The sequence below is a fragment of the Desulfitobacterium hafniense DCB-2 genome, from assembly GCF_000021925.1.
In the GTDB taxonomy this organism is placed as follows: Bacteria; Bacillota; Desulfitobacteriia; order Desulfitobacteriales; family Desulfitobacteriaceae; genus Desulfitobacterium; species Desulfitobacterium hafniense.
This window is the reverse complement of record NC_011830.1, coordinates 618,530-733,872: the sequence shown is the minus strand read 5'-3', so window position 1 is coordinate 733,872 and position 115,343 is coordinate 618,530. Positions and strand designations below refer to the sequence as shown.

At 47.5% G+C, this 115,343-nt stretch carries 89 protein-coding genes and 1 pseudogene (2 of these 90 running past the window's edge); 22 read left to right on the top strand and 68 right to left on the bottom strand.

Annotation, left to right across the window (positions count from 1 at the left end):
• The 23 genes and pseudogenes from DHAF_RS03300 to DHAF_RS03190 all read right to left on the bottom strand — a co-directional run.
• Positions 1 to 224, bottom strand: the 5' portion of a protein-coding gene (locus DHAF_RS03300; RefSeq protein ID WP_015942916.1) for a hypothetical protein. The gene continues 295 nt to the left of window position 1, outside the view; only the first 224 of its 519 coding nucleotides appear in the window; it begins with the start codon at positions 222 to 224; the stop codon falls past the left edge of the window.
• A complete protein-coding gene (locus DHAF_RS03295; protein ID WP_015942915.1) occupies positions 224 to 1,246 on the bottom strand; it encodes an AAA family ATPase in 1,023 nt (340 codons plus the stop codon). The genes DHAF_RS03300 and DHAF_RS03295 overlap by 1 nt, the downstream gene beginning before the upstream one ends.
• 96 nt (positions 1,247 to 1,342) lie before the next feature.
• Positions 1,343 to 3,916: a pPIWI_RE module domain-containing protein gene (locus DHAF_RS03290; RefSeq protein ID WP_242659930.1), complete on the bottom strand. Its 2,574-nt coding sequence runs from the start codon at positions 3,914 to 3,916 to the stop codon at positions 1,343 to 1,345.
• Between the two features lie 9 nt (positions 3,917 to 3,925).
• Positions 3,926 to 7,003: a pPIWI_RE_Z domain-containing protein gene (locus DHAF_RS03285; protein WP_015942913.1), complete on the bottom strand. Its 3,078-nt coding sequence runs from the start codon at positions 7,001 to 7,003 to the stop codon at positions 3,926 to 3,928.
• Entirely contained in the window at positions 7,000 to 8,064 is a 1,065-nt protein-coding gene (locus DHAF_RS03280; RefSeq protein ID WP_015942912.1) for a restriction endonuclease-related protein, read from the bottom strand. Before DHAF_RS03280 ends, DHAF_RS03285 begins: the two co-directional genes overlap by 4 nt.
• A gap of 48 nt (positions 8,065 to 8,112) precedes the next feature.
• On the bottom strand, positions 8,113 to 8,772 hold the full coding sequence (locus tag DHAF_RS03275) for an MAE_28990/MAE_18760 family HEPN-like nuclease (protein WP_242659929.1): 660 nt from the start codon (positions 8,770 to 8,772) through the stop codon (positions 8,113 to 8,115).
• A gap of 23 nt (positions 8,773 to 8,795) precedes the next feature.
• Complete coding sequence (locus tag DHAF_RS03270) at positions 8,796 to 9,920, bottom strand: DUF262 domain-containing protein (protein ID WP_015942910.1); 1,125 nt, start codon at positions 9,918 to 9,920, stop codon at positions 8,796 to 8,798.
• Positions 9,920 to 11,227 (bottom strand): DNA methyltransferase, encoded by a 1,308-nt coding sequence (locus DHAF_RS03265; RefSeq protein WP_015942909.1) that lies wholly within the window; start codon positions 11,225 to 11,227, stop codon positions 9,920 to 9,922. Before DHAF_RS03265 ends, DHAF_RS03270 begins: the two co-directional genes overlap by 1 nt.
• A gap of 81 nt (positions 11,228 to 11,308) precedes the next feature.
• Positions 11,309 to 13,117 (bottom strand): UvrD-helicase domain-containing protein, encoded by a 1,809-nt coding sequence (locus DHAF_RS03260; protein WP_015942908.1) that lies wholly within the window; start codon positions 13,115 to 13,117, stop codon positions 11,309 to 11,311.
• Positions 13,110 to 14,915, bottom strand: a complete 1,806-nt coding sequence (locus tag DHAF_RS03255) for an ATP-dependent nuclease (protein ID WP_015942907.1) — start codon at positions 14,913 to 14,915, stop codon at positions 13,110 to 13,112. The genes DHAF_RS03260 and DHAF_RS03255 overlap by 8 nt, the downstream gene beginning before the upstream one ends.
• Before the next feature lie 26 nt (positions 14,916 to 14,941).
• Complete coding sequence (locus DHAF_RS03250) at positions 14,942 to 18,355, bottom strand: DUF499 domain-containing protein (protein ID WP_015942906.1); 3,414 nt, start codon at positions 18,353 to 18,355, stop codon at positions 14,942 to 14,944.
• Positions 18,356 to 18,382: 27 nt separating this feature from the next.
• Complete coding sequence (locus DHAF_RS03245; protein ID WP_015942905.1) at positions 18,383 to 21,103, bottom strand: DUF1156 domain-containing protein; 2,721 nt, start codon at positions 21,101 to 21,103, stop codon at positions 18,383 to 18,385.
• A gap of 2 nt (positions 21,104 to 21,105) precedes the next feature.
• Complete coding sequence (locus DHAF_RS03240; protein WP_242659928.1) at positions 21,106 to 24,618, bottom strand: helicase-related protein; 3,513 nt, start codon at positions 24,616 to 24,618, stop codon at positions 21,106 to 21,108.
• A 64-nt stretch (positions 24,619 to 24,682) separates the two neighbouring features.
• Positions 24,683 to 24,910 (bottom strand): helix-turn-helix domain-containing protein, encoded by a 228-nt coding sequence (locus DHAF_RS03235; RefSeq protein WP_015942903.1) that lies wholly within the window; start codon positions 24,908 to 24,910, stop codon positions 24,683 to 24,685.
• Between the two features lie 340 nt (positions 24,911 to 25,250).
• Entirely contained in the window at positions 25,251 to 25,931 is a 681-nt protein-coding gene (locus DHAF_RS03230) for an EcsC family protein (protein ID WP_242659927.1), read from the bottom strand.
• Positions 25,932 to 26,068: 137 nt separating this feature from the next.
• A complete protein-coding gene (locus tag DHAF_RS03225) occupies positions 26,069 to 30,823 on the bottom strand; it encodes a DEAD/DEAH box helicase (RefSeq protein WP_015942901.1) in 4,755 nt (1,584 codons plus the stop codon).
• Between the two features lie 142 nt (positions 30,824 to 30,965).
• Positions 30,966 to 31,442, bottom strand: coding sequence for a DEAD/DEAH box helicase (locus DHAF_RS03220; protein ID WP_242659926.1), 477 nt, complete (start codon positions 31,440 to 31,442; stop codon positions 30,966 to 30,968).
• A 211-nt stretch (positions 31,443 to 31,653) separates the two neighbouring features.
• Entirely contained in the window at positions 31,654 to 32,499 is an 846-nt protein-coding gene (locus DHAF_RS03215; RefSeq protein WP_015942900.1) for a DNA adenine methylase, read from the bottom strand.
• Between the two features lies 1 nt (position 32,500).
• Positions 32,501 to 37,723: a DEAD/DEAH box helicase gene (locus DHAF_RS03210; RefSeq protein ID WP_015942899.1), complete on the bottom strand. Its 5,223-nt coding sequence runs from the start codon at positions 37,721 to 37,723 to the stop codon at positions 32,501 to 32,503.
• Positions 37,716 to 38,735, bottom strand: a complete 1,020-nt coding sequence (locus DHAF_RS03205; protein WP_015942898.1) for a hypothetical protein — start codon at positions 38,733 to 38,735, stop codon at positions 37,716 to 37,718. The genes DHAF_RS03210 and DHAF_RS03205 overlap by 8 nt, the downstream gene beginning before the upstream one ends.
• On the bottom strand, positions 38,732 to 40,318 hold the full coding sequence (locus tag DHAF_RS03200) for a coiled-coil domain-containing protein (RefSeq protein ID WP_015942897.1): 1,587 nt from the start codon (positions 40,316 to 40,318) through the stop codon (positions 38,732 to 38,734). Before DHAF_RS03200 ends, DHAF_RS03205 begins: the two co-directional genes overlap by 4 nt.
• Positions 40,315 to 41,754: a hypothetical protein gene (locus tag DHAF_RS03195; protein WP_015942896.1), complete on the bottom strand. Its 1,440-nt coding sequence runs from the start codon at positions 41,752 to 41,754 to the stop codon at positions 40,315 to 40,317. Before DHAF_RS03195 ends, DHAF_RS03200 begins: the two co-directional genes overlap by 4 nt.
• Before the next feature lie 305 nt (positions 41,755 to 42,059).
• Positions 42,060 to 42,770 (bottom strand): annotated as a pseudogene (locus tag DHAF_RS03190) (DUF3375 family protein).
• 325 nt (positions 42,771 to 43,095) lie between these two features.
• Between DHAF_RS03190 and DHAF_RS03185 the strand changes: the two are divergent.
• Positions 43,096 to 43,233: a hypothetical protein gene (locus DHAF_RS03185; RefSeq protein WP_018214279.1), complete on the top strand. Its 138-nt coding sequence runs from the start codon at positions 43,096 to 43,098 to the stop codon at positions 43,231 to 43,233.
• 147 nt (positions 43,234 to 43,380) lie between these two features.
• Here the strand turns inward: DHAF_RS03185 and DHAF_RS03180 are convergent, their stop codons facing one another.
• From DHAF_RS03180 to DHAF_RS03155, 6 genes are all read right to left on the bottom strand, one after another.
• Positions 43,381 to 43,710 (bottom strand): thioredoxin family protein, encoded by a 330-nt coding sequence (locus tag DHAF_RS03180; RefSeq protein ID WP_015942894.1) that lies wholly within the window; start codon positions 43,708 to 43,710, stop codon positions 43,381 to 43,383.
• A 120-nt stretch (positions 43,711 to 43,830) separates the two neighbouring features.
• Positions 43,831 to 45,876, bottom strand: a complete 2,046-nt coding sequence (locus DHAF_RS03175; RefSeq protein WP_015942893.1) for an alkaline phosphatase family protein — start codon at positions 45,874 to 45,876, stop codon at positions 43,831 to 43,833.
• A gap of 292 nt (positions 45,877 to 46,168) precedes the next feature.
• Entirely contained in the window at positions 46,169 to 47,902 is a 1,734-nt protein-coding gene (locus tag DHAF_RS03170; protein WP_015942892.1) for a methyl-accepting chemotaxis protein, read from the bottom strand.
• Between the two features lie 227 nt (positions 47,903 to 48,129).
• A complete protein-coding gene (locus DHAF_RS03165) occupies positions 48,130 to 49,149 on the bottom strand; it encodes a tripartite tricarboxylate transporter substrate binding protein (protein ID WP_015942891.1) in 1,020 nt (339 codons plus the stop codon).
• A gap of 21 nt (positions 49,150 to 49,170) precedes the next feature.
• On the bottom strand, positions 49,171 to 50,679 hold the full coding sequence (locus tag DHAF_RS03160) for a tripartite tricarboxylate transporter permease (RefSeq protein WP_015942890.1): 1,509 nt from the start codon (positions 50,677 to 50,679) through the stop codon (positions 49,171 to 49,173).
• A 13-nt stretch (positions 50,680 to 50,692) separates the two neighbouring features.
• Complete coding sequence (locus DHAF_RS03155; protein ID WP_015942889.1) at positions 50,693 to 51,157, bottom strand: tripartite tricarboxylate transporter TctB family protein; 465 nt, start codon at positions 51,155 to 51,157, stop codon at positions 50,693 to 50,695.
• A gap of 312 nt (positions 51,158 to 51,469) precedes the next feature.
• On the opposite strand from DHAF_RS03155, the gene DHAF_RS03150 reads away from it, so the two are divergent.
• The gene (locus DHAF_RS03150) at positions 51,470 to 52,375 is read left to right on the top strand and encodes a LysR family transcriptional regulator (RefSeq protein ID WP_015942888.1); all 906 of its coding nucleotides are present in this window, start codon (positions 51,470 to 51,472) and stop codon (positions 52,373 to 52,375) included.
• Positions 52,376 to 52,477: 102 nt separating this feature from the next.
• On the opposite strand, the gene DHAF_RS03145 is transcribed toward DHAF_RS03150, so the two are convergent.
• Genes DHAF_RS03145 through DHAF_RS03135 form a run of 3 tightly spaced genes read right to left on the bottom strand, consistent with a single transcriptional unit; the run spans position 52,478 to position 57,607 of the window.
• Complete coding sequence (locus DHAF_RS03145) at positions 52,478 to 53,491, bottom strand: TAXI family TRAP transporter solute-binding subunit (RefSeq protein ID WP_015942887.1); 1,014 nt, start codon at positions 53,489 to 53,491, stop codon at positions 52,478 to 52,480.
• Between the two features lie 33 nt (positions 53,492 to 53,524).
• Positions 53,525 to 55,492, bottom strand: coding sequence for a TRAP transporter permease (locus DHAF_RS03140; RefSeq protein WP_041271912.1), 1,968 nt, complete (start codon positions 55,490 to 55,492; stop codon positions 53,525 to 53,527).
• Positions 55,493 to 55,552: 60 nt separating this feature from the next.
• Positions 55,553 to 57,607, bottom strand: a complete 2,055-nt coding sequence (locus DHAF_RS03135; RefSeq protein WP_015942885.1) for an alkaline phosphatase family protein — start codon at positions 57,605 to 57,607, stop codon at positions 55,553 to 55,555.
• A gap of 204 nt (positions 57,608 to 57,811) precedes the next feature.
• On the opposite strand from DHAF_RS03135, the gene DHAF_RS03130 reads away from it, so the two are divergent.
• On the top strand, positions 57,812 to 58,720 hold the full coding sequence (locus tag DHAF_RS03130) for a LysR family transcriptional regulator (protein WP_015942884.1): 909 nt from the start codon (positions 57,812 to 57,814) through the stop codon (positions 58,718 to 58,720).
• A gap of 128 nt (positions 58,721 to 58,848) precedes the next feature.
• Here the strand turns inward: DHAF_RS03130 and DHAF_RS03125 are convergent, their stop codons facing one another.
• The 10 genes from DHAF_RS03125 to DHAF_RS03080 form a co-directional block, all read right to left on the bottom strand.
• Complete coding sequence (locus DHAF_RS03125) at positions 58,849 to 59,832, bottom strand: ABC transporter ATP-binding protein (RefSeq protein WP_015942883.1); 984 nt, start codon at positions 59,830 to 59,832, stop codon at positions 58,849 to 58,851.
• Positions 59,792 to 60,829, bottom strand: a complete 1,038-nt coding sequence (locus DHAF_RS03120; RefSeq protein ID WP_015942882.1) for an ABC transporter ATP-binding protein — start codon at positions 60,827 to 60,829, stop codon at positions 59,792 to 59,794. The genes DHAF_RS03125 and DHAF_RS03120 overlap by 41 nt, the downstream gene beginning before the upstream one ends.
• A gap of 15 nt (positions 60,830 to 60,844) precedes the next feature.
• Positions 60,845 to 61,687: an ABC transporter permease gene (locus tag DHAF_RS03115; protein WP_015942881.1), complete on the bottom strand. Its 843-nt coding sequence runs from the start codon at positions 61,685 to 61,687 to the stop codon at positions 60,845 to 60,847.
• A gap of 13 nt (positions 61,688 to 61,700) precedes the next feature.
• The gene (locus DHAF_RS03110) at positions 61,701 to 62,645 is read right to left on the bottom strand and encodes an ABC transporter permease (protein ID WP_005813354.1); all 945 of its coding nucleotides are present in this window, start codon (positions 62,643 to 62,645) and stop codon (positions 61,701 to 61,703) included.
• Between the two features lie 65 nt (positions 62,646 to 62,710).
• Positions 62,711 to 64,294 (bottom strand): ABC transporter substrate-binding protein, encoded by a 1,584-nt coding sequence (locus tag DHAF_RS03105; protein WP_015942880.1) that lies wholly within the window; start codon positions 64,292 to 64,294, stop codon positions 62,711 to 62,713.
• Positions 64,295 to 64,378: 84 nt separating this feature from the next.
• A complete protein-coding gene (locus DHAF_RS03100) occupies positions 64,379 to 65,899 on the bottom strand; it encodes a carboxylesterase/lipase family protein (RefSeq protein WP_015942879.1) in 1,521 nt (506 codons plus the stop codon).
• A gap of 60 nt (positions 65,900 to 65,959) precedes the next feature.
• Positions 65,960 to 67,138 carry an acetyl-CoA C-acetyltransferase gene (locus DHAF_RS03095; RefSeq protein WP_015942878.1) on the bottom strand — a complete coding sequence of 393 codons (1,179 nt, stop codon included), beginning with the start codon at positions 67,136 to 67,138 and terminating at the stop codon, positions 65,960 to 65,962.
• A gap of 54 nt (positions 67,139 to 67,192) precedes the next feature.
• Entirely contained in the window at positions 67,193 to 67,936 is a 744-nt protein-coding gene (locus tag DHAF_RS03090) for an SDR family oxidoreductase (RefSeq protein ID WP_015942877.1), read from the bottom strand.
• 411 nt (positions 67,937 to 68,347) lie between these two features.
• Positions 68,348 to 69,001: a hypothetical protein gene (locus DHAF_RS03085; RefSeq protein WP_015942876.1), complete on the bottom strand. Its 654-nt coding sequence runs from the start codon at positions 68,999 to 69,001 to the stop codon at positions 68,348 to 68,350.
• The gene (locus tag DHAF_RS03080) at positions 68,994 to 69,881 is read right to left on the bottom strand and encodes a DegV family protein (RefSeq protein ID WP_015942875.1); all 888 of its coding nucleotides are present in this window, start codon (positions 69,879 to 69,881) and stop codon (positions 68,994 to 68,996) included. Before DHAF_RS03080 ends, DHAF_RS03085 begins: the two co-directional genes overlap by 8 nt.
• Before the next feature lie 140 nt (positions 69,882 to 70,021).
• Here DHAF_RS03080 and DHAF_RS03075 point away from each other — a divergent pair, with 140 nt between their 5' ends.
• On the top strand, positions 70,022 to 70,636 hold the full coding sequence (locus tag DHAF_RS03075; protein WP_015942874.1) for a TetR/AcrR family transcriptional regulator: 615 nt from the start codon (positions 70,022 to 70,024) through the stop codon (positions 70,634 to 70,636).
• A gap of 145 nt (positions 70,637 to 70,781) precedes the next feature.
• On the opposite strand, the gene DHAF_RS03070 is transcribed toward DHAF_RS03075, so the two are convergent.
• A complete protein-coding gene (locus DHAF_RS03070; protein WP_005808293.1) occupies positions 70,782 to 72,212 on the bottom strand; it encodes a sigma-54 interaction domain-containing protein in 1,431 nt (476 codons plus the stop codon).
• A 350-nt stretch (positions 72,213 to 72,562) separates the two neighbouring features.
• Here DHAF_RS03070 and DHAF_RS03065 point away from each other — a divergent pair, with 350 nt between their 5' ends.
• The gene (locus DHAF_RS03065) at positions 72,563 to 73,867 is read left to right on the top strand and encodes an acetyl-CoA hydrolase/transferase family protein (RefSeq protein ID WP_011459193.1); all 1,305 of its coding nucleotides are present in this window, start codon (positions 72,563 to 72,565) and stop codon (positions 73,865 to 73,867) included.
• An 18-nt stretch (positions 73,868 to 73,885) separates the two neighbouring features.
• Positions 73,886 to 75,193, top strand: coding sequence for a thiolase family protein (locus DHAF_RS03060; protein ID WP_015942873.1), 1,308 nt, complete (start codon positions 73,886 to 73,888; stop codon positions 75,191 to 75,193).
• Between the two features lie 221 nt (positions 75,194 to 75,414).
• On the opposite strand, the gene DHAF_RS26000 is transcribed toward DHAF_RS03060, so the two are convergent.
• Together DHAF_RS26000 and DHAF_RS03055 are read right to left on the bottom strand one after the other, a co-directional pair.
• Positions 75,415 to 75,588 carry a hypothetical protein gene (locus DHAF_RS26000; RefSeq protein ID WP_015942872.1) on the bottom strand — a complete coding sequence of 58 codons (174 nt, stop codon included), beginning with the start codon at positions 75,586 to 75,588 and terminating at the stop codon, positions 75,415 to 75,417.
• Between the two features lie 238 nt (positions 75,589 to 75,826).
• Positions 75,827 to 76,024: a hypothetical protein gene (locus DHAF_RS03055; protein ID WP_015942871.1), complete on the bottom strand. Its 198-nt coding sequence runs from the start codon at positions 76,022 to 76,024 to the stop codon at positions 75,827 to 75,829.
• Positions 76,025 to 76,133: 109 nt separating this feature from the next.
• Between DHAF_RS03055 and DHAF_RS03050 the strand changes: the two genes are divergently transcribed.
• The 7 genes from DHAF_RS03050 (at position 76,134) to DHAF_RS03020 (ending at position 79,708) form a co-directional block, all read left to right on the top strand.
• On the top strand, positions 76,134 to 76,355 hold the full coding sequence (locus tag DHAF_RS03050) for a helix-turn-helix domain-containing protein (protein ID WP_011459191.1): 222 nt from the start codon (positions 76,134 to 76,136) through the stop codon (positions 76,353 to 76,355).
• A 278-nt stretch (positions 76,356 to 76,633) separates the two neighbouring features.
• The gene (locus DHAF_RS03045; protein WP_015942870.1) at positions 76,634 to 76,942 is read left to right on the top strand and encodes an AbrB/MazE/SpoVT family DNA-binding domain-containing protein; all 309 of its coding nucleotides are present in this window, start codon (positions 76,634 to 76,636) and stop codon (positions 76,940 to 76,942) included.
• A complete protein-coding gene (locus DHAF_RS26300; protein WP_015942869.1) occupies positions 76,911 to 77,168 on the top strand; it encodes a type II toxin-antitoxin system RelE/ParE family toxin in 258 nt (85 codons plus the stop codon). Before DHAF_RS03045 ends, DHAF_RS26300 begins: the two co-directional genes overlap by 32 nt.
• A 410-nt stretch (positions 77,169 to 77,578) precedes the next feature.
• Entirely contained in the window at positions 77,579 to 78,412 is an 834-nt protein-coding gene (locus tag DHAF_RS03035) for a class I SAM-dependent methyltransferase (RefSeq protein ID WP_015942868.1), read from the top strand.
• Between the two features lie 27 nt (positions 78,413 to 78,439).
• The gene (locus tag DHAF_RS03030; protein WP_015942867.1) at positions 78,440 to 79,084 is read left to right on the top strand and encodes a VOC family protein; all 645 of its coding nucleotides are present in this window, start codon (positions 78,440 to 78,442) and stop codon (positions 79,082 to 79,084) included.
• 178 nt (positions 79,085 to 79,262) lie between these two features.
• A complete protein-coding gene (locus DHAF_RS03025) occupies positions 79,263 to 79,457 on the top strand; it encodes a hypothetical protein (protein ID WP_015942866.1) in 195 nt (64 codons plus the stop codon).
• Positions 79,442 to 79,708, top strand: a complete 267-nt coding sequence (locus DHAF_RS03020; protein WP_015942865.1) for a type II toxin-antitoxin system PemK/MazF family toxin — start codon at positions 79,442 to 79,444, stop codon at positions 79,706 to 79,708. Before DHAF_RS03025 ends, DHAF_RS03020 begins: the two co-directional genes overlap by 16 nt.
• A 138-nt stretch (positions 79,709 to 79,846) precedes the next feature.
• On the opposite strand, the gene DHAF_RS03015 is transcribed toward DHAF_RS03020, so the two are convergent.
• Genes DHAF_RS03015 through DHAF_RS03005 form a run of 3 tightly spaced genes read right to left on the bottom strand, consistent with a single transcriptional unit; the run spans position 79,847 to position 81,164 of the window.
• On the bottom strand, positions 79,847 to 80,176 hold the full coding sequence (locus tag DHAF_RS03015; protein WP_015942864.1) for a CGGC domain-containing protein: 330 nt from the start codon (positions 80,174 to 80,176) through the stop codon (positions 79,847 to 79,849).
• A 42-nt stretch (positions 80,177 to 80,218) separates the two neighbouring features.
• Positions 80,219 to 80,908 (bottom strand): CDGSH iron-sulfur domain-containing protein, encoded by a 690-nt coding sequence (locus tag DHAF_RS03010; protein WP_005808268.1) that lies wholly within the window; start codon positions 80,906 to 80,908, stop codon positions 80,219 to 80,221.
• A gap of 49 nt (positions 80,909 to 80,957) precedes the next feature.
• Positions 80,958 to 81,164 carry a hypothetical protein gene (locus tag DHAF_RS03005; RefSeq protein ID WP_015942863.1) on the bottom strand — a complete coding sequence of 69 codons (207 nt, stop codon included), beginning with the start codon at positions 81,162 to 81,164 and terminating at the stop codon, positions 80,958 to 80,960.
• Positions 81,165 to 81,466: 302 nt separating this feature from the next.
• On the opposite strand from DHAF_RS03005, the gene DHAF_RS03000 reads away from it, so the two are divergent.
• Positions 81,467 to 82,510: a hypothetical protein gene (locus tag DHAF_RS03000; protein WP_015942862.1), complete on the top strand. Its 1,044-nt coding sequence runs from the start codon at positions 81,467 to 81,469 to the stop codon at positions 82,508 to 82,510.
• A 39-nt stretch (positions 82,511 to 82,549) separates the two neighbouring features.
• Here DHAF_RS03000 and DHAF_RS02995 read toward each other — a convergent pair whose 3' ends face one another.
• From DHAF_RS02995 to DHAF_RS02945, 11 genes are all read right to left on the bottom strand, one after another.
• Positions 82,550 to 83,656, bottom strand: coding sequence for an iron-containing alcohol dehydrogenase family protein (locus DHAF_RS02995; RefSeq protein WP_011459186.1), 1,107 nt, complete (start codon positions 83,654 to 83,656; stop codon positions 82,550 to 82,552).
• 367 nt (positions 83,657 to 84,023) lie between these two features.
• Complete coding sequence (locus DHAF_RS02990) at positions 84,024 to 84,329, bottom strand: PIN domain-containing protein (RefSeq protein WP_005808260.1); 306 nt, start codon at positions 84,327 to 84,329, stop codon at positions 84,024 to 84,026.
• A gap of 98 nt (positions 84,330 to 84,427) precedes the next feature.
• Positions 84,428 to 86,248 carry a collagen-like domain-containing protein gene (locus DHAF_RS02985; RefSeq protein ID WP_015942861.1) on the bottom strand — a complete coding sequence of 607 codons (1,821 nt, stop codon included), beginning with the start codon at positions 86,246 to 86,248 and terminating at the stop codon, positions 84,428 to 84,430.
• Between the two features lie 255 nt (positions 86,249 to 86,503).
• Positions 86,504 to 88,567, bottom strand: coding sequence for a sigma-54-dependent Fis family transcriptional regulator (locus DHAF_RS02980; protein ID WP_015942860.1), 2,064 nt, complete (start codon positions 88,565 to 88,567; stop codon positions 86,504 to 86,506).
• 237 nt (positions 88,568 to 88,804) lie between these two features.
• The gene (locus DHAF_RS02975; RefSeq protein ID WP_015942859.1) at positions 88,805 to 89,176 is read right to left on the bottom strand and encodes a SpoVA/SpoVAEb family sporulation membrane protein; all 372 of its coding nucleotides are present in this window, start codon (positions 89,174 to 89,176) and stop codon (positions 88,805 to 88,807) included.
• A gap of 13 nt (positions 89,177 to 89,189) precedes the next feature.
• Positions 89,190 to 89,573: a SpoVA/SpoVAEb family sporulation membrane protein gene (locus tag DHAF_RS02970; protein ID WP_018214300.1), complete on the bottom strand. Its 384-nt coding sequence runs from the start codon at positions 89,571 to 89,573 to the stop codon at positions 89,190 to 89,192.
• Between the two features lie 89 nt (positions 89,574 to 89,662).
• Positions 89,663 to 90,478: a 4Fe-4S dicluster domain-containing protein gene (locus DHAF_RS02965; RefSeq protein ID WP_015942857.1), complete on the bottom strand. Its 816-nt coding sequence runs from the start codon at positions 90,476 to 90,478 to the stop codon at positions 89,663 to 89,665.
• A 4-nt stretch (positions 90,479 to 90,482) separates the two neighbouring features.
• Entirely contained in the window at positions 90,483 to 93,053 is a 2,571-nt protein-coding gene (locus tag DHAF_RS02960; RefSeq protein WP_015942856.1) for a molybdopterin-dependent oxidoreductase, read from the bottom strand.
• A gap of 540 nt (positions 93,054 to 93,593) precedes the next feature.
• On the bottom strand, positions 93,594 to 94,697 hold the full coding sequence (locus tag DHAF_RS02955) for an acyl-CoA dehydratase activase (protein ID WP_015942855.1): 1,104 nt from the start codon (positions 94,695 to 94,697) through the stop codon (positions 93,594 to 93,596).
• Positions 94,679 to 95,773, bottom strand: a complete 1,095-nt coding sequence (locus DHAF_RS02950; protein WP_015942854.1) for a 2-hydroxyacyl-CoA dehydratase — start codon at positions 95,771 to 95,773, stop codon at positions 94,679 to 94,681. Before DHAF_RS02950 ends, DHAF_RS02955 begins: the two co-directional genes overlap by 19 nt.
• On the bottom strand, positions 95,766 to 96,707 hold the full coding sequence (locus tag DHAF_RS02945; protein ID WP_015942853.1) for an acyl-CoA dehydratase activase-related protein: 942 nt from the start codon (positions 96,705 to 96,707) through the stop codon (positions 95,766 to 95,768). Before DHAF_RS02945 ends, DHAF_RS02950 begins: the two co-directional genes overlap by 8 nt.
• 273 nt (positions 96,708 to 96,980) lie before the next feature.
• On the opposite strand from DHAF_RS02945, the gene DHAF_RS02940 reads away from it, so the two are divergent.
• Positions 96,981 to 97,271 (top strand): type II toxin-antitoxin system RelB/DinJ family antitoxin, encoded by a 291-nt coding sequence (locus tag DHAF_RS02940; RefSeq protein ID WP_005809845.1) that lies wholly within the window; start codon positions 96,981 to 96,983, stop codon positions 97,269 to 97,271.
• Between the two features lie 395 nt (positions 97,272 to 97,666).
• Here DHAF_RS02940 and DHAF_RS02930 read toward each other — a convergent pair whose 3' ends face one another.
• The gene (locus tag DHAF_RS02930; protein WP_005809849.1) at positions 97,667 to 99,640 is read right to left on the bottom strand and encodes an FAD-dependent oxidoreductase; all 1,974 of its coding nucleotides are present in this window, start codon (positions 99,638 to 99,640) and stop codon (positions 97,667 to 97,669) included.
• A gap of 126 nt (positions 99,641 to 99,766) precedes the next feature.
• Between DHAF_RS02930 and DHAF_RS02925 the strand changes: the two genes are divergently transcribed.
• On the top strand, positions 99,767 to 100,678 hold the full coding sequence (locus DHAF_RS02925) for a LysR family transcriptional regulator (protein WP_015942850.1): 912 nt from the start codon (positions 99,767 to 99,769) through the stop codon (positions 100,676 to 100,678).
• Between the two features lie 55 nt (positions 100,679 to 100,733).
• A complete protein-coding gene (locus tag DHAF_RS02920; protein WP_015942849.1) occupies positions 100,734 to 101,627 on the top strand; it encodes a LysR family transcriptional regulator in 894 nt (297 codons plus the stop codon).
• A 209-nt stretch (positions 101,628 to 101,836) separates the two neighbouring features.
• Here the strand turns inward: DHAF_RS02920 and DHAF_RS02915 are convergent, their stop codons facing one another.
• From DHAF_RS02915 to ligD, 4 genes are all read right to left on the bottom strand, one after another.
• Positions 101,837 to 103,624, bottom strand: a complete 1,788-nt coding sequence (locus DHAF_RS02915) for an FAD-binding protein (RefSeq protein ID WP_015942848.1) — start codon at positions 103,622 to 103,624, stop codon at positions 101,837 to 101,839.
• Positions 103,625 to 103,927: 303 nt separating this feature from the next.
• Positions 103,928 to 104,254 carry a type II toxin-antitoxin system RelE/ParE family toxin gene (locus DHAF_RS02910; protein WP_015942847.1) on the bottom strand — a complete coding sequence of 109 codons (327 nt, stop codon included), beginning with the start codon at positions 104,252 to 104,254 and terminating at the stop codon, positions 103,928 to 103,930.
• Positions 104,255 to 104,287: 33 nt separating this feature from the next.
• Entirely contained in the window at positions 104,288 to 104,551 is a 264-nt protein-coding gene (locus DHAF_RS02905) for a type II toxin-antitoxin system Phd/YefM family antitoxin (RefSeq protein WP_015942846.1), read from the bottom strand.
• Between the two features lie 157 nt (positions 104,552 to 104,708).
• Positions 104,709 to 107,165, bottom strand: coding sequence for a DNA ligase D (ligD, locus tag DHAF_RS02900; RefSeq protein ID WP_015942845.1), 2,457 nt, complete (start codon positions 107,163 to 107,165; stop codon positions 104,709 to 104,711).
• A 241-nt stretch (positions 107,166 to 107,406) separates the two neighbouring features.
• Between ligD and DHAF_RS02895 the strand changes: the two genes are divergently transcribed.
• On the top strand, positions 107,407 to 108,249 hold the full coding sequence (locus DHAF_RS02895; RefSeq protein WP_005809856.1) for a GGDEF domain-containing protein: 843 nt from the start codon (positions 107,407 to 107,409) through the stop codon (positions 108,247 to 108,249).
• Positions 108,250 to 108,901: 652 nt separating this feature from the next.
• Here DHAF_RS02895 and DHAF_RS02890 read toward each other — a convergent pair.
• Together DHAF_RS02890 and DHAF_RS02885 are read right to left on the bottom strand one after the other, a co-directional pair.
• Positions 108,902 to 109,252, bottom strand: coding sequence for a hypothetical protein (locus DHAF_RS02890; RefSeq protein ID WP_005809858.1), 351 nt, complete (start codon positions 109,250 to 109,252; stop codon positions 108,902 to 108,904).
• A gap of 237 nt (positions 109,253 to 109,489) precedes the next feature.
• Positions 109,490 to 109,732 (bottom strand): hypothetical protein, encoded by a 243-nt coding sequence (locus DHAF_RS02885; RefSeq protein WP_005809862.1) that lies wholly within the window; start codon positions 109,730 to 109,732, stop codon positions 109,490 to 109,492.
• 198 nt (positions 109,733 to 109,930) lie between these two features.
• On the opposite strand from DHAF_RS02885, the gene DHAF_RS02880 reads away from it, so the two are divergent.
• The 4 genes from DHAF_RS02880 (at position 109,931) to DHAF_RS02865 (ending at position 113,658) form a co-directional block, all read left to right on the top strand.
• On the top strand, positions 109,931 to 110,422 hold the full coding sequence (locus tag DHAF_RS02880; protein ID WP_005809864.1) for an RNA polymerase sigma factor: 492 nt from the start codon (positions 109,931 to 109,933) through the stop codon (positions 110,420 to 110,422).
• Positions 110,409 to 111,701: a hypothetical protein gene (locus DHAF_RS02875; protein ID WP_015942844.1), complete on the top strand. Its 1,293-nt coding sequence runs from the start codon at positions 110,409 to 110,411 to the stop codon at positions 111,699 to 111,701. The genes DHAF_RS02880 and DHAF_RS02875 overlap by 14 nt, the downstream gene beginning before the upstream one ends.
• Positions 111,702 to 112,051: 350 nt before the next feature.
• Positions 112,052 to 113,392, top strand: coding sequence for a hemolysin family protein (locus DHAF_RS02870; protein ID WP_005809868.1), 1,341 nt, complete (start codon positions 112,052 to 112,054; stop codon positions 113,390 to 113,392).
• 71 nt (positions 113,393 to 113,463) lie between these two features.
• On the top strand, positions 113,464 to 113,658 hold the full coding sequence (locus tag DHAF_RS02865; protein ID WP_005809871.1) for a hypothetical protein: 195 nt from the start codon (positions 113,464 to 113,466) through the stop codon (positions 113,656 to 113,658).
• A gap of 40 nt (positions 113,659 to 113,698) precedes the next feature.
• Here DHAF_RS02865 and DHAF_RS02860 read toward each other — a convergent pair whose 3' ends face one another.
• Together DHAF_RS02860 and DHAF_RS02855 are read right to left on the bottom strand one after the other, a co-directional pair.
• Positions 113,699 to 115,060 carry a VWA domain-containing protein gene (locus DHAF_RS02860; RefSeq protein WP_005809872.1) on the bottom strand — a complete coding sequence of 454 codons (1,362 nt, stop codon included), beginning with the start codon at positions 115,058 to 115,060 and terminating at the stop codon, positions 113,699 to 113,701.
• Positions 115,041 to 115,343 carry the 3' end of an AAA family ATPase gene (locus DHAF_RS02855; protein ID WP_011459180.1) on the bottom strand. The gene runs 645 nt beyond the window's last position, so the window shows 303 of its 948 coding nt (coding positions 646–948); its start codon lies off the right edge, out of view — the gene reads right to left on this strand; its stop codon occupies positions 115,041 to 115,043. Before DHAF_RS02855 ends, DHAF_RS02860 begins: the two co-directional genes overlap by 20 nt.

The following is a 115,343-nucleotide window of genomic DNA, read 5'->3' as shown; positions in this document are numbered from 1 at the left end:
GATGGTTTAAATCTGTCTGGATTAGCAGCATTAGGAATGCTGGCATTTTTATACTCAATTAATACCAGAAATTTTTCCGTTTCGGCAACGAAGTCAGCATCGCATAAAAATGTGCCAGCAGCATGATAAAGGGTATGTATCTGATCTGTAGACCATAAGGCAGCAGAACAATCAAGTTGGAAAACGCCATTTTCTTCGATATAAATTTCCCCTGGCAACTTCATCACCCCTTCGTCGTCTGTTCAAAGACCTCATCTAATAGCTTGTTATAAGCTTCGGCAATTGAGTTGTTGACCAGGTCTTTAAAATTATGGTTGCTTTCAACTTCTACCCGGCCTTCTTTTTTATAGAGAGAATGAAAGCGAATTTTATTTGCATCAGCCATTCTAATTTCTAAATATTTGGCCAATACATAGTCGTGGGTGGCAATAAAAATTTGCACCCCATCCCCTTGTAGATTCAAAAGCACCTCAACTAGCGCCGGGATATGTTTTGGGTTGATGTTGGCTTCCGGCTCATCCCAAAACAAAACGGTCCCCTGCTCAAGAGTTCCATTTTTTATGAGCTGCCATAATAAAGCTATTTTGCGCATTCCTTCGGCCACCAGTTGAAACTCTAATTTAGCTTGATTGCCCGGCAACAGATAAAATTCTTCATTTTCATAACTTACTTTTCCATCAGTAATATCTTGGAGAATCTGCAGATATTTTTCCTTTTGAACGTTATTCGGTCCACGGTTTATATCGACACTGGCGACGGAAATAATATCTTTATACGTATCATCAAAATCCACGTTGCCAACATTGATAGCGTTGACGAGGTTTTTAGAGTTTGACAAGATCTCTTTGGCCGGAATGAACGTGCTGGTCAAATTCGACAACTGCTTCTCCCACGCCTGTGCTCCGACCACTTCTGCATCCCAATTCTTAGTTTTAAGGTTAAAAGAAGTCTTCAGCGTGTTGTTTCCCGAAATAACGTGTACCTTAGCCGAGCCATTTCCAGCCTTGCGGCTTAGCAATCGGGAAATATTGGCATGGTCAGGCTTAAACACTTGGACAATCTTTTGCGGAAAACTGATCACCTTTTTACTGGCATGAGCTGATTGGCAAGCAGCATAAAGCAATTTCATGATATGGGTTTTACCGGTACCATTTTCTCCGATCAAGACATTGACCCCATCACAAAATTCTATCTCCATCTTATCGAAGACTGTAAAGTTTTCTAGGCATATCTTTTTAAGCGCCATCTTAACCCTTCCCTTCAAAATTATGGTTATTTTTATTATACCTTAAATCTTCGCCAACAAGTCTATTTTAACCTCCCTGTCGTCGGAGGCAGGTGCTCATCTCTTAAACCTCAAAATTTGCCCACACCTTCGTCGAATAGATGATTTTATTCCTTCTTCAAAATCATTTCCATAGCTATCATATTCTAAATTACCTTGCTCATCTTCATCCTCTATGGCTCTTGCGTTTTCAGCCTCCCAATATTTTGATAAACTCTTCAATAAATGCAACGGAAAGGGCTGCGCAGTACTGCGAGCATAGGTCAAATTTCCCTCGCGTAAAAGATGCGCTCGTTGAGCGAGCTGAGCTGCTTCCTCTTGATCTTTCACTCCGGTAGGCAGTATCTCCACCGCTTGCTGTTTAAGAATAATCTCTCGAGGTGTATTATATTTAGTGATTTCAAGCTTAGCCCGGATAGTGTCCGGCTTAGAACCCACACTGTAATAAATCTCCCCGTCTCGGAATAATCCTTTGTACCTATTCAAGCTACTGTTTTTATTCGTGTCAAAAATCTCATATTGCGGTACATCATCCGTGCGGTTTAACCTAACAAATTTTAATCTTTCCTCATCAATTATACGTTTAGTAAAGGGAAGATCTCGTGACGTTATTATTGGATTTTGCAAGTTCTTCCACCAATATTGACGTAATCCCGCATCCGCGAACAAGTAAATTGGTACCTCGGAAGTACTAAGAAGAATGCTTTCGATTTCTTGTTCCAACCAATTAATAAACCTCTGTGAGCTTTCTTTCCACATATTATCAAAAGGTCTGGTTTTGCTGAAGTCCAAAAGCGCTTTATGCATAGGCAACCAAAGTGTTTCACCCAACCGTTTCACTTTGATTTCTCGCCCGTCAAACCACAATAGCACAGGCAGGTACTCAGTGTTTGTGCGCCTAGAGTTAAGGCGAACCTTTCGTTTTATAATGCCGGTCACTACAATATGTTCTCCCTCGGCAATAAGGGGAATATTAGCCCGAACAAAACCGGCATCTGCCAATAAGTCAAGGAAAGCATTTGTTACAATACCAAGATTGGTTTTCATTATGCTTTTTTCTTCGTCTTCCTTACTCCTTCTTCGCCCATTCAATTCATGATTTAACTTATACATGAATTGAGTCATTCGTCCTGTTTTAGCCAACCCTGAACGCACTGCTGCTTTAGGGTCTAATTTTTTGTAGCTCTTTTTCTCTCCAATCTCAATCAAAGCCAGAGTCAGTTTATCGCGTTCTGCAACAGTGACTCTTTTTTTGATTTCAGAGACTCGTTGCTCTCTCAACCCTTCAGGATCAAGCTCTTGCGTAAGAAACGCATCATCGCGATGTTGCAGCGCAACTACTACCTCCGGATTGGCATTTAAGATAAATTCATCCGGTTTATCTGTGGGCCAAAGTAACCTTCCGCCATTGCTGTTATCAAATTGGATCTGAGCAAGCAGCTCTACGCATTCCTTATACATGTCCGGACTCATCCAGAGTTCTAAGTTGATAAAGGTCCTTTCAGGCGCTTTTATCGGTAAATGCTTTAATCTCCCTCCACAGCTGACTTTCTCAAGAAAGTCGAGACGGGCTTTTAAGTTAAAGGTTCGAGATACTAAATCAAGCAAAGCCGTTCGTTCAGGCAAGCCCAGCCCCGTTTTAACATCTGGCTCATTTTGATAAACTTGACTGGAATGAACCAGATAACCCTTCACCTTGCCTGACTCTGACCAGTAGCTTAAAGGACTGGCCAAAAACTGATCAATAGACAGATTTTCTTTAAGAACATCAAAGAACAAGTCTTCTTCTGCAGAAACCCATTGAGCTAAAGCAGATGAATCTTTTGCTCGCCGGAATTTTAATGTAGATAGAACCGTTAACGAAGTATCAGTAAGAACAAAAGGATTGGACATCCCTAACAGCAACGTCCCCTTTTTATTCAGTAACTCATAAGGATTTTCGTTGGCAAGGACAGGGGCAGTATGAAAACGGCGCATTCCGATTCTAACATTTAGCAGCAGACGGTCTGCTTCCCCACCCCGATTTGTTACATCAAAGTGAATAATATAAGAAAACTGAGGTTGGTTGTTCAGAAAAGGTAAGCTCATGCATTCGTGCTTCTTTCCATAAAACACCTGAACAAACTTTAAAGGAATATCAACACCGCCAGGAAGGTTCAAATACCGAATTTCCTGGCAAAACGCATGGGTAAATAATCCTGGAATGACTTGATAGCGAACGCAATTATCCCACTGTATCGGTAAATTGTACCTTTCCCAATTGAGATTAACGGGAGAAATCTCTGCCGCTTTAGCCCCATATTTTTGTTTTTTTAGCAATTCATTTTTTAACCAATTGCGAGTCAAACGTTCCAGCCATACTTCTTGAATAGGCTCAGTGGCAATTAGCCATGGATAAGCTTGCCCTTCTGTAAGCAGATTATCATATCCCCCCAGTATCTGAGGAAATAACATCTGCAACTTGGCTCTTAAGTCGGTTAATTTCACCGGGGAGTGATATCCATCCATGATTCCTTTTAGCAGCACAGTCCATTCATGGGGGAATTCCATCTGATAAAGTGGAATTTGAGGAATAGTATTTTCTCCCAGTTCAAACGCATTGAGTTGCAAATAGTGTGCCAAAATTTTCACATCCTCACGTCACTTTGTAATTCTTGGTAAACTGTCAAGAAATGAACCGTACAGTGATTGAATTACTTTGTCGCCCTGATGGGCTTCCAGCATGGTCCGCCAATAGCTAAGCAAAGAAGGAATTGTTCCCGTTCCAGTGGTTCCCTCCATACCAAACTTAGCATCAATATAAAAGACACGAGCGTCCCTGCCTCCGCGCAGCAGACGACCAATCATCTGCCATACCGGAACAAGGATAAACCAGGCCAGGGCCTTCCTTTCTTTCGGCGATAATATCGACCAAAAATCCGGTTTCCTGACCATCGTTTCTAAGAGTAGAATACTATTTTTACGCAGTTCCTTAATTGCCTTGCCGCCCACAAGGCTCTTTTGTTCAATAGTCTCTAATATATTAGGGAGCTGAGCATGAAGAGCTTGAATCATGTAACCCAAATTATCAGGAACCGGATAAGGGCGAATCAAGAAAAATACCGTGCCAAAAAGAGCTCCCTGACGGTCATCCAGGATATTATGCCCCCGATTCATTGCCAATAACGGAGCCACAAGAATCTCAGCCGACTCATGAACAAATTGTTCAATATTAGCTAAGGGAAAATAAAACGATAGACCCTCCGCTTCCTCCTCTGCTTGATCTCCTCTTGAAAGAATTTTAAAGTTATCTTTCCATTCCGGATCTAAAGACAGCACACCTGCGACCCGCTCTAGATCATCATAGGAATTGACAACTAAGAGGATTTTTCGTTCTTTATACCAATGCTCTATTTCACGCTTTATCAGCGGTTTCAGCAACCTTACCTCTTTCTCCAAGTGTTCCCCGCGCTTTTCCGGATTAGTTCCAGACACAAAAATCAGTTCCCCGGTTTCCGGGTCTGCCAGGGGATGATAAAATTGTTCTATTTTGCCCATAGTTGTACGGGTCTTCATCAGCCAATCTACCGGTGAATTAAGCTCATAATGACGGGACCCCGGTGCTACACTGGTACCAGACAGAAAGACTACGCCTGGTCCTTGGATTCCGTCAGTCTGATCATATAAGTCACTCCATTCTTTTAAAAGCAATCTTCCTACACCCGAATATTCAAAGAACTTAAAAGTCCCCAGAGAGCTCTCTTTTGCAAAATAGCGATATCCTACCATCATCCCTGTCATGCCTTCTTTCATGAAAGGGGAAAACTCCTTCCGCATATTGAACACCTTACCCAACGAAGAAGAAATATTGAGTTCTTCAAACACGATATCCGCATATTGGAGAATACTCTTTAGATGGTCTTCAAACCTACCCAGGTATAGAAAGAGCTCCAATTGCAAAGAAAGAAGACTCCTATCCAGCTTGGATTTAACTCCCTCAAAGAAGGAAGCAACGAAAGGTTCGAGAAGCTCCTCTTTAAACTTAGTACGATTAAGGGCCAACAACTGATTGGCGACTGCAGTGAATTTACCCTCTGCAAAAGGATCACTGATATACCCCCGCAATTCAGCCCAGATTTTGTCACTTGATTCCGAGCCTTTAGCCAATTTATCCGTTAAATCATGAGCCAAAGCATAGATATGAAAAACCTTCCTATATGCCAAATGCTTGCGTAACCGAGGTGAATTATTAAGCAACTCAAAGATTTGCCAGACGATATCAATCATTTCTTTTAATTGGCGACGAAAATTTAGGATTATGGGATTCCCCGCAACATCGGAATATCTCCCATTAATTTTTGCGGTAAGCTCACTTTCCAACTGCTCAAGCAAGTGGTTGGGAGCACCAAAAAGTTCATATTCTTCTAAAAAAGTCCGATCAAATTGCTCTTGGACGTAGTCTGCTTCGTCTACGAATACTACATCCAAAAGGTCATACATAACCTCAAACACCGTTCGCTCATAGGGGTCAAGCATACCTGGCAATCTGGTCTTCAAAACCGCAGCTGATGTTGTGACCCATACATCTGCCTCAATGGCTTTTCTGAAGTCCGCATAAATCCCACAGGAGGCAGCGAATGAACATTGAGCAGGCTTATTATCCTGCACTATTTTCTGGCAAGGAAAGCTTTTATCGTCCTCAAAATTTTCGCTAAGAGCCTGAATAAAGCAGATTCCGCTCAGATGGCTTAACGCTCTGTGTTCTTCATTAATCCATCCAGATAAATCATCCACTTCTTTGGCATGAGAAAATAAATAAGTATCCAAGTGCTTTTTCCGCCTTGAGGGACCGATGAGCGGAACAGCATTGATGCCTAAACTGTTCAATTCTTTAACTCTTTTAACTACTTCAGCTACCGTTCCCTCTAACATGCCCACTTTGGCCTGGTGCTTTTTTACCAGACGATAGGTTTCCATAACCCGGAAAGTGGATTTGCCGGTGCCCAATCCACCGGCCAAGTGATTGACTCCGCGATAATTTAAACACATGCTTTGCTTCAGCGAAGCAAGTTCAAAAGAATTCGCTCGTTTTAACCAACCTTTTTGAATGTGCTCCATTTCTTCAGGCAATCCAAGCCAATCCCTATTAAAATCACAAGTTAAAGATTTTTTGGACCGCTGCTTAGGAAAAACGACCTGCTCTGTTTGAATGACTGGAATATTTCCTTGAACATTCCTTTTTTCATCAATAAATACTTGATAATTAAACACCCCCGCGGTGATAAAAGGTAACGAATGGCGTTTATGTGGGATAGGATTCATCAAAATGTTATAATACTCCGACTTTCTGTCCGAGACATAACGAGGAGGTACTTCCTTATACAAGCCATTATCCATTAAACAATATAAGCGATAAGCAGCGTCGAGTTTCCCATATTCTTCAAGGTCTTTAATCCATAAGGATTCTGCTCTGTAAAACCCAAATAGAATACGCATGCGGCCAATGATTCCAAAATTAGCTGGCTCGGCAATTTTCCAGAAGTCATAGCCGGGGATAAGTGACCAAGCCTCTTCCGCTTTATTATGAGCAGTGGCTAAATTAAATCCGGTCAGCATCAATTCTACCCTGATGATAAGATCAGTAATATAGCGAAAATTAGACCGATTTCCTCCATTCTGCAGAACATCATTCAATGCTTTTTTTATTCCTTTAGTCAAGTCCCGATATCCCTGCCTCATTGACCGTCAACACCTCTTTCTAGGACACTTAACACCTTACTTTCGGGAATAATATTAATGTGTCGGTAAGCTTCCGGAGAAAGATAATTCGCTACTCGTTCTATGAAATATGGTTTTTCTCTCAAAACATGGCCGGGAATTACAATATAGCTGTTTTCATGATACTTCTGCCAATTTGCATTGATATGGTCAGCCAAACTTCTTATCGAATAATACTCTTTGACATCAATATCGACAATGCTGTTTTCCAACTTGACTCGTATATCATAACGGTCAATTTCCGGATAAAGCTGGACATCATATTTTTTAGTCTCAAGTCTTTTATATAGCTTTAGCTCAGCAATTCCCGGCACAAGAACATATCTTTGAATTCCGGGTGTCAAACGCCAGAGTACATCTCGGGATGCGTTGGGCATCTTTACCGGGTTCCTAAATTCACCATTAAGATGGCAGGACCTATTGGTACACCGATTTTTTCCACGCTGGGTAGTTAAGGTCCAGCCGCAATAGGGGCAATAATAATATTCTTCATAGGGTAAGGGAGATGGTTCATAAAGTGAAAAAAAGAGATCAGACAGTTTTTTATCTTGCAAGGAATGCGCAAAATCGTAAACTTCGCCAGATGGCAAAACGGCATGTTCCGGCGAGCTTATAAACTCTCTGATTTTACTGTATAGCTCTTGGTAGTTATTTGCTTCCTTGACTTTTTCGCGGCAGTGTGAAAGGATTTCCAACATGACTCTTGCTTCCGACTCTTCAACCGAGACATGTTCTTCTAAAAATTCCTCTGCCTCATAGCTCAGGCCTCCATATTTTTTGAGGATTGAAGCATCCAAGTCGAAAGATGCTTCAAAAGCCGGGATTCCCCACTCTTGGCAAGGTTTTTGCAACATGGCTAAAAGGTCATAAAGATTCCCAGGTGGAATAATGCCCTCATTTAAGGCGACTTGGCTGAATTGTAAGTGACCTAAATACATCTCTTTGGGAATCCTTTTCCAATCTCTACTCCAACCGCGTAGGCCTTGGATTATATTAAGCAAAGATTTTTGGGCAAGATCCACTGCTCTCCCTCCCCATATAAAAAAATCGCTTAAAATAAGCATATTACTCTAAACAACACTAAGATATGTTTTGTTTTCTAACGCCTCAATGACTAATTTTAGAATTTTTTCCATTACCGCAAAACTAGCCGTTTCAACTTCAGAGTATTCTTTTTCCTCTAATCCTTCTTTTCCCGAGCCATGGGCAATACTATTCCTTTTTTCCAGCAAAAAATTGATCTTTCCTTCATAACCTGCAAAACAATCGTAGGGGAACCCTAAGCGAAAGAGTATTTTTCTGAGCACAACTGGTTTCAGGTTTGATTCAGTATCTATAACACTCTCCGGTATCTCAGCTGTTTCTTGCCACAAAGCATCGATCATGTTGACGAAATCTACCTGTCGGGAAAATAAATGCAGCTTTTCATCCTGGGGCAAAGCATGTTTAAACAAAGCGCATTTCTTATCCAAATTAGCATAAGCTTTGAACACATCCGCCAAGGAAGCTGTTTTGATATAAGGATTGGCTTCATTTCTTTTGATCCTCAAATGATTGATGGCATCCACATAAATTAAAAGCACCGTTTTACAAAAACCCTCGAAATGAGCATACAACATCACAACTAAGGATTTCCGATACCGCTTTTTATCCTGATCAGCAGAAATATAGCTAAGCTGATTGCGTAAAAACCGGATTTCATTCTGCCGCCAAGTCAGCTCTTCTTCCATTTGCGCCCGGATATCCACTATATTCATAGCTGCTCCGCCACTTTCCTTGATACAAAATCAATTCGGTTATTCAACGGGCTGGAATAGTTTTTACCCCCACCGGTGGTAATCCGCTTAAATTCCTTATCATTCTTAATCTCAGTAAAGGCTTTCCGGAGCCGGCCAATCATATCTGAGTCTTCCACGTCGATTTTCTCCAGATAGGGTTGGATACCAATACTGAACGCTTCATAGTGATAAGTTAAAAAGCGATTAATCAAGTTGCCCTTGTCATTGGTTCCGGAAAAAACATATTCCCCCAAAACACGATTCAGCAGCTTGAAGGTTTTCTCAAAATTCAGTTTTTCGTCCTCATAGTTAAACATTACCTCGGTTTTTTGAGGATCTGAAACATCCTCCATATATTCAGTGATAAAATCGCCCACATCATGTACATATTTGGCCCGGTAATTTTTATAGGCAAAATACCGCAGGACCAATTCCTGATCATACTTTTGCTCTTTTTTATCATCGGAAATATTAGAGATGCACTGCTGGAAATCAGGATTGTTGCTCATTTGCATAATAAATTTATTAAAATCATCATTTAAAAGTCTGATCGTACAATTCCGTATTTCCTGAGCACTGAGTTTTTCTCCGCCCGTATTTAGGCGTTTGAACATATAATAGCGAAGCCTTTGATCACTTTCTTTCCGGAGTATTTCCACCCGGATAAAGTTTCTTTTTAGCTTTATCTCCAAGGGTTTGGGCAGGTTTTCGTAAGAAATACCGTTTAATTCTTCCACAATATCACAATCGGAAAGCACGAGATGGTGAAAAGAGCCGTCGTCATTGGTTCTTAAAGGATGTTTGCCCCGAAAATGCAAATAAGAAGATATACGCTGGAGCCCGTCGATCAGCTCATATACCCCTTCGGAGCGCTCGATGACAAAGATCGGGGGTACAGGCATCTCTAAGAGCAATGATTCAATAAACCGGGACTGGCTTCCTTCCGACCAACGAAATAAGCGCTGATATTCGGGATCAATCACAAGTTCTTGGTTTTCATACATGTCCAGAAGCTCATTAAAGGATAAATCCAAGCTTCTGGTCCGCACCTTCTCTATTTTTTGATCGACTGCCTTGATTAAATCGATGCCTCCATCCACTAAACGCCGCCTCCTTTTTTATTAAAAATAAGAACGGATTCCGTCGCCATGGTTGTCTTGCGATAATGGGCAGACCTGGAATTGAGGCCAGCCATGTTTTGCTTGGTTGGAAAATCTTCTTGCAAAGCCAGCTGCCAGGTTAATGTTTGGCCCATTTGCTCAATTATCGCAGCCAGATTTACATGGATGTCTTTGTAATATGAATCCTGAACGACCAATACACAAGAGCCATCGTTCCTCAAAACTCTGCTGATTTCCTGCAAAGATTGGTAAACGGAAGTGAAGTATTGGGTATACGTCTTATAATAATAACTTTGGGAAGCTTTCGCTGCGTGAAGCCGTATTTTTTCTAATGTATCCAAGCAGACAGCGCCCCAATTTTCCTGAATAATCAAATCCTCTTTCCTGATAACCGGTGAGCCGATTGTTTTCTCTCTCAATCTTTTCACATCCGTTTGCTTAGCACAGCCCAAAAGCGCAAGTTCCAAGCTTGTGGCAACAGTATAATCGATCCTAGTACAATAGGGCGGTGAACTGATGACTGCCTGAATGGATTCATTGGGCAATGGGATCTCTTGAGAATCAGCCAACGCCAAGATGGATTTCGAGGCACACCGGGAATTTATCCTCTGACTCTGTCCAAGCAGGTTTGCCATTTCTTGCACGTAATGCTGAAACAAATGGTAAATCAAATCAGCCGGAGCCAGAACCCTTTCTTCTTTTTGTTTCGGCTTCTTAATCCAAGTAGGATTGGTGCAAAAAAATGGGTTGGCTAAATCTCTTAAAGAGCGAAACAAGGCAACATAGAAAAAAGCGGCCAGACTCGAAATTGGCTTTAAGGCTGCGCCTGCCAAAAGCAAAGAATAAGTTTCGGAAATAAGCAGATGCTGGATCGCTCGTTCCAGCTTGCGAATGACACCGGCCGTCTCAGGGTAAAACCATGTCTCCAGAGGCTCATGGTCAGTTTGAGAAACTTTACGATAACGTTTGGCCTTATTTATAATCTCCAGGCACAGCGTATGTAGGCTGACCGCCAAATCCGGATCCGTCTTTTTCGATTTGGCGACAATCACCATGACGGGGTTAATGTCGTAACCTATGGTGGAATACCCCATCTCCTGAGCAACTTGGGTCGTTGTCCCGCTCCCGTTCCAGGGATCTAAGATTCGTGAATCCTTTTTTAAATCCAAAAAAGAAAGGGTGTCCCTGACAAATGATGGTGAAAAGCTCGCATAATAATCATAAAACCCGGCTTTCCCATTTTTGGAAGAAGTATCTCTTTTGGGGTTGCTTAAGATTGAGTTCATTTTTCCACCACCTTCAGTTTTATTATAGCGAACATGTGTTCAGGAGTAAACTAATAATTACAACATATACCATTTAGTTTATTATGTATGTTGTAATAGTTTCACACCTTGAACCAGAGCCAAGCAACACACTTTTCCATTGGTAAACCGTTGTCCCCGTGCATTGAACCTTTCACCACTTGCCGAAATGAATGCCTGTTTTCTGGCTCTTGTCAATCCGACATAGAACACACATAAATCATCTAGGAGAGGGTTCAACATCTGGTCTGGTATGGATTGCGGCAATCGGCAAGCAGTAGAATTGCCACTCGCTCTTAGGCTTGGGCAATCACGGCACAGGAACGTAAATACCCACTGCTCTACATCGCACAGGACAACATAGTCCCACTCAAGTCCCTTTGCACCGTGGACGGTGGAGAGAATGACTTGAGAATCCACATACTCCATAGCCTGTTTCAACTGCCGATTCTCGAAAATGTCCAGCAGCAGATTATACTTATCATCTGCTAAAAGATCGGAGTAATCAATGGATACCTTCTCGACAAGCGCATCAAGTAGCCGAAGTAACGAATCAACGGTTTTCCCTGTTGCTGATGCATAAGCCGTTTTCACGCGATCAGAAAAAGCTGTTAGAGCTTTCTTATTGATGTTCTTTGACTTCCCGAACCTCTTTATGAACATTTCTTGGCACTTGTTGTGAAAATCAACGTAGTCGGCATCTTCATCAGTAAACATACCATAGAAGTACGGCACTTTTTTATCAGCAAGTTCAGTCTCTACGATTTCGGCGTTTCTACCACGACCTCTGAAAAGGATAGTGATTTTATCCGTCCCATCGCCCATCAGACCCTGTACTTTTGCCACCACCTGTCGTGCCTCTTCTTGCTGGGTACTCCCCCAGAATGCGGGCACCCTCGCCACATCATCATCTTGAATGTTCGGTTCAAAACAAGTCGCTGCATTTGCTCTGATATTTCTGTCCAATTTAAGCATTTCAGAGTTATTACGGAATCGGTAGTTTTTCGAGAGAGCTACTTTGGTCATCCCGTACTTGTCCGCTACTGTGGTCATTATGTCCGGCAAAGCGCCTATGAAGCCGTAAATCCTCTGAAGTGGGTCGCCAAGGAAAATCAACTGGGTACGCTCTGATATTATCGCTTCAAGCAAATTCCACGCAATGCAGTTGGTATCCTGAAACTCGTCTACAACGATAAGCGGATAGTAGCTCTGGTAGAACTTCTTCACTTCAGCAAAGCGGTCAAACATCTCCAAGACGAATAAAATAACCGCGTTATGGGTAATGTACCCCAACGGCAGCAACTTCTTGATGACTATCTCGTTGTAACCCTGGATTGTCTGGGAATCGGGAACGTGAGCCTCTTTGACTGCTATTTCCACGGATTTGAGTTCTTCGTATTCATCTGCTGACAGAGCCGTTTTCAGAGTCGCCTGCCTTTCTATTTCACTATCGCTAACGGTTCTGAATAGATTGACATCCTTCCGCAGTGCATCTGCGATAAGAAAGCCGTATTTTTTAATAACGCCTTTACAGAATCCGTGGTAGTTTGTGACGGTTACCTTCTCGCTAATTGCGATAGGGCTGTTTTGTGTGCCAAGAAGCGCGGGGAGTTTCTCGGCGACTTCCCGTTTGACCTTAAGTGCGGCGTTTACGCTGAACGTTAAGCCGAGAATACGCTTCGGGTTAGGGATGCCGCCCGAAGCAAACAGATAGGCAATGCGACTAATCATTGTGGTCGTTTTTCCGTACCCAGCGGGTGCCTCGACAATCAGACGATGGCTGCCAGAAAAGATGACCTCAAGCTGTTTTTCGTCGCCTTCGTGCTGGGACGAGATTTTTCCTTTTATTTCTGCAAGATTGGCATCAGACATGCGAAGCCACCTCCTGCGCTTTTTTTATCGCATCGCTGTAACAAGCTGGTATAAGTTCGACAGGAAGAGACTCACCGACAATGCGTCCAAGGAGAACCCCTTTCTTAGCCATAAACCAAGCCGAATACATACGACAAAAATCCTCTTCATCATTGTCGTCCACATCAGCAAGGCTTCTGGGCGTATAACCACTTGCATCTTTGACCTTTTTTGTATGGCCACAATTCTCACATGTTTTTTGCGAATATAGCTCTATGCCCATTTTCTTAAAATGCTTGCTTACAAAGTCGAAATCGAGAGGAACTGTAGCGTATTGCGAGTCTAATTCCTTTGCAATTTGCTTAACAATATCTTGTTTGTTTTGCGAATATAGACTTTTTACGATTTCGATTTCGTAGCAGGATTCGTTGGTGAAGAATTCATCAGCGGCAGCGGTATGCCCCTCCCTAACATCTCCGTCGTAGATGGCTATACTCGGAATGGCAAACAGTGTAAGCAATTGACGAAGCGGCTTAATGGACTTTTCACCCTTTGCGTTTATCACGCAAATTCCACAATCATCCAACGCCACGCCTATCTTGTCAGCAAAGGCGTGAATGCAACCGTATTCCGTTTCGCCTTCAATGAGCACGGCGCATTTAGAATAGAACGCTTCCTTTATCTCAGGAAAGTGCATAATAAGATGTTTCTCGTTTTCGCTTTTAATTCGCCCCTCGTTATTCGCTCCTTCGATTGGACGCAAGGCATAGCCACTAATGACCGCAGTTCTGTCTCCGTTTTTATGAAAACGGATAAGGTTGCGGTAATCTCCAACCAATGCGTCCGTTGAGTGCGTAACAATAACAAGCTGTCCATCAAGGCCATCTACACCGAAACAACTTTTTAACAATTCTACAAACTTGACGTCCTCATTGCAGAGAATCTTCTTATAGTAGCCAATGAGTGACCTCTGCAGATATGGGTGCAGATGAACTTCCGGCTCATCAATGGACAGAACAAGCGGCAATAGTTTTCTTCCATCGTCGTCTGTATAAAGCTGTTCCCCGAATGGGGATGACTTGCTTTTATACAACTCCATAATCTGGCATAGGATATTTATCGAAGCCATCGCCATATACTGGACACCGCTTCCAGTTGTATCGATTTTTCTGTAGCCGTCAGACAAATAGAACAGGCTCGTCAGCATTTCTGTTGGATTTGGGGCTATCGTAGCCTTAATGGAATAATCATGAAAACTACGGATTTTACCCAAATGTTCGTTGATAAACTTCATTAAACCGCCAATTTGTTCATCGTTAAGAAATGCAGGCTCGCCATCGGCAATGAATCTCTCAATAATACCATTGATAAGAAGCCCCGCGCCCTTTTGTGAATCAAGCCTCAACTCCCGACTCGGCACAGCTGTGGTCTCGTATTTTAAGAAGTTGATTTTCCTGAGAAGCCTCGCCTGAATGCTTTCATTTGAGTCAACGCTGACAATTGTCGGATAGGCTTCTTTAATAGTCTGACGGTAACGAATCTTCAACAAAGAGGCATCTTCCGGCGAAAAGTTATCGCCGAAAAAGCCCTGCTCGTTTTGGAGTAGCTTAATATCCAGTTCAACCTCGATGGCTTTATCGGGGTCCGCGAAATCCTTCTCGTCAAAACCTTTGCCGGCGCAAACAGTGCCAATGAGCGACAAGAAGTTGCTCTTCCCCAGATTGTTCTCCCCGATGATGTAATTGCAATCCGGGTGGAAAATGACAGTTATTCCGTCAATATTTCGGTAGTTAGAAACCTTAACACAGAAAATCCTCATAAAACCTCCTGCGGAGTGTTTTCGTTCTACTCTTCAAACCCCGAATCCCGCACTCGCAATGTCCGGCAGTTTTCGGAGATTGTTCTCACTGTCTGCTGAGTGAAGCTGTCTGCGGTTTCAGCTTCTACTTCAAGGGATACCCTGACCCTTGCGCCGTCAACAGAAGTCAGGTGCTGGATTATCTCCTCGACGTACTTCTGCACATCGCGGTTAATCCGCGTGGTGTCAAGGTCGGCAGACATAAAGAACCGTTTATTTTTCGGTGCGGCAGGGGTCTGGTCTTCGTAAACTTCGTGAGAGCCAGCGGGAACTCCACCGCCCACTGGGTAAGTCGTGGTCGTTGAAGTGCCGCCGTCCACGCTTATGGGAATGCTCGCACCGCCACCCAACTGTGCTGCACGAGCCGCCGCCTCCGCTTGCCGTTTTGCTTCTTCATCGGCTAACTGTTTCTGGGCGACGCTGACTTTCACCAAATAACCGGAACGCTCTATCATACCGACATATTGGTTGAACTTCAAATCTATGTAACGTGTGCCATCGAAGCCGGAAGCAAAGGCAAAATACTCAGGCGAGTTCAAGCCGGTCTGGATTGCCCTATCGAGAACGGTGTCATTCGCCAAACGCGGCAGATAGCAATAGGTACAGAGGTACTCCCACAACTTTTTGATGGGGATGTTATCGGCGTCCTTCCATAGCACATTATCAAGTTCCATAAGGAGCAGAGCCGGTGCCCACTGTGTGATGATTGCCTCGTTTTGGAGCATCTTCTTGGCGGCTTTGGTGATGATGCCTTCATTGCCGCCGCTGATGCGGATGGTGTCCCAGACAATGGTCTTCATGTCGGCGTTCTTGTCGATGTACGGCACAAGCAGCCAGCAGTAGGCTTCCTTGATACGCGCATCCACGGTTTCATTGCTGCGGCGCAGGTTGTTGTCCGTTTCACGGTTCTGCGCTGCGTCGAGGTTCAAGTCTTCGCTGTCATCCTTGATGGACTTCCAGGCAATATAAAGCCGAACCGCCTGTTTCAGTGACGACATCAGGTCTTGGTCAGGAGCGATGAAGGCGAGCATATTCCGATAGATGCGCGGCGTATTGCCACGGTTGTTCAGAATATCCGTGACCGCCGTCATTGCTGTGTTGTTCGGGTTCGCCGCCTTGTATTCGTCCACGGGACGCAAGATAACAAGCCGCGTGGTCTGGTCGTCCGGCACGTCAAGCGATGACGACTGGTAAATATGAATGCCCCCGAACGGCTGCTCTTTGCGAAGAGAACGAAGCCTTGTCTCAATTTCATATTCCACATCGGAAGCAGCCACCTGTGTGGCACGATCTTCCACGGTCTTGCGGAGCGTCGGTCGCGTATCATACCAGAAACGGTCGCCGGAGGGGTTCGTATAAAGGTAGGCCAGGGCTGATGTCAGTGTGTTCAGTGCATCGTTGAAGTCAGCGATGTTTTCGCCGGGCTGAATGACGCCGAGCCGAATGCGAGAAGCCTCGATGCCACGCACATTCTGATTACGGGATGTGGGTGCACTGCCCAGCATAACCGTCCTGGCCACACGGCGGGAAGCTAGCTTTCTGCCGTACCGCTGATTGGACTGGTCTTTTAAATAAGGGATGGAATTCTTGCCGTCCACTTCGCGGTCGACCAGGGCGTTCCAGCCTTCGGACAGATGACGTGTCAGCTCGTCGCGGACGTTCGGCACGTCAAGGGGGATAGAGCCGGGCATAATCATTAGGCTTGCGTCATTGCCCATCCAAAGTTCATGGATGACCGCCGCCATCAGGCGCAGAACACCGCGCGTCCTCTGGAAACGCTCTAAAGTCGCCCAGTCCTCATAGAGCCTGTCGAATACTTCCGGGTGGATGGGATAGCAGGAAATCATGCGTTCCCTGTATTCTACTTCTCGGGATTCAAGGGGAAAATCGCTGGTGTTTTCGCTGTACATTTGGCTGAACTTAGCACAGACGGCATCACGTCCGTCCGGGTTCTTGCAGTCAAGGAACAGCCTGCGGCGCACGACTTCAAAGCCCTCGTTCGCTGCGACGGGTTTCCAGATGGACTCCATGCGCCCAAAGGTATGCTCGATGGTTTCGAGAGCAATCTTGCCCGCCTCACCGCCAATTTCAATATCCGATTCAGGAATAGACGCCACCACAAGGCTGTTCTTGCTCGCCCGTGCTGCTTCGGTCACTTCCTGAATGAAGGAGATAAAGTTATCAAATGTACCTGCAGGCAGACCGTTTGCGCCGTATATCTTCTTGGCGTAGGCAACCAACTCGTCCATGAGGATAAGGCAAGGAGCAGCAGCGTCGAATAGGTTCTTCAGCGCTTCCGAACCGGGGGAAACGCCTTTTTTGTCCGCTTCTTTCACGTAGTCGTACAGCTTTGCGTTACCGGATGATTCGGCAAGCTGCGCCCCCATCTCGCCCCAAAGGGTGTTGATGGTGATGCCGGGCATATTATTCGGGCGTTTGCTCTTGGTCGGGTCGAGAGCCGTACCGACCAGAACCGCCACATTCGCTTTCGGAAGGGACGATACGCCTGCCCGCTGCAGAACAGACTTCACGTTCGGGATCTTGTCCACGGAGACCCTGCCGCGCATCATATGGTAGAGCGCAAGCATACTGTGGGTTTTGCCGCCACCAAACGCGGTCTTAAGCTGAATGACCGGTTCGCCGTCCTTGCCGCAGACCCGGCGGAGTGCCTGCTCCAACAGCCCTGTCATGCCTTCGGTAACATAAGTACGAGCAAAGAATTCCACGGGGTCGCGGTATTCAAACGCGCCCTCGCCGCGGGCGACCTGTGCGAGATCGGCGGCAAATTCGGCATTCTTGTAACGCCCCTGTGCAACGTCGGGGTGCGGCTCGATAATGTCGCGCCAGCTGGGAAGCCCGCTGATCGGCGTGGTGTTCAGTATGCCCGCATTCTTTTGTTTGCCGGGGGCGGGAGCGGCTAATACTTCCGTTACGGTTGTCGAACCATCCGCCGAACCGTAGCGGGAAGTGCGGAGCAAACCGCGAATTTCCTCGGCACTTTCGGGATCAATCTGGTCAGCAAGGCGGGACATCGTGTCAAGGGCGCGCCAAGTATCATCGGAGGAGAAGTCCTCGCCACCGAGATGCGCCAGCTTGTTCCTTACACCGACCAGTTCTTTTGCCCAAGTGCGGTGGTCAATGGACAGTTTCTTGCGGAGCACTCTCTGCCAATGCAAATCGAACAGCAGGAGGCAACGGGCGATGTCGAGGGAGTCGACCAGCTTCGCCCAGTCGCCTGAATACGGGAGATCGCGCTTCTGATCGTCGTAGAGCGTGTCCAGCACGGCGACATTCCACCAATCTTTGCCGAACTCATTACTCAATTCGCGGGCGATATAGGGCGCGAATGCCCCAAGTAGAATGCGAAAGCCCTGCGAAACCTGCACATGATTGTTTTCCATTACCTCATCCTCCCGCTGTTAATCGTTCTAATTATCGAACAAAATCATTTGATTTACAGTGTATCTTGCCGCCTGCATGTCCGCAGCCTTGGATTGGACTTCCGGCCACGCGATGACGAGCGAGTTGTAGGCATACGCTTCAGCCGCCCAGCCTTTGCGCTCCGCTATCTGGAATAAGCGGTACGCCAGAGCCTTGGCGTGTTCCGGATCGGATGTGAAGATATCTGCTACTATCTTCGACGCGCCGACCACGCCGTCCTTCTCCATCGCGTGGGTAAGCTGCTGGGTGAGAAGCCAGATGATGGAGTCGCGACTTTCAATCTTCTCCGGTATTTCTTCGCGTGTATGCAGCCTCACTACGCCTTTTTGCGCGTACAGCACCCCGCGTCCGGCGAGTTTCTCCACCGATGTGTTCTTGGCCCGCGCCAGCACGTCCGCTTCGCCGAACTTAACATCGTTGAAGGCATACTGTGTATATAGGTCAACACAGAAACGGCTGTCCCGGTCAAGTTCGCCGTCCTGCTCCGTAAAATAAAGGTCGAGTTCCTGATTGATGATTTGCAGAGCCGATCTGACGCTCATCGGCGTGCCGTCTGCTTCCAGCACTTTGGAGAAACGAGAGTACACGCCCATGCCGGGACCGATGGCGCTCTGTGCCAAGTCCACCGGTGCGATATTGCTCGCCTGCAGCTTCTGCAAGGCTGGTTTCAACTCACGCTTCAATGTGTTGATAAAGTCGCGGCGGGTGCAAATTGGTGCGCCTGCGGGGCGTTTGCGGCAGACAAGGACGATAGAGGAAGCAAGTGCGTTGGTACCAGATGCGATTGTTCTGACTTCACGTTCTGTCCTCATTGGCCAAGTTCCGGTTATTGAAAAGCCTGCTTTGATAATCGCTGATAGCATTGTTTCCCAACCAGTAGAAGCTGTCGCATCATTACCATCATTATCGTTTTGCTTGAAAGCATAATAAACTGTTACCGGTACAGACTCGCTGACATACGAATTTATACGTCTAAATGCGTCCAACATCCCGTTTTCAAAAAAATTACGAGCCTTATCCGTGCTTCCATCAAAACGATATTGAGTGGCAATGAGTTCTTCAGTTTTAGGAACGAGCATAGTCCTAAATAAGTCAGGAGTTATATCTCGTAGTGCTTTGCGCAGCCAAACATAAAAGAAATCAGATAAATTCGCATAACTAATATTGTCATAGTATGGAGGGTCTGTGGATACCATTACGTTTTTTAACCCGTTGTCGCTTTGTGCATCAAACTGTCGTACAGTACCTGTTTTACCACAGGGCAGAATCCTAACACAATTCACAATCCAATTTAGCATATTAGAGAAGCAACCTGTTGAATCCGAGAATAAGTTAGCTTCCACAAAATCCCACGCCATCGGAATCGCTTGGCGAGCAAAGGTATTTCTAATTGCGCCTATCGTGTTTATCCAAGTTGAAACAGAAGATGAAACATCAGCTTCTCTATCAACAGCAAATGCTAAATAAACACACAGAGCTTCTGCGTACTCTTGAGAACTGCCTTGTTGAATAACTTCTTCCCGTACACTGGAAATAAGGTCGCTGAATGTGGTCAGCGCTGTTAATTGACGATTTGTAAAGAGTTTGTCAAATGTATCCAGACCATACGCCGGACACCATATGTTACGTGGGTCATATGGCAATTCTTGTGAGGGATATTCATCTGGCTTTTCTACATTGGCTATAGTGATATGTTCTTCATTTGGCGAAAGATAAAGTCGTCCGTTGTTGCTTTCAGCAACAATTGCCATAAGAGTAGCACCCATTCGTCCAGCTTTTGCTTCATCCTTGATATATTCTGGCGTTGTGGATTCTCCGCATCTGATACACTTAAACTTTGCCCCGCGTGCCGTTTTTGGCGGTTCTGGCGCACCTTTCCCATACTTCACTTCATAGCGTATCGTCTTGCCCTCAATAATGGGCTGTACATACGCCTCTTTGCCTTTCTTCTTCGACAGCTCAAAACTGCTCGCCAACGGCATTTCGCACCCACAAGCGGGGTTTAGGCATTTGACCGTCCGCGCCCAAATCCACGCAATGACAGTATGCTCATCTCCGTGTTCGTCCTTAATTTTCGGGTACAGATGACCGATGCGCTCGAAAGCTTTCTTCTTCATCCACTCACCATAATAGCGCACATCTTCGGCCAGCCCGCTGGTGCCCAGCCAGGCTGTTGTATCTTTCATCTTGCTGACATGAGCGTCAGGGTTCACCGGCGGCTGCCCAGCAAACTTCGGCGGAATCTCAATCATCGCCTTGTTGATCATCACAGCGACGGGATTTAGGTCACTGGCGTGGGCTTCCAGTCCAAGCCGCTGTGCTTCCAGCGGTATCGCGCCGCCACCCGCAAACGGGTCAAGGAGCGCGGGCGGATTACCATCTGTGGACTTCATAATCTCAGCTTTTGCCTCATCCAGCACGTCCTGATTGTTGGTGTTCTCCCACTTCACCAGTTTTTCGAGTATAACAAAAAGGCGCTGACGTTCCTTAGTTTGCTCATCCTCGGTGGGGAATTCCTCGGGGTGCGAAGATGGGTCGTCCACCAGGGAAGCCCAAATGACCGCCCGAGCCGCCGCCAGCGGACGCCGCGCCCACCACAAGTGCAGAGTGGATGGGTGCCCGTGGCGGATGGATTTTTCGCGGGCGCTTTCCTTATTGATGGCTTCCAGTGGAAGCGCGACTTCTATGAGTTTCTTCTTATATTCCATCTTTACCCTCGCTGTAATGTAATTTCTGCGCCGTTTACCAGTTTCGCAATGCTATAATTGACGCTGGTCGCGGCAAAGTCCGGACGTTCGTGAAACGGCTTTTTCAGGTATACAGTCTTGGTATTTGCACCGTCTACTTCGACAATCGCCAAGATGTATTCATCCGGCTTGTTGAACGCCGTGAGGATTTCGTTCTTGCTGACGGTCACGGTGTCCGCACCGCTCGCCCTACCTTTGACTTCGATGAAGCGGAGCGTGTGGCCGTCCGCGCCGCGTTTATCCTGCGGTATCTGGGACTCCACGTCATAGCCGCATTTCGACGCACTCACGTCGCGCGGAATGAAACCGAGGGACGTTTCGATGTACATCACGGCTTTCATGGCAGCCAGTTCAATCGTTCGCCTTGCCAACGCGTCGGCAGTGAATGTATCAGGTTTGCCCGTCAGTTTGTTCAGCAGACCACGCGGGATAACGAGTGCGCCACCGACCACCACAGGCGGCATAGCGGAGATGAGTTTCTCCGCCTCCAGTTCGGCAAGACGCTTCTGCATCCGGGCTTCCAGTTCCTCGGCTCGCCGGGCTGCCACCTGGGAGTTCTGCTTCGCGTTGACCTTACCCGCCTGCTCCTTCATCTTCAGGTCGGCGGAGCGGAAGTCCCAGTATTGAATCTCGGCGGTCAGGCGTTCCTTGACCGCTTTCGCTGTTTTGTCTATAAGTTTTATCTTGCGCTCCCGCACTTCGGAAACGTGGGCAGGAATAATTTCCGAGATGGCGTAGCCCACCGCTATGTCTTCCACGTTGGATTGAAGCCACTGCTGAGTTGATAGGAAAGAGCGAATGGCAGCTTGCTCGTCATCCTTGGCGGCGCGATAGTCCAGATACGGCGCGTACCCAGCATTCGAAGCCATGCCGTCTTCCCGTATCTCCACAAAGTGAATATGCTTGGAGATGATGCGCTTGCCCCCGCTGGGCAGGATAACGCCGTCCTGTACGGAGTCTTCCACATAGAAGAGGAGCCTTGCTTCCGTACCGAAGTCGGTATCGTCAATAAAGACTGCACCGCGTTTCAGCACGTCCATGTTGCGCTCGCGCACAAGGTCAATGGTCGCTTCCAACAGGGGGTGACCCGGCGCAATCAGCGCGGCGGGGACTTGGCCTTGGATATTCGTGTATGGCTTATCGAAGCAGACGCGCTCATAGCGTTGCAATACCGGCTCGCCACATCCTATCTGCATATCGCGGTTGCGGACGGCGAATGGCACGGAGGTTATTTCGTAGCGTCCCTTTTCACGTGGGCGGATCTTGCCTCCGACGCTGGTAAACGCTTCTATAAAGAACGACTCGATAAAGTGCGGCTGCAGCTTGTGGGCTTCCATCCGCTCCATGTCCTCACGGATTGCCATCACCTGACGCACGTCCATAGTGTCCTCGGTCAGGGCGTGTTCGTCAAGCAGCCGTTCCAGTTCCGCGTGGTCAAGAGAATGGTCTACAACTTCATAGAGCCTCGCTCTTACAGCGGGGTCGTTGCCATAGCGAACAGCTTCGAGTATCAGGTCTTTTAGCGATTTGTTGTCAAAAGACACTTTGCCGAGAACATCAAATACCTTGCCCTTGAGAGCCTCCCGTTCTTGTTCCAGCTTCTCAAAGAGCCTCTGGAACACCATGCCCTCGCGGGTTTCCTTGGATACGAGATTCCACAAGTGACAAACTTCCGTCTGACCGATGCGGTGAATGCGCCCGAAACGCTGTTCAAGCCGGTTTGGATTCCAGGGCAGGTCATAGTTCACCATCAAGTGCGCCCGCTGGAGGTTGATCCCTTCGCCGGCAGCGTCGGTGGCGATGAGGATTCGGACTTCCTTATCCTGCTTGAACAGTTCCTCGACCTTGCGCCGTTCATCGCGGAGCAGACCGCCGTGGATGGTGACTACCGCTTCCTCGTTTCCGAGCAAGGAGCGGATTTTATCCGTCAAATAGCGGAGGGTGTCGCGGTGTTCGGTGAAGATAATCAGCTTCTCGCGGAGGCCGTCTGTTCCGAACATAGTGTCGTTGTCCTGCAACAGGCGGGAGAGTTCGTCCCACTTGCGGTCTTCGCCGCTTTGCCGTACGTCGTTAGCCATGCGCTCCAGTTTCTTCAGCGTGGCGATTTCCGCCTCCAATTCCTGAATCGTCTGTGCGGCAGTCGCCTGGTCAACGACCTTCTCTTCAGTATCTTCCAGTTCCGCCGACGGCAAATCGTCATCGTCGTAGTCATCATAAGTGGGAACGGAGTATTCTGACGCCCGCTTGCCGAGCCTTTCCTCGGCGAGACGGCTTTCCAGCCGTTCGCGGCGGCGTTTTAGCGACTGGTAGATAGCTTCCGGCGAGGATGCCAGCCTGCGCTGCAATATGGTCAAGGCAAACCCGACTGTGGTCTTGCGCTCGTTGTTCAGTTGGTCTGCGCGGTTGAACTCTTCCTGCACATATTCAGTCACCGCTCCGTACAGCTTTGCCTCAAGGAGCGAAAGGTCGTAGTTGACCGTGTAGGCGATGCGTTCCGGGAACAGGGGCAGCCCGTCGAATTTTAAGAGTTCCTCTTTGACAAGCCGTCGCATTACGTCCGACACGTCCACGGCTTGGTTGCCGCTTCGGGCCACGCCCTCAAACCGGTCTTGGTCGATCAGCGACATGAAGAGCTGGAAGTCTTCCTCTTTACCATTATGGGGCGTAGCCGTCAAAAGTAGGAAGTGCCTCGTAATGGACGACAATAGTCTCCCAAGCTGAAACCGCTTTGTGTACTTGATTTCGCCGCCCCACACAGTAGCGGACATCTTATGCGCTTCGTCCACGACGATCAAATCCCAGTCGGTTACTCTCAGCTTCTCCTGAATTTCCTCATTGCGGGACAGCTTATCTAAGCGGACGATGCACAGATTCGCTTCCGTAAACACATTACCGGTTACGGCGGATTCTATTCGGTCATTCGACAGAATCTCGAACCGCAGGCTAAACTTACGGTAGAGTTCGTCCTGCCATTGCTCTGCCAAGTTGCCGGGCGAGACGATCATGCAGCGTTTCAAGTCGCCGCGCATGAGCAGTTCCTTGAGGAACAGCCCCGTCATAATCGTTTTGCCCGCGCCAGGGTCATCTGCAAGGATATAGCGGAGTGGCAGGCGCGAGAGCATCTCCTGATAGACCGCTGAAATCTGGTGTGGCAGTGGTTCAATCGCCGAGGTATGCACGGCGAGGTAGGGGTCAAATATGTGGGCGAGGTTGATGCGGTAGGCTTCCGACGTAAGGCGCAGCAGATTGGCATCTGCATCAAAGCTCCACAGCAGGCCATTATGTGCGATATTCAGACGTTCCTCATCTTCTCGATATAAAAGCTGACTAGCAAGCTGTCCTTTAACATCTTTAAATGTAATCTCTAAGACAGCATTGCCGTACCATTTCACGGCAACAACACTCACAGATTGGTTCCCAGCAATGCCAATCACACTGCTGCCAACAGTGATATCCTCAAGGCGTGCCAATGACATTCCTCCATTTCCACAATTTATCTGGGTTGTCAATTTTGGTGGTCGTATGTTTTTTGCTTGCGCTTTACTCAGAAACTTTTCCGGCCAACGGATCCGGCACAACTTCCATAATATCAGCGATATCGCAGTTAAGGGCTTTACATATTTTCAGTAATACATCGGTTGTGATATTTTCGCCTTTACCTAATTTCGCGATAGATGTCGTGCTGATGCCCGATAACTGTTTCAATTCTTGCTTGTTCATACCCTTATCGATTAATAGTTTCCATAGCTTGTTATAGCTGATAGCCATTATATCATCTCACCTCGATAGTCAGAGAATTATACATATCATTAGTCATATATTAGCAATTATTTGCGAGAAATTCAAAGAAATATGCGTATTCTCAGAAATATTCTCTTCAAATTATATAGTGATCATGTTTTCCCTAATCATAATTGGTAGGATAAGAAGTAAGGCGAGTGGAAACCTGTACTGTTAATCTATAAATGCCAAAGATTGAATTCAATCACTGGTACGACAACTATGGTAAAAGGTAGCAACAGTCTAATAGTCAACGCCTTTGGGTATTTCCTAAGTTTTTACGCTCACAAATGTATAAACCCTATCTAGTTCGCAGGTAAAAGCTCCCCTAAGCCACTTCATATTCCTTAAAAAAATCTAAAGCTTTTGAGCCAACATAACAGGTTAAACCTTTATTTGCTGAAAAGCCAATTATCACACCCACCCCGAACGGGATAGCTTTTTCAGCTGCTTTTCGTGTAAAAGTTATCCCAACCTTTTTAAATATTTCTTTTACAGCCTGAAGAGTAGCACCTTTCAAATATTCTTGAGTCATTTTTATAAAAGCTTTTGAACCGATAGCCTTACCACCCTCTTTAGCCGCCTCATTTATCACTCCCATTCCTGCTATGATAAAGCAAAGACGTTTTTCCTCCTCGATTGTTATGTCATGTCCATATACTACAGCTATCGCCATTGTCATTTCTATTTGCCATTTCATGGTTAAAGCAACGTCAGCAGAAGCGCCACCTAATGTCGCAATAACTGTACCGAGCCCCGGAATTACTCCTGTTAATGCAGTGGCTCCACCAGCAAAGGCGGTGAAATAAGAGTAATTTGAAATTATATGATCAGCAATAATTTTTTGGATTTCACCTTTTGTTTTTTTACCTTCGTATTTACCATAATACTTATCTTCCATTACCCTTACTTCTTTTACAATATCCTCTGGCTTCGCCAGAATTATTTCGATAGCCTTGAGTAATGTAGGTTTATCATCTTGATATTGATTATTTTCCAAATCCGCCACTCCCTATTTTAGCAATACATACTCATTTAGCCCATAAAACAAATTGTCCTTCCTAATTTATCCTCTAGTAGTCTGGTTCTTTAATCAACCAGATAATTCCCGCATTTGGATATGCAAATTTTGCACATTGCTAATGGCTATTCGTGAATTTGCACATCGACGGCGTTATCTTCGCTTCTAACTTCATAACGTTTTTCTGGTCTTCTATAGACATTAACCAACTGATGACTTGTTGAAAAAGAATTATCTTCAAGATAACTTTCACTGCCAAGAATTGATTCTTCTATTGAATGAGCATGCTGCTCAGTCCAACCGAGCTGTTCCTTGCATAGGGCTTCAATTCTCTTAATTAAGGTGAGATCTCTCACATTTTCGGTATCGTCATCGGGCATAATTATAAACAAATAATCCCGTGCGCGGCTAATAGAAACATTTATAATATTAAGTTTGTTAAGAAACATTTCCCTTGAAGCTAAGATGGACGGCGGCGGGTTGAACAGAGCAATAATGACGTCGCATTCATCACCTTGGAATCCGTGAATAGTCCCTACTTGGACATCAATATTCTTCGGCAATGTAACAGAAGCCATCAACTTATCAACCAAATCAGACTGTGCTCTATAAGGTGCAATTAGTCCTATACGGCATAATTCATCCCCGCTTGCCAATGCGCCAAGAGATGATAAGTATTTTATAAATTCAAAAGCAAATAATGCCGAATAAACCTGATAGTTACTTCTACCTTGCAAGCGCTTCGGTCGGTAGATACTCTCATACTTGCTGACAGGAAACTTGATGATATTCAATGGTTTTATATCAAGTATGTCGTCAGCAAGTAACACGCGTTCGCTTCCCGATGCACGGTTGTGCTGTAATACGCCCCCATAAGCAAAATGGCTGAACACTTCGCCAATTTCAGGAATGCTTCTGAATTGAGTTGTCAAGAGTTTGACAAGGTATTGATGAGGAACCGTGGATGGTTTAGTAAATGAATTGAGTTGTACCATAGTGTAGATATTTTCATTCTTCCAGATATCCACGGTAGTAATCGGCTCTATCTGGAATGGGTCGCCGGCAATGATGAACTTTTCCGGGGTCTTCTTGTAAAGGGGATAAATAATGTTGACCAACGGAATCATAGATGCTTCGTCAATGATGATATAATCCCATTTGAGCGCGTTCAAATGAAGCCGCGTATTCTCATCAGGCAGGAAGTAATCATATGGAAAACGTGCAATAGTCGTAACCGTAACATTCCTTGAGAACGTACGTATATCAAAAGTCTTATCGCGAAAAATGCCGCTTTGCTCAATAATGGTGTCGTTAGTTGCACCAAAACGGACAAGCCAATCATTGTAACTGTGGTCCACTCCCATAACTTCCATTAGGCGGCGTACAAGTACATCCGCCGACTTATTTGTGGGCGTCAGAACGAGAACTTTTAAAGCGTTAGCTTTCTGCATTATAGGAAGTATGATTTCTCTCGCTAGGTACGTTGTTTTACCGGTTCCTGGAGGACCAAAAACGAACTCAATATTCTCACAAAGATTTGTTTGCATATTGAAGTCTTCATCAAAATCAAGGCGATTAAACTGTTTCCGAAGTTCTTCCCAGAGAAAAACAGGATTTTTAGCCACGATTTTTGCTTCCGTGACCAACGATAAATCCACTCCGTCAATTTGGGCTTTTGTTTTGAGTTTTGCCCGCAGGGTGTATGATTTGACGTTTACGACTTCGACCGCGACTTTTATCATGTGCAGATTGGCAAAATGCAATTCAAGCGGTATATCTGCCAGGTCTTCCATAGATTGCGGGATGTAACGGCTGGGATGCCTCAGGATCAGAGTCCTCTCTGTCCCTGGCTCGCGTTCCACTCTGGAAAATGCTATTGAAATTTCTCTGCTATTAGCGCTATTCTCTCCACTGTTCAAAGATTCTAATTCAAGTATGGCCTTGAACCATCCGAAAGAATATTTTTCAGAAACGAGTGCTCGTTGGGTCAACTCCTCTAAGCGCGCAATGCTATTGATCTCATCAACACTTCGTTGTTTAGCTTGCTCAATCTTTTTGCTAAAGTCGACCGACGGCTTTGTATAATCATCTTCATCAAAGGTTGATGTTCTTTCGCTATCGTCAGTATTGGTAGATTCTCTCGTTTTGGGGGCAGAAACGGCCCGATCAGTGATTTCTTTTGCAACTCGGGAAACGGTTGATATTGGGTGCACTGCATTCTTTCCCTGTTCGTCTTCCTCGCCGGCTGCTGCTTCGGAATGATAAGAGGAGGCTTGATGCTGTGCACGATATTGCTCTGCAAGCCGCTTTAGGTCTTCGGGCGGAATGTCAGATAAGGCATCGGCAAGCTCGATTTTAGCTCGCTGCTCATCAGTTAAGCCATCATTACCTTCTTCTTTTTCTTCAATATTAAGAAAAAGAAGAAGTTTCCTGGCTTCGTCATTTGTGAGAGAGTACTTTGCTGATAATGCTTTTAAAGTCAACTCTTTAGCAGAGACAAATCCACCTGCGTTGTTAAGCAGCCATGGTTTCGTACGCAGGCTAAAAGAGTCACTGGACTGAAAGGACTCTTTCTGAAAAGAACGAAAGAAATAGTAATGAATTCCATTAATGACATCGCCGAAGCCTCGCCATGACGAACACTCTGACTTAATGATGCCAAGCAATTGTGACCATAATAAAAGTGATAAATCTGCATCATTTGTGTCAGAAATCTCCTGTATTATCTCATTGCAACCATCAATGTAATGTTCCTCCCACTGTTCATTACCCGTTGAGCGATGCCAATTATAAGGCATTTGACGCGCTTCAATAGGGTCAAGTTCACGTCTTAGTACTCTGGGCACTGTTTCTACTCCAAGCTTTTTTAAAAAGGACTCCAGATGCCCTTCGTTGCTTGTGCCGACAAGTGTCTTATACTTGTCTAACTCTACAAACCGGGTATTCGGCTTTGCCGCGAAATATTTCATAAGACTCTCTTCCGGTAGGTAAAGGTCATTTGCCTTGCCGCGATAAATCTTTGCATCGTTAGCAGAGCGATACCGGATAAACTCGCAATCCTTAATTAACTTCATATATTCATCTACTTCTGCTTGCGGGCACTCCATATAATATTTAAAGAATTTGTGAAAATGCGGACTGGTATCGATAGCTGCTCTGTCTTGGTATAGCGGCAATATGACATTATAAATCTCGTCCCTCAGCGATGGTTCTTTAATACCAAGCTGTTCGATAAATTCCAGCGTAGCATCATTTTCTAATAACGCGGAATTAACAGTATCATACCCTTCAATCTCATCTGATGGCAGAAACAGTACGGCTTGGCCGTTTGAATCAAAGGCGGCCACTGCTTTATTGTTTTGATTAAGAAAAATCGGCTTTGATTTAATCAATTTTATTCGTCCGCTTGTTATATATTGATAAAACGAATGTAACCACTCTATAGGCTGTGCTTCGATAAAGCTGGCTGTAATGAGGCGAATAATGTCTTCATGTTCATACCAAATTTCAGTTATAGAGTCCATATATTCTGCAAGCTTTTTATTGGAACGCACTGTTTCTTGTCTGCCCAAAGAGGTGAAGACCCATTTGGCAAGCTTATTGCCAGTCAATAATGCTAACTGATCGTTGGAAAATAACTCGGCGATTTGTGGAACAGAAGCCCAATACGCATTTGGGGCTGAGGCAAATCCATCCCAACTTGGCAGCAGTTCTTCTTTGCTAAGTTTTTCTTTTATAGCAGAGTAAATTGGTTTAAATGAAATTTTGTTTTTGTCCTTAATATCATTGAACTTACTCTCATCATAGGGAACAATATCGAAAATTTCGTCATCAATAAGAATTATGCCATTCCTTCGCCCAATTTCCTTCAGTCCGACAATACTGTCAGCCGCCAGTGCCGCAAGCAGATTAATCATATCCTTGTTATGCTCTTCACCGGCTTTGATACCCTCGCGGCTATCCGTCAGGAGGAATGGAGCGTGTACTATAAAGTTCAGTCCGGTCTCTTCTTTGGTGGGGAAAAAGCAAAATGCCGAATAATTCGAACCTCGAAGCTTGCCTTCATTATTCAATAAAAAACCCACTGAATATGTAAAATCGTGTTCATCCATTCGGGTAAATAGCCATAACTTATTCTCTATGGGATTATTTTCATCGCCGTCATTTTGCGTCAATGTGATAAGACGCGCAACTGTATTGTCAAATGCTATTTCTTCATCAACCGACTTCGTATACAATCCGAATTTCTTTGAGCATTCAAACGAGATCTCCCTTAGATTAGTCAAAAAGAGAACCGGGTAAACCAATGACCGTAATTTGTCTGAAATGTTCTCATAGGCCTCCTCATGTCTCCTATCGGCATGGTCAAAGGGAAACACAAACAATGTTTCCTCTGGTCTCCTGCCGGTAAAATCATTGTAAATTTTTACTGGAACAATAAATCGTTCAATTTTAAATCGAAACTCAGGATCATATATGCTGGGTGTTTGGGTGTACTGAAAAACCGCTTTGAATCCTACTCCGAACTTTCCAATTGACGCTGCTGTTTTGTTTGAATTAGCGATTGAAGTAATAGCATTAATATCTCCTAACTTACCGTTACAAGTATCGGGACCTTCAGTCTCCGGATTGGAAATAGAAAATCTCCTTGTCCCGTTGTGAGCAAAAATAAGCTCGTTATCGCATAATTTAAACCGTGCAGAGGTTGCACCTGCATCATCCGCATTTTGAAGCAATTCATAAATGAAGTGCGCTTGGTCGGAGTATTTTTCCACAACACTGGTTTTTACGCCGCTCATATAGGGTTGTTCAAGTAAATCCGCGCCTTTAGCTCTATATTTTGACAGTGCGACAAAGTATGTTTCATCCTGTGCGTTCATTGACATTTCCTCCATAATCCCCCCAATAGGGTTAATTTCGCAAATCGCTATCCCACACCCTAACCATCCTTTTAATGAATTCAGCAGATGGTTCTTCTACCTCTCCTGGTGTTTGGCTAAATACCCCAAGAAGTAACTACCTTTACCTCACTGCATTTGCTTCAACAAATCTTCTCAACATTCCGCTAGCACTTCTTGGTGGACCCTGCAAGCAGTTAATATCGCCAAAGACAAAAAAGTGATCCTTAGCCCGGGAAACTGCTACATTCATCAAACTCTTATTAGCGTCTATAAAATAACATCCATCCATGTTGCCATATACTGTGGATAAGATAATAACTCTTCTTTCCGCCCCTTGAAACGTATGCACCGTGCCGATACTGATTGTCGAATGATAATCCGGTAGTACTTTCTTCAATTCCGCACGAATCGTTTGAACCTGAGCCTTAAAAGGCGTGATAATACCCACCAGATTCTCTCGAATCTCATTGGGATAAGCATTAGCAATAGCAGTATAATTAACTCCTAGCCATGCTGCAATCTGTTTAGCCTCTGTAAGATTTAATCGGCTGCTGTTCCTTCTGAGCGAATACTCGGAGTCAATCTGCATATGCCCCATTTGTGGCCATTGCTTAAGCGGCAGCTTTGGATCGCTTGTTCCTTCTCCTCACATGGGTTGAAGATTTCCTTCGTATACCAGCTCATTCGAATAGTCGATAATTTCGTTATAGCAACGGCGGCGCTCGCTTAAGAACAAGCCCCTCTCTTCGAACTTTTTATATTTGCAGCATTTTGCTGCAACTTTCATGACACTAGAGCAAGAACAATTGTTAATCCCAAACAAATTTATCGGTTGGTAGATTCGTAATAACTATCTCTTTGCCCGGCACCGTCCCTCCCGCATTGTGCGAGATGCCATACTCTTGCAGATGGAACCGCTTATAAAGGTCTCTGACAAGCGGACAGTCATCATAGGTGATTATCCACGGATAATCAGCATCTAAGTATTTGACAATCACCCTTTGAAGATTAAGATGGTCCCCCTCGGTAAAGAAATTCGTGTAAAGCTGGCTACCCTTTATAACATAGGGAGGGTCGATATTCAGGAACATCGGAGCCTTCATTTTCATAAGGCTCATTCTGATTAAGTATCCAGCGTCCTTGTTGTACAGCTTAATTTTGCCCTTAAGTTTGGCGATGGTTTCAATCTTACTGCTAATATCTGCCTTGTTAAAACGACAGTCAACTTTATAAGTACCTGTTTGCGCCAAACCTCCAATGGGTCCTCCCTTAATGACACCTGAGAAATTGACCCGATTCAAAAATAGCGTGGCAAAACCATCTCTCAATGAGTCTGCATCTGCATCTCGGTAGTTTAGCTTTTGCCTTTCGCGCTCTTCGATTGTTATTGGCGTGTCTGAAATCAGCCTAAGCAGGTTTTCGGTATCGTTAAGCAAAGAATACCAAAAGTTATAAATATGAGAATCGTAATCGTTCAGAATAGCCGCTTTCACTACGCCTTCGCATAGCAAACCAATACCTATACCGAAACCGCCGGCAAAAGGCTCAACGTATGTTCTCCCTTCATAGCCGTTAGCAACGATAAGATTTTTAACTTTCTCATAGATTTTTGATTTGCCACCCGGATACCGGAGCGGCGAAAGCGACTTAGCCATATTACCCCTCACTCATCAGATTTCGATATGTCATAAACGCATTAGGAAGCCAATCCGTTAGATCGTATGGATTGAGATACATTTTGCTTTGTTTGTTATCAGGTTTTTTCCTCAGTGCAGGAATAACCTCAAACGCGGATGGCACGCCGCCGTCCTCCGTTATTAGCTTGAGTAAGGGGCGAAGATATTTATCCTGCTCGCTTACTTCATAATCATCGGGCAATTGCCCAAATTGTGCGTAGGCAAGCAGTTGCAATCCCAGATAACGGTCGAACATTTGATGATTTCGTTGATTCCAATAATTATCCAAGCAGTTCTTGCAGGAACGTGAACATTCGCACTCAGTCAGTATAATACGCGCCCGTTCAAGTACCTTGTCTAAAATCGAGCCGATAAGGGATGAATACCCAGCACCACTGGTCAGATTATCATAGAAAAACATTTCTATGTGCGAGTTCCCGTCTCCCTTGATTCTCGGACGCCACCCGCCGCTGATTTCGTTATAGTCGATATCCAAAACGAGTGCGACAGCTTTTTTGAGGGCTTCGTGCAAAGTAGTTACAGCCGCACGAAGGATGCTTTTATCTTCAGCACTATGATTTCCTACCAATCTTGTCGAGTCGTAGGAAATATCAAGCATAAACATATCCGTAAGAAACTCATATCCGAGATAAATGCCGTGGGCAACGGTTCCTTCATGTCGGCAGAGTGGGTGGTTATCATGATAAGGCTGAGAAAACAAATACCTCGCACTTCCCTTTGCGTCAGTAACCTCCGCTCCTCCGCATTTTTTGCAAACATTGAATCCGTTTTTACTCTTCCCCATATTAACGGTGAGTACTTTGCGGTCAGGCAAATTGGCGAAACGGATTTTGCTCTGTCCAAAGCTGTCCATCCTCGTATCCTCAGGGACATAAGAATAGAACGGGGCTTCGGCATAGGTGTATTGCTCGTCTTCATCCTCGAACTTTACTTCATCACCCTTTACAGGGGAAAATCCCCAAGGACGCAGCATTTTGTTTTTCACAATGTCCGAGCCACAGTATGGGCATTGTGATAGGCTTGCATCCTCCTGAAGCCCGAACCAGTTGCATTCGGAACAGATAAAGATGTCCTTGTAGTAGTCCGTGTTCTTGAAATAAAACTCTGCTTGATTTGTTTCAAACCCACGGGGACGAGGATTAGCATAAATTCCTCCGCTCTTAAATATTTTCTTGTCTATGGTCACGAAGCGACCGGGAGCGTATTCGCTAAGAGCCACGGCTATGTCACGTTCGGGTGCATACTGAATATCCCTTGGCGCACTTTTGCCTCGCTCTGATTCCTTTTCAACAAAGAACCTTACAACATTTTTGGGAAAAGAGTAAGACGGGATAAAGCCTTCGCGATAAAAAACATCGAACGCAGGCGTCTCTTTGTCATTGTTTATATATTCATCACGCTTGCCCTCTGCTAAAACAAGCCCGCATATTTCTCGGAAATGTTCTATTGTTTTAGCGGTTGAAAGTCCAGAGTTTTTAGAAAATTTCTCTACATACTCAATAAAGTTTTCGCCATATAATTCACAGAATTCAATAATCCCTATATCAACAATCCCATCAAATTGGGTTCTCATAGCTTCCGTGGACATAAACCCGTTTAGTGTCAGCATATTTACGTGCCGTTGTTTAATTTTTAGATTGTCGCGATCTATCCACGGCTTACGTGGTGCACCGGAAATCATTTCATCAGGGTGTTGGAAGTAGTGGCTGTCGTGCGTACCTCCAGAGGCATAAGTCACAATTGTAGATATCCCTGCATTCTTACGTCCGGCACGTCCTGCTCGTTGTTGATAGTTCTCCCTCATGGGTGGGATGTTGCGAAGCCCGACTGCAGTCAATGAGCCGATATCGATACCGACCTCCATTGTTGTTGTGCAACTGAGAACATCAATTGCATCTTCTCCATGTTCTCCAGCGTTAATGTCTTGGAAGCGCATTTCGTATTTTTCCGTGCGGCTCCATGTGTCGCTACGGATTTCCTTATGTGAAAGTTGCGCCGTATGCTCTTCGGTATCAATCGTGTGAATGTTTTCTATCTTTTTGAGTGCATTTAGAACGGGTATGCGCCAGAAGTCAAAGCGTGACAATTCCTTCTCGTCAATGGGAACTAAATCGGTCGAATCAAAACAAGCACCACAATAGTCACCAATTTTAAACGGAGACAATTTTCCGCACTTCACGCACCGATACCACACAAAATTATCGTCCGCCAGTTCGATTTTAACTGCACTCAATTTAATGTAGTAGCGATTGGTAGACGAAGAGGCAAAGAATAAGTCGCGTACCTTATCCACGATTTTTACCATTGTGGGGGAATCAAGGTCCAACAATTCCTGAATTCGCTGGAGAAGTCCTTTATCCAATGATGTTGAAAAGTCGAAGCTAAGTCCGAATGTTTGGTTCTTGCTTCGTCCGGGCAATCCTTTTCGCACGTCATCTTGGATGGTTTCTCCTAAGGCGGCGCTATCATCCATAACATCCCAAAACATCAGCACAAGCAACTGGTAAAGCTTAGTTTTATCGATACTGATATCATCGTCTTCTAAGTATTCCATACAAAGATCCAGAACTGTAGATAATGGTGCTAAAAAACCTATTCCAATATCCTTGAATGAACGAGGACTTTCAGTAAAGAAAGTTAAAAGTTGTTCATAGTAATTGTCTGGTAAAGCACCGTAATCACCAAGCAAGGAGGAATAGTTAATTGTTCGTCCACGTTTTTCTGCGTTTGCTTTAGATTTGGCAAATTTTCGCTTATCGCCATCGAATTTGTCTTTGCTTGTCCCGCTAAAGAAAGCAAGGCTATTTTGATTGCACACGTCCAGAAACGCAGGGTACAAATCAGCCAAAGAATGTTCTTTACCGTCTATCTCTAACAAAAGCGATGCAAGCATTATGGCTTGACGGAAAGCATCCGCATCTGATGATTTTGAAAGATCTAATGCGAGTTTTGCCGCATTTTGGCGCGAATCGGAGAACAGTAACACCTTTTTGCCTTGGTTGATAAGTCCAGACTTCGGTGGCTGAAGTTCGAATTGGGCCTTAGTCAGGTTGTAAAACGGTATATTGCCCTTGGTTGACAAGTCGACAGGCTTTTTTAACGGCATCGGCTTTTTACATTTTGGGCATACACCAAAGTTAAAAGGCATTCCTTTAGCATCTGTCTTTTTGCCTTTTTCACTTTTATTGTAGTAGACAACATCAAGTAGAGTTTCATCATCCTGTGGGGTCAGATACAGTTTACCTGTAAATGGGTCAAGGGAGCCAATCTTATCATTCTTCCCGCACTGATATTGTTTAGGGACGACGTAAAGCAATAGTTCTTGCAAAGAATTAACATCCCCGTCCAAACCCTTTTGCGGGAAGACGTACCAGTATGGTTGACCCTCATTTTTTTGAACAAATGCTCGAATATATAACGCTCCACATTTTATGTGATTGAAGAGTTCATATATCCTGCCCCCGCACTCGCACTTATCCTTCGGAATAGAGATGACTTTCCCAAGTGGCAATCCTTCACTTTCTGAGTATTTTGCACAAGTGCATTTGGGGTTCGAGCAGGCATAAAGTCCCTGCAAGCCGCGAAGAAACATATGGAGCCTAACGGGGAACAGAATGTTACCGCCTTTCGCGGCCAGTGAAACCAATACCAACAGGGTATCAAGCGCCTTGTCCGAAGCAGCAACATTTCCAAAGACAGCTTCTTTTATTTCGCTATACGATTTCGCACCATCACGGCAGAGTCTATTCAGCTTGACGAAAGCCTCATATTTTGGAAGATTGTCGTATAGCCATTCTTGTGCACTATCTTGACTAATGTCAGACGGCAAGGTCGTATTAAACACAAAAGAAGCAAAGTCAAGAATACGCTTTGTTATTTCATCGCCTTGGACTTGGTCGGAACCTATCGAGGCTAACGCCTCAATATCCGTTCTTATTTCCTGCTCGTCAGGAATCTCCTCTTTTGACCCAAAGAGAAATTCACAAGAAGAAGCCGCTTTGCCAGTCAGTCCACTATAAAAATCGTTAATTGCCGACTGCTCATTTTGTGGCATACTCGCGGTTGTTAGAATAAATTGAACCCTTTCTACGGGAATGCCAAGACGGTAGAACAGCCTTTCCAGTAAGAGAGCAATTTCCCCTCCCGCGGAGCCACGGTACATATGTGCCTCATCAAGAACAATGAGCAATTTATTTTTGTTTGAAACCTCAAGCCATTCTTTTGTTTTATCCCAAATATTAGCCTCGCGTTGCCGCATAAGCATATATTCTAACATTGAGTAGTTGGTAATAAGAATGTCAGGCGGATAATTCTGCATCTCAAAACGCGTAATGAACTCGGCATCATATGGTGACGGTCTGTGGATATTCTTTTCAAGGTTCTCGATAAAGACACGAAGTCCGTTCTCACCAAACCGCGCAGGATATTTGTTGATGCTTTTTAGCCCTTGGATACTGTTCGTTTGCCTTCTTTGCGTGTCAGCATCGGCAGTTTCATCAATTAGGAAGTTGTCTCGGAAAGTCATCGCCAGCTCTTTGCTGCTTGTTTTTTTCGCATCACCTGAGTACGGAGTTCTGCCTGTGTACATACCGAAATGAGGTATCCGTGTTGCGTGTGTGTCACGCGTAAATATATCTTTGAAATCTGAGCTACCGATAATTTTTCTGAAACGCGCTAACTGATCTGAAACGAGTGCGTTCATTGGATAAATGATAAGTGTGCGAACAGCCTCGTTCTTAAAGGTCGCAGGGTGATTCTTTGCTTCTTCAAAACTCTTTGCAATAATCGGCCAAAGAAAGCATTCGGTCTTACCGGAACCGGTGCCCGTGGACACAAACAAATCCCGTCCGGCAAGGAAATATTCGAGAGCTTTAACTTGATGCTCAAATGGGTCAGAGAAAATACCAAGTCCTTTGGCAACCAATTTTAGCAAAGATTCTTTTACCCCTTGCTCAATTTGAGAAGAGTTCCGTATCCCATCTTGTATTTTCTTGTAAGAAGCTGCGGTTTCAATATACGGTTCGCGAGCGATGTTCGTGTACTCAGAACACAAATCGCCGAGTATGTCATCGACATAGCGCAATAGCGTTTCGCTATTTGCCAAGTAGTCGGACTTAATATAGTTCTTCAGTCTATCACGAATAGCCTGATAATACGCCTGAACTCCGTTAGGATTATGCATTTGGTTGCCCTCCCTTGATTTCTATCCCGATGTCTACAAGCGTGTCAGTTACCCCAGCAATCAGTTCGTTTCTTATAATAAAGTTCACTTTGTCAAAGGCACTGTGTTCCGGCCACGACAAAAGCAATAATAGATAGTATTCGCGATTCGGCAAGTGTCCTCCTATACGAATTTTTGAATACAACTCATCGAGTTTCGTAATGGTTGCCCTAAGAGGATTACCGTAATGGGTTTTCAAGGCAAAGTACAATCTTCTGTATTCATACGACGTAAAACTATCTGTTTGCAGTTCAATCGGCTCGTCGGCAAACTGTATCTCGCCAGTTACTTTCATTATCCGATAGAACGGACCCGTTTCGGTTTTCCTCGCCACAGTGCAATCTGTTTCAGGCTTTTTAGTCCACGACATAGACGGTACATTATTTGACTTGGGATTGAAAAACTCTAGTTCGGATAAATCAATGTCCCTTTGATAAAAATCAATTGGGTCAAACCGCGAATCAAAGTACGCCTCGCTCGTCAAAGAATCTCTTATGAGAAAGTCCTTCAAAGCAACCAAATAGTCCGTAGAGTTCGCAAACAGCCCAAGTCCGTTAACTTCGCAAGGTTTACCGGGTAGCCCAAAGAATAAAAATTTATCGCCCACCCGAATAGTTCTGCCATAGCTTGCGATTCGGTTGTGGTTATCGCTATCGGTCAATAGATATCCCGTTTCCTCGTAAGTTCTTCGAACACTAACTGAAAAATTTGTTTGCTGACTGCTGGTGTCAATGAACTTTTCGGATATTTGCGGAAACAATTCGGTGTATCGTGACAACAGGTCATTAAGGACGATAGTTTGGTTGTGTTTTGTCGTGCCAACGGCACCTCCTGTCGAATTCATTGCCGTGCTTAGACACCATTGCCCCAACGCAGAATAGCAGAGGCGATAAATGAACGATTTGTCGGACTCATTGAGATAACGAGGAATATTCATATCGTTCGACATAGTTGTCAGTAGGCCATTCATCATGCGAACCACCTCCTGAACAAATCCTTATAAAAACATCTGCCGCTATCACCCGCATATTTAACCAACCGCTCGGAGACATTAAATGGAGCAATCTTGAGAACATCCGTACAATATGGCAAGACATCAAACGCCAACAGACGGCAAAGGCTCAACTCGTCAGAAACGAGAGAGCTCTTATATACGGACAAGGCACCTCGCACTCCAAACTCCTCAAACATTTCTTTTAAGGCGACAGACCATCGAGCATCCGGCGCAATTGAGATAACTACTGTTTCTACTTCATCCACAACAGACGGGGCTTCTGTCAATTCTATGTCACCTGCAAAAGCCTCAATGCGATTAAGGTTTAGATAATGGCAGTACCTCATTAACTCGTCTGGTACGAAGCAAAGCGTGTGGTCATAAGCAACGGTCAAGAAAATAATCTTGTCTTTGTGTCTATCACAGATTGTTATTAGCACCGTTTCATTGTAATTCCCAATAAAGTTGTCTAAGCAGATTATACGCTTGTCCTGTGACAAAAAGTTGTCTATTGATTTTTCTGTGATATCATCGGAGAACGCTAAAGTAGAAACCGCAGGCGTCTTTACAAGCGTGTTTGAAACGCATTTTATCAAGGATAATCCCGTGCTTCTGCTGATAATAATCGGCTTTCCTTGAAACAATACCTCGCTCAGGTAGTCTTTGAGTAGCGGATAATAATCCGAATTTGTTGGCACACCGATGTTTTCAAAATTGTATCCCAAGTAATCCCTAAACTCATCGAGGTCTTTAGGACATTTAGGTTTTTGAGCGGCATCTTGCCGATATTTCTCCGTTTTCTGTTGTTTGGCGAGTTCTTCTCTGATTTTTTTTTCAAGTTGATGTTGTTCCTCTCTCGCACCAGACAACTCAATCTTTAGTTGTTGTATGTAGTCATCCCGCTCTTGCGCTTTTTGCTTCAGATCTCCAATTGTTTGTTCGTGCGAAGAGATAAGCCCTTTGCTTTTTTCAAGGTCTGTGTTGGTTCGTTTAAGTGTCTTGATTTCGTCTAAGCGCTCGCTCAGCTTTCGGCTCATTTTGCCTTGCTCGGTTTGAACACGCTCAAGTTCCGCTTCTAAACGACTGACTTCGGATGTTTTTATGTCCAGTCTGGATTTAGCGTGTTCACGTTCCGTTATAGCCTCTTTAATAATTTTGACGCTTGCACTAAGCATCGAAAGAAATTCCTCTGCATACTCTGCGCCTATCAGCTTAAAGTATAAGTTAATGTTGTCCATAAAGAAGTAGTGTGGCAAGGTTTGAAGCAATGCAGATTCCTTGCTTGCACCTTCTTCGGTTTTTTCATTGATAGCCGCACTAATCTCATCGAGGCACTGGCTGATGTGCTTCTCAATAAATGATGAGATAAAGTACTGGTTGCGGCTTCGAAACAAAATGCCGCTAACCTGCTCTTGTTTTTTTAGGCTTGTGGCTCGAAATCCCGGCATAATTTTCGCAAAATCTTTCGGATAATGCTTGAAATATCTCACAGAATCTTGGAGTGGGATAGCAGAACAAACATAACGAATTTCGTCCTCGGTCATCGTGAGAAGGTAGTTCATATCCGTCCCTCCTCAATGAAGTGTTTTGCCGCGGAGTTAATCAAACCCGACTTCTCGCAGTCTTCGATGTATTGAAAAGCAATCTGGCTAAGGTCAAGCGACTTGAAATCGGCCCAGTTGAATGTTTCCATTCTTTTATAATGTATAAGAGCATCTTGGAGTAGAGACTCGCCGACCAACATTGCTTGTTCTGATGGAGCAACTATTCCATCCAGATACCCGTTTGTATAGTGTCTAACTTCGCTATCGGGAGTCATCTGGACGGTTACACCCTTGCTCAACAGCAAAACCCCGGAACGATTGAACAAAAAGGATACATCGTCTGGAACTCGGTAGTTTTTTTCAACTGTTCGAGCCACAAGGATATTAATGTGTGTATCTGTTTCTCGCTCGCAGGTTTCAAGCATCAGTTCCGCGTTTTTCTTATATACTTTGATTCTTGGCTTAACGGCAATCTTTGTAAGCCCATCGACAATCTTCGTAATGTCTTCAGAATGGACATTGATATTGCCGTGTGCCTGCAGCTCAAATGTTGAATACAGATACGCTGTATCTGCATTTATTATTGATATATCTTCTGAAAGGATTGCTGGCGGCCAAAGTAAGGTCAGTTTTTCTGAGGATTCCAACTGATAACCCCAAGAGAATAATAATGAGTCAATTTGTGCTGTTTTTGCAGTTATGGTCAAAATCTTCCCCAAGAACTTCCTCCCCATTGTTTCAAACTTGAAAGTACTTTCGACCCTTATTTCCCTTGGCAGACGAATATCTATTGGTGACCAATGATGGCTCTGACTTTGGAAAGCTATGAAGTACGGGATATTCGTATAAAGAACGGCACTGCGAACTAACTTTGCTCTGTAGTCACTATCACCTACTTGCATCTTAAAGAAAGTCGCGGCGTTGTTTGCGACGTTATTAAACACCTCGTATTTTCTCTTGACACCATTTAGCGTGTTTGACAAGAAATAGCTGTAAGAGAATTTTTCAAGGGGAATCAGCCTCTGCATATCAGAGGTAAAGTTTCTACCGTTAATTTGCAATGAGTAGAACGGTTGTGCCTGAGACGCAACTCTTAATTCGAAAATAGTAGAAAGTTGTTCATAGGCAGATATCTCATCTTCGCTAAACCTCAAGCCAAGATAAAACATTTTGGTATTGCTATCAAAATAGAATTCTGCTCTTTCATTTTTGCTTTTTCTGGAGCGAGCATCCGTGATAGCACTGAATTGCCCTAAATAATATTCACATTCAATATCACTATTCCCACTACGATGCCGGAAATGCGGAACCATACTGGTACTACCCACTGCAGCCAGACGAACTTCTTCTCCGCAATGCGCGCACTCATAACGATACGGCTCAAAGCTGCCGGCCTTTGCAGCCAAATCCGCAGACACTTCAGATAGCAAAAATGTATCGTATGCCTTTCGCATTTTGCACGCTCCTTTCAAAAGAATGCTTTTTTAAAAAATTTCAACTATGTTTATTCATTCTTTTCATCTTCCGCATCAGCCGCCGTTCCAGACCTTAGCCACTCATCCACCTCGGAAATCTTAAACTGTCATTGCCGTCCGAGCTTGTGCGCTGGAATACCCTTCTTATTGATATACTGCAGGACGGTTTCACGGCTCATGCTAAGATACTTCTCAATCGCAGCCATTGGCTTCCCATTCTTCGAGATTGTCAATATTATCTTTTTTCATTTTCTTGTCTCCGTCTTATTATGATTGCACGCCTTTCAGCAACCTTTTCGATAAGATGAAGACATTAAAAACTTCCAGAATGCAGCAAAACTCTTTCCTTGCTCTGATTGGGCAATGCCGTCTTGTTTTGCAAAGATTGATTCCAATAATTCCCCTTTTCCTCGCTCCCAGGTGGCAATCCGTTCCCGCATCCCCCGGTCCAATTCCCGAAAATTCTATTCTACTGCCCGGAAGTCGACCAGAATCTCTCGCGCAGTCGTCATCGCCTGCCAAAAACGCTCCTTGATTTGCGTTTCATCCAACCGCTCTACCTGTCCCTTCTGCACTCGGATAATTTCCTGCTCAATCTCAACTTTGCGTCGTTCAAGCTCTGCCAAGCGTAAATTTGGATCGGTTTCAGAGCGCTCCACAGTCTGGTGCAGGAGTTCAAATACCGTGATCAGGCGTGATTCTGTACCGATAAAAACTTGTTGTCTTAAACTCAGTAACCACTCAATGGCTTTCTGGGCTAGGGAAGTTACATCAAAATAAGGCTCATCCTGTCCCGGAGGATAGAATTTCCGCAGCCAACAATGTTCATCATTGGCCCAGTCATCCAGGTATTTCCGTCCTGAGCGTGGAAAGAGGAAGTCATCACGCCCCTGATTGAGCAGCTCAATAAAGCCCTCCAGGTGGCTGATCAACTCTTGTTCAGCGATCTGCCGCCTGTTTTCCGCAATAAATTCTCTATAGAGAAAAGATGCCACAAAAGGAGCCTGAGATGATGTTAACAAACGCCAAGCCGGATTTTTCTTACGCAGTAATCTCCAAAAACTTGAAAGACATATGTTCCGAAAACTCAGTTTTTTGCAGTGCCATCGAACGACTTTCCTCCGTTTGATTTCCTTCTCTGTTAAAATATAGATTTCGACAACTTACATCTATTTCCTTTAAGAAAATCAACAATTTTAGACTATGAAGAGCATGGTTAATAGTCAAACGAGACATAAAGTCTTGTAGCAAACCACGATAAAGTAGTATAATATGGACGAAAATAAGTTTCTACCTGCAGTCAAAAGGGAGGAAATTTTTATGTCTTCTTCAATTGCATCAACACCAATCTTAAAAGGACAAGATTTAGTTAGATTGGTAAACGATATTAATAAACCTGACAAAAACAAAGACCGCAGACAAAAAGCATTAAAAGCATTGATGAGTATTTCAAAATAATATTTTATAGAGAAAAAAGAGCGTTTAACTCAATAAGCCAATCCGATCTCTCAGCTAATGAGATCGGATTGGCTTATTAGCTTAATATGAGTAATGAGGCGGCTTATAATGCGTAGATTAATCTCTGCACAGCAGGAACAAGAGAACCTATTCCCCCTCACCGACCTCCATAATCTTATCACTCACCTTCTCATCATCCACAGCACCCACCAGCTTCCCCTGAAACTCCCCGTCTTTGAAGAAAAGAATCTGAGGAACCCCTTTAAGGGAAAATCTTTGGTATAAAGCCTGCTCTTCTTCCACATCCACATAATAAAACCCGAATTTGCCCTCGTAGTCAGGCTGCATTTCTTCCAGAATCGGCACTACCCCTTTGCAGACATGACAGGTTTTTCTCGAAAAGATCACCAGGCAGGGGCTCCCTTGATCATAAATAATCTCTTCAAAGCTCTTGGCATTTAATCGTTGTAAGGACATATCTCTCCAACCTCCTCTTGGTCTTTATGGCGGTTTGCATCGCCATTGAATTGGGATACCAAAAATTGCTGCCGGATTCACCTCCCGCTTGTCGAAGCGGGAGATGAATCCGGCAATGGGTTAAATTTCTTCCGTAAGAATTTGATGAACAGGTGAGCCCTCGGACTGAGCCGGTAAACGAACGCCGCTCAGGAAAGCCATGGTCGGCGCGATATCCACCTGACGAATGACCCGTTCCGTTTTAAAGCCTTCTTTGATTCCCGGTCCGGCTGCCACAAAAATCGGGGAAAGGGATGTGTCGGCATAGCCGTTTTGGGTGGATAAAGAGTCGGCGTGGATCACATTGAAGGTCTCTTCTTTGAAGTAGACGATATCCCCGCACTCCGGCCCGCTCAGGCCGAGAATCACAGCATCCTTATTGCGCATGGCCAGGGCCACCACCCGTTTGCCGGTTTTGTGATCCCGGTATTGATACAAGTCGGAGATGATCTGGGTTTCCAAATCGTATTGGTCTTTAGGGTCAACGATTCCGTGCTCATCCCGGCCGATTAAGTTGAGATAAATATGATTGCCGCGGCTGGCTACTGCTTTGGTATGGGCCCAATCAAATTCATGAGTCCGGTTGCCGTTTTCATCCAGAAGCATTTTGCTATAACCCAGTTCTTCCATGACCGGTGTGGTGATGCCGCCGGCTTCACCCAATTCCACGCCGTGATTTTCCTGACAGCTTAAGCCGTGATCCGCGGTGACGATGATAGTCCAGCCTTCATCCAGATAGGGCAGGAATCTTCCTATATAATTATCGGTCTGAATATACATTCTCTCGATAAATACCTTGTAAGCTTCTTCGTTGTTTTTCCACATCTCCTGATGCTTGGCAAAATGCCAGAACAGATGACCGCCATTATCCACGTTATGGAGATGGGAAAAGATGATATCATACTGATTGTTTTTCATAAAATAGGTCAGACAATCGGCCTGCCACTGGGAATAGTGGTCCCAGGTAGGGATAAATACTTTGTCGACCAGGATTTCGTTAGCGCCGTTCACTACCGGTCTGTTAGGAACATACCCGATATTATCGATCACTTCCTTGTACAAACTCTTGGGGTGGAATAAATCATCCCGGCTCACATCCATGGCCATACCGATCAGCATGGTGACCTGAGAACCGTCGGGGCTGATGGTTAAGGCGTGGTAGTTTCTGTTGCCTAAAACAGGTTCTCCGTCGTCATTGGTGATGGTATCCACCACGTCATAAGCTGATTGTTCGGCTTTAAGAGTGACCAGAGGCTGGGCATCCTTCTTGGATTTATAAACCTGGATTGTATCGTAAACGCCTTGTTCGTTTTGTAAAAGCAGGACCGGACGGCGTTCCAGGCCTTTGCCCAGGATAATGGTAAACTCCTTGGCGCCGGCAGGGGCCTTAGCCCAGCCTGCAGCTTCCTTGATCGGTGATTTGACTGAATCGGCAATCATTTTGGCCAGGACATTGACCTCGTTTTCCTCTTCACAAGTAATGATATTTTTAATAACTTTGGCACCGCTTGATATGGCTGCTCTTAAATAACTGACTTCCCCGTCATCTTCCATTAGTTCTTCCACATTCTCAATGATGCAACCGGCGCCGGGGGTAATCGTGGAGGTATTGGGCAGGAATTGCAGCTCTGTAAATTTATCTGAAGCAACAACTATCTTCGAAATATCAATACCGGCAATGCCTGTATTGATGGTCTGGGGCTGAGTACCGTCAACAACGTGAAGATTAGGGCTGTCCGAAGTGGCAGGCCATGAGCTGCCCGGCCAATGCCAGACCAAGGTTTTCTTGTTGGCCTCTTCAGCATAAACATTCCACAGGGGTTCCGCTTTACAGCGTCTGGAGTCCAGATTATAGACCAGGCTATCCAACTGTCCATGATTGTGCCCAAAGAAACAGGTAATGCCGTGGGTTCCCGGATAGGCTCCGGTAGACAAGGTTGTCCAGAGAGTCGGTGTAACTGTCGGCACGGCCCCTAATAAGACCAGATCGTCCCGGCAGGAGCCTCTGTCGATGAACTTTTGCAGATTGGGCATTTTGCCTTGGTCCAGGAACTTTTTGGCCAGCCTTGGCTCAAAACCGTCCACTCCGATCACGGCGATTTTTTCTGTTAGAGCTTTCCTCTTCATTTTTCATAACATCCTTTCGTCATCTATACTATGCAAATCTTTCAGCTTATCCTGAGTTCATTGGCCAATGCCCCCGGAAATCATCTCTAAAAAAATTATACTATAGTTAATCTGGGGTGATAATTAACGATTAAGGAGGATTGATAAGCTATGGCTATCAATTAAACGAGGGGCTTTTATTGGGCCATAATAGGCATAATAGGCATAATAGGCATAATGGGCATAACAGACCAATGCACATCAATGAATATGACGGGCATTGGTGGATAGGATGACATTATGGATATCGTTATCAGATTTTGAACTTCTCCACCATAGCATTCAAGTCCATCGCATGTTCAGCCTGGCTCTGAGCGGCCTTGGCCACCTGCTCCATAACCCCGGCCATCTGGCTCATATTGTGGGCGATTTCCTGGGAACTGCCGGTGCTTTCCTGGACTGAAGCGGAAACGGTTTGGATGGCGTTGCTCATTTGCTCGATGGCGGCCAGCATTTGCTCTGATGTGGCGGCGAAGTCTTCCACCAGGGTTCCTATCCGCCGGGCATCCTGGGCATGCTGTTCTTCTGCTTCTACAAGGCTCTCGTAATCGGGTATGACTTTTTCCTCCATAAAGGTTAATACGTCGGAGGAGTTGCGGGAGAGCTGGCCAAAGGCTTCGGTGACTTTGCTGATCACGGCATGGATTCCCGCTACGGTCTGGGCCGATTGTTCGGCCAGCTTCCGCACTTCTTCGGCGACTACGGCAAAGCCCCTTCCCTGCTCTCCGGCCCGGGCTGCTTCGATAGCGGCGTTCAAGGCCAGGAGATTGGTCTGCCCGGCGATGCCGTCGATGGTTTCGGCCATGATCCTGATTTCTTGAACCACTTCACCGTTTTGGATGGCGGCGATGATTTCTGCTTGTTTGTGCTGGTACATGCTCAGGGTTGCACCCCGTGATGCTTCAGCATTGGTACGCATCAGCTGGGCTTTCTGCTCGATGTCCTGGACGATTCTGCTGCCCTCAGCGGCTTTCCCGGCCAGCCTGCCGGCCCCGTTGCTGATCTCCGTTCCGGAAGCCAGCATTTCTTGGGCAGAGGCTGCCGTCTCTTCCATCCCTGCCGCAATCTGTTCCGCTCCGGCATTGATGTTTTGTCCCTGGGCATTCAGTTCCTCAGCCGACACCGATAGTTCCCCTCCCACTGTCTTAAGATCTTCGGCAGCCGCCATCACCTGTTCCAGAAGGCGGCTCATATTGCTGTCGATCTCATCATAGGCCTGGGCTAATTGACCGATTTCGTCCTTCCTGCCCAGGAAAGCTCTTTGCTGATCCGTGGAAAAATCCCCTTGGGCAAATAATTCAGCCTGTTCAACGGCGGCCAGAATCGGGCGGCTGATCATTCTCCCCAGGAGCAGACTGAATAACAAAGCCAAACCAAAACCGCAGGCGGTCAGGATCATAATGACCATGCCGGCTTTGGCAAAGTCCTGTTCCGAGGCGCGCTGAAGCTCCTCGTTATAGGCCAGGGAACACTCAATCATCTGATCGATGATTCCTTCCACCTTAGCCTGCTGCAGACCGGCCTGCTGGTTGAAGTCACCGGCTAAGGCATAGCTTTTTAATGCAACGGCGGTCAGCGCCTTTTCCCGCAAGTCGCGGTAAACGGCCTCCTCACGTTTGAATTCCCCTAACAGTTCTTTTTCTTCGTCGGTCAAGTTGAGCATTTGGTACTGCTGGAGCAGCAGGTCGCCGTCTTCGATAGCCTGGGCAATCACCCGGCGGGAATCGCCGACCACTGCAGAGTCTTCTGCAACCTGGCTTTTCCAGACCACGCCGGTCAACTCCGCGGCTCCTTTAGCAAAGCTCTTATTCAAGTCTTCTAAAATGAGAATGGGCTGGATGCCGTCCTGGGTGATTATTTTAATATTAGCGTTGACTTTGCCCAGGTTAAGCAGCCCGGTGATGCCAACAGTCAGGATTAATAGGGCCATTAGTAAAAAGCAGATCAAGAGTTTTCTACTTGTTTTTAAATTAATAAACCATCCCATCTCTTACTAATCCCACTTTCTTTTCCAAAATTACAGTCGCAGCAAGCCATCTTTGCGGTTTAATTCCCCATAATGCCGAGCTTTGGGGGCAACGATCAAAAGGAATGAGAATGGATTTTTGCCTAAAATCCATTCTCATTAACACTTTCAGTCTATATTTTCCAGTCCATATTCCAGCCCAATATCTTCCATTCCATACTCAGCTCCCTAATCAGCAAAGCAAAAAGCTACTGACGAACACCTATGGAATCAAACAATTGGGTATAGCGTTCAACCTGCTCCTTGATGGAAGCATTATAATCGGCAGTATTCAAATAGCTGATATTGGCATGAAGTTCATTCATCTTGTTAATGAAATCCTGATCTTTGACCATTTCGGCGATGGTTTCATCCCATTTTTTGACGATATAATCCGGGGTGCCTTTCGGGGCGCTGATGCCGCCGTACCAGGTCACGTCAATATCGATGCCAAGTTCCTGGCAAGTAGGCACATCCGGGAATAAGGGGCTCCGCTCTTTGGCTGCGATGGCCAGCACTTTTAATTTGCCGCCGGCAGCAAGAGGATAGGTTTCCTGGACGGACTGATCACCCAAGATAGCGTGGCCGCCGGCGATCATGGTAATTCCCTCACTGCCGCTGGTGACCAGAATGGGTTGGGTTTGTTTGTAATCCACGCCGATGGCTTTACAGAGTTCAGCGGCGGTAAGGGCATTCATACTGGTGGCGCTTAAACTGGTATGGGTTAATTTTTCCGGGCTCTTTTTAGTCCATTCCACAAGCTCCTTCATATCCTTAAATTGCGAATCGGCGGCCACGGAAAAGCACATGGGGTTTTCCACAAACTTGGATACGAAAATTCTGTCCTCCAGCTTGATGGGCGGGTTTTTCATGCCGGCCACCATCAATACAGAAGCGGCAATATTGTCGGCCACCACCGTATATCCGTCCGGTTTGCCCTGCATTAAACCATACTGCAGTCCGGTAACGTTGCCCGCACCGGGTTTGTTAACCACTAAAATGGGCTGATTCCACTTTTTGCTGACATAATCGGCTACAGCCCGGGCTGTCAGATCCGTGAGACCCCCGGGACCGGCCGGAACCACCAGTTCGATCTGCCGGGTCGGATACGGCGGATCTTCCTTAGCCGTTTCGGATGGCCCCTGGGCAGATGATGAACATCCGGCCAGAGCAAGTGTCAAAATCAAGATACCGATGAGCCAAGTCATCTTTTTGTTCATTTTTTTCATTGATAAATCCCCCATTACTATTTATTTCACTTCAAAACCAGAGTTGTCTATTCGGCTTTGAGTCCGCCGCCTGAGTTTAAGGGAAACAACCAAAAAGATACCGGTGGCAACAAGGAGGGTCAGGGAGATGGGGCGTTGAAAGAAAATGAAGGGATTTTCAAACGCCATGCCAAAGGACTGTAAAAGGGACCTTTCCAACATGGGACCAAGGATAAAACAGATGATGAAAGGAACCACGGGCCAATTGAATTTGTTCATAAAGTAGCCTACAACCCCGAAGATCAGAGCGACCAGAACATCGAACATATCATTGCGGACAGTATAGGCTCCCACGATGGATATCAGTAAAATAATCGGAGCCAGGATGCCATAGGGTATTTGGGTCAGCCTGGCCCAAAGCCCCACCAGAGGAAGATTGAGAACCAGACACATCACATTACCGATAAACATACTGGCGATGACCGCCCAGACAAAGTCTCCGTTCTGCTCGAAGAGCAGGGGTCCGGGGGTAAGACCGTAAATCATCAGTCCCCCCAAAAGAACCGCCAGGGGCGGGGAGGCTGGAATGCCAAGGGCGAACAGAGGAATGAAACCGGCTGAGCTTGTGGCGTTATTGGCAGACTCAGGGGCGGCGACACCTTCGATGGCCCCCTTGCCGAACCGTTCCGGTGTTTTTGAACATTTTTTCTCTAAGTCATAGGCCAGAAAGGTGGTTACCGCCGGGGAACACCCGGGCAATAATCCCATAAAGAAGCCCAGGGCACCGCCGCGGAAGATGGATTTGATACTTTGCTTCAAATCCTTAAGACCTGGAAAAACCGAGCCGATATTGCCCATGGAGATGGCGATTTTCTTCTCCTCGATCCCGTTTAAGACTTCACTGATGGCAAACAGGCCGATGACGACGCTGATCACATCCAGGCCGCCCCATAAGGGGGTATAGCCAAAGGTCAGCCGCGGCATATTGGTCATGGTTCCCAAGCCGATCAAGGAGAGCAGGTAGCCGAAAAAGCCCATGGCCAAGGCTTTGCCTATGGATGCTCCCCCTAAGCTTACGACGATGGTCAGCGCCAGCAGCATCAGGGCAAAATACTCCGGCGGACCGAACTTAAGGGCCTGCTCGGCAAAAAGGGGCGCAAAAAAGGTCAGGGCTATAATTCCCATGATCCCGGCGATAAAGGAACCAATGGCCGCGATCCCCAGGGCCGGTCCTCCCCTTCCCTGCTGAGCCATGGGATAACCGTCGAGACAGGTGGGCACGGACGCCACTTCCCCGGGAATGTTTAAGAGGATCGCCGTGGAGGAGCCGCCATACATGGCTCCATAGTAGATTCCTGCCAGCATAATGATCGCCTGGGTGGGCGGCAGGACGGCGGTAAGGGGCAGCAGAATGGCAATGGCCGAGGTTGGCCCTAAACCGGGCAGGACGCCGACCATGGTGCCGACAAAAGCGCCCAGGGCAGCCATCAGTATATTAGAGGGTTCCAAAGCCAAGGCAAATCCGGAGAACAACATCTGTAATGCTTCCATCTAAATACCCCCGTTAAAAAATAGTGATGAGCGGCTGTGGAAATGGGGTCTTCAGCCACATTACAAAGATTCCGTAAAAGACAATACTAAGCAGCGCCGAAAATACTGTACATCGCAGCCACCCATAATCACCGATGGTCCGGAATAAGCCCAGGCCGATAATAAAGGTACTGGCCGGGTAGCCGATGACCTGCAATAACCCCCAATAAGCAAACACTAAACCCATCACGAACAGCATCTTTTTGCGCAGCTGTCCGGTGGGGAACTCCGCCTGTTCATCTCCCTGGGGCTTAAGCACAAAGAGGAACAGCCCGCCGAGAATAAGCAGCGCCACGCCCAGAAAGCCGATAAATGTTTCGTCACCGACGATGGAGCGGCCAATATGCATAGGATACAGCCGGATCGCCTCATAAATGGCCATCCCGCCGATCACAAGAAAAAACCCACCGGCGATCCGGTCTGCCAGCAAATTCTTCATGGCTTTACACCCCCCCGGCAAGGTGTGGGGGGACATTGTGCTGCAGTTTTGCTGTTATGTTGTATGTTCATAAACTACCTCCCCTACATTTTGAAATGAGTCTGTCCATTGGAACTGAAGCTGCAGTTATATCACCTTCCCGCGGTTGGATTGCTGAAACGGTTCATTCGCTTAAGGGATTACATTCACAAGATTCCATTTGATTATTCCCAATTATCTATACATGAATTATACTATAGTTAGTCCCCAGTGATAATTAGCGATTCAGAATGATTGATAAGCTTTAGCTATCAATCAAATGGAGGTGATCAGATGGAAATGCGGCAGCTTCGCTATTTCGATTCAGTCGTTAAATATGGAACCATGCGCGAGGCGGCAGCCAGGCTTTTTATAAGTGAACCCTCCATAAGCCAGCAAATCAATGAGCTGCAAAAAGAAATCGGGGTACCCTTGTTTGAGAAGCAGGGGCGGAAAATCGCTTTAACTGCGGAAGGCAAGCAGCTTTTGCCTTTAGTGCAGGCCATCCTGGAAGCGGTGACAGAGCTGGAAACCGGTATTTCGGAAATACTGAATCCCAACTCGGGACTGATCAGACTGGGTGTCATTCCCATTACAAGACTTGATCTCGTTCCTAAAAAGCTCACGGAATTTGTAAAAATCTATCCCGATATTTGTGTTGAACTGATTGAAAGCGGAACTTCGGAAATTATTGAGCGGCTGCTTAACGATACCATGGATGTTGCTTTAATCGCCGCCAACAGCCGGATCAAATCCCTGATGGAAATGTCGGGGATTAAGCATAAAGTCGTCTCCAATGCCAATTCAGTGGCGGTGGTCTCCTGTTCACACCCTTTGGCAAAGTATGATAAGATTTCCTTCAGCCGGCTCTTGAATGAGCGCATCATTTTGCGCCGGCAGGGGATTTACCGGGAAGAGATCGATAACTTTTTAGGGGATTCCGTCAAAAATGACGGCATTTATTCCACAGATACCTATGAAACCGCGATTAAACTGGTGGATTCCAACCTGGGCATTGCCATTGTGCCGGAAACCTTTATCCGTACCTATGGCCTAAATGAAGGCTCCAATATAAAAATACTCTTCCTGGACGACTTCCAGGTTTCCCTGGATATCTGCTTTATTTATAAGAAGCGAAATTATTATCCCTTGTTTCTTACCAATTTCATGCGGATCTTTACGGATAGCAATGATGGATAAGGTTTTGGATACAAACATAGTTTGCCGGAAGCACTTCTTTTGCGAAGCACTTCCGGCAAATCCTTTGTCAGCATGCTTTCCCTGCCATTGTTTTAAAGATAATTATTTAAGATACCCCTTTTCCTTGAGATACTTTTCCGCACCTGGATGCAAAGGGAAGGGCAATCCTTGGGTCAGGTTATTTATGTCGATTTCCTTGGCCAGAGGATGGATTTTCACTAATTCGTCCAGGTTCTCCAGCACAAGTTGGGTAAAATTATAAATGGTCTCTTCATCGGTATTGGCCCGGGCTATGAAATAGGTGGGGGTGGCGGGTACAGTCACATCTTCCGCCTGGCCTTTATAGGTTCCTGCTTTCACCACGGCGGGATAAGCGGAGGGATCGATGGCCTTTTTAATATTTTCAATCGCTTGGTCATTGACCGGCAACAAGCGGATCGGCACATCGGCCTCGATGTTTTCCGCCTGGGGACAGGGAGCTCCTGACCAGAATTGAATGACGTCCACCGTTTTATCCTTGATCTGGTCGGCCATATCCGCATAATTGGAAGAAATAAAGATATAATCCACGTTTTCCTGTTTGCCGTAGGCATCCAGGATCAATTTGGTATACACCTGGGATGCGCCCATAAAGGTGGCCATGCGGGTTTTATTTTTAATATCCTCGAAGGATTTGACAGGGGAGTCTGCCCGGACGGCAAATTGAGCTACAGCGGAGGGTCCGGCGAATAAGGCTCTCATCTCCTTGAAAGCGCCGTCTTTTTCGAAAGTGTACGTGCCATTGTAAAACATGGAGGCCACAAAGACGTTGGCCATGCCGATATCTGCGGTTTCCGCTTTTAATCTGCGGACTGCTTCCGCGTCACCGGCCACCGTTTGATGGACTACTTTAATCGGCAGGCTGGAATCATCACTGATTTTACAGATGCCTGTGGTCAAAAAGTATTTGTCGCCGCCGGATGTGGACATGATCCGCAGTTGGGTGTTGGCCGCCGGTTTTTGCTTGTCCTGGTCATTGCCGCCGCTGCTGCCTGCACTACTGCCGCAGCCTGAAATGAGCATTAACACCATAGCCGTCAGCACCAAAACAGACACTACCTTATTCATTTTTTTCATGGTAGACCCTCCTACACTATTTTTTACCTTGAGCTATTCACTTAAGACAACCCGGTCTTTTTGCTTAAACCGATAGTTTGCACCGACTATAAGGGCAAAACAGGCTATTCCCAGCAGATCGGTATACATTCCCGGGTAGATGAGGCTTATCCCCGCCAAAAACAGGATCACCCTCACCGGCCAATGTCTGATTGGGGTAAATGCATAACCTTGGATTGCCATACAAATGGCCGTGGTGCCAATCACCGATGTAATGATGATGGGCAGTACGCTCCAACTCAGACCATGAATCAGGATGAGCTCTGGGTTGTAAACGAACATAAAGGGCAGCACAAACATGCATGTGGCAATTTTAGCGGCGGTCCAGCCCGTCTTCATGGCATTGGCATTGGCAATGGCTGCACCGGCATAGGCGGCCAGGGCCACCGGGGGCGTGACAAAGCTGATCACTCCGAAATACAGGACGAAAAGATGGGCGGCCATGGGCTCTACTCCCATGCTGACCAGGGCCGGGGCGATGAGAACGGCTAAAATCATGTAGCAGATCAAGGTGGGCAGTGCCATACCCAGGATGATCGATGCCACCATGGTCAGGAGAAGCAAAGCCAGTTGATTGCCTGAAGCTAAAGATACCAGGATGCCTGAGAAATTGGGCCCAAGCCCCGTCAGATTGACGCAGCCCATAATGATCCCGGCTGTAGCACAGGCCATAGCGATCAATATGCAACCCAGGCTTCCTTCTTTTAGCATATGGAGATACTGCTTCAGGGATAAGCGGTTTTTCCAGTTCAAAAGGTTGATGATGATGCTGGCAGCGATGGTGATGACCCCCGCTCTTTGGGGAGAACTGCCGGTCATGATTAGATAAATCAGAATAACCAAGGGAATGATATAGAACCAGCCTTCCTTGAGGGTCTTTTTTACAGGAACCAGGTTTTCCTTGGGAATCCCGCGCAATTGGGTTCTGGCTGCTTCCAAATCCACCATGATCAGTAAGGCCACATAATATAGAATAGCGGGCAGAGCGGCGGAAACACATACTTTGGCATAGGGTACTCCCAATACTTCGGCCATGACAAAGGCGGCGGCGCCCATGACCGGGGGCATGATCTGTCCTCCCGTCGAGGCCGCTGCTTCAACCGCCCCGGCAAAATGGGGCTTATAGCCCAGTTTCTTCATCATGGGTATGGTGACCGCCCCGGTACTGAGCACATTGGCCACGGCACTGCCGGATATGCTGCCGAATAAGCCGCTGCTGATGATGGCGATCTTGGCCGGCCCTCCCCTTGCCCAGCCAATCAGGGAGCTGGAGAGATCCATAATAAACTGGCCGGTTCCGGTGCCCACCAGAAACTGGGCAACGACGATAAAGATCAGGAGCAGATTGGCGGACACGCCCAAAGCCACGCCGAAAATGCCCTCTAAGGAAATGAGCAGGGTGCTGGTGAGCATCTTGACATCGACGCCGGGATGGGCGAGAAAGGATGGCAAGTGCCTGCCGAATAATGCATAGACCAGGAACACTCCGGCCACGATGGTCATGGATTTTCCGACGACCCGTCTGGTTAATTCCAGGATCAGCACCACGGCAATGGCTCCAAAGATAAAATCCGCCCGGTTGGGAATGCCGATCCGGTCCGCAAAACTGCCGGCGCTGTTCAGTACATAGATACCTAAGGCTACACTGGTAAGGGCCAGCAGGAGGTCGATTGCATAAGCAATCTTATGGCCGGCCAGCTTTTTGGATGGGGGGAACAAGACGAAACCCAGTGCCAGGGCAAAGGTCAAGTGAATCCCACGGTAAACCAGCACATTCAGAACACCGAAAATGGTTGAGTAAATGGTGTAGAGGGTCCAGATCACGGCCAGGGCGCCCACAACCAAAGCCACGCCGCCGGTCAGTGGTCTGCGTTTACCGTCTTCCGCTAAAGCTTCCAGATCTTTCTCGTCCATAGAGTCCAAGTCTTTTTCATCCTTTGTCATGCTTTGACTCCTTCCCATGGGAATACTGCTGAACTTTCCGGTCAGGCTATTTTCCCGATTCCTTCATACTCATGGATCTTATTCGGAAATGATTTGATAGATGGGGGCGCCTTCACACTGGGCAGGCATTCTGACCCCGGTAAGTGCCGCGATGGTAGGGGCAACATCCGCCTGCCTGATCACCCGTTCCGTGACGCAGTTTTCCTTGATGCCGGGTCCGGCCGCCACAAAGAGGGGAGAAACGGAAGTACCGGCATACCCCCATTGGGTGGAAAGGGAATCGGCGTGGATCTTATTGAATCCTTCTTCGGTGAAATAAACGATATCCCCGCATTCAGGGCCGCCCATGCCGAAGTGGACGGCGTCTTTGTTGCGCACCGCTACGGAAATAACCCGGCGGCCGGTATGGGGATCACGGTAGTTATAGAGATCGGAAATAATCTGAGTCTCCAGTTCATACTTGTCCGCGGGCTCCACAATGCCATGGGGATTTCTGCCCTTCAGATTGATATAGATATGATCGCCGCGGATGGCAATGGCTCTGGTTTTGCTCCAGTCAATTTCTTTGGTATCCCTGCCCTTTTCATCTTTAACCATGACGGTGTACCCTAGTTCGGCCATGACAGGCACATTCACACCGTGGATTTCACCGAGAATCACCCCGTGGTACTCCTGGGTAAGCAGCCCATGATCAGAAGTGATGATCACTGTCCAGCCCTGATCAAGGAAGGGCAGGAATTTGCTCAGATAACGGTCGGTCTGGCAATAGGCTTCTTCCTGGTATTGCTGATAAGTAAGCTCATTGTTATCCTTCCATTCTTCCTGGTTGCAGGCGTAATGCCAGAAGTAATGCCCTACTCCGTCCAGGTTATGGAGATGGGAGAAGATCATATCGTATTTGTTATTCTTCATAAAATAGGTCAGACACTCTGCCTGCCAATTGCAGTAATTTTCCCAGGAGGGGAGCATGGTTTCCCGCACCAGGATCTCATTGGAACCGTTGACCCGGAAATTTACCGGCACATTGCCGATCTTCTCCACAACTTCCTGGTACAGGCTTTTGGGGTGGAAGTAGTCATCACGGCCCACCTGAGAGGCATTGTTGATAATGAGATTGAATTTAGAGCCGTCTTCCGCCAGTTCCAGCAGCTGATAATTGCGGTTGCAGGGGACGTTTTCACCCTGATCGTTTTTGACCGTGTCCCTGACATCGAACCGGATCTCCCCTTTTTTCAGGGTAAGGTAGGGGGCCGTCTCTTTTTTGGATTTATAGAACTGAACCGAGTCATAAACACCTTGTTGGTTGGGCACGATTAAAGCCGGGCGCCGTTCCAGGCCGCCGGAGACAAAGAAGGTAAACTCTTTGGCCTCCGCCGGTGCCTGGGCCCAGCCTGCGGCAGGTTTGATGGCCGCTTTGACGGTATCGCAGACCATATTGCCCAGGGCTTCAATTTCGCACTCCTCTTGTTCAGTAATACTGAATTGAAAGCCTTTGGCATGATTCCCGGCGGCAATGACTTTGCGGAAAACAGAGGTTTCCGCCTCTTCCCCGTCTTCCATCAACTCGGCTGCGTTGTCAATAATGCAGCCTTGGCCCTGAGCTACGTGAGAGGTGTTGGGCAGGTATTGGCTGGAAGCAATTTTCTCCGAGCCGGTGACCACTTTGAGGAGATCCAGGAAGGGAATCCCGTTATTGATCCCGGAAGGCTGAGTGCCGTCAACCACATGGAGATTGGGGCTGTCGGAGGTCGGCGGCCAGGAGGAGCCGGGCCAGTGCCAGACTAAGGTTTTTTTGCCGGCTTCTTCGGCAAAGACGTTCCATAAAGGCTCGGCTTTGGATTGGCGGGAATCCAGATTGTAATACATTGTGTCAATATTCACAGGATCGGAGGCAAAAAAACAGGTGATGCCATGGGTGCCGGGATTGGCCCCTGTGGCCAGGGTTGTCCAGAGGGGCGGCGTCACCGTAGGCATTGCTCCCAAAAGTACTAAATCCTCTCTGGCCGACCCTCTTCCGGTAAATTCTTTCAAGGCAGGCATTTTTCCCTGGTCCATGAACTTCTTCGCCAGTCTGGGGTCAAAGCCGTCGACGCCGAGAACGATGACTTTGTCTGTTAATGCTTTTCGTTTCATGCTGAACCTCCTAATACTTAAGATTGGCAGGGTATCTGTCCATCCAGGTTAACTATATAATAGGGCGGGGTTGGCGTGTAGCCATGAATAAGTTATGAAAACCGGTTTGGTTATATTAAAATCGATATAACCTGGTCCCCCTTTTTCTGGTACAATGGGGATATATAAGGGGCGCTGAGCTTTTCAGAGTAGGAGGTTTTTCATATGCGAATCGAATACCTGCACTATTTTATCGAGGTGGCCCGCTGCCGGTCGATCAACAAAGCCAGCAAAAATCTCCGCCTGACCCAAGCCAATCTGAGCAAGATGATGGCAGCTCTGGAACGTCATTTCGCAACCCCGCTGTTTGAACGCTCCAACCGGGGCATTACTTTGACCGAACACGGGAAACGGGTGCTGGAATGGTCTCAAAAAGTGATGGCTGAGCAAACCCAGCTGATCCAGGCTTTTGCTGAAGATAAGACCCATCAAAACAGGCAGGGAAAGTTAACCATTCTCTGTCCGGCCAATATTGCCGGAGACAGCAATGCCAATGTGATCAATAAATTCACCGGCGAATATCCCAACCTCAAGATCAGTTATCAGGAAATGGGCGTGCCGGAAATTATCAAGCAAGTCCATAAAAACAGGGACTATGTGGGAATTATCATGCTGATTGATCATTTGTATAATGAGTTGATTACAGAGGAACTGTGCTACTATCCCATGCGAGACATCAAATTTGTGGTCTACTCCCATAAGGACAGCCGGTTTGCCAGGCAAGGATTTAAGAGTATTTCCCTCAAAGCCTTAAGCAAGGAACAATTGATTCTTTATAAACCCACCAGCCTCTCTCCCTCCCCTTTTGAAGACCTGTTTGACCAGTATGGTTTGGACAACATCAAGTTTTCTGTCAGCAACTTATTTACCTTCTATGATATTTTGCAGAAAGGCCAGTACATCACCTTAGGCGCTGCCCGGCAAGCGAAGTTTTTCCCTAAGGTTTTGGACGGCTTGGTGACAACCCCGATTCGGGATAAAATCAACTGCCGGATCGGCATCCTGATTCACCGGGAAAATAAAGACAATGCCATGATTCAGCAATTTATCAGATTTTACAGCGAGTCTAAGTAAGGCGCTATTCCGGTACAATGTATTGAAGCGAAAAGCAGGAGCGCTTTGGTGCGCCACGAAAATGAACCCCGCGGTTGCGCGGGGTTCTTTATGGCTGCGGTATTCTTAATTCAAGTCACTTCATCCCCTCAGACAATGGACATATCGTATAGTAAGCAGGCTGTCCTGCTGTCCTGGGAGGTTGGGATGAGAGCCGGATCGGTCACTTTACATTTTTCCATGGCCACAGGGCAGCGTGTATGGAAACGGCAGCCGGCGGGGGGATTGGCCGGGCTGGGGAGATCTCCTTTTAAAAGAATCCGCTCTCTGTCCCGCAGCCTGGGATCGGGTAAGGGTACGGCGGCTAATAAGGCCTTGGTATAGGGATGATGAGGGTTGGCGAACAGTTCCTCTTTCCCGGCGAATTCAGCGATTTTGCCTAAATACATGACGGCGATTTGATCACTGATGTGTTTGACCACTTGAATTCCGTGGGCGATAAACAGATAGGACAGTCCCAAATCCTTTTGAATTTCTTTCAGCAGATTGAGGATTTGGGCTTGAATGGATACGTCCAGGGCGGAAACAGGCTCATCACAGACGATCAGTTTGGGCTGGAGGGCAAGGGCACGGGCAATGCCGATTCTTTGTCTTTGTCCCCCGGAGAATTCAATGGGATACCTGCTGCCGTGATAGGCGGCCAGCCCCACTCTTTCCAGCAGTTCATCCACTCTTTTCCCCCGTTCTTTATGGGTCCCCACTTTATGAAGAACAAGGGGCTCGGCAATAATATCGGCGACCGTCATGCGGGGATTCAGTGAGGAATAGGAATCCTGGAAGATCATCTGCAGGTTCTTGCCCATGGCTTTTTTGCTTTTGTACTCGGAAAGCTTTCTCCCTTCAAAATAGATCTCCCCGGCGGTGGGCTCGCTAAGCCCCACCACCATGCGGCCGATGGTTGATTTCCCGCAGCCGGACTCCCCCACCAGACCCACGGTTTGACCGGGGTAAATATCCAGACTGACACCGTCCACAGCTTTCACGGAATTGCTTTTTTGGCCGAAAAGCCCGCTTCCCACCGGGAAGTGTTTTTTAATGCCCTGCAGTGACAAGAGCGGTTGCTTCTCTGTCATCTTCATCATCCCCCTTCCCTGATGTGTGGAGCCAGCAGGAAACCCGGTTCCCTGAAGGGTGCTGCTCCAATTCAGGAGCAGCCTCGTGACATTTCACCATGGCCGACCCACAGCGGGTCACGAAATTACAGCCTGGGGGCAGTTCCAGGGGATTGGGCACCACCCCCGGAATGGCGTCCAGGGTTTCCTTGGAGGGTCCGGACAATGAGGGAATACTGACCATCAGCCCCTTGGTATAGGGATGCTGAGGATGGGCGAAAATGTCTTCCACATTACCTTCTTCCACAATCTTTCCGCAATACATGACCAGCACCCGGTCGGCGGTTTCCGCTACAACACCGAGGTCATGAGTAATCAGGAGGATAGAAATCCCAAATTCCTTCTGCAAATCTCTTAACAGATTTAAGATCTGGGACTGAATGGTCACGTCCAGGGCTGTGGTCGGTTCGTCAGCGATCAGCAGTTTCGGATTGCAGGCCAGGGCGATGGCGATCATGGCTCTTTGCCTCATCCCGCCGGATAATTGGTGGGGGTAATCCTTGAGACGCCTTTGGGCATCGGGAATACCGACTTTATTGAGCAGCTCCAGGGCGGTTTTTTGCGCTTCTTTAGGGCTGACTTTTTTGTGAAGCAGAATCGCTTCGGCAATTTGCCTGCCAATGGGATGGACCGGGTTGAGGGCGGACATGGGGTCCTGGAAGATCATGGCGATGTCGTTGCCGCGGATCTTTCTTAATTCTTTTTCCTTTAGTTTCAATAAGTCCCGGCCGGCAAAGAGGATGGAACTGTCCGGACGGTATTTGATGGCGCCGGCATTCAATCTCATGATGGAAAGGGAAGAAACACTTTTCCCGCTTCCTGATTCACCGACTAAGGCGACAATCTCACCTTTGGCAATGGTGAAGGAAACGTCATCCACAGGCTTGATCTCACCTTTGGACGTGGGGATGTAGGTTTTTAAGTGATTGACTTCCAGCAAGGGTGTTTCTGTCTTCAAGTATCTCCCCCCTTTTTAGAATATCCTTTGTTGTTTGGGATCAAGGGCTACCCTCAGACCATCGCCGAGGAAGTTGCCGGCCAGGATGGTCAGCATGATGGCAATCCCGGGATAAACGATCATCCAGGGATTAATGTAAATCAGACTGTAGCCTTGCTGGATCAGGTTCCCCCAGCTGACATCGGGAGGCTGAGCGCCCATGCCCAGAAAGCTGAGGGTGGTTTCCGTAAGGATGGCCATACTGAGATTGAAGGAGGCCTGGACAACGATGGGCGGGGAAATATTGGGCAGAATGTGCCTGAACATAATCCAGACAAAGCCTGCCCCGGAGATCTTCGCCGCCTCCACATAGGGCTCCAGCCGGACCTGCAGGGTCTGCCCTCTGGCCAGTCTGGCGAATTTCGGGGTAAAGACAATCCCGATGGCCATCATGGCGTTCCAGAGGTTGACGCCCAGGGCGCTGGTAATGCCTAAAGCGAGGATGAGGGCGGGAATGGCGATGATGGCATCGACGATGCGCATGAAAACATCATCGATCACACCGCCGAAGTAACCGCTTAAGACCCCCAAAGGCACCCCGACCAGGAGGGGAATCATAATGGCAAACAGGGCCGACTTAATGGCCGTCTGGGAGCCCATGAGCATTTTGCTCAAAACATCACAGCCCAGCCCGTCCGTACCCAGCCAGTGCTCGGCACTGGGGAGCTGCATGACTTTGGTTAAATCTTGCTTGAAGGGGTCATAAGGTTGAATATGAGGAGCAAGCAGGGCGACGATGACGAGCATAACCAGGAAAATAAAGCTGGCAAAAGCGAGTCTTTCCGCCATCAAGCGTTTAAAAATCGTTTTAAAACTCATAGTAAGCTCCCCTCTAATACTCGATTCGCGGATCCAATAAGGCATACACAATATCGGTCAGGAAGTTAATGACCACGACCATCACAATCATGACCAGGACGACACCCTGGACCACGGTGAAATCCCGCTGGCCAATGGCATTGATTACCAGCTGGCCCATGCCCGGAATGGCAAAAATGTTTTCCACAACCACCGTGGCACCCAGCATGGTGCCCATTAAAAGACCGATGGTGGTGACCACGGGCAGCATGGCGTTTTGCAGGCCGTGCTTGAAAATCGCCCGGTAGCGGCCGGCCCCTTTGGCATAGGCCGTGCGTATATACTCCGCATCCATGGTTTCCATCAAGGAGGAGCGCAATTGCCGGGTGATGACGGCTATCCCGGCTAAGCTCAGGGAAAAGCCGGGCAGCAGGATATGCTTTAAAAAGGAGCCCGCGCCGTCGGTAATGCTGATAAAGCCGGTGGCCGGCAGCCAATTCAGGTTTAAGCTGAAAATAATAATCAGGATCATAGCACATAAAAAATTGGGTACCGCCGTGCCCAAGGTGCCTAAAAAGCGGGCGGCATAGTCCATCCAGCTCTTGGGAAAGTAAATGGAGGTAATGGCAAAAAACATCCCGCCGGCAATGGCAAAGGTCATGCCCACGGCAACCAGCTGAATCGTAATGGCAAGGTGCTGCTGGATGGCGTGTCCGACCAGTTGTCCGGTAAAGAGGGATCTCCCCAAATCCCCATGAACCGCGTTATTCAACCAATGAATATATTGCATAATCACCGGTTGATCCAGTCCTAATTGCTGGCGCAGTTCCGCCACTTTCTCATAGGTGGCATTTTCACCGAGAATGGCCAGGACCGGATCACCCGGGATGAGCAGGATTAGAGAAAAGACGACGAGGGTGGTAATGAACAGCATGGGGATGACGTAAAGGAAGCGCCGCAGCATGAATTTCAGAAACATGATTCCCCTCCTTTAAAATGGAGTGAAGCAGGATCGAAATCCCACTTCACTATTTCAACTACAGATTATTTTTGCTCCACCCAAAGGGATGAGAAGATCGCCTTTCCTAGCAGATTCGGCTCAAAGCCTTGGATCTTCTTGCTCATCGCGGCTGTCATGGGTTGGGAGAAGGTGGGGATGGAGAAGGCATTTTCCACGACGGAAGTGTTGACTATTTTCTTATACAGCCCGGCCCGTTGATTCTGATCGGTGGTGGCCGCAGCCTCTTTGATCAGTGACTCAAGCTCCGAAGTCGTGGCTTTGCCCGGATTATAATAGCTGTCTTTCCCGTAAAGGCTGGCAATGGTCATCTGCGGATCAGGCCGCCCGGACCAGTTGCCGGTGAGGGCATTGGTTTCTTTGTCGCCGAGAAAACTCTGCACGGCTGCGTTGGGTTCCAGGGTTTTAATCGTAACGTTGATTCCCACCTCTTCCAGCTGCCCTTTAATCCCATTGGCCAGCCTGGTCCACCATTCAATGGGATAGGTGGTTAAGGTGAAGGAAACATTGCTGAGACCGGCATCTTTCAGCAGCTGTTTGGATTTTTCCGGGTCATAGGGTATGTTGATGCTGTCGTCATGGGCCCAGTAATCTTTAGGGAAGGGCTGAACAGCCACTGTCCCCTGGCCGAAGTTAATCGCATCGATCAATTGCTGACGATTAATGCCATATAATACAGCCAATCTGGCCGCTTTATCGTTAAAGGGCGGGGCATCCGTGCGGAGATAAATCATATTCAAAGCCAGGGTGTTGGTAGGACTTAAGACAATATTCGCATCAGCTTTTAAGGTGGCAACCATCTGGGGCTGAACATTGGGCAGGAAATCAACCTGACCGGTTTTCAGGGCATTGATCTGGGAATTGGCATCAGGAATCACTTTGACCGTCAGTTTATCCAGATAGGGCAGGCCCTTTTGCCAGTAATCCCGGTTGGCTTCATAGCCAATCTCGCCATTGGGAATATGATTGGTGACGATGAAGGGACCGGCGCCCACGGGATGGAGGGAATAATCTGCCCCATGGGTCTTCACTGCCGTCGGGGAAACCATCATGCCGCCCCGATCCGATAAAGCCAGGATGATGGATGAATCAGGCTGGGACAACTGCAGCTTCACCGTTTTATCGTCAACGACTTCCACACTTTGGATATTCTTTAAATCACTGATTTGTGAATCCGTGGAATTGACGCGATCGATATTAAATTTGACAGCCTCGGCATTGAAGGGCGACCCGTCGGAAAACTTTACACCCTCCCGCAGATGGAGAAGGATTGTCGTGTTATCCGGGAATTCCCAGGATTCGGCCAGGCCCGGTTCCGGCTTCATATCCGGGCTGAATTTAACCAAGGTATCATAGAGGGGCCATAATAAGGCATGGTCATTGCCTGTGGTCCCTTTGATGGGGTCAAAGTTGGTCACATCCGCCACATAGGCCACCGTTAATGAGCCGCCATGCTGGGGGGTGCCCGGTGATTCACCGGCTGGATTGGCAGTTGGGGGGGTATCCGGTGTCTTGGTTGAACCTGATTGCGAACCGCATCCTGAGATGACCATCATCAAAACAACGAAAAGCGTTACCATCGTGAGACTTCTTCTTTTTAGTTTTGACATTGCCTTTCCTCCTTTATATTTGCAAAGATATATTGGCAAAGACTTGTTCCCAATTCATGGTTGCAGCAGGCATTCCTCCTTCGTTTAATTTTTAAAGACGTGTTCCCAGCTCAAGCGTTGGCGGCCGTCAGGGTCATTGACGACCTCATTATGAGTATTGAAAAGCATGGTGGCCCGGATTTCCTCATCGTAGGGGGGCCAATCAGGCAATCCCGGTATGTTCGGATCGCCATGGCGGGCGAAAGCAATCCAGGCTCGATGCATCAGTCCGGCCAGTTGGAAGCGGCAGGGATCTTTTCCTGTCAGCTCTTCCGTTTCCTGAGCAAGCAAGGTATTCCAGACAAAAGGAATCTCCAGGCCATGAAAAGCCTTGGCCTCTCCTCCTAAGGCCTTGCTTGCATAGTCAAACCGATACATCCAGACAGGCGCACCATGCTTTGCCTGGCCTTCACTGAAATAAATAGCCGGATAGGTAAAGACATAATGAGTCATCGCATCTTCATAGCCTGCCTGATTCGAGGCCTGGTTCAATGCTTTGCTCAAGGCTTGATTCAAGGCGTCCGCCTGGGCAGCACTGTGGGAACCAGCCGCCCAGCTTGAGCCAAATGTCCGTTCCAAAAAAACCTTGATTTCACTTTCATCCATGTCTTTCCACGCCGGATCGAAATATGTAAACAGCTTGTTTTCATGGGCGTTGGTACCCACCAATACCGGAATATCCTTGGCCAACCCTGCATACAGCACTTTTTCCGGATGTTCGGCGATAACAATGCCGTCGCCGACCGGACCAAAGGCCCGGCGCGGCAAAATCCCGCTGGCCTCGATAATCTTTTCTGCAGGAAGGTCTGCCAATTCGGATAAATTTTGCCGATCAATCTGGAGCTGAGCAAGGAGCTGTTCCGTCATTTTCACCGCTGCTTCCAGGGTTACTTTACAGCGGGCCGTCCCGCTCTGCAGGATGGCTTTGTGAAAAAGCCCCCGGGCCAGGGGCATGGCCAACAGATTGCCCACACTGACAGCTCCCGCCGATTCACCGAAAATCGTCACATTATGGGGATCACCGCCAAAGGCTTCAATATTTTCCCTGACCCATGTTAAGGCGGCCACTTGATCCAGAAGTCCGCAATTTCCTGACCCCCGGTAGGCTTCACCCCCTATATCGCTTAAATGGAGAAATCCAAACACACCCAGGCGATAATTGAGGGTGACCACCACCACATCCCCTTGTTCGGCGAAGGATTTCCCGTTATACAAATGGCTTGAACCGGAGCCATACATAAAGGAACCCCCATGTATCCAAACCAGCACAGGCCGTCTTTTCCGATCGGCGCCTGGGGACCAGATGTTGAGATATAAGCAATCCTCCCTTTTATGCAGCGGCGAGTCACCCAAAAACTTCATGGAGGGGCTCTCCCCCTGGAGTGCCGCCGGACCAAACTCTTTGGCTTCCCTCACCCCTGCCCAGGCCCCCGGTTCCCGGGGCGGACGGAAGCGGAGAGAGTGAAGGGGCGGGGCCGCATAAGGTATCCCTTTCCAAATGCTGACCCCGCCTTCCCTAATCCCTTCCACCAGACCAAAGCGGGTTTCTACTAGGGTCGCTGACATATTAAGCATCCTCCCTTTCTCCGTGCCGGAGACATGGCATGATGGGGATCTTTCCCGGCATCAGCCCTCGACAACAAGGGCGATGCCCTGCCCGCCGCCGATGCAAAGGGTGGCCAGGCCCAGCTTATCCCGGCGTTTTTTCATTTCGTGCACTAAGGTGACGAGAATACGGGTGCCGCTGGCGCCGATGGGATGCCCCAGAGCAATAGCCCCGCCATTGACGTTCACCTTCTCCCCGGGGAAGCCCAATTCTTTGGTGACAGCTAAAGCCTGTGCGGCAAAGGCTTCATTGGCTTCGATCAGATCAAGCTCATCCAGGGCAATGCCTGCTTTCTGCAAAGCCTTTTTCACGGCATTGACCGGCCCGACACCCATAATCGCCGGGTCCACCCCTGCCATGCCGTAGCCTTTAATGGCCGCCAGATAAGGAATCCCCAGGGCAGCGGCTTTTTCTTTACTCATCAGCACACAGGCCGCGGCGGCATCATTGATACCGGAAGCATTGCCGGCGGTTACCGTGCCGTCTTTTTTAAAGGCCGGTTTTAACTTGGCTAAGGTTTCCACCGTTGTGCCGGCCCGGGGATATTCATCCCTGTCGAAAATAACCGGTTCCCCTTTTCTTTGGGGGATCGCCACCGGGACAATCTCCTCTTTAAAGCGGCCTTTTTCCATCGCCGCCACGGCCTTAGCCTGGCTCCAGGCCGCAAACTCATCCTGCTCCCTGCGGCTGATGCCATATTTTTCGGCGACATTTTCCGCCGTAATCCCCATATGATACTCATTGAAAGCACACCACAGGCCATCCTTGATCATGCTGTCCACAAGGGTGCCATGGCCCATGCGCTGGCCCCATCTGGCCTGGTCCAGGAGAAAGGCCGCATCCGACATGCTTTCCATCCCGCCTGCCGCTACGATCTCGGCATCCCCGGCCCTAATGGCCTGGGCCGCGGCAATGACCGCTTTAAGTCCTGAACCGCAAACCACATTGATGGTCTGGGCTGTCGTTTCCACAGGCAGCCCTGCTTTCAAGGCCGCCTGGCGGGCAGGATTCTGCCCCAGTCCGGCTTGCAGCACATTGCCCATAATGACTTCATCCACTTGCTTCCCCTGAATACCTGCTCTCTGCACCGCTTCCCGAATAACCAATGCTCCCAAATTAACGGCCCCATACCCCTGCAAAGCGCCTCCGAAGGAGGCGATGGGGGTACGAACCGCACTGACGATGACGACATCCTGCAAATTTAGCCCTCCCCGCTGTTCATGTCTTCACCCCGGCCCTGCCGGGCTGACCTCTTATCTGTAGATATAGCCGCCGGCCACCAGAATTTCCTCGCCGGTAACGAAGGAAGACTCTTCACTGCACAAATAAGCGATGACGTCCGCCACTTCCGAGGGCTGCCCCATCCGTTTAAAGGCGGTCTTGTTGATGTAATCTTCCAAAGCCTGCTCCGGCACGGCCCGCATCATCTCCGTGTCGATCACCCCCGGGCGCACGCAGTTGACGTTGATGTTGTATCTTCCCCCTTCTCTGGCCAGACTCTTGGTAAAGGCAATGGTGCCCGCTTTGGTGAAGGAATAATTGGCCTGCCCGGCTTCGCCGCTGGAATTGGTGGAGGACAAATTGCAAATCTTGCCGTACTTTTTCTCTCTCATAATCAGCCAGGCTTCCTGGGTGCAGTTAAACAAACCTTTGCCGTTGACGGCCATCACATCATCCCATTGCTGCTCCGTCATTTTATGAAAGATGGCATCCCGGGTAATTCCGGCATTATTGACAAGGATATCCACCGTCCCAAACTTGGCCATAATCTCTGCAAAAGCAGCCTTCACACCCTCACGGCTGACCACATTGCAGCCCAGACCGATCACCTTTTCGCCGCTGGGATCCAGCTCCAGAGCCAATTGCCGGGCGCCGGCAGCATCCACATCAAGCACCGCAACCTTTGCTTCCTCCCCATAAAACTTTCTGACAATCGCTTCCCCGATCCCTTTGGCTCCGCCGGTAATCACAGCAACTCTGCCCGCAAATTTTGCCATAAATAAACACCTTCCTCTTCCTGCTTTTTGTCTTGGAGATTCCTCCCCAACAACTTTCGAGTCACTATGTTTATACAAGCAAAAAGCATGCCAGATCATGCGGAGGTTTTCAGCTTTGATTTGGCAGGCCTTTTTAGGAATTTTCAGAATACGACTCCAGAGTGCAGGCCCTGGTGTGTGGTAAATCTGCAATATTCTGCGTAGCGTAATTGCAATATGTCTTATTATTACGACCACTTAAGAGCGCTTGCTGCGCATTCGGGGGGCCGTCGGTTCGGTTCGGCATGATTCTGGGTACGACAAAACAAGGGCTGTGTCAAAACTCACCTCCGAAAAACCGAAGTGGGTGCAAATAACCAAAGACGTCCTCCCTTCACTATAATAGTGGAGGCAGGACGCCTTTTTTAATGATTATACAAGCAAAAGCGGGGATGCCAAGAGGCTATCAACAAGTTTTGACACAGCCCCCATACTATGCCGGAAACAAATCACGATCAGACACAGGAAAAATGCAAGCATCGCTGAGAACGCTCCCAGAAGCAGTTCCCTTAACGTATGGCGTTTCAACGTGAGCGAAGACCACAGGATGGCTCCAAGCAGCAGCACACAGGGAATAATGGTCTTGCCGCCGATAAAGTATACCGTCAGCAACAGCGGCCCCGTAATGCTGGAGGCGTGACCACTTGCCCTTACCCCGATCACCCGGTTAAAAAAGGTTAGAATCAATACCGAAGCGAGATAAACCAGAAAAATAAAGAGCAGTTCTCCGCTCACTCCCGCAATCATACCCCACAGCACTGCGCCGGCATAGCCGATCAGGCTGAGTATGAATGCCAAGTTTCGCTGCCCGTCTCTCCCCTTGGCTTTGCAGCGGGGAAAAAGACGGGAAAACGGATAGGCCAGCAGCGGTATGACCGAGAGGAAAAAAACGGACAGCAACAGCTCCCCTGCACTGGTAAAAACGCCCTTGTGCTGAAAGAACAGAAAAAGCAGCAAGGCCAGAACCATAACCGGCGGCACAGTGATGACGCGGACAGCCTGAGCGGCTTTCTCTCGTCTAGTCATTGCGGCTATCCCCCCAGAAGAACAGCGCTACCGTACCTGGACCAGTGTGGCTGCCGATCGTCGTGCCTACATGATTGATTTCCACAGAACCGTTAAGGTTTTTGAAGCGTCCTTCCACAAGGTCGGCGACGGCACGGGCGTCTTCATAACATCCGGCATTTGAAATATAACACTTGCCACCGTATGACAGCCCGCCCTGGGCGTGTTCCGCCATTCGATCCACAATCTCTGTGATGACGCGTTTTTTGCCGCGCACTTTTTTCCGGGGTATCAGCTTGCCGTTATTATCCATATTAAGCAAAGGGCAGACGCCAAGCAAGGTACCGAAGAAGCCCGCTGTTTTTGAAATACGGCCGCCCTTAATGTAGTATTCCAGCGTGGTGGAAAAGAACCAATGGTGCATTTCCAGTTTATGAGCTTCTAACCAGGTATATAGGCTATCCAGATCCATCCCCGCAGCCTTTTTTTCAGCCAGTGTATCCATGATCAGACCGTAGCCGGAAGATGCTCCCAGTGAATCCACGATATATATCCTGCGCTGTGGAAAGCGCTCCTGTAAAATATCCTTGGCAGTATGTGCCGAATTGATAACTCCCGTCAGTCCTGATGAGAGGCAGACATGGAGAATATCCCGCCCTTTTTCGAGAAAAGGCGTGAAGTAGGCAACAAATTCGTCCGTATTTACCTGAGAGGTCATCGTTGCAGCCCCGCTTGCCATGGCGCTGTAAAAATTATCAAAAGGGATCGAGTGTCCCAGATCATCCAAATATTGCTCCCCATCCAGTGAAAAATGAAAGCAAACGTAATGAATATTCTTTTCTGAAAAATGCTCAGCGCTCAAATCTGCGGTTGAGCAGCAGCTTAATATATAGTCTTGCATAGGCTACCTCCAGATATATCTTACAGTTTGACAGATAACTTAACAGATGTTAAGATCATAGCATTTATAAAGGAATGATACAATTTACACAATCTGGTATTCGTTAGTTATCTATACAAAAACGGCGGAGTGTATAACCAATGGCTGAAGATAAGCGTATCCGAAAAACAAAACGATATATTAAGCAGACTTTAATCGAAATTCTTACCGAAAAACCCTTTGAACAGATCACGGTTACAGAGCTGTGCAAAAGATCCGACATCAGCCGTATTACCTTTTATGCCCACTATAATGACAAATTCGCTCTGGTTGACGAAATGTTCGCTGAAATGCTGGAAAGCGCTACCAGAGACTACCGAAACAGTCAAAAGGAAAACAACCCCGCTAATGATACCATACAGACCTTCTGCAATCTGCTGGATTGTATTTTCAATCTCTATAACGAGAATATGTCGCTGCTGACTTACACCACCATTGACAAAAACCCCTATTTATACTACATGTTTTACAGCTACATCGTACGGAATGTTGAGCTGGTAATCATTCACAGAGACAAAGTCATTAAGCCGAAATACTCCATCAAGCAGGTAAGCGGCTTTATCTGCAACAGCCTATGGGCGTTCATCATCGAAGCGCAGACCGAAGGAAGCACAATCAATATGGTGCGAAAAGACGCAAAGAAAGTATTGACCGGAATACTGGAAGCCAATATCGTAACGGAAATGCGGGATAATGACCCGGAAAAAGAAGGGTAGAATCTGCGCAAAGGAAAATGAGGCAGCAGGGCTGAAAAAACCAGTGTTTTCAACTACCTGGCATAGCCCCCCTTAATGATAAAGGGCCGTGAGAAAATTAAGATTTTCACACGGTCCTCTCTTCTTGTTCTTCGATGTTCAATGCTCAATCCTGATCCCTCAGCTGGACGACCTGAACCTTGCGGTAGATGGCTGAGCGGTCGATACCCAAGATCCGTGCGGCTTCACTGACGCACCCCTGGCAGTCCTGCAAAGTATTCTTAATATACTCCTGCTCCACTTGACTCATGACCTTTTTGAGAGGGGCTTTGGCCTTGACCTGAATGCGCAAGGTCCCGTTCTCCTCCTGATGGGAGCCCGCGGCACGATTGTCCGGCGGATAGGGCATTTCTTCAACCTGGTAATCGATGACCCGGCCCCTGGTCGTAATCGCCAGGCGCTCAATTAAATTGCGCAATTCGCGGACGTTTCCGGGCCAGCTGTAGTTCAGAAACCCCTTGAGGGTTTCCGTTGAAAACACCTTGTCGTATCCATATTTTTTATTGAGTTCCTTCAATAAGACATCGCTGATGGCCATAATATCCTCCGGGCGGTCCCGCAGGGGCGCCAGCTGCAGAGGCACCACATTGATGCGGTAAAAAAGATCTTCCCGGAAGGTTTTATGCTCAACCATCTTCTTTAAATCACGGTTGGTGGCACAGATCAGGCGAAAGTCCACTTTGCGGGAATGGATGCCCCCCAGTCTTCTCACCTCGCCGTTCTCCAGAACCCGCAATAATTTGGCCTGCAGGACAAGGGGCATCTCCCCGATCTCATCCAGGAAGATGGTTCCCCGATCGGCCAGTTCAAATAAGCCGGGTTTTCCTTTGGCATCGGCGCCGGTAAAGGAGCCTTTTTCATAACCAAACAACTCTGCTTCAATCAGGTTTTCGGGAATGGCTGAACAATTCACGGTGATAAAGGCTTCCTTGGCCCGGCGGCTGATACTGTAGATATATTTGGCCAGTATTTCCTTGCCCGTACCGGATTCGCCGTACAACAGGACCGAAGACTCGGTGGGTCCTACCCAGTTGGCTTCCAGCAGCAGATTCTTCATGGCGGTACTCTCGGCGACCAGATGCCGGTCCTTAACCCCTTGCTCCCTGAGGTACTGGACCTCCTCTTTATAGCGCTGCACAAGTTCCCGCTCTTTATCCAAAGTCTGGGCCAGTTTCACCAGGGTATCCCGGTCCCGGCTGTTGCTGATGACCATGGTGATATTGCCTTGGCTATCGAATAAGGGCCGGCTGGTGCACATCAGATTGATCCCGTCCCTGGTTTTGATCATTCCGGTCACGGTGGTTCTTTTTTCAATGGCTTCCAGGGCTATGGATTTATCCCAATGCCCTTGTTCAACAAGCTCCCGGATATTTCTACCGACCATTTGGGTAATCGTCAGGTTCAGCAGCCGTTCGGCCGTAGGGTTGGCCATTAGGATATTCCCCACAGCATCGGTAACAAAAATGGAATCATAAGAATTATCCATGACTTCTTCAAGGGAATAGGAATTGCTGGGCATGGTACTCGGCTCAATCATTGATCATTCACCCTTTTTATATTAATTCTCATGATTCTTTGGTGAGAACAGTCGCTGTCGATCTGGCCCGCCAGCTGGATCACTATAAATCAATTATAAGTGATTATAATTTTTTGAACAATACTCTCCGGCTCAATCCGTCGTATTTATTACACATGTCGCAAAATAACCACATTTCGCGTTGCAGTATTACGATAGCTCTCCTGTCACCGGAAATACAGTACCCCTCATTTCACCCCCGGAAGCTCTCTCCACCAGGTTTTTCCTTGACTGCCCCGGCGGTTGGCATGGTTATTGCTACAGATTGAGTTCAGACAAACATTTTATAGCTGGAGAGGAGCGTCTAACCCATGGATTGGAAAGAAACCTATAAGAAGCGTTTAACAACTGCTGATGAAGCCGTAAAAGTCGTTCAATCGGGCGATTTTGTGATACCCGGCCATGCGGCAAGCGAATCGGAGCTGCTGGTCAGTGCTCTCGTCAAACGTTACCGGGAGTTGGAGAATGTCACCATTATCCAGGGGGTCTCCCTGGGCAGCTCGCCTTACTGCCAACCGGAAATGGCAGGCCATTTTTTCTTAAAATCCATCTTCCTCGGCGCCAATACCCGGAAATCGGTCTGGGACAACCGGGGCGCCTTCTTCACCCTGATGTTTCATGAATTCCCCCGGGCTTTCCGGGAAGGCCATTTGCGGTCCGATGTCTTTATGACCATGGTCAGCCCTCCCGATGAGCATGGCTACTGCAGTCTGGGCATGTCGGTGGATCACTCCAAAGAGCTGGTCAAATGCGCCAAAACCGTGATCGCCGAGGTCAATCCTAATGTTCCGCGGACCTATGGCGATACCCTTGTCCATGTCAGTGATCTGGATTATATCGTGGAAAACGACGGTCCGATTCTGGAGCTGACCCGTTTTGCGGCCATGAACGACGTCACCCAGGCCATCGGCCGCCATGTGGCGGCGCTGATTCAAGACGGCGATACCCTGCAGATGGGTGCCGGGACCATTCCCGATGCCATCCTCTATTACCTCAAGGATAAGCGGGATCTGGGCATTCACACGGAGATGTTTTCCGACGGTCTGATCGAATTGATTGAGGCCGGGATCGTCAACGGCTCCAGGAAGACCCTGAATCCGGGAAAAATCGTCGTCACCTTTGCCCAGGGGACGAAGAGGGTTTACGACTATATCCATAACAATCCCCTGTTTGAGTTTCGCCCGGTGGATTATGTCAACAACCCCTGCGTCATTGCCCAGCATGACAATATGGTGGCCATCAATTCCGCTCTGGAGGTGGACTTAAGCGGCCAGGTCTGTGCTGAGGCCATTGGTCATCAGCAATACAGCGGTATCGGCGGCCAATTGGATTTTATCCGCGGCGCCGGGGCTGCCAAAAATGGCCGGCCCATCATCGTTCTTCAATCCTCAGCCAAAAACGGCACCGTATCCAGAATTTCCTGCAAGTTCAAGCCGGGAACCCCTGTCACCACCACCCGCAATGACGTGCGCTGGGTTGTGACGGAATACGGGGCTGTCAATCTGTATTGCAAATCGGACAGTGAAAGAGCGGCGGCGCTGATCAGCATTGCCCATCCCAACTTCAGAGAACAGCTGCAAGAGGAGTATCAGGCCATGTACGGCCGGGCTCTCTAGAATCAGGAGGTAAAGATCATGAGCTTTGTCAAAAGTAAAGAGGATATCGTTTGTGTCAGTGCCGTGCGGACTCCTTTCGGCAAATTCGGCGGCTCCATGAAGGATATCGATGTCTACGAACTGGGGGCCATTGCCATGAGCAAGGCTATGGCCAAGATCAGCCTGGACCCGGCCCTCATCGATGAGGTATGGTGGGGCAACGGCGATACCAGCAGCACCAAAGATCCCTTCACACCGGTGGTGGCGCGCCAGACCATGCTTAAAGCCGGCATCTCACCGGAGACCCCGTCCATCACCTACGACCAGGCCTGCACCTCAGCCCTGAGCACCGTTAAATACGGCGCCCGCAGCATCAAACTGGGGGAAGCCCAAATGGTCATGACCGGAGGTTCCACCAGCTTCAGCACGGTGCCCTTTTTGCTCCGGGATATACGCTGGGAAGGAAAAAAGCATTCTTCCTTTCTGGTGGAAGACCCGATTATTCCCTTGGGCTATAAGGATTATGCACCTGTAGCGGTAGATTCCGGCAATGTCGCTGTGGAGTATGGGGTATCCCGACAGGAACAGGATGAGCTGGCCCTGGCCAGCCATGTCAAATACGGGCAGGCCTGGGAACGGGGATTTTTCAAGGGTGAAATGGAGCCCCTGGAGATTACGAAAAAGGACAAAAAAGGGAAAGTTCTCTCCGCTCAACTCCTGGCTAAGGATGAACAATACCGCCCTGAGATCAGTATGGAGAATCTGGCCCGCTTAAAACCCATTTTCGACAACCCGACCTGTACCGCAGGCAATGCTCCGGGAATGAATGACGGAGCTGCCGCTCAGATCATTACCACCAGAGAACATGCCGAGCAATTGGGGCTGCCGATTCTGTATACTCTGGTGGGAATTTCCGCCATCGCCCTGCAGCCGAGAATTATGCCGGTATCCCCTGCTTTCGCTATTAAGAAATGCCTGGATGAGGCCAAGCTGACTATCGACGACCTGAAGGTCATCGAAATCAATGAAGCCTTTGCCTGTGTTCCCTTGGTCTCCCTGAAGCTCCTGGCCAATGAACGCTTCTTAACCAGCGACTATAAGGCGATGGTCAAAGAAGCTTCAGCCCAACCCATCCTGGATCATGATCCTGAGCGCTATCTGAAGCTGAAGGAAAAGCTCAACCCCAATGGAAGCGCCATCGCCGTAGGTCATCCTAACACGGCCAGCGGGGCCCGCCTGATGATGACAGCGGCCTATCAGCTCCAGGAAACGGGCGGAGGCTATGCCGCCTGCGCCATCTGCGGCGGTTTAACCCAGGGCGCCGGAGCGATCATCTGGGTGGAGTAAGCAATACTTTGCTTTTCATTCCCTAAGTCCAATGTGGACATTTACAATGACTGAGAATCCCGGAAAATGTCTGGACACTCACCGAGCAGCAGTTTCGTTATAATTAGAGAATAAGACTTGGCATAACCAAGTCTTATTCTCTAATGTGTTCCTTTATCCAGTTGATTATATCCTTTTCGTCGATTGTCCCTTCGTTGTCTTTTCAATACTTAGAACCCTGATCATTTTGCTAACTCCTCAAGGGCTTCACGATTTTCATTAATAACTGGCTCCATCAGGGTTTCAATTTCTCTCTGATCTTTAGTCTTTATGAATTCAACAAAGTCAATGACTTCTTGCTTTTTTTCTTCAGTCAATTGCTCAAACTCTTTTAGAAGCTTTTCTGCTAAAGTCATAGCACGCACCTCTTTTACATATTAACAATTATAATTATACTACATATGACCTTAGATAATCCTACTTAAATTTGTGCCTGAAATGATGCGCATATTTTTGCTGGTCTCCCCAATGACACAAAGGAATATCCCTCTTAACTCGCCATGTTCCCTTTTATAATTAACTAATTTAAAAGCTTCTCCAAGAAGTTCAGCTCTTAGAGAAGCTTTTTTTGTGATTGATAAAATAGGAATGCATTCAACCGTTTTCTAATTTCCCTAATTGTAAATATAAATTTTCCAATTCCAACTGTACGAGAGTAAGCTTCTCTTCCGAATCTACAGACAAGGTCTTTGCTTTCTGCGCCATCTCGATAGCATCTGCAATCATAGCACTAATACTGACTAAAGATCGCTCTACCCTTTTATCCAGTAGGTTAATAACTTCTCGCTCCATAGACCCCTCCCGAACGCAAAGCAAATTATCCCCTCAATTTTAAGGGAATATCCCTTAAAAGTCAATAAGGGATATCCCCTTACTGCATAATTATTGGGAGGTGATTACTGTGTATGAGAGAATCCGTAATATGCGGGAAGACATGGATATGACACAGTCCCAGATTGCAGAGCATCTGAATATTCATCAGACAACCTATTCTGATTATGAGATTGGCAAACTAAACATACCAGTGCAGGTTCTAGGAAAAATCGCGGACCTGTTTGGAACCAGCATTGACTATCTGGTAAACCGCACAGATGTCAAAAAACCCTATCCCCGCAGGAAGTAATTGTAGGATAAGCGGCAAAAGGAAAAACCGTTAAAGCACAGAGGTATTCGCCTCTGCCTTGACGGTTCTTTTCTTTTCATTTTCTTTCTTCCTATTTTTATGACAGCATTCAGCCTGCCCTGACTTTGAGTAGGTGTCAGATCAGGCTAAGGCAACTCAAGAAAGGTTTTGTCAGCCCATCTGAGTGGCCAGGATCTTGTTGTTTTGATTTCATGTGTTGACTTTTTCTGTATATCATGTCAAACTGTTATTACAGCTCAACTGAAAGGATGATATCATTGGAGATCATACAACAAGTTCAAAAAAGAATGCTCGTAAGTCTGGCTCAAATTGCAAAAGATATCGATCTTCATGAGGGTGATTATCTAGCAATTGAAGAGCGTGATGGCGGGATTTTCCTTCGTCCTGTTACATGGATTGATAAAAGTCAAGCCTATATCTGGACAAAAGAATGGCAAGAAAAAATTCGCCGTTCGGAGGAAGATATGGCGGATGGAAATTATCAAACCTTTGAAAATATGGAGGATTGCATCAATGATTTGGAGGAAATGATCGATGCCCGTTCTAATAAAAACCAGGGGATTTGATTTGGACTTCGCAAGTCTTTCCTTACTGGAAATGAAGCAAACGGTGAAGGCCCTTCGATTACTTGCTACAAATCCACGGCATCCTTCCCTCCAAACTCACAAAGTGAAAGGTACCTGCTTCATGGAAGCCTATGTCAATATGGATATTCGAATTCTCTCTGAACGAACAAGCGATACGATTATTTTAAAGGCTGTTGGCCATCATGATATTTTGAAAAATATGTAATCCGAGGTCCTGAAAATGGGCTATTAATCTTAAGATGATACACGATTGTTAGTTAAGGAAAAACCGTTAAGGCACAGAGGTATTCGTCTCTGCCTTGGCGGTTTTTAGTTTTTATTTCATCTGAGACAGCAACCATCATTTCCTTCCCTTGTAAGTTCAGTTTGCTTCACTCTGATATCGACCCCATTCATCGGAAGCAAATCGGCTGTGAACAGCAAGAGGCCCCCATAAACGGGCAGCGTTGTATCATAAGAATTTTCTTTTCATTTTCCTTCTTCCTTGTTAAAATAGGATCAGTTAGCAATTGCTAACCGATCCTATTTCTATGACAGCATTCAGCCTGCCCTAAGCTTTGAGCAGGTGTCGGATCAGCATAACCCTCAAAAAGCTAAAGAAAGAAGGCCACCAGCATGAAAAATCAACCCGCCCTGGATACCCACAGTATCCAGAGTACCATGCTCCTGCCTCTTTGGGGGCGGGCTGCCGCCAGTGAGAAAAACCCCGACATTCTCTACGACCGGCAGGCTATCGAGATTATTAAGAACTGCGATTATGATTTTGACAGCATTGCTAAAGTTTTCGGCGAGTTCAGCGGCATCTGCTATGTGGTGCGGGCCCGCCAAATTGACGATGCCATCCGCGCTTATATGCAGACTCATCCCCGGGCTGTCATAGTCAACATCGGGGCCGGGCTGGACACCACCTTCTCCAGGGTGGATAACGGCCTGATCCGCTGGTACAATCTTGACCTGCCCGATGCCATTGCTTACCGGCAGAGCTTTATCCCGGACTCGGAGCGCAGCCAAAGCATTGCCAAGTCTTTCTTTGATACCACCTGGTTTGAGGATGTCCATTTTACCCCGGAAGAGGGCATTATGTTCGTGGCCGGAGGGGTCTTCTATTATTTCCGGGAAGAAGAGCTGCGGGAAGTGGTGGCGGCCATGGCCCGGCGTTTTCCCGGGGGAGAGCTCTACTTCGATGCGGAATCGAAGCAAGCGGTGGATAAATCCAACCGTATGGTGCAGAAGACCGGCAATCAGAGGGCTCCCATGTATTTTTACGTCAACGATGCCGCCGCTTTGAACCGCTGGGCACCGGAGATCAGCGTGGTTTCCTGCCTTGATTATTTTGCCGGGATTCCGCGGAGCAGGCAATGGAGCTGGCGGAGCCGCCTGATGGCCCGGGCCTCGGCCTGGATGGGCCTTATGAAATTCATTCATCTGCGTTTTTCCCATGGGAGGTAAAAACGACCGGCAAGGGGGTAAGTTTTTATGTTGAGAGTCAGTCATATCATCTACAAAGTGGATCATCTGCAGCAGGCTGTGGAGGATTTTCGCCGGCGGGGCTTTGAGGTGGAGTACGGCACGAAGCGCAGGCCTTATAACGCCCTTATCTATTTTTCCGAAGGCCCTTATCTGGAACTGTTGGCTTCCACCGGCATGCCCAAACCGCTGAAAAGGCTGCTGCGCTTTTTCGGCAAAGATGCCATGGTCGACCGGCTGGATTATTGGGATTCCCATGGGGGAGGTCCTTGTGGTTTAGCGTTGGAAACACTCAAAAAAGACCTGAATGAAGAAAGAAAGGTACTGGAACGGCAGGGGCTGGGTTATTTTCTGATGAAATCCGGCCGCAGCGATACCAAGGGCCGCAAGCTGCGTTTTACCGGCCTTTTTCCTGACGACATGCAAATTCCCTTTTTTATGACCTATTTCAATATTGACCCTAAGCCCCGGAACTTTACCCATCCCAATGGAGTAAAAAGGATCGGGAGCATTGCCTTTGGTACAGAAGAGCGCTATATTCCTCTGATTCGAGAGCTATGCTCTGACGAAATGCTCCACCTCTTTGTAGGGAAGGGTATTAAAGATATGGAATTCGAGTATGCCCCGGGCAGCACTCCCGTAAGCTTGGACTAGGCCAAGTGCAGATGGGCCGGTTTGGCTGAGCTTAATCCAAGACTTAACTAAAAAAGCCAATCCGATATCACCGGCACATAATTTAAGCGAAGTAGCTGATGCTCCTTTTATTTACTTTGTGGTATACTCATAATATATTGAAATGACAGATTCAATAATTTAGGCAGGGGTGAGAATAATGGAAAACCGCGAGGTTTTACTAAAAGAACTGGAACAGATCCCTGATCTCATTCTTGTTGAAATACTAAGGTATGCACGCTTTTTAAAGGCTAAAGCAGCACAAGAAAAGTTTTTGTCAGCCCATATGAGCGAAAACGTATTAGCAAAAGATTGGCTGCTCCCGGAGGAAGATGACGCATGGAACGATTTGTAAAAGGGGATGTTGTTGTTGTTCCTTTTCCGTTTTCTGATTTGACGCAAGCCAAAAGACGACCTGCTTTAGTTATTTCATCACTCAAGAGTGATGATCTTATCCTTTGCCAGATTACAAGCCAAAATGTAAGAGATGATTATGCAATAACTTTTGAAAACCAGGATATGAACGACGGCAAACTAGACAAAATCAGTAATGTTAGGCCTAATCGGTTATTTACTGCAGATCATCACATTGTTCTTTACACATGAATGATTTTCACATAGTTAAAAAAGTTCAAGAATTAAGTCATTTTAAAGCCACTGATTTTCATCAATGGCTTTTTCTGTGTCTATGACTTGGTAAATTTTCAAGCTCATCCTGGCACGTGGATTGAGTGCCTTTTCTGGCTAATGGGTCCAGTCGATGACCTGGACTTCAGAGCCAACTTTTTTGATTACGGCTTCGTTAATCTGGGCAAAGTGGGGACAAGGAAAGCCAATGGGGTTGCCTTTTTTCATACAGGAGGCAAAGGCGATAATTTCCGCTCCCCGGTCCACCATCAGCTTGGTACGGGATATTGCTTTTTTACCGGGACAGCCTCCACAGGACAGGAAGCCGACGACTTCCACCGGCCCAGTCTCGGCGAAGGCCAGTTTTCCTTCTTTAGCCACTTGAAAATCCGTCGTACCAGGACACATATCCTCTGTCTGCTGGCAGCGAATAATTCCAACTTTCATTGCAAATTCCTCCATTTAGCCTGAGTGCTTTTAAAGATGCTGTTAAAGTTCACCATCTGAAAATCCTATGGGAACATGGGTTGCATCACAAAAAGGCTTATTTCCCGACCGGCCGCAGCGGCATAGGGCAACTCTGTTTCTGACTTCATAAACTTCTCCGTCTGCCGATTCCAGGGGAATATAGCCTTTGACAAACAAGCCGCCGCTGACTCCCTTTTCCGGATCCTGAAGAACCTCAATGGCCGGCTCATATTCAGGTTCAATAGCTTTCCCTGTTTTATCCACCGCCGTCAATCTGCCGGCGAAGCATTCATTTGCGGACTTAATGGCCATTTCCCGGTATTCATCCTGATCTGAGTTTTCGATCAGTTCCCACACGATTCCCTTTTCAGTGTGGCAAAAACGGCCGAAGGCGCAGCGGTTATCATCCAAAAGATCGAGACCAGGCCCTGTAAACACTTCGGCCCTGTCTTGATACTTTGCCCTTGAAGCTGTCTCCGTCCCTGCAAAATTCGTCCTGGTATGGGAGCCGTCGCAAAAAGGCGCTTTTTTTGACTTCCCGCAGCGGCATAAGTAATATTCCTCGCTGGGAGGGAACCTGCGTCCTTCTTTGAATTCATAGCCTTTTCCCTTGGGTGTGATGATTTTCTCGGACAAGGGCACATTGCCTGTAACCCAATAGGGTCCGTTTTTAATAATTTTGATCTTGCCTGCTTTTTGGTCTTTTGACATGGATTAGCATCCCTTCCCTATCAGGTTGGAAACTATGATGGATATCATTCTATACCGCCCAATGGGATACACAAGGATATCCATCATCAAATCCTCCCTGTTTCATTCTTTTTCTGTTGTACTTGGTTTTGTCCTGATGAACCCCTGCTCCCTGTCTGACGACTGCCATTGAAGTATTCATTTTATTGGGGGAGCGTTTCATCAGCTCCAATGGCTTGATAACACCGATGGTTTGTTTCTTCTTTTTTGTGCCCATGTTACACTCTCCTTGTCATAATAATACCTGCTAATTTCAGTATAGCACTTTTTAAGAATCTTTCAAAGAACGTCAGGATAAATATGGTAAGCGGGGCAAATTCTCAAGCGCTTGGGAATTTAAGGCGACTTTTCCGACAGGGTTCTTCCTTATCTAATGCGCGTGGCAGTCAAGAGCTTTTAGCAACACAAGAAGTCACTATAAAATATTGGAACGTGTTATAATTTTTACAAGATTCAAGCCCACCAAACGCGCCTCTGGAAATAGGGAGGCTCGTTGGCGAAAATTAAGGAGGATGGAACATGAATATTGGCTATTTGCAGGAAACCCTCTCCAGCATTACCGAAGTAAAGCCCCTGGGCAAAACGGCTGAAGTCAATGGGGTTCTCTGCCATATTATCGGCCTTGTCCGCTATGGGGATATCCTGCGCCTTGCTGCTCTGCAGTACGACGATGAGTTTGCCGAACGTGCCGAGGCTGCTGAAATCGCGGAATTGAACGGGCTGCATGAAAAACCGGAAACTAACCGGGAGCGCCTGCGCGGTGACAGGAGCCTTGATATGACCAATATTTTTCATGCTGTACAAACCATCCGCATCGGAGAAAAGCAGTTTGAGATTAATGAAATGGAAACCAGCCGCTGTGATTGGCAAAACTGGCAGATTCCGGTGCTGCTTACCGAGTTTTTAAAGCAGGGCTGGAATCCGGCCGGCCTTGAGTATCAAAGTATGGAAAACTTGTTTTTGACTTTTATGCGGCTTTCGGGAGACTATGACTGCCTGCCGGATGTTGGTGAAAATCCGGCAGTGCAGCTTACCTTCCGGCGGGAACACATTCCCCATCCGGTTGAACAGCCTTTGACGCTGTCTGTGGGCACTGACTATCCGGACAAACTGTATTTTCAAGATAAAAACACGGGTGAAAAGCATTGGGTGCAGATCAACCGTGTTTATCTTGCGGATATGTGGGCGGAAATGAGGCAAACCTTTAATGATCCCCGTCTGACAGAACAATTCAGCGCTGCCGAGCTTGCTGAGCATCAAGGGGAGTTTGAGCGCCGCTTTGTCACAATTTGTCCCCAGGGTATGTGCTTTCCTGTGATCGAATATGAGTGCGAAGAGGATCTGTATCTGCAATTCTATTCCCAGGAATGGCTGGATAACCTTCCGCAGAGTAACAGTTCCTGTATAGGGTTTATTATGAAACCGGACAAAAAAGCAGGGATTTCCGGACTTCCCCTTAAAGCTGCCGTGATCGAGGAACCCATGCCAGCGGACCGCCGGATCATTGACACAGAGCTGTTTTCCTGCAGTCTGCCGCGGCAATATGATGACGTGATTTTATAAGGGTAAAAAATACAACGCCCCTAAAACATGACACCGTTGTCATTCTCTATGCTCGCAGAGGCTCCTGTAATAAATCCCCACAATATCTTCCAGCTCCACTGCTTCGGGATGATTTTTCAACTTATCCTTATTGGCCATAAAATTCTTTGCATACTCCCTTATTTCTTCCTCTGCTATCTCAATCCTTACCTTGAGCAATTTTTTAAAGATTCCTTCCAGTTCTGTCAAGTCATCCAGCTGCAAAATGCTCAGCATTTTTTTAATCTTTCTTTGATCCTGGAAGGATTTCAAATACTCCATTGTTAAAATACTATTCGCCAGTCCATGGGGCAGCCCCTTATGATAAGTAAGGGCATAACCCATCCCATGGGGCAGGGAAGTGCCACTTTGGGATATGAGCATTCCAGCCAAGGTTGATGCCAGCATCATCTTCCTGCGGAATTCTTTATCCAGTTCATTATTGAGTAATCTATCAAAGCAGTCTTTAAATAATTCAAACCCCTTTTCACCATAGATATCAGACATGGGCGTACTTTTAGAGCTTAAATATCCTTCCACTAAATGGGTAAAAGCATCCAAGGCGGTATTAACCGTTATATCATAAGGCAAGTCATAGGTATATTTGCAGTCCAAAAAGGCAACTTTGGGGAAAATCCTTTGCCCTAAATTCTTCTTTGTCCTTTCTTTGTTTGACGTAATGATACTGTATTGAGTGACTTCCGAGCCTGTCCCTGCAGTGGTTGCCACGACGACCACAGGGATGCTGGCAAGCTTTTGGCCGCTAAAGATATTATCCTTAGTGATTTCAGGATTCTTTATAAATACTGCGATAGCTTTGGCAGCATCCATAGGGGAGCCGCCGCCTATGCCTATCACAAAATCCGCCTTGTTTGCTTTACCTATGGCACCAGCCTTTTCAATGGTTTCTAAAGATGGATTCTGCTCTACTTCATCAAAGAGAATGTATTCTACTCCTGTTTCTGAAAGGGCTTTCGTCACTTCATCGTAGGAACCATTGTTTTTTGCAGAACTTCTCCCTGTGACAATTAAAGCCTTACTGCCTATTGTTTTAAACACTTCTTGATGTTTCAAAACCACATCTTCACCAAAATATATTTCGGTGGGCATAAAATATCTGAACTCCATATTATCTTCTCTCCTCAATTTACCGGATAGCTTAGATCCTACTAGTTTCTGAAGCTACCAGGAATAGATCTCTTGGTTTTAGGCTGAACTTCGTTAATTATATCATTACCATCTATGACAAGGCCACTTAAGATACCATTTCATCATCCTTTGCAACCGATGCTTCGTTGCCCAGCCTTACTACTTTAATGCTGTAGCTTCAGAGGCAACCAAGAAGCCAATCCGATATCATGTGCCGATGATATTGGATTGGCCTCTTTAATTTAATATGAACAATAGTATGCCCTGTTGTAATGTGCATTGTTCCCCGACAATTAAAAATGAAGCTTTCTTTATCAATAATTGTAGTTGAGATCTATGCACTTCTTTATCGCAAATCCTGGGGCCTGTAAAACTCGCATTCCAACTTCCTGAAATCCTCAGCATTCCAGGTTAATACGGATAACGCCGGGCTTCTTGACCTCTCAGCCAAGTAAACATCTACCAAATCGACATTTACCCTACGGAAACAGGCCAGCACACGCTGCACTAAGCCGTCCTCTTCAAGTTCAACTCCATCAGCTTCGATAAAGTCCTCAAATACTCCCAATATCATCTTTTTGTCAAAGTTATATATCTTGCGCAGGACCCAGTAAGCTTCAACTAATACAATCGATAAAACGTGAAGAATCAAGTTAGACTGTTTCTCAACAGCAGAGACCTGTACCTAAAAAAAGCAGGGCCACCCGTTTGGCGGATGGTCCTGCTTTGTGCGATAGGAATAAAACACATCTATCTTTGGTCACTGATACTGGCATCGCTGTTGTTCGCAGCCAGGTCAGCTAAGGGATCATAAGGAGGACCGGCGATCGTACCAACCAGCAAGGCTATATCCACTGCATTTTCCGGGCTGCCCCATGAGTTACCCGATAAAACGACAACTGCTCTGTCCACAACAAATCCACGGGTATTATACACCACATTATCGATGATATACCCTGTCGTATTGGGATTCAAATAAGCCGGCTGTCTCAGAAAATAGAAAATATTATTTTGAACCGTCAAATTCTGCATATTATTTGCTTGCGTCACGAATCCGCGATTTACAACCCAGGTATCTGACGGCCCCGCTTGAGGCGGTCCATAAAAATAGTTGTTTATAAGCTTATGATTGCTTCCTCCAAGCTGAATAAATGGAACCGCATACGGATTATCGCTGGTGATCGTCAAGCCATCTATGGTCACTCCACTACCCGTGACAGCGAAAGGAATTACCGCGGCCTGAAGTTCAATCAGCGTATTAGGGTACCCTTTCAGGGTTACTCCTGCTTTATTCACCGATATTGTCGCTGTAATCGGATAAGTCCCGCCCAGAATATGAACGGTTCCTGTCGGTGATACTGCTGTGACGCCCTGTTGTATCGTTTCAAATGGACTGGCCTGTGTGCCGTCCCCACCGACTGCCCCAGCTTGCACATAGACTGCAAATGGATTAGGCTCGAATGTGCCGGTAGCACCGGTTTCACCGGTTGCTCCGGTCGGTCCGGTAGGGCCAGTTTCGCCTGTTGCACCTGTCGGCCCGGTTTCGCCAGTCGGCCCCGTAGGACCACCGGATTCTCCCGCAGGTCCAGTTGCACCCGTTGCGCCAGTAGGACCGGTAGGACCGCCAGGTTCTCCGGCGGGGCCAGTCGCGCCTGTTGCTCCTGTTTCTCCTGCTGGACCTGTCGCACCGGTCGCTCCTGTTTCTCCTGCTGGACCTGTCGCACCGGTCGCTCCTGTTTCTCCTGCTGGACCCGTCGCACCGGTCGCTCCTGTTTCTCCTGCTGGACCCGTCGCACCGGTCGCTCCTGTTTCTCCTGCCGGGCCTGTCGCGCCGGTTACTCCCGTTTCTCCCGCTGGACCTGTGGCACCGGTCGCTCCTGTTTCTCCGGCGGGGCCAGTCGCGCCTGTTGCTCCTGTTTCTCCTGCTGGACCTGTGGCACCGGTCGCTCCTGTTTCTCCTGCCGGGCCTGTCGCGCCGGTTACTCCCGTTTCTCCCGCTGGACCTGTGGCACCGGTCGCTCCTGTTTCTCCTGCCGGGCCTGTCGCACCGGTGGCTCCTGTTTCTCCTGCTGGACCTGTCGCACCCGTGGCTCCTGTTTCTCCTGCTGGACCTGTCGCACCCGTGGCTCCTGTTTCTCCTGCTGGACCTGTCGCACCCGTGGCTCCTGTTGGCCCTGCTGGACCTGTCGCACCCGTGGCTCCTGTTGGCCCTGCCCCTCCATTCTGATCTAAGGGATCAAGCTCTGCAGGCAGCACACGATGAGCTGCGATCAAATTTCCCTCGTTATCTTTTCCCCAAGCCGAAATCTCAACATTTTCCAAACTGGTGGTAAATTGAAACTGAAACGCATCAAAATTGGCTGAGTAGCTTCGTGTTGCCACCTCTCCAGGTTCCAGAATGAATACCTCCAAAACATACGCCGTAGTAGTGGTTCCAGATACATAAGATCCAGATATTTGCACAGAAGCAGATGCGGAATCATCATTCACTACTCTGACAGAAAGCACAGTAGTTGCTCTTATTCCGGAGACGGGTGAGTTTTCAATCAATCCCGTGGTTAATAGCGCCATGAATTTCATCTCCTCTTTTTTTCAAGCCTGCAATTCTATATAAATAGAAAATTGCTTTGCTTCATTAACAACTCTATTGAACAAAACACTAGCTTTAAAAAAACTTCAGTGTGCACTATTATATGCAACTTGTACACAATCTGTTAACGCAGACAGCCTTCATACTGAAACGCAATTTAACGATTAGCAAGCTCCTAGCACTTTTATGGCAAAAAAATAAACCCGATGTGTCAGGCTTATTTAAATACCATCAATTTATTTAATATCAATCCCATACTCTTTAAGTTTACGGTAAATAGTCGTCCTCCCAATCCCTAAGATTCTTGAAGCTTCGCTTGCATCATTTCCTGTTTGTGACAGAGCCTCAAAAATTACTTCTTTCTCAATTTCTGCTAAGGTTAGCTTCCTGGTGTTAACCTTGGTCCTAAAATAATCATTACTCGTCATTTCGTCCGGCAAATTGCTGAGTTCTATAACTCCATTTGTCGACATATTCACACCATAGACCATGGCATTTTGAAGTTGTCTTATATTTCCTGGCCAGCTGTATTCCTTAATCTTTTGGTAAGAAGCCGGACTGAGTTTGGGCACCTCACTCATCAATTTTTTCGAGATGTCCTCAATGAAATATTCCGCTAAAAGGATTACATCATGATCTCTTTCGCGAAGGGGAGGGATAGTGATTTTAAAGATGGATAACCGAAAATACAAATCTTCGCGGAAGGTTTTTTCTTTCACCATTAGAGAAAGATTCTTATTGGTTGCAGCGATCACACGGAAATCTACCGGAATACCTCTGCTTCCCCCAAGCCTTGTCACTCTTTTTTCTTCAAGAACACGCAATAGTACGGGCTGGATTTCCAGTGGCATATCTCCAATTTCATCTAAAAACAAGGTCCCCCCGTTAGCCAATTCAATTTTGCCGGGACGTCCATTACGATCTGCACCTGTAAAGGTTCCTCCTTCATAACCAAACAATTCGCTTTCAATTAGATTTCGTGGTAATGAGGCACAATTCACTGCAACGAAAGGACCGTCTGCCTTATACGAATTATGTATTGACTGGGCGAAAAGTTCTTTTCCTGTGCCACTTTCCCCAATAAGCAATACATTATAGCCTGTTCTCGCGACATTCTGGGCAATTTGAATAGACTTTGCTAAGGATGTGCTTTTCCCCTTAATATCTTCGAATTTAAAGCTCGCAGGAGTTCCGCCACGGTTCGCAACCATACGATTGACTTTATCTGAACGCGATAAGCGAATTACTGCACCACTGTTATATTTTCCTTGACCATCCGCAATCGGCCGAATATTCAGTAAATATTGAGTGTCACGTCCCCGGTTCATAAATATCGTCTCATATTCCTGGACGAATCTCCCCTTATGAATGGATTCATTAATTATGATAAGTTGATCATCCTTCACAAATTCGGAAAGATGCCTGCCTATAATTTTCTCTTGAGGATTAGAAGCAAGAATATTAATCCCTTCTTTATTGATATGAGAAATATAGCAATTTTCATTGACTGTTATGACTCCGTCATCAATAAGTGATAATGTCGCTTCCAATGTTCCATTCATTAGCGTCATAGAATTATTTTGTTTTTTAAGTTCCAGTAAATTTTCAATCGCATACCCCATAGCCATAACCCATCCAAGTGAATGAGCTTGAATATTTTGCATATCTTTTCTGGCCAGCATTTGGACAACGACTAATGTACCGATTACGCTTCCATGATCGTTGAATATAGGAGTCGCCGAACTGATATTATCTTGTAAAATCATACTATAATTATATGGACCAATAAATTGGATCGGTTTACGATGACGTATGCATAGGGTATGAGCTGAGGTGCCGATTATTTTTTCATTTAATAAAGAAGAAAGTCTTATATTTAACTTATTAAAAGCTTCGATCTCCTTTTTAGAGCCTTCTATAAGAAGTACTACGCCATTCTCGTCCGTTAAAACCATTATAAAATTTGAGTAATTTAGAATTTCATGAAAATTGTGTATGTAATTAGATGCTGTCTCTACTAGATCCGCTTTTTTTGCTATAACTTTTTCGAATTTATTTGCCTCTAAAAGTACCTCAAAACTTTTTACGTAGGGATCAAGGTGTTGGTTCTTGGCCACGATCCATGATTCCGCTACTTCCCTGGGAATGATTGGGTCTAAGCGGGGGTCAACGTTTTCCTCAATGAATTTTCTTTTAGAATCTTTTACTTCGTCCCATAGGTTAGTGCTTAGCTTGTTTTCTTGTTTAAGAAAATTATCACAACTTAATAGAAGGCTCGGATTTTGGATAAAGTACACCACTTCTTTTTCACCTCTATGACTTAATTGTTTAAGTGCATTTCTTGTGAAAAGTTACTCCTATCTAATTATAGCATATGCCTGTCATTTTACGTTGTTTTTACAAAAATTATCATAAACTTTGGTTGACTTGGCACAGTGAGGTCAAACTAAACTACAGATGGATAAAACTCCACCTGTAGTAAGTATAACTATGTATTTTGGCAACCTGAGTGAGTAAAATTCAAAAACAACTGAGAGCTACGATGTCATCCCGTCCGCAAAATCCTGTTTCCGGCGGCTTTTTATGACAGCTAAACGTAAAGACCCTGCCGCTATACCCATGAGAGTTAAAATAACTAAGAGACCAAGTATGAGAACAATCGGTTCCTGATTGCCGTTCATAAGTTCTAATGTGGCTCCGGTAATTGCATTGCCCGCTCCCATAACCATCACCAATAGACCTGCACCGCCCCACTCACTGAGAGCTGTCATCATGCCATAAGGCGTAAGCAGCGCACCTAAACCTAGACCTAAAATAAGAATGCGTGGTGGATCCAATTTAGTAAATATCATAAAAATTTGAAATAGTGCCGACAAAATTCCACCCAATAAAAACGCGGCAATATACATCTTGAGGACCTCCCTAAATAGTGTAGAAGGCGATAACGCCGACAAGAACCGCTAAAATTGTCCCAATCCCTAATATATACAGAACAAATAAAAGTGCCTCTTTTACAGCATCGCGAGTCGATCCGGTATTAATTTTAGCTCCCGAATAAATTCCCCCTATAGCAGCAACCAAGCCGCAAAGAGGAAGAATCGCTCCAAAGGCCCCTATCTTCTCAATTTTCTGGTAGATTCCGCTGATAAACAGGACTCCTCCCATCATACCCAATACTAACAAGGTCACGAGAACAACCATCATTGAGAAACCTCCCAGCAAGGAAGAGATTACGGAAATCAGGCTTTGTCCCACCACGGCAAAAATACCCCCAACAATAAATGCTGACACAATTTGTTTAAACATACATAGGATGCCCCTTTCGGAAACAATTTGATGGACGGCGGCGGATTGCCAATGACGATCCGCCATCCGTTCCTTATTCCCACAACGGATTACACCTGTTTTTGAAGGGCAATATCCTCCACTTTCAAGCTATCTTCTACCCAAAAGCCATTTAACACATAGACTTGATAGCCTTCCTTTTTAGCCGTTAAAGAATATTTGCCTGCCTCCAATTTTTTAAACCAATAGTCGCCGAAGTTATCCGTTGTTTCTTTGAGGACCTTACCCGTATCAATATTTGTCAAAGTCACTTCTACTCCGCTTAAACACTCATCAATATTCGGATCGTAGATTTCACCCGCAACAAATAACTTGGGCAGGTTCAAATAGTATACACGGGGTTTCATACCATACTCAGGATTCATCACCTCTGCCTTGGTTAAGATATTCACAAATTCGCTCTCATCCCCGAACATCAAAGCTCCGGTTGCGCAGGCATCAACACAACGGGGCTCTTTCCCTTCGACGATAAGTTGGGCGCACCCTGTGCATTTTTGAGGAATGTCGAGGGTGTCATTCCAGTATACCGCCTCATATGGGCAAACTTCAGCAATTGCTCTCTGGCCTTTTGCTTTTTCCGGGTCAATAATAACCAGTCCATCAGGACGTTTATAGACAGCATTGTTTTTCGCAACTTTGATACAGGAGGCATCATCACAGTGCATGCAGGGTTTAGCAAAATATTCGACCTTTACTTTGGGTACCTGACCATGAGTCTTTTGATTGACTTTCATCCAAAAATGCCCGGTATCAGGCTGGGGCTTGGCATAGGGAGACCAGTCATTATCAACATGCTCATCCTTACAGGCTACCTGGCAGCCGTAGCATCCATTGCATTTTGCAGCATCAAATACAAATACTTTCATTTTTTTACCCCCCAATGATCCAAGAATCAACAACCAAACCAGCATTCGGATCGTATTTCTTGGCAAATGCTTCAGGATATTGCGCCTTTAACTCATTAATGTCGACCTTGGCGACTCCCACCAAATAGCCGCTCGTAACCTCACCTGCACAGTTTTTAGAAGTGGTCATCGTCGGGCAGATTAAATTATTCGCACCGGATCGGTCGCTTTCACCCGGAACAATCATATCTATTCTTGCACCATGGTCTTGGTAGACCACGCCGGGCATAATGCGTTCTGTAATATAAGCCCCGCCGAGTACATATCCTCTCTCGTTAAATAGCTTGACAATATCGCCCTTATGGATCCCCAATTCCTCCGCATCGACTGGGTTAATCCAAACCGGTTCATACATATAACCGTCGGCTCCTTTAACTTTACAGGTTTCGATTTCTCTGAACCAGGTTACATCATCTAAGTTCGCATGGACGCGCCAACGGGGGTGATTCGAAACGATTAGGAATGGATATTTTTCCGATCTCGGGTGAAGCAGACTTTCTTGATGGCTTTCCCCAAAGGGAATCCACTTGGGAATGGGTTGCCGTTCTTTATCATCCGGGAAGAATTCCTCAAGTCCTGTAGCGTAAAACTCGATCTTTCCTGTAGGAGTTTGCAGCGGATTGACTTCGGGTTCATTATAGAAGGGGCTGAAACCAGCCTGGTCCTCTTCCCAACCCTCTGCGGTAGGAATCATGTAGTAATCTTTTTCACGAAACTCTTCATAAGAAATCTTGTGAGCTACCCCTGATGTTTCAAAACCTGCTTTAATCCAATCTTCAATAGATTTCCCTTTAGTATACTCTTCATAGAGACCCAGCTTTTTCGCAACTTCACATACCGCTTCATAATCGCTCTTGGATTCATAAAGTGGTTCGATGCATTGACCTTCATGGAAAATATGATTAAACTGGCCGCTAAAGACATCCACAGAGATGTCTTGCTCCTCAAGTTTTGTGTTGATTGGCAGAATAATGTCTGCAAATAAACAGTCATTTTCCAGCCAAGGATGCTGAATTACAACGAATTCAATCTTGGGAGAACGCAAGGCCTTGATCATGTTGTTTCCACCGGACCAACATGTTGTCCAGCAAGGTGTGTCACTCCATATCATGTGAATTTCCGAACCACCATCATCAGCCGGGTATTTATACTGGATGAATTGATCTTCGCGGGGGAATCCGGCTATTGTTGTGCCGTACCAAGTGATAGGCTCATCTCTCAATATGGCTTCCGGAACCAGAGTTTTAGGAATAAACTGTTTTGGAATCGTAAAATACCAACCATGATAAGCGCCTTCAACATTGGGAAGAATTTCAGGTCTCGGATGGGGAATTTGGTCAAACATATTGAAGAGGCCCCACTCGATCATTTTCAATTGGTTTCTGCCCGGCTTTCCTAATCCCTGCATGGCGAGCAAACAGACTTCTAAACGACCAGGCTCCGAGGAATAGGCTGCTCTGACATAGGAACCTCCATTACAGTGTACAATCGTTGTAGCTCGGGCGGCCCATTCTCTCGCTAAAGCTTTGATCGTTCTGGATGGAACACCGCAGATCTCTGCTGCCCAACCTGGGGTCTTAGGAAGTCCGTCTTCTTTACCTAACACATAATCCGCAAATTGATTAAATCCATGGGTATGGGTTTCAATAAAACCTTTATCGTAGGTATTTTCTGTAATCCAGGTGTAGGCAATTGCCAGTTGCAATGCAGCATCCGTATTGGGTCTTACAGGTATCCATTTGTCGGCGTGAACTGCAGCTCCATAATTTACATCGGGGCAAACATAAATCGATTTAATACCGATTTCCGTGAACCAATAACATAATCTACTGGCCTGTTGACCTGACCATCCCCAAGTCGTGGTTTCTGGGTCACAACCCCAGAAAAGCAAAATTTCCGAGTTATCAGCAACATCTTTCCATAGATTTGTTTGTGTACCTTGGCCCACTGGGTCTTGTCCCCATACATGCTTTGCTCCCCAATACCAGCCTTCCCAACTGTCCGGGTTCCGTGCCTGAACAGTGTAACCGCCCAACAGCTCAAGTAATCCGGTTTGACATCCGTGGGGACCATGAATTGCCTTCGTCTCACCGTGTCCGTCAGCTTGGGCCAAAACGGAACATGGACCATAGGTACTTTGAACTCTCTTAAGCTCTTTGGCGATTAACTCTGCTGCTTCATCCCAGGAAATCCTCACAAACTTACTTTTGCCTCTGTTTTGAGGATTACGCTCCCCTTCAGGATCCCAGTCTACCCGTTTTAGTGGGTAAGGAATTCGGTTTGGTGAATAAACACGTTTTTTATAAGCCATACTGAAGGGTGGTATTAAGGATTTCATCGTCGGTTCAAAAACCTTGCCCCGCGCTTTGATCTTCCATGGTTTCATTTCTTCAGGTTTGTACTCTTTGTCAAAGTGAAGTGGACGAATACGTAAAATCTTGCCATCCTTAACATCAACCTCTGCTGAATTGGATCCAATACCGAAGCCGCACCAACCGAGCCCCTTAATATGGGTTTGAATTTGACCTTTTTCCATTGATCTTTCCCCTTCCTAAGATAAGTGTTAATAGTATGAAAAAGCTACCCCTACCAAATCACCTCCTTTCAGTAAGCGGGACTTTATTTGTTTTCGTTCTTAGTCAAATCAGCTTTACATTTTCTGCATTCTTTGGTATCCGGCGGGTTCATAGCCCCGCACTCGGAACATTTTATTGGCTTTTGAGCTGTTGGTGGTCTAAAACACATTTCTGATTCCCCCGTTTCTGCATCACTTTGATACCTATTAAATTTCTACGCTAAATATTTCACATAAATAAACTGTAGCAATTTTCATGCCACTTTATGGGTGCTATGAAATCAGCTGTTGCAGAAACTCTATTCGAAAAAAGAGGACATTAATTCCAATTCGGTAACCAGTTTGGAATTAACAATCGGGTCATGGCACCAATTTTCATTCATCAGTGGTGCCGCTATGCGACATGGAAGTCTGATACGTAAAGAAAATGCCGGCATTTTTGCCGGCGCCCTCTATAACTCACGTTCCAACTTCCTGAAATCTCTTTTACCCGCTCCCTCATTACGATACCATTTCATCACCCTTAACAACGGGCTCTTCCTTTTTCCTCACTGCTTCGCTGCCCCGCACTGCTCCCTTATCGCATTTGTTGCCCCAGGCGTCGATCAGCTCTTCATTCCTGTAAACACAAATGACTTCACAGTTATTGGGGCACCCCTGGCATTCCACACCCCGGGTATCAAAATGCATCTCCGTCATGCTGAAATTGAAATCCTGTTCCTGGCCGGAGCTTTTGGCCAACAAGGCCGCGCCTAGGGCTCCCATCAAATGGGCATGAGGGTCCACATGGATGGTTTCGCCGGTTGCTTCCTCAAAGGCTTTGATCACCCCAACATTTTTGCTGACGCCCCCCTGGAAGACGATGGGGGCTTTGGTGTGTTTGCCTTTGCCCACATTATTCAGGTAATTGGCTACTACGGCATGGCACAATCCGGCCACAATATCCTCTTTTTTATGGCCGATCTGAGCCTTGTGCACCATATCCGACTCGGCAAAAACCGTGCATCGGGCCGCTATTTTGGTGGGATTCTGGGACCGCAAGGCCAGTTCGCCGAATTCTTCCACTTCCATCCCCAGCCGCTTGGCCTGGGAGGACAGGAAGGAACCTGTACCGGCGGCACACAAGGTATTCATGGCATAATCCACCACAATCCCGTCTTCCACCAGAATAATCTTGGAATCCTGACCGCCTATTTCAAAAATAGTCCGGACATCTGGATACACGGACAGGGTTCCCACGGCGTGAGCCGTGATTTCATTTTTGACCACCTGGGCATTGAGGAGGGCGCCGATCAAGCGCCTGGCTGAGCCGGTGGTGCCCACGGCCTTAATCTCAATACCCTGAGTGACACGATTGCCGCTATCACCATTACTGCTGTTGTCGTTACCGCCATTACCGCTGATATCATCATTACCGTCAGCATCTTTAGTGCAATTAATACCGTCGATCTGAGCTTTGAGGTCGGCAATTACTGCCTTAACGGCCTCCACCGGGTTCCCTTCCGTCCACAAGTACTTCTCGGCCAGAATCTTGTTGTTCTGGTCAATGATCACACCTTTGGTGGAAATGGAACCGCTGTCCACTCCTAAATAACATTTTGCCATCTGTTCGCTTCCCTTCTCATCATCAGCATGTCATGGAACGCTTCCAAGCGTGTGAGCACCCCGGTTTCGGAGGTCTGAGCATCAAAACTGAAATACAGTATGGGCATTTTGTAATCATTGCTGATATTCTGCAGCATGGGCATGGAATTGACTTCCGGCGTGCATCCGAAAGGTTTGACATGGATAACCCCGTCATAGCCGGCTTCAGCCAGCATTTTCGCCCGGGCCACACTATCTGTGCCATCGGCGCCGATTTCATACTCCAGATAGTTTCCTGCCAGCTTCAGCAAGTCACTGGATTGGGGATGATGACGCAGCAAATAGGATACAGTGATGAAGCGGGTGACCTGGATGCCCTTTTTCGCCAGCTCCTTTTCGATGAAACAGCTGCTGAAAGGCTCCATAAGGGTATAGAGCTCTCCGACGATCCCCACTCTGAGAGGATTGTCCGGTTTATTGACTTCCAGTTGGCGGAATAGGGCATCGTATTTTCGATAGAGTTTGTCCAGGCTCCGGAAGCCTTCCACAGCGGCAAGCTCCCGGAGGAACTCCTTGTGCAGCAGCTCAAAGCTACCCTCCCGGACGGCAAAGCCGATATTGCTGCGGATCATATGATCCAAGGAGTCCATGGCCTCGATCATTTTAAAGGTCAGCTGAAAGTAGTAGGCAAACCGGGTAAAGGATAATTGGGGATTCAAGCGCTTAAAGCGGTTGAAAAAGGCCAGGGGATTGACTTTTTCGTTGTCGATCAGGCTAATGAACTCAAAATCATAGCCTAGATCTCTTAAGATCTGTTCCTGAATTTCCCCATAATACCCGAACCGGCAGCCCCCGCCGGACTGAACCAGGATATTCGCCCCTTGCTCCAGGGCTTCCAGGTAGTTGCCCAGGTTATATTTAAAGGGTACACAAACAAAATCCGGGCTGTATTTCGAGCCCAGTTCCAAGGTTTTTTTGGTAATGGGGGGCGGGGTCAGAACCTGAATATTCTCCAGAACATGCTTGAGCAGAAATTCGATGGCCACATGGTAATTTCCAATGTGGGGAAAACTCATGATCTTTTCCTGACTAGCCAATTTGTGCTTCCCTCCCGGTCTTTTTCCTTTCCATGATGATATCGACAAAGCTTTCAATTCTGGTCTGCAGACCTGCTTCTCCCTGGAGTTCATCCACGATGATATTAGCCATGGGAACGCCTTTTATTTTTCTCAGGCACAATTCATTGACCAGGGAATCGGGACCGCAGGGGAAGGTGGAAATGAAGATGATCCCATCGATGTTCTGCTGATAATGATCAATGGCTCCAATGAGTTCTTTGTTGAAGGTCCAATAGAGGGTGTCCGAGATGAGCCTTGACTTGAGGGCGGTTTTCTTTTTGTCGGCGGCATCGGCATAAACAGGCACAATACCCAGGCTTTCCAAGTGCTTGACGACCGGATAGCCCACCACCTTGTCGTAGGTGTTGTAATCATGGGCGATAATGAGTATTTTCAGCTTGTCTTTGCCCTGAATGAGGCTCTCCTGCTCTTCGGCCAACTGCAGCTCCATCTTCTTTTGCAGCCGCTTCCCTTTAAGATAAGCTTTTAAGACCAGGGCGGGGTTTTTGCCCAGTTCCCTGCCCATCTTCATAAAGCCTTTGAATTCACTTTCCTGATGTGCCATATCGATGTTGTAGCTGAGCAGGTTGACTTCTTTAAAGGTATTTTTGACGATATCGTAGAGGGCGTTGAACTTGGTGCATACTTCTTCTTTTCTGCCGAAACCGACGATCCTGGGTACTAAGATAAAGTCTGCCTTTCCCCTCAGATAAGCAAGATGGCCCATATAAATCTTGGCGGAAAGGCAGCTTTCATCGATGGAGGAATCAATGCCCTCTTTGAGAATCTTCTTATTGGTTTCCGGGCTTAAGATGACCTGGCAATTCAATTCCGCGAAAAAGGTTTGCCATAGGTACTGATATTTAAAGAAGAGAAAAGCCCGGGGAATTCCGATGGTGATGTTGTCTTTCAATAGTGTGTCACTTCTTTCCTGGAGGTTTCCTTGAACAGGAGCGGGCCGGCAAGGAGGCTCAATAACGACAGCAGCATAATCGCCAACCCTCTGGTAATTCTAACCACTTATACCCAATTTCATAAGTCGTAAACAAATGGGCAATCCTTCCCGTGCATAATCCCTTGCTGTTGCTGACCGGCCTAAGTTCCAGCGGGTTGACTTTTATAACATTGTATTGCATTTGTACATATAATGTAATATGTTAAATATACTATAGTGAGGTGATTTCAGATGGCAAAGAGTTCAAGCATGTATATCCGCATTGACCCAAAAATCAAAGCCGAGGTAGAGGAGATTTACGCGCGATACGGCATGAGCATTACTGATGCCATAAATGTTTTCCTTTACCAGTCTCGCAACGTCAATGGACTTCCTTTCGATTTGCGCCCGTCTGCACAGGAAACGCGTGTTCCTTTATCTCCAAGCATGAAGGGTGCCTTAAGAAAATACGCCGACCCTGCCTTAAGAGCGAAGGAAGAAGGCGCGTGGGAAAAGGCGGCGGAAAAGCATGAAGGTATTTGATACCAACGCCGTCCTGCGTTATATCTTGCAGGATGATAAGAAAATGGCGGATGTGGTTGAGGATCATCTTAAACAGGGAGACTCCTTTATCCTACGGAGGTAATCGCGGAAGTAGTATATGTCCTGAGCGGAGTGTATCAGGTACCCCGCCAGGAAATAACGGCGGTTATTTCAGGCGTCTTGATGGAAGATGTAGCAGTGACCAATGCCACAGTGATCATAAAGGGACTGGAAACCTTTGCGACAACTACCCTCGATTTTGTAGATTGCCTTATGGTTGGATATCAAAAAGAAGAAAGACCAAACCGCTTCTAAGTCTTGTTTGAAAGCGGTTTGGTCTTTAATTGGTCATTATTTTGATTTCATGGCTTCTTTAATGGCTGCGGAAGTGATGGTTAGACTCGCCGGCGCGCGGCGTTGCGGCCGGCCAGCCGGCCAAAGGTAACGCTGCGTCCGGCGGCGGCACCGGCCAGCAGGTTCACATAGCTGCCGTGAAAATAACCGCCTGAGCAGTCGCCCGCAACGTACAGGCCTTCGATGGCGTTGCCGTCTTTATCGATGGCGTTCATGTCGGTATTGATCTTGACGCCGTCCATGGTGGCGATGAAGTATCCGCCGCACTGGCGGGTGCCGTAAAAGGGCGCGGTGCGCAGTTGGGAAAGGCGGAAGGGCTCTTTGTCAAAGTCTTCGTCCTTCTGTTGATCGTAAAGCTCATTATAGCGGTCTACCGTTGCTTTGAGGTTGTCGGCGGGAATGTTCAGCTTCCCGGCCAGCTCTTCGATGGTATCGGCCTGGACGATGTATCCCTGCTTCTGAAGATCGGGATTCATGACGTTCTGGATATACTCCATGGGGAAAACCGATTCCGTACCGTTGGCATGAGGATAGAGGCGGGAGCAGCCGTGGCTCTCGAAACGTTTGATATCCTCGGGATAGTCGGCATCCCAGATCATAGCGTAAGTATGCTCCGGCAGCAGGTTGAAGGCAGTGTGGAGAATATGGTCATAGCTGCCGGATTCATTGGTAAACCGGCGGCCTTTCAGGTCTACCTTCAGGAAGGGCTGGGAGCCCATCCAGAACCAGCCGGCATCTTCCGGGCCGGAGGCATCAGGCTTCACGCAGGCCCGGTCAAAGATCATGCCTGCGTGGGTCTCATCCATTATGCCGCCGGCCCACAGGCAGGCTTTGATCCCCTGGCCGGAACTGCCTGGGAAAGAGCGGTTAACACCGGTCATCTTCAGCGTCTCGGGCTGGAGAGCCTGGAGCATCTCAGTGTTGTTGGAGTAGCCCCCGGTGCACACAATCACACCTTTGGAAGCGTTGTAGCGCACGTATTTATCGCCGCTTTTGGCAAGGATGCCGGTGACCTTGCTTCCGTCTTTCAGGAGCTTGATCATCTCCGTATCGTGGTGAACTTCAAGCCCTTTGGCCTTGTAATCGTCCAAGAGAAGAAACATGGTGAATTGGGACTTGTATTCCCTGCCCTCCCACTGGACGGAATGGCCCACATCATAAAATTCAAATTTCTCTCCGGTGTCGTGATTATCCACCTCGTGGAGGACTTTCACGTCATGCTTGGCCATGCGCTCGGTATACCAGTCAATGGCCTCACCGGAATTATCCGCCCAAACCTTGAAAAGCCTCTGGTCGCCATAGCCTTGGGAATGCTGATACATCAGGCGTATCACGTCAAATTTATCCGGGTTATCCTTGTTGGCGATCTGCTGCTTTGAGCCAATGGCCCCAAGTGTATCACGGATGCCGGAACCGCCGAAGTCCGCGCCCGATTTCTCGATAAGCACGGTTTTCGCGCCTTCTTCAACGGCTGAGCAGGCGGCAAAGGTGCCGGAGGTCCCGGCGCCAATGACCACCACCTCATAATCATAGGTTTTGACGATCTCGCTGTCGGCGATCTCCGGTGCTTGGCCAAGCCAGTCGGTACCTGCGGAGCCGGAAGAGCCCGGGGAGACGACAACGGGGTTGCCGCCGGCCTGGGTGATGCAATCGGCCGCGGCCTTCATAACCGCCTTGCTGGTGATCGATGCACCGGATACGCCGTCGACCTGCACGCTCTGACCGTCAAGGATCTGAGCGATAAGCGTATCCTTAGCTGCCTGGCCGATGCCTGCGGTCTCGTTGGCCAGGTCAAGAACCACATCGGTGATGGTGTTCTCGTCGAAAGTCATGGTAACGGTTACTTCGCCCATGCCCTGGGCGGTGGCAGTATAGGTGCCGGGCTTGTAAGTCCCTTTGGGGGCAGAGGCAGGGGAACCGGACGAACAGCCGCTGAGGATACCGAGGGTGCTTGTACTGACGACACCTGCTGCAGCGGCCTTTAAAAAGTCGCGGCGGGAAAAATCCTTTTTCATTTTAATCCCTCTCTTTTTCTTGTTCGCGCAATATTGGCGGCTTCAGTATATCAACTTTACAAGCCCCGAAAAAGCAGCTATAATTTTCACAAGGTGCAAGCAATTGCTTGCGTTTGGAGGGCTGAGATGGATATTTCAAAGCTAAAGGCCTTTTTGGTTTGCTGTGAGGAAATGAATTATACCAAAGCCGCGGTCCGCCTTTTCATATCCCGTCAGGCACTGCGTCAGACGATCCAATCTCTGGAGACCGAGCTTGGTACGACGCTTTTCAGTAATTTGCGCAACCGCCTTTCCCTGACTGCATCAGGAGAAACGGTGCGAAACTATGCGGAAGAGCTGACACGCACCTATGAATCCATGCTCATGGAGGTGGGTGCCGTTCAGGGAAAGACCCTGCGGCTTGGGATTTCCTGCTCCCTTCTGCCGTTCTTCAGTCCGGAGCTGCCCGGCTATCTGGAAGAGTTCGGAACCGCTCACCCGGAACTGCCGCTGGAGTTGTTATCCCTGACGACGGATCAGACGATTGAAAAGGTACTGTCCGGAGAGCTGACCGCCGCCATTCTGGTCATGATGGACTGGGACATTCCCGGAATCGCAGCCGATACCATCTGCAGGTTCCCCTTCGGCGTGACCTTCGCCGAAACCCACCGTTTTTCCCGAAAAAAACAGATCGGCATCGAGGATCTGGCCGGTGAAAAATGCGTCGTCTGGGGTTCTCCGGAACTGATTATGAGGCCGCTGTATGAGGAATTGCAGAAGGCAGGCGTTCAGATCAGCGTCGAAGTCATTCCTTCGGCCAAAACAGCCTTTTACCTTATGGAAAACGAAAACCGCCTGATGTTTGAATACACCTATCCCAATACAAAGCAGCTTCAGGTCGAACGGAACAGCCCCCTTGCCGGCAGCGCCTTTTCATGGAGCCTGACGTTGATCCATAAATCACAAGAAAGTATCCTGCCCCTCACCCTGCTGAAGGATTTTCTTATTGCCAAATATGACTATATCACTATTTCCCGCAACATTATTCCTGTGTCTTAGAGGAACGGCAACCTTTGGTTGATACCCCTATCTTTCATCTTACAAGGTGGTCAAAGTGGAGATTAAACAAATCTATTACTTTACGGAAGTTTCTAAATACGGGAGCTTTGCCCAGGCAGCCAAAATGCTGTTTGTCACCCCGCAGGCCTTAAGCAAATCGATCAATAACCTGGAAAAGGAATATAACTGCCAGCTTTTTATCAGAAAGAACAACAACCTAATCCTCTCGGATATCGGCCGGGGCTTGCTGCCTCAAGCCAAAGCCTTGCTGGAGGATTATTACGCCTTTGATCAGCGCATCAAGCAGTTGTCGGAGATTGAAAACGGTTATTTCCGCGTGGCGATTGTGCCGGATTCATTGAGCATCCTTGATATTAATCTGTTTAAAAAGTTCCGGGAATTATACCCACAGCTGAATCCCGATTACCTGGAATTGCCGGACAGGGTGGTGGAGGAATATCTCGAAGCAGGTCTGGTTGAGACCTGTTTCCATATCAACACCCTGCCCAACCAGGAGGAATATGAATCGGTTTTGCTCTGCTCTTCCGAGCTCTGTGCTATCACACGCGGCGGCAATAATTGTCTGGACAGGAAAGATTATGTGACTTTAAAAGATTTGGCGGATAAGAAAATCGTGACCAAGGGCGAGTCGTATAAGTCCTTCGCTCTATTGGCAAAAGCAGCTCAAGCTGAAAATATCACTTTGAATTACGAAGTAAAAACAGCGGACACATCCCTGGCCTTGGATATGATTGCCTCACCCGGCTATGTTGGCACGGGACCTTACGCCATGTATGGAGTGCTGGAGCATACCGGCGATACGGCAGTCCCCTTTAGTCCTTCTTTGCCGTGGAATATCTATTTGAGCTACAAAAAGTATAAGCCTGTCTCCAAACCAGTGCAGTTATTTATAAAATACGTAAAAGAGCATTACAGTATAAGTGACTGACAACTTCTTGCCGGCAGAAAACAGGAGAAAAGAAATGGCCTGCCTGGCGCCCAATCATTTAGCGGCAATTGTACGAAAGCGCCGCATTAAAAAACCGGACTCTGTATTTAACAGAGTCCGCTGAAAGATCCTTTTTGGCCTGTCTACTTGACAGGGAGAGGGTTTTGGCAACTTCGCCGCGAGGCGACCGGAGTTCAATATCCAGGAATTTAGCCCAGTGGATTACCGCTGGTGTCTATATTGGCAAACTCTTCATAAAGATCAGTGACATGAACATCGCCCATCCAGTTGGGGTCAACTGTGCCACCTAAACAATTCTCAACCAGATGGCGCGCCGCCGCACAGCTGCACCAGATGGCCACAGGCTGATTGGTTCCGCCACCGTAAGTCTGCGAATCCCAGCCTGCGGTCGCGATGCCGGAGGCGTAGAGGCCGGAGATTGGCTTGCCTTTGGCGTCGGTGACCTGTGCAGAGCGGTTAATACGGATGCCGCCGTTGGTGTTGTAGGCGTTGACTCCGGCCTTGACGGCATAGAAGGGAGGGGTCCCAAGGGGCCAGATAAACTCCGCCGGCTTGCCGAACTCGTCTTCGGCTCCGGCAGCCGCCGCGTTGTAGGCCTCCACCGTCTTTACGAAATCCTCCACAACGAAGGTCTCGACATCGGCAGCTATCGCCTTGCCTAACTCCTCGATGCTGTCGGCCTGATAAAACCAGCTCATGGACGAGAACTTTTCCAAGTCCTCTCTGACCTGCAAAGGATAATCGCTGCGCGGCAGCTTTGTGGCGCTGTCATAGCCGTTCTTGCCATTTTGCCACTCCCCGGCCTCCCACTTCCGGAGGTAGGACTCATCAAAAATGGAGAAGGCCTGCGCCTGAGCTAGAATGATCTGCGAGATCGCGGTGAGGCCGAAACCCTTGATGAATGATACCGACTCATCGTAGAAGCGCACGCCATACTGATTGACGAAGATATCGCTGAACTGGAAACCCACAGCTGTGTTGAGATCGGAGTTAAAGTCACCCGGCTCGCTGTTGGTACCCATACCGGCAAAGAAGCCATCGATGGTCTGGAGCAGACTTTTGCCATGGGCGGTCTGCTCAACCATCAGATGGCCATCGCCGTCTTGCCCTATGCCCAGAGGTATGATCTTGTTTACGTCCTGATTTGCGTATAGTTTCAGCAGATCGGAGTTGTTGTTCATGCCTCCCGAGGCAATCACTACTGCCTTGGCGTTGACCTGTACAACCTTGTCGTCCCCATCCTTGTACTGCAAACCGGTCACCGTGTACTCATCGCCAAGCACCAGCGCGAAAGCGCGCGAATCCAGGCGGATATCGACCCCCAACGCCTCAGCCTGGGGTGTCAGTGTTTTGATGGCCGATGCGCCATGGCCGCCTTCATAAAGCGGCTGCGGGCTGCCATAGAAAGCCAGCGGTACTTTGTGCTTGGCAAACAGCCAATCGGAACAATCACCCTGCTCCAGGCACATGGTATAGAAAAGCTGGGGATCCACCACGTAGTTACGGGCAGCGCATTCCGAAAGGCTCTTCATTCGGGCGTCTGCCGGGCTGAGGTTGGCAAAACCTCCGCCGCCTTCTGCGAAGTTCGTGTTGCCGCCCAGGAAGCCGTTCTTCTCCAGCATGATGACCCTGGATTCTGGGGAGAGCTCCTTAGACAGCATGGCTGCCACGAAGCCACCCATGCCCGAACCAATTACCACCACATCAGCGTCTTCGGTGCGATCGGGCTGAAGCGGGATGCCGATGCCATCCGGATTCGCGTATCCCGGTGCGATTCGGCTGCCGGCATTGCCGTCGCCTGATCCAGCTGTACCTGCATCTCCAGCGCCTGCGCCGGCACTGCCTGTCGTTGCCGGAGAGCAGGCTGTCAGCATCGCTCCGCCGGCTGCCAGCATACCGGCAGTCAAGCTGCCTTTCAGAAATGATCTGCGGGACATCTCAATCCGATTTTCTTTTTCTGTCTTTTGCTTGTCCATTCTATAACCTCCCTTTTTATAAACAACTCCTCAGAAAGGCATGATCCATGTGCCTTGATGATTGCTTACTTATATTATAAAAGTTACAATTTTCACATCAAACGAATCATTTTTGCGGACTCTCAACCATCAGTTGAGGCTAATCACATCGACAATCTCTGATTAAAGCAAAAAGCGAACCCCATGAATTCTTTGCTCATGGGGTTCATCTGCCCGTGATGATAAATCACGGTTTCAATTTTCAGCTTAAATACACCTATTGCAACGAAGCTGTGCTTTGCACCGACCGCAAGGCACAACACATTATAGTATAAACCGGTTGAGCAGAATATCTTCCATATTTCTTCGGCCATCGATCACGGCAAGAACCCAAACCTTGTTTTCTTCAAGTTTATAAATAATCCGCCAAGGCCGGATAATCAATTCCCGATAAAGGGTAATGCCATGATATTTCAGCTCAGGAACGATTCGCTCCTGATGAGGCAGTTGCCGTAAATTGCCGCATTTTTGCCTGATCTCCGTATATATTCTTTGCGCCACCGTTATATTGTCATCAGCGATATAAGCGATGATTGTTCTTAAATCCTGCTGGGCAGTTTGTGTCCACAGAACCTGATACATCTTATTCATGATTTTCCGCTGCATCTTCCAGCTGCGGCAGGCCTAATTCCGGTCCATGCTTAGGAAAAACTCCTCCTGGGACAGGACTTTGCCTTTAGCAATGTCCTCTTCTCCCTGAGTCAGCAGCTTCAATAACCCAACGGCATTTTTAAGTTTCTCATAGGACTCTGTGTCCAGCAAGACGGCTCTGGCCTCGCCGTTTTGAGTGACGTAGACAGGCCGGCGAGATTCGTTCACCTGATCCAGAACCTCGGCTGCATTGGCTTTTATATAGGAAATAGGTCTAATATCTTCTTTGCCATTCAAAGCTTACCACCACCTATACAAATATAGTACCAAATTTAGTCCGAGGAGTCAAAGGTTCTATCTATTGTTGCCTTTGACTCCTATCCTCAGTGAGGCGAAGTCGCTGGCTGTCCTTATACTTTCTGGCAGTGCAAAAAACGGCTTAAAAATCTCCTTCTCACTGAAGCCGCTGCTGATTCCGGAAAAACCCTTCCCAGGGATCACTGTCCTGGATCCTGCGCAGGGCCTCCGCCATATCCACACCGTCGGGAGCCACTGTATCCAGCTCCTCCCAAGTGATGGGCATGGATACCTTGGCTCCCCTTCTTGCTCTCAGGGAATAGGGGGCAATGCTGGTGGCTCCCCGGCCGTTGCGAATCCAGTCGATGAAGATCCTGTTGGTGCGCTTGGCCTTGCGCACATTGCTTGTGTAACGATCCGGCCATTTCTGCTCCATGACCTGGGCGACGCCTTGGGCGAAATCATGAAAGACTCCCCAGGAAACGGCGGGTTTTAAGGGGACCACCACATGGTATCCTTTGCCCCCGCTGGTCTTGAGATAGGAGTTCAGGGAAAGCTCGGCAAGGATGGTTTTCAGATCCCGCACACCCTGGCGCACCGTACCCAGCTCCATTCCCTCGTCGGGGTCCAGATCAAAGACCATCAGATCCGGCTTTTCCAGCTCATCAACACGGCTCCCCCAGATGTGAAATTCCAGAGTGCCCATTTGGGCTTCGGCGATCAGCCCGGAAGGGTTCTCAATATAGAAGTAGTCCTCTGTTGTTCCGTCACTGGTGAGAATGGGAATAGTGACAACTCCCTGACTGCCGGGGCCGGGATGCTTCTTATAAAAGCAGGTCTGGGCTACCCCTTTGGGACAGCGGACAATGCTGAGAATCCGGCGGCTTACATAGGGCAGCATGCGCTCTGCCACCTTGGCGTAATACCGGATCATATCCACTTTGGTGATTTCAGGATCGGTGAAGATCACCTTGTCCGGACTGCTGATCTTGATTCCTTCGATAATCATGCTGTTGGTATTGATTTTCATGAGGCTCTTCCTTTCAGGGGCAGGTGGCTGAAGCTGCAGTTCCCCATCATCTTTTTCCTCATCCGCCCTCTCCCTCCTGATCTCCCTGGGGTTCTTATCCGCCCGCAAGCCTTTGAAGCTGGCCTGCCTCAATAGATTCTCTTCGGTCCAATCGGCAAACTTAACCTCCACCACCAGTTCAGGTTCCACCCAGGTGATCCGTTCATTGGCTCTGGGCTTAGGAGCAGGTTTAAAGGGCGCCGAACTTCTCCTGATGTCCTTAAATTTCTCTTCAAGTTCCTCCATGTCGCTTTCCTTCAGGCCGGTACCGGCCCGGCCGGCATAGACCAATTCCCGGCCTTCGTAAATACCCAGGAGAAGGGAGCTGATCCCACTGATTCTTTTCTGGGAAAGAGTATAGCCGACGATGATGAATTCCTGCCTTTGATCACATTTCAGCTTGATCCAGTCGCCGTTCCTGGTTCCGCTGTAAAGGGCATCGGCTTTTTTGCCGATAATCCCCTCCATGCCTGCTTCACAAGCCGCCCGGAAACTTTCTTCGCCCTTTCCCCTCACATGCCGGCTGTAGTGAAGGTTTGGGGGAGCATTCTCCAGCAAGGCCGCCAGGGTTTCCTTCCTGTGGATCAGGGGGTGTCCCCGCAAGTCGGCTCCATCCAGGGCCAGGAGATCAAAGAGGATATAGGTCAGGTTTTTGGTCCGGGGATTTTTCAAATAGTTCTGCAAAGCCTGAAAGTCCGTCTTGCCCTCCGGATCCGTAATGGCCATTTCCCCATCCAGAATCATGGCCCTTCCCTCAGCCCAATCAGCGAGGGAAGAGGCCACATCCTGGAACCGCTCTGTATAATCATGGCCGTTCCTGGTCATAAGCCGGACCCTGTGCCCTTCAAGATAGGCCACGATCCGATAGCCGTCATACTTCAATTCATAAAGCCAGCCCTCACCCTCGGGAAGGTGACGGACTAATTTGGCAAGCTGCACTTCCGTACTGCTGAAGGGGTTTCGGGTGAATTTTTCCTCCTCCCCTTCTTCAATTTCCGTCATGGTGCGTCCGGTCCTGATGCTGGTGATAAATTGGGAAATTCCGTCGGCAGTTTGCACATAGTCGTCTTTTTCTTTAAGCAACAACCAGTTATCCTTCTTGTCCCCGGCTTTCCCTTTCATCCGTACCAGAGCCCACCTGCCTTTAAGCCTTCTGCCCTTCAGTACAAACTTCAGCATACCTTCATGGAGTCCCCCATCCACATCCACATAAGGTTCCCAGAAGCCTTCATCCCAGAGCATGACCACACCGCCCCCGTATTCCCCTTTGGGAATGGTCCCCTCAAAATGCCTGTATTCCAAAGGATGATCCTCCACCTGTACAGCCAGTCTCTTATCCCGGGTATTGTAGGAAGGCCCCTTGGGCACTGCCCAGCTTAACATGGCTCCATCCCATTCCAGACGAAGATCGTAGTGATCTCTGCGGGCCAGATGGTGCTGCACTACAAACCTCAGCCCCTCCTGGGGCATTTCTGTGATCCCCTCCGGCTCCAAGGTTCTGGTGAAATTCCTTTTTTGGTTGTACTGATTGAGTTTTGACCTCATATTATCACGCCGGTTCTTTCTTTTTGGTTAATATTCTGTAAGGTGTCACTGAGTACTATTGTTTCCCGCTGCAGGATAAGTATGTCCTCTCCGGGAATGGCCCGGCAGGCATTCCGGCAGATTCTTTTCTTGACACTTCACATCATTTTGATAAGCTTTAATTATTCCGAGCCAGGGTGCTGCTTTCAGCCCGTGTAAGCCAATATTCAACTATGCTAAATTCTAAACCAGGGGGGCTTTTATGAATTACAATTCCATTCCAACTGAGATTATCGATACTATCCTTGCGGAATTAAAAATCGGTTTAACTCTTGTCAACAATACGGGAAAAATTATTTATTTCAATCAGTTGGCCGGTGAATTGCTTGGCTGGGACAATAAGCTCCCCGAAAATACTATTCTCTCCTGTCACAAAAAAGAAAACCAGCCCAAAGTGATTGAGAAACTTAATCAGCCTGCCGCTATGGAATGGCACAAAGTGATTAAAACTCAAAACAGGTTTATTGAGAACGCCTATTCCCCGATCAACATACCGGATAAATTTATGGGGGCAATGATTCTTACCAAGGATGTGACGGCGAGAGAAGAAAGTTTAGAAAAATTAAAGAAAAATGCCGAAACGGATGCCCTCACAGGGCTATATAACCGCAATCTCTTTCATACGGTTATTCAGAGCTATATTACGGAGTCCAAGCCTTACGGGCTGATTATGCTTGACATTAGCGGTTTGAAGTATATCAATGACCATTTTGGCCATGAAGAAGGGGATCGAATCCTCAAGGAAGCTGCTGAGGCTATTCGAAGCAGCATCAGAGATACTGATTTCGCCTTCCGCTTTGGCGGCGATGAGTTTCTGATTCTTACCTCTTATCAGGAAGCCGTTCTCAAAACCATCGCCAACAGAATAAGGAGCAAAAATAAGATTCCGACCGAGAATACTCCCGCGGTATTAAACTTAAGCTTAGGTTATGCCACTTCTTTGGAAGAAAAGAATATGGAGGCTGTTTTGTCCTCAGCCGACCAACGAATGTACCGGGACAAGCAGCTGTTTTATCTGGGTGACGGAAAATACTTTAAACAATAATCAGCGGCTCCTTTCCCTTTCTCAGGGCATATGTATCAAGGGATTTATGCCTTCTTAATGGTGAACGAATAAAAAATCAACATACCCCCAAGGGGTATGTTGATTTTGTTTAATTAAGTCTTTATAATAGTCTTATCAGGATAAACATCCAAAAAATCCAAGGGTAAAATATAAACCAGCTGAACAAAATACGAATAAGGAGAGTGATTAAAATGCAAATTTCTGAAAAAGCAGCCGAAAAGCTAAAGGAAATCATTGCCACTCAGGATAATCCCGACCACACTCTGCTGAGAGTTGCTTTCAGGGGCTTTGGCTGAGGAGGCCCGCAATTAAGTTTAACTCTGGATGAGTTAACTCACGAAGACGATATCTCCATTGAATCCCAGGGAATTACCGTTGTCTACGATGCTAATCTGGAACAGTATGTTTCCGATTCAGTCATCGACTATTCGGATAGCTCCCTGAACCGGGGCTTCTCAATCAAATCAGAAGGACTGTCTTCCTGTTAGTCAGGTTAGCCCAGGTCCGCTAAGAAAAGGAGCATATCATCACAGCTGTAGGCTCAGGGCGCTGGAGGTTAAGTATATTTATACTGAAACCTCTGTTTTTTTGCGGATCAGGGTTAGGTCCATTGCACAATCACTGCTGCAGGCTAAATCACAGCTACAGGCTCAAAATCCGTAAGCTTGCAGACCTCTTTAAAATAGATCAACAGAATAAACATATCCCGCGGCTCCTCAAACTCGTCCACATGCTCGAGTTTGATTTGTTTCCCTGCAAAGAAGGTCTTAAGGTCCAGGTCCTTGTTCTCTTCCTGCTCAATCAGGAGATTGTATTCGTCGACCAGCTTCTGCAGTTTGACCTGGTTTTCATCATTGACCTCGACATCCGGAAAACGATAATTCTTAGAGTTCTCCCCAAAGCAAATCATCTCCTTGAGGGTTGATTCCGCTTCCGCTGCAGCCTCTTCTTCAGGTCTTAGCATAATATATCTCTTTGCCATCCTTCGCTCCTTTCCGGAAGTTTTCCACGTTCTAAGACTCCACGTTCTGGACTATCTTTTCGATAGCCGGGTTGAATTCATACTACTATGGATTCGCGGCCATTCCGGCAGTTCCCTTCTTATTGATTTTGGAAAAGGCCGCCCCAAATAAAAAACCTTATTCACCGAGTCTAAGCTCTTTGAATAAGGTTTTCCTTTGTGTCATCTGAAAGTACAGGTTTTCTTGTTCAGTCCGCCTTAGAGACAATCAGCACATTCCAGGCATTCTGTGTATGGATTCTGCAATTTGGGCTTTCCTTTTTTAGTTATAGCATTATAGATAGCCCCAATCAGTGAAAAGGATCTCATATTTTCCTCCGCACAATCATATAGGCACAGGAGTTCGGATCTTGGATGCATTTCATCCATAATTTGAGCATAGGTCTTACCTTCTTGCATTCCGGCAAGGATCGTGTTGATTTCTTCTTTAGTATAATACATATGGCCATCCCCCTCTTAACTCTTCTGTCTGGATCATCGAGTTTTATCTTGATTAAAGTATAACCCGGGACAGGAGGATAAGTACAATCTGAATGGCAAATGAATCGAATCGGGTTTCTTTATCCATTATTTTTCTTTAAAGAAGGATCTGCAGCCTTTTTCCCGTCTAAAGCGTATATAGGATAGGAGGTGAAGGACATGGCCTATAAGTCTGCCCGGCCGGAAGACTTTGAGGTGTTCGTAACAACACATGAAAACAGACTTTACCGCACAGCGCTGGCGATTACGGGGAATATCCCCGATGCTGAGGACATCGTCCAGGAAGTGTTTCTGCGGGCTTATGAGAAGGCTCCCCAATTTGAATCGGCGGAGCATGCAAAGGCATGGCTGATCCGGGTCACCGTAAACTTAGGCAAAAGCCGTCTGCGCTCACCCTGGCACAAGCGAAGGGAGCCCTTTCTCGATTCTTATCCTGCTTCAGAGCCCAAGCAGTATGAATTGCTGGAGCAGATCATGGCCTTACCTTCCAAATACCGTACGGTCATCCATTTGTTCTATTATGAGGATTATTCCATTAAGGATATTTCCGAGCTGACCGGGCAAAAGGAAGCAACTGTGAGAAGCCTTCTGACCCGTGCCCGGCAGAAGCTCAAGCTTTCTATAAAGGAGGACGATTATGAAAGCTTATAAGGAATATATGAATAACATAGACGTTTCGGACGCTTTGCACCAAAAGCTTATGTCCTGCACAGACGCAGGCATGGGCACGGGCAAGGCCCGGACCCAATACCGGGCACCCCTGCTCCGGCGTTATAGGGCAGCCTTTGCTTGTCTGGCTCTGATCCTGCTCGGTGTTTTTATGCTGCCCCGCTTCATGGAGCATCCCCTGGCGCTGATGCCAGGTAATCCAGGGATTTCCCAGTCTGTTGATCCATCCATCAAATACCCCTTGGTTTTTAATAAAGCAGCCCGCCTTGCTGCAGCCGATATGGCAATTCCCGGTCATTTTTGGCAGGAGCTGACCGCTGACGAGCTTCGTGCTGTTTTCCCGGGTCTGGCAGACATGCGGAGGATCACGGCCACCGCAAATTTCTCAAGTGAGCAAAATGTGGCCGCCTTATTCAATATCGATGCCCATATGCTGTCCCCATCCGGACTGGAGACCTATCTCCAGCTCGCTCCCGGCCAGGTGCAGCTTGACTATGCCTTTGATGTGGAGACCAAAACTTCGGATCTGCTTGGCACAGAGGTTACCGCAGGCTATTTTGAGACCCGGCCCAACAGCCAGGGGCTGAAGAACATCATCTACTTTGCCGCTTTCCAACTGGCAGACCTGGCCTACTATGTGGAGCTGGGCGGCCCGGAAGCTGAAAAGGAAGCTCTTCAGGCTGAAATCTCAGAGCTGGTTGGCCGTCTGATTGAGGGCGGAAGGGCCGATCTTACCGTATTCCATCCCTTCATACCTGAGCTGCGGGAGGAGGGGCTCACTCTCGGGGAAGCCCGGGCCGATGCTGATTTCGGTGCTTATCTGCCCACAGACCTCCCTGAAGGGTTTGCTTTTGAGGATGCTCTGCGCTCTATCAATCAGAACCAGGATGCTCTCTTTGTCAACTGGACAAAGAGCATGGGCTATATCAATTGGCGGGTTTCCCTGCTGGAGGATAAGGACCAAGAGCGAATCACCCCGATTGACCATAAAGAGAATTACGGCCTATGCCTCTATCCCCTTCCCCGGGCTGATTCAGTCCCTGGAGAATTACAGGACATCGTGGATAATCCCATCTTCCTCATAGATGAACTGACACTGGATGCGGTACGGGCCAGGACTTATGAGATTGCCGATGCCGGGGATGAGCCGGGTCAGCGTATGAGCTTCAGCGTATTATATGGAGATGTCCTGGTGGAAATCGTTGTTAAAGGCGCTGCGCCGGAAAGAATATTCGAGATTCTGCAGGGGATTAAGCAATAAGATCCTTTTTGACATGGTTTGCCGATAAAAGAACCGCAAAAGGGATTGACAGATAATGAACCCTCTAATATCATTAATAATGAAAAGGAGTGACATTACCTTGGACGATCCTGACTCTGAATCGGAGCCGCCTGATCCTCGATGGGATAAATTAGGCCTGCTTAGTAAACAGGTCTATGCAAGGATATTACACAATGATATGGGCAATTTTACATTGTCCTTATTGTTGTGTATTTTTTTACGGCTATAACAAAGGATGTCAGTCCAATAAAGCGTTTCTGCCACTAAGCATCCCTTGGCAGCAGCATAACCATTATCAAGATAAAGCAGAATTTTGGGAGGGTATTATTTTGTCGGACAGTCCTTTACTTTGGTTATTTTTACTTCAACTTATTTTTATCTTCTTTAATGCGATTTTTGCCTGTGCGGAAATTGCCGTAATTACCATGAATGATAACAAACTGGCCAAACTGTCCGCTGCCGGTGACAAGCGGGCCTTGCGTCTCACCAAGCTGACTGAACAGCCGGCGGGTTTTCTGGCCACGATCCAGGTTGGTATTACTTTGGTCAATCTTCTGAGCAGTGCCGTGGCTACGGAAAACTTTTCCGACCGCCTGGTGGCCTGGTTTGCCGGGATGGGCTTTAATATTCCTGCAGCCGTCATCAGCATCCTGTCTGTGGCTATCATTACAGTTTTGCTCACCTATTTCACCGTACTCCTGGGCGAACTGATTCCCAAACGCCTGGCTATGAAAAAAGCTGAACAGATTGCCCTGGGCATGTCCGGGCTTATTTATACGGTTTCAAGAATATTTACCCCTGCGGTGTGGCTTTTCACGGTATCCACCAACGGTTTATTGCGGCTCTTCGGGGTTGATCCCAACAGCGAGGATGAAGAAAACGCGGAAGAAGAAATCCGCATGATCCTGGATGCCGGCAAGCAAAAAGGAACCATTCAGCCTGACGAGCAGAATATGATTCAGAACATCTTTGAATTTGACGATATTTCCGCCGGGGAGCTCATGACCCACCGGACGGAAGTTGCTCTCCTGTGGCTTGATGAAACCGATGAACAATGGCAGCAAACCATCAATGAAAGCAGGCATTCCATCTACCCTATCTGCTCGGATAGCCCTGACAACATCCTCGGCGTTTTGTATGCCAAAGATTACTTCAGACTGAAAAACAAAGCCCGTGACGAAGTGATGAAAAACGCCGTACAGTCGGCTTATTTCGTCCCGGAATCCGTACGGGCGGATGTTCTTTTCCGCAATATGAAAAAATCCAGGAACCACTTTGCGGTAGTGGTGGATGAATACGGCGGCATGAGCGGTATCATCACTATGAATGATTTGCTGGAACACCTGGTAGGTGACCTGGATGATGACATTTCCATGCCTGCGGAGTCTCCGCTGATTGAGCGTATTGATTCCAAAACCTGGCGCATTCAGGGCTCTGCACCACTGGACGAAGTGACAAAGCAGCTGGGTGTATTGCTTCCTGATGAAGATTACGACACCTTCGGGGGCATGGTCTTCGGGCTATTGGGCTCCATCCCCGGGGACGGCAGCACCCCGGAGCTTGAGGAATACGGGCTGGCCATCAAGATTATAAAAGTCAAAGACCGCCGGCTGGAAAGCGCGTTGGTCTGCTTGTCAGGGGCTGAATCTCCAGACACGGCAGGCGGGTGATAATCTCCGGATACCGGCAGGGAATGAGAATTTAAATTTCATATACAAGGATACTTGATAAGGAGAGAGGAATGAAAAGATATATATCCAAAATTGTCTTGACCGCGTCATTGCTGTCCTTTCTAGTTGCTGTGATTCAGGCCCTGATCAGCCGGTTCGGCGGTTCCTTAGGGAAGGATCTGTACTTTATTGCGCTGATTGCCACCATCGGTGTCTTGTTTTTAGGTCTCTACAGAATCATTGACCTATTGGAAGCCCGCCGATAGGTTCCGGGAGTTAACATTCGTGAAGCAACGGGGATTCAGCTTACAAGGAAAGTAAAAACTGCTCCAGTTGTTGGATATTGCAACAGGGCCAGGCTCCGGTGCAATTCTCTTCGTATTTTTCCATCAGACAGTCGGCGGTGCCCCAGAGATTCCGGCTCAAGGGATTGAGCCAGTAGAGGGCGGCCGCCGACTCTTTTATCTGGGCCAGAGCCTCATGCCCTTCCGGCTTATAGCCATTGTTCTTGCCGTCCCCCAGGATAATTACCGTGGTTTTCCTGCTGAGCTGGGTTAAATGCTCCGCGGCAAACTGCTGGAGGACTTTGCCGTAATGGGAATAGCCGGTAAGGTTGAAGCCTTTAAGCCTTTTCATGCTGTGCAGGGCATCGCTCCAATCCTGTCCCTGAAAATGCTCCGTGACCTCCAGCAGTGCATCCACAAACAAAAAGGTACGGATATGGGCATAACGGCTCTGGGTGGCGTAAACAAACAGCAGCATAAAATAGCTGAAGGGGCTGACGGAATTGGACATATCGCAGAGGAGCCAGAGATCGGGTTTGGCCGGTTTGCGGCGCACCCGTACCGGCGCCAGGGGGATGCCGCCGGTTTGCAGGGCCCGCCGGACGGTCCTGCTCAGAGCTATGGTTCCTTTACCCGCGACCTGGTGCCGCCGGCCCGGACGGACAGCCAATCTGCGGCCAAGCTTTTGAATTTCCCGGAACATAGGCTCAATTTGCCTCTCTTCCCCGGCCAGAAAATCGATAGTGCGGGGATTATGCTTTTTCAGTTCGTCCAGCAGAACCTGCCCGCTCATAGTTTGAATCATCTGCAGTTCAATCTGATCCTGCAGGAGACGGTTCCATTCGCTGAGAGTCTCCCAGGCCTGGGCGTACTCCTCTTCCCCCAGTTCCCCCCGGCGGCGGGATTCTTCCACTCTCCGCCGGACCTCCCCCCAGCCGCTGCGTTCACGGAAAAACTCCAAAGCCCGTTCTTCGTCTTCCCAATGAGGCTCAAGCCTGATGTTCAATCCTTGGAGCACGGCATAAATCAGGCCGATATTTTTCTTCAGCACCGCCTCGGCCAGCAGTTCCACCGGCGCTCCCTGGCCGCTGCTGCCCAGACCTTCCCCGGTGACCTCGGTGACCTGACGGCGGGAAAGCAGTTGGAGATGGTCGTTGCTGAGCTCCGGATCGGGCCCATAGTAAAGCTCGGTCAGCCAGAGCACAAATTCCGCCCCCCAGGGGGTTTTGATCATGGTGGTGTTCACCAGCTGATAAAAGGCGTACTTGCTGATTTTTGTTCCCAGATGGTTCAACCCCTGCAGGCAGTCCTCAAGCTCCGGGGTGCCCACATGGATCCCCGCTCTCCGGAGCAGTCGGGCCATATCAAGCAGTAAATATTCCATCAAACCAGTCCTTCTGGTTTATTTTTTCTCTGATTTTCTCCTGGTCTTCCTTATATTTAAGCAGCAGGCCCAGGGTATTGAGGGCCAGGGGAGGGGACAGCTCCCGGGCTCCCATTTGGTTAAGGATGTTGACCCAGTCCAGCACCTCACTGATGCTGGGATGTTTTTTCAGCCGTTCCAGCCTGATTTTGCGGATCAAAATGACCGCCTGCCGGCCCAGAGTTTCCTGCAGCTCCGGAAAATTCAGACGCAGAATGTCCAGCTCCCGCTGCTCACCGGGATA

Coding starts and splice junctions, on each gene's coding strand:
- DHAF_RS03235 (WP_015942903.1), bottom strand. CDS start 24,910: ATGGCTATCAGCTATAACAAGCTATGGAAACTATTAATCGATAAGGGT.
- DHAF_RS02970 (WP_018214300.1), bottom strand. CDS start 89,573: ATGTTTAAACAAATTGTGTCAGCATTTATTGTTGGGGGTATTTTTGCC.
- DHAF_RS03060 (WP_015942873.1), top strand. CDS start 73,886: ATGAGCTTTGTCAAAAGTAAAGAGGATATCGTTTGTGTCAGTGCCGTG.
- DHAF_RS03255 (WP_015942907.1), bottom strand. CDS start 14,915: ATGAGGATTTTCTGTGTTAAGGTTTCTAACTACCGAAATATTGACGGA.
- DHAF_RS03205 (WP_015942898.1), bottom strand. CDS start 38,735: ATGATGAATGGCCTACTGACAACTATGTCGAACGATATGAATATTCCT.
- DHAF_RS03170 (WP_015942892.1), bottom strand. CDS start 47,902: ATGGGATGGTTTATTAATTTAAAAACAAGTAGAAAACTCTTGATCTGC.
- DHAF_RS02875 (WP_015942844.1), top strand. CDS start 110,409: ATGAAAGCTTATAAGGAATATATGAATAACATAGACGTTTCGGACGCT.
- DHAF_RS03295 (WP_015942915.1), bottom strand. CDS start 1,246: ATGGCGCTTAAAAAGATATGCCTAGAAAACTTTACAGTCTTCGATAAG.
- DHAF_RS03200 (WP_015942897.1), bottom strand. CDS start 40,318: ATGAACTACCTTCTCACGATGACCGAGGACGAAATTCGTTATGTTTGT.
- DHAF_RS03175 (WP_015942893.1), bottom strand. CDS start 45,876: ATGAAGAGGAAAGCTCTAACAGAAAAAATCGCCGTGATCGGAGTGGAC.
- DHAF_RS03265 (WP_015942909.1), bottom strand. CDS start 11,227: ATGAACTCAATCTTAAGCAACCCCAAAAGAGATACTTCTTCCAAAAAT.
- DHAF_RS03115 (WP_015942881.1), bottom strand. CDS start 61,687: ATGAGTTTTAAAACGATTTTTAAACGCTTGATGGCGGAAAGACTCGCT.
- DHAF_RS03140 (WP_041271912.1), bottom strand. CDS start 55,492: ATGGGAAGGAGTCAAAGCATGACAAAGGATGAAAAAGACTTGGACTCT.
- DHAF_RS03165 (WP_015942891.1), bottom strand. CDS start 49,149: ATGAAAAAAATGAACAAAAAGATGACTTGGCTCATCGGTATCTTGATT.
- DHAF_RS02930 (WP_005809849.1), bottom strand. CDS start 99,640: ATGAAAAAGGATTTTTCCCGCCGCGACTTTTTAAAGGCCGCTGCAGCA.
- DHAF_RS03110 (WP_005813354.1), bottom strand. CDS start 62,645: ATGTTTCTGAAATTCATGCTGCGGCGCTTCCTTTACGTCATCCCCATG.
- DHAF_RS03220 (WP_242659926.1), bottom strand. CDS start 31,442: ATGGGGCATATGCAGATTGACTCCGAGTATTCGCTCAGAAGGAACAGC.
- DHAF_RS02960 (WP_015942856.1), bottom strand. CDS start 93,053: ATGGAAAAAGGTCAAATTCAAACCCATATTAAGGGGCTCGGTTGGTGC.
- DHAF_RS03130 (WP_015942884.1), top strand. CDS start 57,812: ATGCGAATCGAATACCTGCACTATTTTATCGAGGTGGCCCGCTGCCGG.
- DHAF_RS03210 (WP_015942899.1), bottom strand. CDS start 37,723: ATGCATAATCCTAACGGAGTTCAGGCGTATTATCAGGCTATTCGTGAT.
- DHAF_RS03180 (WP_015942894.1), bottom strand. CDS start 43,710: ATGTCCTTACAACGATTAAATGCCAAGAGCTTTGAAGAGATTATTTAT.
- DHAF_RS03240 (WP_242659928.1), bottom strand. CDS start 24,618: ATGTCATTGGCACGCCTTGAGGATATCACTGTTGGCAGCAGTGTGATT.
- DHAF_RS02955 (WP_015942855.1), bottom strand. CDS start 94,697: ATGGCAAAATGTTATTTAGGAGTGGACAGCGGTTCCATTTCCACCAAA.
- DHAF_RS03150 (WP_015942888.1), top strand. CDS start 51,470: ATGGAAATGCGGCAGCTTCGCTATTTCGATTCAGTCGTTAAATATGGA.
- DHAF_RS02925 (WP_015942850.1), top strand. CDS start 99,767: ATGGATATTTCAAAGCTAAAGGCCTTTTTGGTTTGCTGTGAGGAAATG.
- DHAF_RS02965 (WP_015942857.1), bottom strand. CDS start 90,478: ATGAAAGTATTTGTATTTGATGCTGCAAAATGCAATGGATGCTACGGC.
- DHAF_RS03080 (WP_015942875.1), bottom strand. CDS start 69,881: ATGCAAGACTATATATTAAGCTGCTGCTCAACCGCAGATTTGAGCGCT.
- DHAF_RS02985 (WP_015942861.1), bottom strand. CDS start 86,248: ATGGCGCTATTAACCACGGGATTGATTGAAAACTCACCCGTCTCCGGA.
- DHAF_RS02895 (WP_005809856.1), top strand. CDS start 107,407: ATGAATTACAATTCCATTCCAACTGAGATTATCGATACTATCCTTGCG.
- DHAF_RS02885 (WP_005809862.1), bottom strand. CDS start 109,732: ATGTATTATACTAAAGAAGAAATCAACACGATCCTTGCCGGAATGCAA.
- DHAF_RS02940 (WP_005809845.1), top strand. CDS start 96,981: ATGGCAAAGAGTTCAAGCATGTATATCCGCATTGACCCAAAAATCAAA.
- DHAF_RS03075 (WP_015942874.1), top strand. CDS start 70,022: ATGGCTGAAGATAAGCGTATCCGAAAAACAAAACGATATATTAAGCAG.
- DHAF_RS02975 (WP_015942859.1), bottom strand. CDS start 89,176: ATGTATATTGCCGCGTTTTTATTGGGTGGAATTTTGTCGGCACTATTT.
- DHAF_RS03010 (WP_005808268.1), bottom strand. CDS start 80,908: ATGTCAAAAGACCAAAAAGCAGGCAAGATCAAAATTATTAAAAACGGA.
- DHAF_RS02910 (WP_015942847.1), bottom strand. CDS start 104,254: ATGAATAAGATGTATCAGGTTCTGTGGACACAAACTGCCCAGCAGGAT.
- DHAF_RS26000 (WP_015942872.1), bottom strand. CDS start 75,588: ATGACTTTAGCAGAAAAGCTTCTAAAAGAGTTTGAGCAATTGACTGAA.
- DHAF_RS02890 (WP_005809858.1), bottom strand. CDS start 109,252: ATGGCAAAGAGATATATTATGCTAAGACCTGAAGAAGAGGCTGCAGCG.
- DHAF_RS03035 (WP_015942868.1), top strand. CDS start 77,579: ATGAAAAATCAACCCGCCCTGGATACCCACAGTATCCAGAGTACCATG.
- DHAF_RS02915 (WP_015942848.1), bottom strand. CDS start 103,624: ATGGACAAGCAAAAGACAGAAAAAGAAAATCGGATTGAGATGTCCCGC.
- DHAF_RS03125 (WP_015942883.1), bottom strand. CDS start 59,832: ATGACAGAGAAGCAACCGCTCTTGTCACTGCAGGGCATTAAAAAACAC.
- DHAF_RS03020 (WP_015942865.1), top strand. CDS start 79,442: ATGGAACGATTTGTAAAAGGGGATGTTGTTGTTGTTCCTTTTCCGTTT.
- DHAF_RS02865 (WP_005809871.1), top strand. CDS start 113,464: ATGAAAAGATATATATCCAAAATTGTCTTGACCGCGTCATTGCTGTCC.
- DHAF_RS03090 (WP_015942877.1), bottom strand. CDS start 67,936: ATGGCAAAATTTGCGGGCAGAGTTGCTGTGATTACCGGCGGAGCCAAA.
- DHAF_RS03225 (WP_015942901.1), bottom strand. CDS start 30,823: ATGAACGCACAGGATGAAACATACTTTGTCGCACTGTCAAAATATAGA.
- DHAF_RS02860 (WP_005809872.1), bottom strand. CDS start 115,060: ATGGAATATTTACTGCTTGATATGGCCCGACTGCTCCGGAGAGCGGGG.
- DHAF_RS02995 (WP_011459186.1), bottom strand. CDS start 83,656: ATGGAGTTCAGATATTTTATGCCCACCGAAATATATTTTGGTGAAGAT.
- DHAF_RS03285 (WP_015942913.1), bottom strand. CDS start 7,003: ATGAGGCAGGGATATCGGGACTTGACTAAAGGAATAAAAAAAGCATTG.
- DHAF_RS03185 (WP_018214279.1), top strand. CDS start 43,096: ATGTCTTCTTCAATTGCATCAACACCAATCTTAAAAGGACAAGATTTA.
- DHAF_RS03135 (WP_015942885.1), bottom strand. CDS start 57,607: ATGAAACGAAAAGCATTAACAGACAAAGTCATCGTTCTCGGCGTCGAC.
- DHAF_RS03065 (WP_011459193.1), top strand. CDS start 72,563: ATGGATTGGAAAGAAACCTATAAGAAGCGTTTAACAACTGCTGATGAA.
- DHAF_RS03085 (WP_015942876.1), bottom strand. CDS start 69,001: ATGACTAGACGAGAGAAAGCCGCTCAGGCTGTCCGCGTCATCACTGTG.
- DHAF_RS03000 (WP_015942862.1), top strand. CDS start 81,467: ATGAATATTGGCTATTTGCAGGAAACCCTCTCCAGCATTACCGAAGTA.
- DHAF_RS03245 (WP_015942905.1), bottom strand. CDS start 21,103: ATGGAATATAAGAAGAAACTCATAGAAGTCGCGCTTCCACTGGAAGCC.
- DHAF_RS03015 (WP_015942864.1), bottom strand. CDS start 80,176: ATGAAAGTTGGAATTATTCGCTGCCAGCAGACAGAGGATATGTGTCCT.
- ligD (WP_015942845.1), bottom strand. CDS start 107,165: ATGAGGTCAAAACTCAATCAGTACAACCAAAAAAGGAATTTCACCAGA.
- DHAF_RS03275 (WP_242659929.1), bottom strand. CDS start 8,772: ATGGAAGAAGAGCTGACTTGGCGGCAGAATGAAATCCGGTTTTTACGC.
- DHAF_RS03260 (WP_015942908.1), bottom strand. CDS start 13,117: ATGTCTGATGCCAATCTTGCAGAAATAAAAGGAAAAATCTCGTCCCAG.
- DHAF_RS03070 (WP_005808293.1), bottom strand. CDS start 72,212: ATGATTGAGCCGAGTACCATGCCCAGCAATTCCTATTCCCTTGAAGAA.
- DHAF_RS02880 (WP_005809864.1), top strand. CDS start 109,931: ATGGCCTATAAGTCTGCCCGGCCGGAAGACTTTGAGGTGTTCGTAACA.
- DHAF_RS03155 (WP_015942889.1), bottom strand. CDS start 51,157: ATGAAGAATTTGCTGGCAGACCGGATCGCCGGTGGGTTTTTTCTTGTG.
- DHAF_RS03160 (WP_015942890.1), bottom strand. CDS start 50,679: ATGGAAGCATTACAGATGTTGTTCTCCGGATTTGCCTTGGCTTTGGAA.
- DHAF_RS03005 (WP_015942863.1), bottom strand. CDS start 81,164: ATGGGCACAAAAAAGAAGAAACAAACCATCGGTGTTATCAAGCCATTG.
- DHAF_RS03030 (WP_015942867.1), top strand. CDS start 78,440: ATGTTGAGAGTCAGTCATATCATCTACAAAGTGGATCATCTGCAGCAG.
- DHAF_RS03195 (WP_015942896.1), bottom strand. CDS start 41,754: ATGCGAAAGGCATACGATACATTTTTGCTATCTGAAGTGTCTGCGGAT.
- DHAF_RS03215 (WP_015942900.1), bottom strand. CDS start 32,499: ATGGCTAAGTCGCTTTCGCCGCTCCGGTATCCGGGTGGCAAATCAAAA.
- DHAF_RS03105 (WP_015942880.1), bottom strand. CDS start 64,294: ATGTCAAAACTAAAAAGAAGAAGTCTCACGATGGTAACGCTTTTCGTT.
- DHAF_RS26300 (WP_015942869.1), top strand. CDS start 76,911: ATGCCCGTTCTAATAAAAACCAGGGGATTTGATTTGGACTTCGCAAGT.
- DHAF_RS03250 (WP_015942906.1), bottom strand. CDS start 18,355: ATGGAAAACAATCATGTGCAGGTTTCGCAGGGCTTTCGCATTCTACTT.
- DHAF_RS03055 (WP_015942871.1), bottom strand. CDS start 76,024: ATGGAGCGAGAAGTTATTAACCTACTGGATAAAAGGGTAGAGCGATCT.
- DHAF_RS03100 (WP_015942879.1), bottom strand. CDS start 65,899: ATGTCAGCGACCCTAGTAGAAACCCGCTTTGGTCTGGTGGAAGGGATT.
- DHAF_RS03025 (WP_015942866.1), top strand. CDS start 79,263: ATGGAAAACCGCGAGGTTTTACTAAAAGAACTGGAACAGATCCCTGAT.
- DHAF_RS03145 (WP_015942887.1), bottom strand. CDS start 53,491: ATGAAAAAAATGAATAAGGTAGTGTCTGTTTTGGTGCTGACGGCTATG.